This window comes from Niveispirillum sp. (genome assembly GCF_052437035.1).
Classification (GTDB): Bacteria; Pseudomonadota; Alphaproteobacteria; order Azospirillales; family Azospirillaceae; genus Niveispirillum.
This window is the reverse complement of the sequence record NZ_JBQVOH010000003.1, coordinates 1-115,343: the sequence shown is the minus strand read 5'-3', so window position 1 is coordinate 115,343 and position 115,343 is coordinate 1. Positions and strand designations below refer to the sequence as shown.

The following is a 115,343-nucleotide window of genomic DNA, read 5'->3' as shown; positions in this document are numbered from 1 at the left end:
CATTCACCAGGGCAGCGGACGCGGCGGCAATGAACCGCTCCAGGTCCGGGCCATCGACGGCCAGGATCAGGCCGGGGTTGGTGCAGAACTGCCCCGCCCCCATGGTCAGCGACCCGACAAACGCCGTGCCCAGCGCTTCGGCGCGCGCCGACAGGGCGGCGGGCAGCAGGATGACGGGGTTGATGCTGCTCATCTCCGCATAGACGGGGATGGGTTCGGGGCGCGACTGAGCGATGCGGATTAGGGCCTGACCACCGCCACGCGACCCGGTGAAGCCCACGGCCTTGATGCGCCAGTCGGCGACCAGTGCCTGACCAAACTCCCGCTGCGTGCCGGACAGCATGGAGAAGACACCTTCATGGAAGCCCAGTTCGGCCACGGCAGCGGCAATCGCCTCCCCCACCAGCTCCGACGTGCCGGGATGGGCCGAATGCACCTTCACCACCACGGGGCAGCCGGCAGCCAGGGCCGAGGCCGTGTCGCCACCGGCGACAGAGAAGGCCAGCGGGAAGTTGGACGCACCGAACACCGCCACGGGGCCGACCGGCACATTGCGCAGGCGCAGGTCGGCGCGGGCCAGGGGCTTGCGTTCCGGCAGGGCGGGATCGATGCGGGCGCCCAGCCAGTCGCCATTGCGCAGTACCGACGCAAACAGGCGTAGCTGGCCAACCGTGCGACCCCGCTCCCCCTCCAGCCGGGCGCGCGGCAGGCCGGTTTCGGCCCCGGCGCGGTCCAGCAATTCGTCGCCAATGGCGATAATATTCTCAGCAATCTTTTCCAGCAGGCGTGCGCGATCCTCCGGTGCCGCCTCCCGGAACCCGTCAAAGGCGGCCCAGGCCAGCGCGCAGGCCTGATCGACATGGGCGGGCGTGGCCTGTGCGAAGGCCGGTTCGATCTGCGCATCCGCAGCCGGATCGACGGCCTTGAACCCAGCCTCGGTGGCGATGCGGCTGCGGCCGATCAGCAAATTGCCATGCAAAGACATCAAACACTCCCGCTTTGTCGGTGTTTCCTCCGGGGCCCCGGGTCAACCGGGGCCGATCGGCGGTATTGTTACCGCTAACCATGTTGCTCTGGCAAGCAGCATGGTGGGAAGGCAGCATAGCGTGATTTGATGACGGATGCGGGGGGGGGCCAAAACAAAAAAGCCGGACAGCCCGGGACAACCTTCGGCTTGCTGGAAAGCCCAGCAAGTTCTTCACAAGAAGATTTGAAAGTTGTCACCAGCTTCCGGTCTGTCACACCCAATCAAGATTGGGAGGAGATGGTGCCCCGAGTCGGATTTGAACCAACGGCCTACCGCTTACGAAGCGGTTGCTCTACCGCTGAGCTATCGGGGCTCCGTCGCGGTGAAGTGGGCGGGGTTATAGCCAAGGGATTTGAGGTTGGCAACAGTGAAATTCGCCTGATCAGCCGATTATCATCGTCAAGCGCCGCATGGCACCAATGCTTGTATCGTTCCGGGGGCGAACCGGTTGGCGATGCCGGCATTAAGGCCGGTTGCTGGGGGAATGATGACGGAATGGGTGGTGCCGCTGGTCATGTGCGCGGCCCTGATGCATGCGGGATGGAACAGTCTGCTGAAGGGCGGGGGCGACCGGCTGGTGGGGATCACCATGCTGAATGTCTGGTGCGCCGTGGCGGGCATCGCCCTGTTGCCCTTCGTGCCGGCCCTGCCGGTGGCGGCCTGGCCCTATCTGGCGGCGTCGCTGGCGTTTCATACGGGCTATCAGGTGTTCCTGGTTCGCACCTATCGGCTGGGTGACCTGTCACAGGTCTATCCCGTGGCGCGTGGGGCGGCCCCGCCCATGGTGGCCCTTGTCGGGCTGATACTGGGCACCGACCCGTTGAAGCCGATGGAAGGGCTGGCCATCATCCTGATTGCGGGCGGCATCGCTACCCTTGCCCTGCGCGGCGGAGCGGCCTTGCGTGCCGATCCGCGACCGGTGCTGATGGCGCTGGCTACCGCCTGCTTCATCGCGGGCTATACCACCGTGGATGGTCTGGGCGCGCGTGCCGGCGGCCATGCCGTGGCCTATACGGTCTGGCTGTTCATCCTGAACGCCCCGCCCATGGTGGCCCTGGCCTGGGCAAGGCGGGGCGGTGCGGGGCTTTGGCAGGCAGCCAAGGCCGGCTGGCGACGCGATCTGGTAGGCGGGATCATGGCCATGTCCGGCTATGGCATTGCCATCTGGGCCATGACCCATGCCCCCATCGCCCTAGTCGCCGCCTTGCGCGAAACCAGCGTCATTTTCGCCCTGTTGATTGCGCGGTTGTGGTTGAAGGAACCGGTTGGCCGCTGGCGCACCGGTGCGGCCCTTCTGGTTCTGGCAGGGATCGCGACGCTGCGGCTGGCCTGATGCCTTACCGGTAATGCGCGGCCAGTTCGGTGAACAGGCGTGCGTAATAGGCGTCGGTGTCCTTCACCCGCACCATCACCTCCACATTCCCGGCCCCGTCGGGCAGCAGAAGGCCGGCGCCGATCCCCGTCCCTTCCGTCACGATATGCGTCTGGGCGCGGACCGTTTCGAACAGGTCAGGATGGAACAGGCCGGCCACCGCCGTGGGATCATGCAGGAACGCCCCCTCGGTATGGAATTTCGGCTTATCCAGGTGATAGGGCGCGTGCAGCATGCGCGCCACCTCCTCCCCGAATTTGGGTAGCGCGCGGGCGGCGGCCAGCCGGGCGGGCGTGGAGATCAGCTGGTGCGTGACATCCGCCGGGGCCAATAGCACCGGCACCCCGCCATTCAAGACCGACTGCGCCGCCGCCGCATCCATCCAGAAATTGAACTCCGCAAAGGGGGTGACATTGCCCCGGCGCACGAAATTCGGCGGCAGCGGCCCGAATGATCCACCCATGGCGACGATCCGCCCGATACGGGCATAGGCATCGGGTGCCGTTGCGCGCAGCAGCGCCAGATTGGTCAGCGGGCCCGTCGCCAGGATCGTCACGGTCCGCACCGGCATGGACCGCAGGGTCTGCGCCATCCAGCCGACTGCATCATGCGACGCGGCCTGTCGTGCGGACGGGGCCAGCACCAGATCGCCCAGGCCGGATTCGGCAAAGGCCCCGTCGCCTGGCGGCGGTTCATCCTTGCCCAACGGTGCCTTGGCACCGGCATGCACGGGGATATCGGGCGCGCCGACATGGTCCAGAAAGGACAGGGCGTTGGCCGTCGTCCGGTCCAGCGTGACATTGCCGTTCACGGCGCTGATGCCAAGCACCCGCGCCCGCTGCGGCTGTGCCAACACCCACATCCAGGCCAGAAGATCATCGGTGCCGGGATCGCCGTCCAGGATCAGGGAGAAGGGTTGGTTCATGGCAGCGGTCCCGCGCAAAGAAGTATCAGGCGCGGCATTAAAGCGGCTTCGATGAGCGGATGGAAGGGCTTCACGCCACCAGCCGGTTATGCCCCCCGGCCCGTGCGGCCGCCAGGCGGTCATCGGCCAGCCGCGCCATATCGGCGGGACCTGCCATATCCGGCTTAAAACGGGCCAATCCCGCCGAAAGGGTCACGATGCCATGCGGGCTTTTCTGATGCGGAAGGGCCAGGGCCGCCACATCGTCCAGCATCGCCCGTACCCGTGCCTCCAGCGCCACGGGGTCATTCTCGGTCAAGATGATGGCTGCCCGCGCGCCGCCATGGCGATAGACCCGGTCACCCTGCCCCACCTGCCGGGCCAGCACGCGGAAAAGGGTGCGCAGGATCTGGTCGCCCGCCGCCTCGCCATAGGCGCTGTTATAGGCCTGGAAATGGTCGATATCGGCCATAAGCAGCGCGAAACTGGCCTTGCCCTGACGCTGTGCCAGATCAAACACGCTGCGCAGGTCGGCATCGAAGGCGCGGCGGTTATGGGCGCCTGTCAAGGCGTCGTGCAGGCTCCATTCCTCCAACTGCTTGTTGGCGGCGTCCAGCGCCTCGGTCCGCAGCGCGACCTGTTCGGCCAGGCTGTCACTGGCCTCCCGCACGCGCACCGCCATGTCCTGGAACGAGCGGGCCAGAAGGCCTATCTCGTCCTGTGTCGCCGTCGGCAACGGCGTTTCGCCATCGGCGACGGCGGCGTAATTGCCCGCCGCCACCTTTTCCGAGGCGTTCTTCAATTGCAGGATCGGGTCGGCCACCTGCCGGCGCAACAGGACGAAAACCAGCACCAGCATGGCCAGGAAATAGGCGGTGCCCATGGCCATGATGGCGCTGGCCGCTTGATGGGCGGTGGCCGCCACCAGCGCCTTGGGATAACGGGCTACGAACCACCAGTCGGGACCATCCAGGCGCGTGACGGCCAGATAGGCATCGTCGGCCACATCATCGACGATCCAGACATTCTCATCAGGGCTAGGATCGCTTTTACGCCGCTCTACACTATCACGGATCAGGGCATGGGTACGCAGCAGACCCTCATCGCCCAGCTTTTGCAGATTGATGGTGGCCAATTCCTTGCGCAGCCGATCCATCCACAGCGGATGCGCCACCAGATGACCGTCCGCCGCCATGACGAAATTGTACGATCCGGGCAGATGGTCCGTGATCAGCCGGTCCATCAGGTCATTGACCAGCACATCATGACCGGCATTGATCAGATGCTTGCCCTGATAATCGACCGGCAGCTGATAGGTGACCATCCAGGCCTTGGCCGTATGATCATGGTAAAGCGGTGTCCAGACCGCGTGGCGGTCTGGGTTCTCCGCGAACATGGTGGAGCGCACGACGGAAAAGGCCGTCATATCCAGATCAGCCTCTACCTCCCGCCCCCAGGCAAAGGCGGGCCAGAACATGATCATGGCGTTTTCCGGCGTACTGATCGTCGTGTTGATGAAGCGGTTCTGCCACGCCGCCCCATAATCCGCCAAAAGATGATAGGACAGCATAAGACGGCGCTTCAGTTCGTCGGAAATAACCTTCTGATTGCCACCAATGAAACCCGACATGCCGGCCCGGCGGATACCATCGGGGCCCACCATACCGTCGAAATATTGCTGACGCAGACGCGTGGCGCCATCGGCCCCGCGTTCAAAGAAGGTATCAAAGTTCGGGTCGGCCAGAATCGCAGGATCGGCGTAGAGCGCCAGGAAACGCTCGCGGAACAGCTCCATATTGGAGGCGGCAAGCTGAAAAATGGCGCTTTCCGTGCGCCCGCGTTCCAGCAGATGCGCCTTCAGGCTGTCCAGCGCCTCCCGCTCTTCCCGGTCGTAAATGGTTGAATAGCCGATTGCCGTCAGGGCCAGCACGATCAGCATGGACCATCCGGCCAGCCGCACGACAAAACGGCCCAGCAAGGTACCGGACAAGGCTGCCGGCCACCGCCATCCTGCCATCACCCGTCCCATGTGCCACCTGTCCCGCCGCACCCAACCGGACGAAGGTTATCTTTGTATGTTTCCTCCGGTCAACCCAGGAAAGCGAACTATGGACAGACGGGACAATTTACGACGCGCGGACACTCAATGCGTGGCCGGCATCTTGGGCGCGGGTTCATCGCCCTTGATCATGCCCTTGGCCCGATAAAACCGTTCGGCACCGGGATGCAGCGGAATGGGCAATGCCGACAGGGCCGTGGCCAGTTGGATGGACTTCCCGCGCGGGTGCCCATTATCCAGCATCGACCGTGTCTGTTCATTCCACAGCGCCGCCGTGATGTCATGCACCAGTTCCGGCTTCAGATCGCCGCGCACCACCCAGACACCCCCGACGCCCAGCGTGCGCGTCGCGGGTACGCCGTCATAGGTATCGGCATCAATGCGGGTTTCCGTGAAATGCGGCATCCGCTTCATCAACTGCGCCGCGCGGGCATCATCGAAGGGCACGAGGGCGATGGGCAGGCGCCGCGCCAGATCGGCAACCGCCGGCAACGGATAGCCGCCGACGATCAGGAAGGCGTCCAACTCCCCCGCCTCCAGCCGGTCACCACCGGCGGCGGGGCTGAGATAGAAGGGTTTCACCGTCTTTTCCGACAGACCATAGGTGGACAGCAAGGCGCGGGCCGTCACCAGCGTGCCTGACCCTTGTTCCCCCAATGCCACCCGCTTGCCCTTTAGGTCCGCGGGATTCTTGATCCCACTGCCGGCACGCGTCACCAGATGGATGGTTTCGGTGTAAAGATTGGCGATGGCGCGCAGGTCGGGATAGGCTGTTTTCTGGAACGGGTCCTGTCCGGTCATGGCCAGATGCGCAATGTCGGCCTGGACCAGTGCCGATTCCAGACGGCGGGAACGCATCAGACCGATATTATCCACCGCGCCCGATGTCGCCTGTGCCACCACGATCAGGCCCGGCACACCACAGGCCCCACCCCGCTCACAGGGGCGCGAACCGGGCGGGTTTGACACGGCATTGGCCAGCAGGCCGCCGATCAGGAAATAGGTGCCGCCGGTGGTGCCGGTGCCGATCTGGAAAAACCGCACCTGTTCCGATGCGGCGCGGGCCAGACCCGGCAGGCAGGATACCGCCGCCAAGCCCAAGCCACCGGCCAACAGGTTGCGTCGTCGCAGGAAACCAGGATTGGTATCAGCGTCGGGCGGGACGGTTTGCGGGGGTTCGGCTGGATTGGGCATGGCCTAAGCGCCCTTTCCCTTGTGGCTTACGACCCTACCATCGTGCGCCTGCCGAACAACGTTCGCAACCGGAACGGGGACGAAATGGTATAAGCAGCGACAAAAGTCGGGGTGCTGTGACCGATATCCAACGGTTTTTGTCACAAAACATTCAACAGCATCAAAAGGCCCAGCAAGGCGATGCCGCCCCCCGCCACCCGCGACGCCTTGCCCCCACCGATCTGGTACAAGGTGGCCGACAGGCCCACACCCGAAGACAGGACCAGAACGCAGCCCATCAACATGCCGGGCCAGAACAGGACGTTTCCCGTAACGGGTCCGCCCCATTGCGACAGGCTGATCCCATGCAGGGCACCCACCGCCGCCGCCATCACCAGACCGACCACCGCCGGCAGGGTGAAGGTCGCCGCCAGCAACCCGCCCAGCACGATCAACGACGCCTCCAGCGCCAGACCGGCGAAGGGCAGGTGCAAGCCTGCCCGCGTCAACAGACCCACAATGATCCCGGCGGCCAGCGCCAATCCCGCCCCCGCCCCAGGCGTTCCCCGTCCCTGCATATCCAGCCACAGGCCCAAACCCAGCAGGCCGAACAGATGCACATAAGTGAGAACCGGACCCGCGATACCGGCGGAAAGGCCAGGCGGAACCGACGCGGCCTGGCCCAGACCGGGCAACAGAATCATTGTTAAGAGAAGAGCAGCGGCAAAGCGCATTGAGTATATCTCTGCATCATTTCCATCCCTTGATGGCGATAAGCCGTTGCACGGTCAAGTCTGTGGGCGCGCTTGATCCGGCCATGCGCCCCCCATTGCCCCCTACCCCCCCGTGCCGCATCGCGCTATGTAGGGGATGGATGGCTGTACGGGCGACCGACCGGAGATTGAGAAGATGAAGCTTTATGGTGTCGTGCTCAGCCCCTATGTCACCCGGGTCCTGCTGGCGATCCGGTACAAGGGGCTGGACATCCCGGTGGTGCCGCCGCCGGGCGGCGGGCTGAAATCGGCCGAATATCTGGCCATCAATCCCTATGGCAAGATGCCGGCCCTGGATGCGGGCGGGACCACCATCATCGAGTCCGAGGTGATCTGCGAATTCCTGGACGAACGCTTCCCCGACAAGCCCATCCTGCCCGGCAGCGATCTGGAACGCGCCCGCGCCCGTATCATCAGCCGGGCCGCCGATCTTTATATCCTGCCCGCCCTTCTGGGCCTGCTGGGTCAGATGAACCCTGCCACCCGCGATGCGCGTCTGGTGGGGGAAAAGCTGGCCGAATTGAAACGCGGTCGTGACGGGCTGGAAACCTTCATCGACGGTCCGTGGTGCATGGGCGACCATTTCACCCTGGCCGACTGCGCCATGGTGCCGGCCTGCTTCTTCCTGGAAAAGTTTCTGCCGGCCTTTGGCGGGATCGACATGTTTGCCGACCATCCGCGCATGGGGGCAGTCTGGCGCCATGCACAGAATGATCCGATGGTGGCGGCCCTTCTGAGGGAAATGAACGGCGCCCTGGATGATTTCATGCGCCGCCGCGCCGCCAATGCCTGATCCCGGCCCTGGTCAGGCGTCCAGATGAGCGCGGACCAGGGGGGCCACATCCTGGGCATGGAGGCTGAACAGACCACCGGTCCAGGGCAGGTCCATGACCTGGATATTGGGGGCCATGCCACGCGCCCGCGCCGTGACCGGTGACATGCTTTCCTGCGGGTTCAGGATCAAGGTGGGCTGCCGCACCTGTTTCAATCCGCTGGCATAATCATAGGCGAAAGCCGCATCATGACCCCACCCGCGATGCAGCGGGTCGCGGTTCATTTCCCAGAACACCTTCCAGGCCAGATCGTCACCCAACTCATTGCGCATACGGGCGAATTTCGACCAGAGGTCGGGCAGTTGGGCCGCAGCCTGATCCAGGCTTTCGGGATGGCTGCCGGCCAGGCGGACCTTGTAATCGGCAATTTCCTGGGGTGTGAATAGCGGGGCCGAATGAAGGACCAGACGCCGCACAGCACCCGGTCGCTGCCGCGTCAGTTCCACCGCCGTGGCGGAGCCGGTATGGCTGCCGACAAGATCGACTTGTTTGAGGTTAAGCGCATCCATCAGATCGCCCATGGCACCGGCGAAATCGGCGATGGTGGATGGCTGGTGCGGACGGTCCGACAGGCCGTAACCCGGATTGTCAGCGGCAATCACCATTCGGTCGGTGCCCAAAAACGGCAGGAACCGGGTGAAACCCAGGCCCGATCCGGGGGAGGCGTGAAAGCACAGGACCGGCAGCTTGCCCGTCGGCTTTGCCGGTTTGACGAAATGGTAATGGATCACGCCGAAACGGCAGGTGGCCATGTCCTGCTGCACCCCGGCAGGTGCCGAAACCGGGGCCTGTCCCGTCTCCGCCGCCCGCACAGCGTGGCCTGTAACGGATAATCCCGCAGCGGCCATGCCGACCAGCAGATGGCGGCGGTCAACAGCATCGGCAGTCACAGGGCATCTCCATCAGGGCAGGTCCATCCAGACCATGCCTCAGCCACCGGCCACTGGCCCCGGTCAGGCCGGGCCATCACCACTGCGCGGATAAAGCAGGCGGAGCTGCGGTACCATGCCACCGCTGTAAACTGGCCCCATCCGGTCGTTGACCGGCCCCATGGCTTGGGCGCATGGTGCCGCCCCTGACCTGCGCGCGCGGCTGCGCCCGTGGGTTACAGCATCCATGACACCAACGCGCTTAAGCGGAACGAAGGACGGGAACGAACATGGTGAAGACGGTGAAGCTGGCGGTATCGACCGCTGCGGCCATCGCCCTGCTGGTGGGTGCGGCCCACGCCGATGAAGGCATGTGGACCATCGACAATGTGCCGACGGCGGCCATCGCCAAGGCCACCGGCTTCACGCCGGACGCCAAGTGGCTGAAGAAGGCGCAGCTGTCCTATGTGCGTCTGGCCGGCGGCTGCTCCGGCAGCTTCGTGTCGGGTGAAGGTCTGGTGATGACCAATCACCATTGCGTCGCCGACTGCATCGCCGAACTGTCTTCCGCCGACAAGGATTATCAGGCTGACGGCTTCCTGGCCAAGACCCGCCCGGAAGAGAAGAGCTGCGCCGGGATCGAGATCAACCAGCTGGTTGAAATCACCGACGTCACCGCCCAGGTCGAAGCCGCCACCGCCGGCAAGACGGGCCAGGACTTTGCCAATGCCCGCCGTACGGTTCTGGCCGATATCGAAAAGAACTGCGCCGGTGGCGACGCCAAGCTGCGCTGCGACGCCGTGACCCTGTATCAGGGCGGCCGCTATAATCTTTACAAGTACAAGCGCTATCAGGATGTGCGTCTGGCTTTCGCGCCGGAGGCCTCAGCCGCCTCCTTCGGCGGCGATCCCGACAATTTCAACTTCCCGCGCTACGCGCTCGACATGTCGCTGCTGCGCGTTTACGAGGATGGCAAGCCGATCAAGAGTCCCAACCATTTCAAATGGTCGACCGAGGGCAGCAAGGAAGGCGATGCCAGCTTCGTCATCGGCAATCCCGGTTCCACCAGCCGTCTGCGCACCATCGCCGAGTTGGAATTCGTGCGCGACAATGTCGCCCCCTCATTCCTGTTCTTCGCCCAGGAAAAGCGTGGCCGCCTGATCGAGTTTGGCCGCGAGAATGCCGACCGCAACCGCGAAGCCTTTGACGATCTGAACAGCATCGAGAATTCCATCAAGGTCTGGAAGGGCCGCCAGATGGCGCTGGCCGACAAGGAATTCTTTGGTGCCAAGGTGAAGGCCGAGCAGGATCTGCGCGCCAAGATTGCTGCTGACCCGAAGCTGGCCGCCCAGGTCGGTGACGCGTTCGAGCAGATCGAGAAGGCTCAGACCCGTTACGCTCAGCTTTATCAGCGCCTGATCCATCTGGAACGCATGCGCGCCTTCGACAGTGTGCTGGCCATGAATGCCCGTCTGGTGCTGCGCGCCGGGGATGAGCGCCTGCTGCTGTCCGGTCAGCGTCTGCGCGAATATGGCGACAGCCGCCTGCCGGCCCTGAAGCAGCGCCTGTCCAACCCGGCCCCGGTGCATGCCGACCTGGAAGTCGCCCTGCTGACCTTCTCGCTGACCAAGTTCCGCGAGCAGTTCGGCCCCGATGACGCGCTGGTCAAGGCCGTGCTGGGCAAGCAGTCGCCCGATCAGGTGGCGGCCGCCGCCGTGAAGGGCAGCAAGCTGGGTGATCCGGCGGAACGCCTGCGCCTGTTCGAAGGCGGCAAGGCTGCCGTCGATGCCTCTGACGATCCGATGATCAAGTTGATGAAGGTGGTGGACGCCGCCGCCCGCGCGGCCCGCAAGTCCGTGGAAGAGGAAGTGGACGCCGTGGTCGAGCAGGCCCAGGCCCGCATCGCCAAGGCCCGCTTCGCCCTTTATGGCGACAGCGTCTATCCCGACGCCACCCTGTCGCTGCGCCTGTCCTATGGCAAGATGCAGGGCTGGACGGAGCTGGATGGCACCGAGGTCAAGCCCTACACCACCATCGGTGGCCTGTATGAGCGCGACACCGGCGCCTTCCCGTTCGATATGGCCAAGAGCTGGGACGACGCCAAGGGCAAGGTCAATATGGCCACGCCCTATAACGCCGTCTCCACCAACGACATTATCGGCGGTAATTCCGGCTCCGCTGCCATCAATGCCAAGGGCGAGGTGATCGGCCTGGTCTTCGATGGCAATATCCACAGCCTGTCGGGCGATTATGGCTATGAACCCAAGCGTAACCGTACCGTCATGGTCGATGTGCGCGGCATGTCCGAGGCGCTGCGCAATGTTTATGGCGCACAGCATATCGTGAAGGAACTGGGCCTGAAGTAAGGGCCTGGGGGCTTCGTCCTGTGCAAAAAGGCCGCCGGGAGCGATCCCGGCGGCCTTTGAGCATTAGGAGAGCCCGCCAGCCCGCATCAGTGCTTGCGCTTCTTCTGCTTGTCCTTCTGTACCTCGTTCACCACGACACCGGCGCCGGCGCCCGCAAGGCCACCCAGGGCGGCGCTGCCAAGGCTGCCACCCAGGACCGCACCGGTACCGGCACCGATCAGGGCGCCACTGGCGGCGCGTTCCTGCATGTTGCTGCCGCACGCAGCCAGGGTGAAGGTCAAGGTAAGAGCGGCAATTCCGGCCTTGGCATAGGCAATCGACATAATCTTCTCCATCGTAAGTGGCGGATGAAGGATGAACATCGTCGCCCGCCCGCTTGTTCCCACGCATCCACCCCATGTCACCGCGTCATGGCAAAGGCTTCCAGGCACAAGGCACCTTCGGACGGCGGGGATTTTCTCAATGAAATCAATGTGTTTGTAAATAAGGTATTATAATACCGTTTTACAGGCCATTGCATCTGCTGCATTTTTTGCTTGCGGCGGCGGGTGATGGGCGGTACATCACCATCCGCTTCGGTGCCAGCCCGGTGGTTGGCGCCTTCATCCGTATAAGCCCGAGTGCTCCGATGAAGACCTTTAACCTGAAGCCGTCCGAGATCGAGAAGAACTGGATTCTGATCGATGCGGAAGGCGTTGTCCTGGGTCGTCTCGCCAGCCAGATCGCCCTGATCCTGCGCGGCAAGACCAAGCCCACCTATACCCCGTTCCTGGATTGCGGTGACAATGTCATCGTCATCAATGCCGACAAGGTTGCCCTGACCGGCAACAAGCGGAACGATGCCATGTTCTACTGGCACACCGGCTTCCCGGGCGGCATCAAGGGCCGTTCCGCTGGTCAGATCCTGGATGGCCGCTTCCCCGAGCGCGTCGTCATCAAGGCCGTTGAACGCATGATCAAGCGCAGCCCGCTGGGCCGCCGCCAGATGGGCAACCTGCGCGTTTACGCTGGTGCCGAGCATCCGCACGCCGCGCAGTCGCCGGTGGTGCTGGACCTCGCCGCCAAGAACGCCAAGAACAAGCGGAGCGCCTGATAAATGGCCACGATCAACAGCCTCGCTGACCTGAAGGCCGGCGCTGCCGCCTCCGTCGCCGCTGAACCGGCCGGTCCGGTCGAGCCCAAGCTCGACGCTTTCGGTCGCGCTTATGCCACCGGCAAGCGCAAGAACGCCGTTGCCCGCGTCTGGGTGAAGCCCGGCACCGGCAAGATCACCGTGAATGGCCGTGAGCTGGCAGTTTATTTCGCCCGCCCCGTGCTGCGCATGATGATCAACCAGCCGTTCCAGATCACCAGCCGCATCGAGCAGTTCGACATCGTCGCCACCGTTTCCGGTGGTGGTCTGTCGGGCCAGGCCGGTGCACTGCGTCACGGCATCTCCAAGGCCCTGACCTACTTCGAGCCGGGCCTGCGTCCGCCGCTGAAGGCCGCTGGCCTGCTGACCCGCGATAGCCGCGTGGTCGAGCGTAAGAAGTACGGTAAGGCCAAGGCCCGCCGCAGCTTCCAGTTCTCCAAGCGCTAATCACGCTTGGCCCCGGTTCGCCGGGCTCAGTACGGAGAAAGGGCGTTCCCCAGGTGGGAACGCCCTTTTTCTTTTGCCTGGGGTTTGTCGTGTGATTCACGGTTTAGATGATTTCATTTAAACCGATCACACTCCAGTGGATGCAAGGCGGCCTTGCGGGATGACAGCCAGTGGTCAAAGCGCTGTTGGCAACCGAACCAAGGCGTCCCCATGGTCTTCCGCCGCCTGCCACGCAGCCGGCGCCAGATTGGATATCTTCTGGGCCAGCTTTGCGGCTGTTGCCTGTTCCCCGTTGATCAGGCTGGTTTCGATGGCAGCCGCCAGATGCTGCACCTGCCGCAGCCCCAGATTGCCGGCCAGGGAGATCATGGAATGCGCCTCACGCCGCAATTCCTCCCAACCGCCATTTTGCGCCAGGCTGCCCATCCGCGCCGTACGTTCACGCCCTGTTGCCACGAATTTCGTGACCAGATCGGCAAATTCCGGACCGTCGGTAAAGGCCAGCAACCCGTCCATGACCGTCTTGTCGATGACGGGATAAGCAAAGAAATCCATCAAGTTCTCCGAAGGGGGCGGGGCAATGGCGGGGTCAGGGGTTTCCCGCATGCCGCACCAATGCGCCGCCGTACGCAGCAATTCCAGGGGCTCATAGGGTTTGGAAACGTAATCGTCCATGCCGGCTTCCAGATAGCTCTCGCGCATGCCGACCATGGCGTTGGCCGTCATGGCGATGATGGGCGTCCGGGGCTTGCCTGTCTGGCCTTCCTGCGTACGGATCATGCGCGTCGCCTCGATCCCGTCCATGCCAGGCATCTGAACATCCATCAGGATCAGATCGTATCGGCTGGCCTCCGCCGCCACGATGGCTTCCATGCCGTCATCCACCAGATCGACGCCATAGCCATCCCGCTCAAGGATAAGGCGGGCAACGTTGCGGTTGACGGAATTGTCATCCACCACCAGCACACGCCGCCCCTTGCCACGACCGGCATCCAGACTGGTGCCCATGTCCGGCATCGGGCCTGATGCGGGCGCGAACAGGCGGCCCAGAACCTCCTTCAGATTCTGCGGGCGTATCGGCTTGACCATAACGGCATCAAAATTCTCCGCCGCCGGATCGCCGGGATCCGGCTTGCCGGCAGAGGTGACAAGCACAAGTTTGATACCGGCAAAGCTGGGATGACCGCGCAACCAGGCGCCCAGCGTCTCGCCCGTCATGCCCGGCATGGCCTGATCGATCAGGATCAGCTTGGGACAGGTGCCTTCACGCAGGGCGCGTTCCAGGTCGGCCAAGGCCGCCGGCGCGCCATTGGCCACGGCGACCTTCATGCCCAGCCGTTCCAGCTGACGCGACAGGATGCGGCGGTCCGTGTCCGTATCGTCAACGACAAGGGCACGCCGATCACGCAGCCATTCATCCATGCGGGCCGAATCCGGGGGGGGCGCCGCAGCGTCAGGCAGCGGAACCGTGAAGCAGAAGCGGCTGCCCTCCCCGCTTTTGCTCTCAACCGTGATGTCGCCCCCCATCAGCTGCACAAGCTGACGGCAGATAGTAAGGCCAAGGCCGGTCCCACCGAAGCGGCGGGTGATGGAATTATCCGCCTGAGTGAATTTCTGGAACAGCCGTCCGACCTGTTCAGCACTCATGCCGATGCCGGTGTCACTAACGGCGAATTGCAGCGGCGTCACCCCGCCCGGCGCGTCATTGGCGGCCGCGACATGGATGGCGACCTGCCCCTCGCTGGTGAATTTCACGGCGTTGCCCGCCAGATTAAGCAGAATCTGACGCAGACGCGGAGGGTCGCCGCGATAGGCCCTGTTGACGGTAGGATCGATATGGACCGTCAGGGCGATGCCCTTCTCCTGGGCGCGGGGTGTTAGAAGCGCGACAACGCCATCCACGATCTCATCCAGCGCGAAATCAATGCTCTCCAGTTCCAGCTTGCCGGCTTCCAGCTTCGAAACATCCAGGATGTCATTGATGACATAGAGAAGGGCATCCGCGCTTTCCCGGATCGTTTCGGCAAAGCCCCGCTGCTCCGGCGTCAGGGCTGTGTCCAGCAGAAGCGCTGTCATGCCCACGATGCCGTTCATCGGCGTTCGAACCTCATGGCTCATATTCGCCAGGAATTCCGACTTGGCCTGATTGGCGCGTTCCGCTTCGCCGCGCGCGGCTTCGGCCGCTTCCGCTGCGGCTTCGGCGATGCGGCGGGACCGGTCCAGATCGGCGGCGAGCGCCTGGAGACTTTGCGCCTGTTCGCCCATGCGGTCGCGCGCCGCGCGCAATTCCTGTTCCTGGGTGACGCGGTCACCGACATCGCGGGTGGCCGAAACGATACGCTGTCCCGCCAGCGCATCCGCCGCCAGGGCAAAGGCCGTCTCCACCCAGATCCATTGGCCATCGCCATGGCGCAGCCGATAGGTCACGGGCGCGCAGGGCATGCCCGCGATCAGGATGGACAGGGCACGCTCCAGCACCGCCCGTTCGTCCGGGTGAACGCGGTCCTGCGGGGTGGACCCAATCAGTTGTTCGGGCGCATAGCCCAGCATCCAGCTGGCCGTGGGTGAGACATAGATATAAGTGCCATCCAGCGTGTGCAGTGCCACCACGTCACTGCCCTGTTCCGACAGCAGGCGGTATTGGGCATCGCGGGTGGCCAGTTCCGCCGTCTGCCGTTGCAGACCGGCGGCCATATCGTTGATGGCGGCGGCCAGGGTTCCGATCTCTCCCGGTCCCGCAACGGCACGCAGGCTCAATTCTCCACGACCCAACCTCTGCACTGTGCCAATCAGATCGCGCAACGGGTTCAGGACAGCCTGCGTCAGGCCCAGATAAAGAGCCATGACCGACAGGACGGCCAAGGCAAATAGCAGGCCCATATTGCGCTGGAACTGCCCCACGGCCAACGACAGAACCTCGTCTCGGGGATAGGAGACGATGATGCGGATACCGCTGTTCAGCGACACGAAACCCATCAGCCGCGGAACCTCGTCCAGTTCTTCACCGATCCAGGTGCCCTGATCGCTGGTCATGGCCGCCTGCGCGAAGGGTGCATGCGCCATCGAAACACCGTCTATCCCCGACATGGCGGGATAGCGGGCCAGGACCACACCATCGCGATCCAGCGCGGTCAGCGTGGCGCCGGGTGCCGCCGCCAATGTCCGGGCCGCCAGACCATCCAGCCAGTCGAGGAGCATACCGGCAAGCGCCACGCCCGACACCTGCCGATCCTCCACAACAATCGGCTGGGCATAGACCATCACGGGGCGGCCCGAGGCGCGTGACCGGAGATAACCGCTGCTTGCCGGGCGAACCTTTGTCAGCGCCTCTTTGAAATAAGCGCGATCGGACAGGTTGATCTCTTCATCATCGGAGGCGGTCGAACACAGGATCGACCCGTCGGGCCGGGCGACAAAGATGTTGGAAACCCAAGGCTGGGTCCCCTTCAGCGTTTGCAGTGAACGGGCACAGTCCGCCGGTGCCTCGCGCGAGATGCGGGTGGCCGCAACCCCCACCAGACGCTGCAGGCTGGTCAGAAGCTCTGCCTGCTGCGTGGCGGCGAAGCGGGCAATGTCCTGTGCCCGGTTCAATGCTTGCTGCTGCGCCTCGTGCCGGCGCGATTGATATTCCAGAAGCATCAACCCGGACGCGGCCATGATGACCACGACCAGCAAAAGGACCAACCGTCCCCTCAATGACAGCAACCGTAACCGCATCGGGCGTTCGTTCCACGAAATCCGCCGGCACCCTTGGCCGCGCGTTGAGCACAGAATACGCGTGCTGGATCGGAAACAGAACGGACCGCAGCGACCGATGGCAAGTGCATTGGGATAGTGCACGGCTGTGGCCCATCCTTAACCCACTCCATCCATTTCAGAAGGCCGCCACCGAACGGCAAGTTGCGTCCACCGCGAATTGTTCGTTCGTGCTTTTAACCTTTCCGATGTCGCATAAATATGGATACTCCCATGAACGGCTTGTGGGCGGGGGTATTGGTGCGCGTTGAGATTCTGGGTTTATGCTTCACGAACGCCGAGGGTGCTGCTACGGGTCACAACCTTTGGCTGGTTGCGCTATCCTACCTGACCGCCGCTTTTGCTTCCTTCGTCGCCCTGGATATGGCCGAACGGCTGCGTCATTCGGACGGAAGCTGGCGCTGGGCCTGGCATGGCGCAGCGTCAATGGCACTGGGTGGCGGCATCTGGTCCATGCATTTCCTGGGTATGCTGGCCTTCGATACAGAGGCCGCAGTCGGTTTCCATACAGGATTGACCATCCTGTCCTTGGTGGTGCCCATTGCGGTGGTGGCGCTTGGCCTGTGGCTGGTCAGCGGCGGCATCGGGCCGGCGCGGCTGTTGCCGGCAGGCGCGATTGTGGGCATGGGCGTCGTGGTCATGCACTATACCGGCATGGCGGCACTGCTGCTGCCAGGCTCCATCGCCTATGAACCCGGCCTCTTCACGCTGTCCGTCGTGATCGCCCTGGTGGCCGCGACGGTTGCGCTCTGGCTGGCCCTGACGCCGCATCGTTTCAGTTTGCGCGTGGCGGCGGCCCTTGTCATGGGCGTTGCCATCTGCGGCATGCATTATACGGGGATGGGCGCCCTTGTCGTCACCATCGACCCGACCCTGCCGCCTGCATCCGAAGGCATCCCGCGGACCGTCCTGGCCGCCGCCATCGCCGCCGCCACCTATGGCCTGCTGGTTCTGGCCCTGGTGGCCGGGATCGCCGACCGCCGCATTTCCGCCGCCGCCGCGCGTGAAGCCGAACAGCTACGCCGGTCCTTCCAGGCTTTGGGAGAGGAGATGCAGGTCCGCCGCCGCATCGAGGCGGAGTTGGAGCAATCCAAGGTCGCCCTGGAACAGCGTGTGGCCGAACGCACCCTGGATCTGGAGGAAGCCCGCGCCCGCGCGGAGGCCGCCAGTCAGGCCAAGTCCGAATTCCTGGCCAGCATGAGCCACGAATTGCGCACGCCCCTGAACTCCATCATGGGGTTCGCGCAGTTGCTGCTCTATAACCGTGCCCGTGAACCACTGACCGTCAAGCAGGAACGCGCCGCCGTTCAGATTGAGAAGGCCGGCACCCATCTGCTGCGTCTGATCGACGAAGTCCTGGATCTGGCCAAGGTCGAGGCCGGTCGGCTGTCCATGTCGCTGGAGCCTGTCGATGCGGCAGCGGTCGCGCGCGATGTAGCCAGCAACATGCAGCCCGTCGCCGACGGCGCCGGCATCACCCTGTCCCTTGATATCAAGACGGAGAGCGCCACCGTTTATGCCGACCGGACGCGGCTGGTGCAGGTGTTGAGCAACCTCACCTCCAACGCCATAAAATATAACCGTGCCAATGGCCGGGTTATCCTGTCCGTCGTGCCCGGAACCGATGGCCGTATATCTGTTTCCGTGACCGATACCGGCCTGGGCATCCCCGCCGACCGTCTCAATCAGCTGTTCCAGCCCTTCAACCGTCTGGGACGCGAGCATGGCACGGTTGAGGGCACGGGTATCGGCCTCACCATCTGCCAGCGCCTGGTCCAGGCCATGGGGGGTGTGATCCTGGTGGACAGTACGGAAGGACGGGGCAGCAGGTTCCATTTCGACCTGCCCGCCGCCGCCCCGGTCGTCGCCCTGGAAAACACCCGGACCGCCGCCCTGACCGGCAACAGTGCCGATAGGGAGCGCACGATGCTGTATGTGGAGGATAATCCCGCCAACATTCAGCTGATGCGTGACCTGATCGACAGCCTGGGCGGCTTCCACCTGCTGGTGGCCGCCGATCCCGGATCGGGATTGCAGCTGGCGCGGTCCCATCTGCCCGACATCATCATTCTGGATATCAACCTGCCGGGTATGGATGGGTTCGAAGTGCTGGCCCGGCTGCGTGCCGATCCGGCCACTTCAGGCATCCCTGCCCTCGCCCTGTCGGCCAACGCCCTGCCCCGGGAGGTTGAGCGGGGGGTGGCCGCCGGTTTCCACCGCTATCTGACGAAGCCATTGCGCGTGCCGGAGTTCCTGTCGGCCGTTGACGAGGCGCTGGCAAGAAGGGCCGCCTGAGCATGAATGTCGCTGCCGTTGCAGCCCCTTCCACGATGGAAGATGAACAGCGCCTCGCCCATATCCTGGTCGTCGATGACATGCCCGCGAATGTGGAGCTGCTTCTGGGCATGCTGGACATGGCGGGTTTTGAGAATGTCAGTTCCACCATGGACCCGTTCGAGGGGCTGGCCATCGCGGAACGCAATGTGCCGGACCTCGTGCTGCTGGATTACCGCATGCCGGGACTGGACGGTCCCGGCTTCATTGGCCGGCTGAAGGCCATCCTGGGGTCGCAAACGCCGCCCGTGCTGATGGTAACGGCGCAGAATGACGAGGCGTCGCGCCGCCGCGCGCTGGATGCCGGGGCCCGCGACTATGTGACAAAACCCTATGCGTTCTGGGAACTGGAGGCGCGGTCGCGCAATCTTCTGGAACTGCATCTGCTGAACAAGGCGCAGCGGCGGCAGACGGAGGTACTGGAACGACTGGTGCGCGAACGCACGGCAGAACTGGAGCGGACGCGCGCTGAGATCATCACCCGCCTGTGTTCCGCCGGGGAGTTCCGGGACGAGGATACGGGCCAGCATGTCACCCGCATCGGTCGCATGTCCGGCGTCATGGCGGAACTGGCCGGCCTGCCACCCGCCCTGTGCGCCAAGATCGCAGCGGCGGCACCGCTGCACGATATCGGCAAGATCGGCATTCCCGACCGCGTCCTGCTGAAACCGGGCCGGCTGGATGAGAATGAATGGGTCATCATGAAGACCCATGCCCGCATCGGTGAGCAATTGCTGGCCGGCAGCGGGCTGGCATTGCTGGATTTGGCGTCGGAGATTGCCGGCACACACCATGAAAAATGGGACGGAAGCGGCTATCCCCTGGGCCTGGCCGGGGGAGACATTCCCCTCAGCGGGCGGATCGTTGCCATCTGCGACGTGTTCGACGCCCTGCTGTCGGCGCGACCCTATAAGCAACCCTGGAAGGTGGAAGACGTGCTGGCCCATCTGGACCAGATTGCCGGCAGCCACCTGGACCCCGCGCTGACGCGCTTGTTCATCGATAACATCGATCGGATGCTGGCCATCCGTGCCGAACTGATGGATTGAGGGTGGGGGCTTACGCCCCCAGATGCTGCACCAGGATCTTGGTGCCCAGCAGCATCAAGCCGGCCCCGCCGATCCCGACCGCCCAGCGCCCCAGCAGCGGGCCAACGGCCCGGCCCAGCATCACGCCCACCGTCGAGAGGCCGAATGTCACCAGCCCGATGACGAGGGCCGACGCCAGGATCGGTTCATCGAAGAAGGCCAGGGGCACGCCGATGGCCAGGGCATCGACCGAGGTCGCAAACCCGGCCATGAACAGGGCGGAGAGGGTGAGCGTCATGCCACCGGCACCGTTCCCTTCATCATCCCCGCCCTTCCATGCCTCCCACACCATGCGTCCGCCGACCACGGACAGCAGGACAAAGGCAATCCAGTGATCCACGGCGGCGACGATATCGGCAAAGGCCATGCCCAGCGCAAAGCCGATCAACGGCATGACCATCTGAAACGCGCCGAAGACGGCACCGACGGTCAAGGCCTGGCTCATATTGGGACGACGCAGGGCAGCGCCCTTGCCCAAGGCGGCAGCAAACGCATCCATGGCCAGACTAAGGGCCAGGGCGAAGGTCGTGGTGGCGATCAAGGCAATGACTCCGGGGACGACTGAGCAACGATGAACGCAATCCACCCCCGGTCCCGGGAAGGGCGATTGCGCCATCGGTCTCGTCGAACGGGCCTGCTGGCCAGTCGTCCGCGCCATGGAGCGAACCCCAAGTCTGTTGACACGGACACCACCAGGCAATTGCACCGGCGGCGGACTACTCCCCAATTGACGGGGGCGGTATAGGGCGGGCAACCATGTCCCGTCAAGCGGTCAGAACCGCACACCCGGTCTGAAGGCGCGGAGGCGGATGGTCAATCATCGCCACCTGTCGCCAATGCCGCCCGCGCAGGATCGGTCACCGGCTGTTCCTGTCCCTTATCATCACGGGGCAGCAGCATGGCCGACAGCAGGACCAGAGCCGACAGCACCGCCAGGGTAGCAAACACCATCTCCGGACCCGCAGAATGACCATAGGCCCAGGCCACAAGCTGTACGGCCAGCGGCGCCATGCCAAAGCTCAACACGAATTTGGAGCCATAGGCGATGCCGCGGTATTTCGCGGGCGTGAAGCGGGCCAACAGCAGGTTTTCCGCCGGGATCTGCACATTCATCAAGGTGACCAGAAGGGCCGCCAGGAACACCGACGACCAGCCCATGAACTGCATCACCACCAAATAGAAGGGCACCTGCAGGAAGGCACAGCCCATATAGAGCCATTTTACGGGGAAGCGGTCAGCCAGGACCCCGCCCAGAAACTGCGGAATGGCACCGGCCAGAAAGACCAGGGTGACCAGACCGCCGACGCCAACCACGCTGCCCGACATGTCGGCCCCCACTGCCTGCTCAAACCATTTCGGTGCCACGGTCAGCAGTGACTGGAAGATCATGCCGCCGCACATCATGGTGACGGACATGATAAGGAAGGCACGCACGATCTCGCGGCGCGTCGGCGCCTGGCTTTTCACCATGTCCGGCCTTGCGGTCAACGATCTGCCCGCGCGCGATGTGATATGCCAGCGCCGCGCCAAACAGCAAGGAGATCACGCCCGGCACCAGAAAGGCCGAATGCCAGCCCCACAGCGCCGTCAGGCCGCCGGCCACGACCCCGCCGCCGGCCACACCGATGCTGCCGAAAATGCCCAGGATACCCATGGACCGCCCACGATTCTCCGCGTTCTTCATGGTCCAGGAGATGCCGACCGGGTGATAGATCGACCCGCCCAGGCCCAGTATGGCCAGCGCCCACATCATCTGATCCGGTGTATCGGACAAGCCCGCCGCAAGGGCGCCCAGACCCGACAGGGCGAACATCAGCACCATCATCTTTGCATCCGACCAGCGGTCACCCAACCAGCCGGCAATCGGCGCGCCCAGCCCGACCAGCAGCGACCCGAAGGTCCACAGCTTGATCAGGTCCTGATAATCGGTCTGCCATTCCCGCGTCAGCTCCAGCACGACGGTCAGGTACAGCACCGTCATGATATGCATCGTGGAATGGCCGATATTGGAATAGGCCAGCGACAGGTGGGCGGAACGGCGGCTGTCCGTCATCACATTGTTTCCTCATCGACGGGCATGGCCACGCCGGCGCTTTCCCGCACCAGCCAGTTCAGATAATCGGGCGTGCCATCGCTGACCGGCAGGGCGATGATGCAGGGAACATCATAGGGGTGCAGGGCCTTGACCCGTGCCGCCAGCGCCGCAAAGCCCGCCGTGCAGCATTTCAGGATCAGCACCGTTTCCGCCGCCTGCGCCAGTTTTCCCTGCCAGCGATAGAGTGATTCCATTCCCGGCAGGATGTTGGCACAGGCCGCCAGACCGCCGGCGACCACATCACGGGCAATAGCACGCGCGATGTCCGGGTCGGGCGTGGTCACATAAACAAGGCGGATTTCCGCGTCCATCCCTTGGATTTCCTATATGTTTAGGCCTGGATGCTAGCCCAGACGCCGGCCTCCGTCGCGCGCAGCGGCAAGGTCGCAGACCCGCGCTTTGGGCAAGGCAGACCGGAAAACGCATTTTTCCTGATACAACCGTTGCATCCCCCAAATGTGGTGGCTATAGTCCGCGCCCGAACGACGGACGGCCCAAACCGACCGGCGTTCATCGAGAGGTCGGAGCGTGGCGCAGCCTGGTAGCGCACTAGACTGGGGGTCTAGGGGTCGCAGGTTCGAATCCTGTCGCTCCGACCATTCTCTCGAAGCCCGATCAAGGGCTTACGCGAAAAGCCGCCGTCAGACATGACGGCGGCTTTCGTGCTTTCTGGTCCCAGTGCGGGACGGATTGGTATCCCGCCGCTCGGACGGCGACGGCGTTCATGATATCCTTTGCGCATGGCGGCGCAGACGTCCGCCTTTCAGACGCAAGGGGACGGACCATGACGGCGGCCAAGAACACCATCTGCATCTGGTACGACAGGGACGCGGAGGAAGCGGCACATTTCTATGCCTCACTGTTCCCCGACAGTGCCGTAACGGCCATACACCGCGCGCCCAGCGATTATCCGTCCGGCAAGGCCGGGGACGTGCTGACGGTGGAGTTCACGGTGGCAGGCATCCCCTGTCTGGGTCTGAACGGCGGGCCGGCCTTCAAACATTGCGAGGCTTTTTCGTTCCAGATCACCACTGACGATCAAGAGGAAACCGACCGGTACTGGAACGCCATTGTGGGCAATGGCGGCCAGGAAAGTGCCTGTGGCTGGTGTAAGGACAAGTGGGGCATTTCATGGCAGATCACCCCCCACACCCTGACCGCGGCACTGGCCGCCGGCGGTGATGAGGCGAAGCGGGCATTCGAAGCCATGATGGCGATGTCGAAGATCGATATCGCCATCATCGATGCGGCACGGCGCGGCTGACGCCCCCGTCAATCCTATCGCGGTGACCAGCCCCCTACCGGTACCGTCAAGGTGCCCGGCAGGGCGGCCATGACATCGGCCCAGGAGACATATTTGAAATTGGTGGCCTTCGGGTCCCCGCTCATGCCGTTCAGGTCATCATTGTACCCGTCCTGCACCATCAGCAGGCCGTTGGGATAGCCAGGCAAGGGGATGGAGACCAGTTCGGCCCCGTCGCATTCCTGCCCGGCATCAATGGCGCCATTGGCGGTCAGCCTGAAACTGCCCAGATACCGGTTCTGCCCGCCCCGTTCGAAGATCGCGAAACTGTCATCCAGGCCACCATTGTCCGAATGACCGCCATCGCCATGCGCATCACCCTGGCTGGACGCGATCAGGTAGCCGGTACCATCAGCCCCACGATAGAGCGCCAGACCTTCGACATCGCGGGCCACCTTGCTGTCGGGATTGTTGAACGGGCTTTTCACCGATCCGCGCGTTTCATAGAAGGGCTTGTCGTCGGCCTTGCCGGTGGTCAGGTTGACGCGCCACAGGCCCACATCCTCCTGGCCTGCGAACAGGATGCCGGCTTCGGCGTCCACTACCAGCCCCTCGAACTGCGGTGACCAATCCTGTTCGGGATCGGTATCATGCTCCGCCCACAAATCCTGGCCCTTGTGGCTGGTGGCAAAATCCCAGTGGCGGGCGCGTTCATGGCCCACGGTCCCGTCGGGCTTCACGACCAGACGCTGTTCGGCCAGCCGCGCTGCCTTGCGCTGCGCCACCACGGCTCGCACCTCCCCCGTTGCCTTGTCCTGCCACAGGGTCAGGCCATAGGCGCTGACCTGATCTGCCACAGGGTTGTCGATCTCGCTTTTCCCATCCTGTGACAGGCGGGTGGGGAAGACCGGACCCTGGTTCGGATCGCTGACATCGGTCAGCGGGGCATCCGGGTTGGCCGGATCAATGGCCCAGACCACCAGACGGTCGCGGCCCCGGTCGCTGGCGACCGCAATGTCGATGGTGGAACCGTCGGCACGCTTCAGCCCATAGGCCACATCGATATTGTTATAGCGGCCATCCGGCTGCGCATCGATCCGCTGCACCAGCTTGCCAGCCAAATCATAGACCCGCAGCCCCGATCCCTTCACCGCCGCGATGACCAGGCTTTTGGCGGGATCCGTGGGATGCAGCCAGAAGGATGGATCATCGGCATCACCGGTCTGCACGCTGTCCGGCAGACCGGGGGCGGTTTCCGCCACCGGCTTGACCAGGGGAAGACTGGCCGTCGCCATCGGGACAGCCGGCTTCTCCTGCCCGCAGGCGGAGAGCAGCAGCAGGGCTGCAATCGGGATCAGGGCACGCATGGTCTTTGTCTCCCATTCCTTGAGGATTTTTGTAAGGGAAAGCCCCCCTGCCATGGGGGTTGGCCCAGGATGCGGGCTTAGCGCATCGTCGGGATCACAAAGCTCTGGTCCACAACCGCGCCCTGGCGGCGGGGCCAACGCTGGGTCACGGTCTTGGTGCGGGTGAAGAAACGGATGCCGTCGATGCCATACTGGTTCAGGTCACCGAAACCCGACCGTTTCCAGCCGCCGAAGCTGTGATAGGCGACGGGCACCGGGATCGGCACATTGATGCCGACCATGCCGATCTCCACCTGATCGGCGAATTCGCGGGCCGCATCGCCATTGGCGGTAAAGATCGCGACACCGTTTCCGTATGCGTGCCGGGTCGGCAGGCTGATGGCCTCGGCAAAGCTGTCGGCACGCACGATCTGCAGCACGGGGCCAAAGATTTCATCGCGATAGGCCTGCATGTCGGCCTTCACATGATCGAACAGGGTGGGACCCAGGAAATAGCCTTCCTCATGGCCCTGCAGGCTCAATCCCCGCCCGTCGACCACCAGATCGGCCCCTTCCTCCACCCCCATCGCGATATAGCGTTCGATGCGGGCCTTGTGCTGGGCCGTGACAACGGGGCCGTAATGGGCCTGTTCATCGGTGGAAACGCCGACGCGCAGGCCGCCGATGGCCGCCACCAGCTTGTCGCGCAGGGCCAGGGCCGTGCGTTCGCCGACCGGCACCACCACGGGCAGGGCCATGCAGCGTTCCCCGGCGGAGCCATAGGCGGCGCCGATGATATCGGCCACGGCCTGATCCAGATCGGCGTCGGGCAGAACGATGCCATGGTTCTTGGCCCCGCCCATGCACTGCATGCGCTTGCCGGCAGCCGAACCGCGATTGTAGACGGAATGGGCAATATCGCTGGACCCGACAAAGCTGACGGCGCGGATGGTTGGGTGATCCAGAATGCCTTCCACCACCTCCTTGTCGCCCTGCACCACATTGACGATGCCGGGCGGGAGCCCCGCCTCCATCAGCAGTTCGGCCAGCCGGACCGGTACCGACGGGTCGCGTTCCGACGGCTTCAGGATGAAGGCATTGCCCGCCGCCACCGCCGGCCCCAGCATCCAGAGCGGGATCATGGCCGGAAAATTAAACGGCGTGATGCCGGCCACCACGCCCAGCGGCTGGCGCATCGAATAGACATCGATGCCCGGCCCTGCACCCTGGGTATAATCACCCTTCAGCAGATGCGGGATGCCGCAGACGAACTCAATCACCTCCAGCCCGCGCTGAATATCGCCCTTGGCATCGGCGATGACCTTGCCATGTTCGGACGACAGAAGATGCGCCAGCTCATCCATGTGCTTTTCAAGCAGATGCTTGAAATTGAACATGACACGCGCCCGGCGCTGCGGGTTCATGGCGGCCCAGGCCGGCTGCGCGCGGGCAGCAGAGGCAATGGCCGCGTCCAGTTCACCGCCGCTGGCCAATGCCACACGGGCTTGCACCTGCCCGGAATTGGGATCGAACACATCGGCGTAACGGCCCGACCGTCCGGGCAGGCGCTGCCCATCGATGAAATGCGAGATCTCGCGCATCGTTCATGTTCCTGATTTGACGGGAAACGGCGATTCAGCGCGGTCCCGTGATCCATTCATGGGCGGGGTCATTGTGGAAACGCCATTTGCGCTCCGGCCCCGCCATCACATTCAGGTAATAAAGATCATAGCCATGGGGGGCACCGACGGGATGGTACCCGCGCGGTACCATCACCACATCGCCATCCTCCACGCACACCGTCTCATCCAGCGACCGGTCGTCGGTATAGACACGCTGGAACGCGAAGCCCTGGGGCGGGTTCAGGCGGTGGTAATAGGTTTCCTCCAGCAGCGTTTCCTGCTCCCGCGCCGTATCATGCTTGTGCGGGGGATAGCTGGACCAATGGCCGCCGGGCGTGACCACCTCCACCACCAGCAGGCTGTCGGCGGGTTCGCCCTCGGGCAGGATGTTGCGCACATGGCGAGTGTTGGTGCCCTGACCGCGTACCTCCCGCCCCATGCGGGCCGGTTCGATCAGCCGAGCATCACCACCGGGCCGGCCGGGTGCCGAACAGACAGCCAGTTCGACCGGACCCTCCGCTGTAACGGTGTAGGGCGCCCCGGCGGGGATATAGGCGGCACCAGGGGCGGCATCGACAAACGGGCTTTCGCGTCCGCCGGTCAGGCCCAGATCGACCTCTCCCGCCACAATGCGCGCCGTACCGGCCACCAGCACCAGACAGATTTCCCGCTCGGGTTCATGACCCGACACACTCTGTCCCGGTGCCAACCGGTGCAGGGCAAAACCGACATGGCCCCAGCCCGCGCTTTCCGGCGTCACCGACAGGGTGCGGCCATCGGCATCGGGGGCCGTGGGGCGGACACGCAGCCGGCTCATGCCCACCTCCCCACCACATTCAGGCCCGCCGCCGCTGCGGCCTCGGCCAAGGTGCGGATACCGATGCGGCCATACTGGGCCGGCGGGGCGATGGCAGGGTCCTGCTCCGCCTCCACAATCACCCAGCCGCTATAGCCGATATCGGCCAGGGTGCGCATGACAGCGCCGAAATCGATGCTGCCGTCACCCGGCACGGTGAACATGCCGGCCAGAACACCATCCAGGAAGCTCATCCCCGTTTCGCGTACCCGGGCAAAGACATCGTTGCGCACATCCTTGCAATGGACATGGGCCACGCGTTCGGGATGGTCGCGCAGCAGGGCCAGCGGATCGACACCGCCCAGCACGGCATGGCCGGTATCCACGGTCAGGCCGACGCTGGGGCCCGTATGGCGCAGGAAGGCATCCAGATCGGCTGGCCGTTCAACCACCGTGCCCAGATGGTGGTGATAGGCCATGCGCATGCCCTGGCCCTTCAGATAATCCGACACGGCGGTCAGCCGCGCACCGAACTGCGCCCATTCGGCCTCCGTCAGGGACGGTGTGTCGTTCAGGGGGATTTCCTTGCGGCAATGGATGGCGTTGCTGGTCTCGGCAAAGACAAAGACATCGGTGCCCAGCGCCTTCAACAGGGCCAGATGCGGCTGAAGCGCCGCGATCTCCGCCTCTGCATCCTGGGTCAGCAGATTGCCGCTGTACCAGCCACCGACGAGATTAAGATCGTAGCCGCCCAGCAGGTCACGAAGGGCGGCGGGATCGCGCGGAAACCGCCCGCCCAGTTCGATCCCGGTGAACCCGATCTCGGCCGTGTCCGACAGGACCGTGGAGAGCGGGGTATCGCCGCCCAGTTCGGGCATGTCGTCATTGATCCAGGCAATGGGGCTAACGCCGAAACGGATGCTCATGATCACAGACCTTCATTGATCTTGGTTTGATAGGCGGCGCGCGCCTGGCGCACCTGCTCACGCGATGATGTCTCCGGCACGGCCACATCCCACCAGGCCCCGCCGCCGGCATCGGACGGGCGCGGGTCGGTGTCGATCACGATCACCGTGCTGCGGTCGGCCTTGCGCGCGCGGGCCAGGGCCGCTTCCAGTTCGGCGATATCCGACACCTTTTCCGCGATGGCACCCAGGCTGGCGGCGTGGGCGGCGAAATCAATGCGGGGCATGTCCCGGTGGCGGGCATCGGCCAGCAGGTTGTTAAAGGGCGCACCACCCGTTGCCGCCTGCAACCGGTTGATACAGCCGAAACCACGATTATCCAGCAAGGTGATGATCAGCTTGGTTCCCAGCATGACCGACACGGCAAGTTCGGAATTCATCATCAGGTAGGAACCGTCGCCCACCATGACATGCACGGGCCGATCCGGCTGTGCCATGGCCGCGCCGACACCGCCGGCGATTTCGTACCCCATGCAGGAATAGCCATATTCCATATGGTATCCGCCGGGCCGATGCACGCGCCACAGCTTGTGCAAGTCACCCGGCAGGCCACCGGCGGCACAGACCATGATGGCGTCATCGGCGGCGGACCGCTGTACCGCGCCGATCACCTGTGCATCGGTGGGCAGGCCGGCACCGGCGGGCGGGGCGGTAACGCTTTCGACCTGTGCATCCCAGGCCGCGCGGGCATCGCTCAGCGACGCTACCCAGCCGGCGGGTGCGGTCCAACCCGACAGACCCGTCATCAACCGTTCCAGAACCCGGCCCGCATCACCCACCACCGGCAGGGCGCCATGCTTATGGGCGTCGAAGGCGGCGACATTCACCTGCACCAGATCACGACCCTGATTATGGATCAGGCGGCGCGAACCGGTGGTGAAATCGGCCAGACGCGTGCCGATGCCAATGATCAGGTCGGCCGCATCCGCCGCCTTGTTCGCCGCCTCGCTGCCCGTCACACCGATGGCGCCCAGATTGGCCGGATGGTCCCAGGGCAAGGCGCCCTTGCCGGCCTGCGTCTCCGCTACCGGTACGCTGGTCGCACGGGCGAAATCCGCCAATATCCCCGCCGCCCCGGCATAATGCACCCCGCCGCCGGCGATGATCAGGGGCCGTTCGGCCTTGGCCAACCGGTCGCGCAGCAGCGACAGTTCGCGCGGGTCCGGTTCCACCCGCCGGAAATGCCAGACGCGTTCCTCAAAGAAGCGTTCGGGCCAGTCATAGGCTTCGGCCTGCGTATCCTGACAGAAGGCCAGCGTCACCGGCCCGCAATCCGCCGGATCGGTCAGCACCGCCATGGCGCGGGGCAGCGCGTCCAGCAGCTGTTCCGGTCGCACGATGCGGTCGAAATAGCGGCTGACGGGCCGGAAGCAATCGTTGGCCGATACGGTGCCGTCGCCAAAATCCTCCACCTGCTGCAACACCGGGTCGGGCCGCCGGCTGGCGAAGACATCACCGGGCAGGAACAGCACCGGCAGGCGGTTGACATGGGCCAGCGCCGCCGCGGTCACCATGTTGGTGGCGCCGGGGCCAATGGAACTGGTGCAGACCATGGCCCGGCGGCGGTTGCTAGCCTTGGCAAAGGCGATGGCGGCATGGGCCATGCCCTGTTCATTATGCGCGCGGTAGGTGGGCAGGGCGTCGCCGATGCCGTGCAATGCCTCCCCCAGGCCGGCAACATTGCCATGGCCGAAGATGGCCCAGACCCCGGCGAAGAAGGGGACAGGTCCCCCTTCCCCTTCCACCCTCTGCGCCGCCAGCCAGCGTATCGTGGCCTGGGCAGCGGTCAGTCGGATCGTTTTCATGTGGCCATCCCCAATTCACGCGCATTCCGCCAGGCCGTGACCAGCCGCGTCAGCTTTCCGGCCAGCGCCGTGACCGCCTGTTCATCATCAATGCTGCGCGTCAGCCAAAGGCGGGCCACATCGTGGAAAATGGTGCGACCCACGGCGAAACCCTTCACCTGTGGGAAGGAGGCCGCCACCTGGAAGGACGCGACCAGTTCCTCCTCCGGTGCCGACAGGCCCAGCAGGACGATACCCCGGCACAGCGGATCATTCTGTTCCACCACCTGGGAGATCTTGCCCCAGGCCGCAGCATCCTCCACCGGTTCCAGCTTCCACCAGTCGGGCCGCACACCCAGGTCATAGAAGCGCTGCACCGCGCGGGCGATGGTGTCGCTGTCCACGGTACTGCCGGGCGGGGCAATCACCTCCAGCAGCAGTTCGTGCCGTGTCTTGCGGCAGGCATCGAACAGGCGCAGCACCTGCCGTTCCTGGCGTTCGCGCAGGTCGGCGGGATCATCGGGATGGTAGAAGACCAGGCATTTGACGACATGGTTCAGCGGCCATTCGGCAATTTCCGTCGCCACATCCGCACTGCTTTCAAAGGCGAGCGGACGGGATTTCGGCTCCTCAATGGGCCGGCCGATCCAGTAGGGGAAGTCACCCGCCCGCGCCAGCGCATCGAACCCGAACCGCCCGTCCAGCAGCACACCAAAGCGCGGGTCACCCCCCGCCACGCGGTCCAGCGCCGACAGGGCCAAATTCTTGAAGGCCGGAACAAGACCGATATCCACGCCCAGTTCGGCTGCCAGATCTTCAAACTGGCTGCGGTGGTCCACGGCCAGGACGGTCAGTTCCGGATAGGTGCCCTGACGCGTGGTGGCCCAATGCACGTGCTCAAGGTCCTTATCCTCGCGCAGGCGGAACGGGCGGTCTTCATCGGCCAGGAAATGCTGCAACTCCGTCCAGGTTGGCATGGCCGGCGCACAGCCATGGCGCGACACCACGACGGCCCCGCAGGCATTGCCCAACTCACAACATTGCTCCAGGGGCAGATCACGCAACCAGCCGCGCAGGAACCCGGCCATGAAGGCATCGCCCGCGCCCAGCACATTATAGACCTCCACCGGGAAGCCGCGCGCACCGACGCCATCATCCAGGCTGTCGGGGATGGCGCCGGGAAAGGCCACACAGCCCATGGGGCCGCGCTTGGCCACCAGCAGGGCGTCGGTCTTTTCCCGGATGGCGCGCAGGCAAGCGATGGTGTCAGTGCTGCCGCCCAAGATATGCACCTCCTCCTCCGTCCCGATGATCAGATCGCAGAGCGGCAGCACCTCCTGCAAACTGTCGGTGACAGCCTGTGCGGCGACGAACCGATTTTCGCCGGCGTCGCGGCCCGTCAGGCCCCAGAGCACGGGGCGGTAATCGATATCGAACACAACGCGCCCACCAGTCGCCCGCACGGCGCGGGTGGCCTTCAGGCTGGCGGCCCGCACGCCGGGCTGCGACAGATGGGTGCCGTTGATCAGCACCGACCGCGCACGGGCCACCAGTTCCAGATCTACATCCTCGGGCACCAGCGCCATATCGGCGCAGTTCTCCCGATAGAAAATCAGCGGGAAATTCTCCCGGTCGCGGATGCCCAGGATGACTAGGGCGGTCAGGCGGGCCGGATCGGTGATCACGCCCTTGGTGTTCACCCCTTCCCGCGCCAACTGTTCGGCAATGAAACGCCCCATATGGTCGGCGCCGACACGGGTCAGCAGACCTGTGCGCAAACCCAGGCGAGCACCGCCCACGGCAGTGTTGGTCGGGCTGCCACCGACATATTTGGCGAAGGAGGCCATATCCTCCAATCGCCCACCGACCTGCTGGCCGTAAAGGTCGACGCTGGACCGGCCAATGGCCAGAAGGTCCAGGGTCTGTTGATCCTGAGAGGGCATTCAACACTCCCCATGCGTGTCGCGGGGGCCCGTTCACCGGGCCGTCAATTCCGTCTCCATAGCTATGGCGTTTCATCGTAGAATGCAATGGAAATTTCATTCCATTTAAAAATAGAATGAAAACTCCACCATCAAGCCTTGCGCCCCTTGCGCTTAGGCGCCGGTTCCACGGGCTTTTCCTCAGCCGCGAAAGCCAGCCCGATGGCCAGCGCCTGGGCCAGACAGATGCTGGCTGCCAGCGAGCGGAAGCCCCGCACCTCCGCCTCGCGCACCTGCAAAACACAGGTGGCGGGCTTGGCGATGGGGCTGACCAGACTGTCGGAAATGGCCAGGATATCGGCCCCCTGCTCCACCGCGCGTTCCACCAGTTCCAGCGTTTCACCGGCATAGGGCTGATAGGAGATACCGATCAGCAGGTCGCCCTTGCGGATGGCTGACATCTGCTGTCGCGCCAGCCCCGCCACCCCATCGACCAGGATGGTACGCCGCCCCACCTGTTGCAGCAGATAGGCCAGATAAGAGGCCACCGGGAACGACCGGCGGAACCCCGCGACATAGATCGTGTCGGCGGCCTGGATCAGGCGGATGGCCCCGTCCACCTGTTCCACCGTCGCCGGCTGTTCCAATGTTTGCAGCGCCAGAACATTGCCGCCCACAAATTCCGACAGAAGTTCCGCCGGGTTGCGGGCCGGGTTGGTCGCCGCACTCTGCGCAAAGCTGCGTACCCGTTCGCCATAGTTCAGGGCGGCATTGCCCGACACCAGACCATCACGGAACAGCCGCTGCATCTGGCTGGCCCCGGAAAACCCGAAGGTCTTGGCAAAGCGGATGATGGCCGATGGCTGCACATTGGTCCGCTCGGCAATCACGGCCAGGGTTTCCAGCGCCGTCTCATTCGGCTGGTCCAGCACGAAGCGCGCGATCTGCTTCAACCGCTTCGACAATCCGTCATAGCGTTCCAAGATCAGGGCCCGCAATTCCTCCGCCGTGGCGGGCGGTGCCGCCAAATCCGACATTTCCTCTTCCATCTTGCCCCTCGGTTCCAACACGCCTTCAGATAGAATATCCGTTCCGATGCAGAATATCGACCATTGAAGCTGAACGGCAGATGAATTCTATTTTTTAAATGGAAAGAATTTTCGTTCCATGATAGGCCTGTTCCAGACAAGGACGGCATCCGACCGTCCAGGGGAGGTTGCATGTTCAAGATCGCACAATTGGGGGCGGGCCGAATGGGCGGGGTCCATGCCGGCAATGCCGCCGTCCATCCCGCCCTCGACCTTGCCTATATCGTGGACCCGCGCGCCGATGCCGCTGACCGTCTGGCCAGCCGGACCGGTGCCCGCGTGGCCGGGCTGGATGATGTCCTGTCGGATGCAGATGTGAAGGGCGTGATTGTGGCCAGCGCCACGGATTGTCACCTGGATCATGTCGTGGCCTGCCTGTCCGCGGGCAAGGCCGTGTTCTGTGAAAAGCCGCTGGACCTGGATCTGGCCCGCCTGCGGGCATCCGAGGGGCATTTCGGGCCGGATGCGCCGTCGCTGTTCGTGGCCTTCAACCGGCGGTTTGACCGGCATGTCCGCGCCCTGAAGGCCCGCATCGACAGTGGCGCCATCGGCAATCTGGAAACCCTGCATGTAGTGAACCACGACCCGGAAAGCCCGCCGCCCGGCTTCATCCCCGGCAGCGGCGGCCTGTTCAAGGATTTCACCATCCATGATCTGGACCTCGCCCCCTGGATGCTGGGGGAACGGGTGGTGGAGATTTTCGCCTGGGCCTCCTGCCTTGTCGATCCGGAGATCGGGCGGCTGGGCGATGTCGATACGGCCAAGCTGGTCCTGCGCACTGGATCGGGGCGGCTCTGCACCCTGTCGAACAGCCGCCGCACCGGCTATGGCTATGACCAGCGGATCGAGGCCTTCGGGTCCAAGGGCATGGCGCGCATGGAGAATGAGGTGCGCAGCACCGTCAGCGTCTGGGGTGAAGCGGGCGCTCAGGCCGACGCCTTCCCCTATGCCTTCATGGACCGCTATGCCGGTGCCTATGCCGCCGAACTTGACCATTTCGCCCAGGTTCTGGCCGGCACGGCCAAACCGGAAACCGGATACCAGGCCAGCATCGACGCGCTGGCCCTGGCCGAAGCGGCGGCCCTGTCGGTTCAGACCGGCCAGCCTGTCAAATTGTAGAATGGAAAGCTGAAACCATGCATGACATTGCTATTCTGGGCGCGGGCCGCATCGGCCGCATCCACGCCACCAACGCCGCCCGTCATCCGGGCCTGCGCCTGAAATATATCGTGGACCCGATGGCCGCCGCAGCCACCGACCTGGCCGGCGAAACCGGCGCGCAGGTGGCTGACCTGGAGACGGCGTTGGCCGATCCGTCGGTGGCCGGCGTGATCATCGCCAGTTCCACCGACACGCATCTGGATTATTCCTGCCGCGCGGTCGCCGCCGGCAAGGCTGTATTCTGCGAAAAGCCCATTGATCAGGACCTTGAACGCGCCCGCTCCGCCGCCGCCAGCCTGGGCGGCGCCCGGCTGTTCCTGGGCTTCAACCGTCGCTTCGACCCGCATTTCCAAGCGCTGAAGGCCCGGCTGGACAGCGGGGCCGTGGGGGCGCTGGAAACGGTGCAGATCACCAGCCACGATCCGGCCCCGCCGCCCGTGTCCTATATCAAGGTGTCGGGCGGCATCTTCAAGGATATGAGCATCCATGATTTCGACATGGCCCGCTGGCTGCTGGGCGAGAAGGTGACCCAGGTCTATGCCGCCGCCAGCTGCTTGGTCGATCCCGCCATCGGGGAGGCTGGTGACGTCGACACGGCCAAGATCCTGCTGCGTACGGGCAGTGGCAAGCTCTGCGTCATCTCCAACAGCCGGCGCAGCGGCTACGGCTATGACCAGCGGATTGAGGCGTTCGGGTCCAAGGGCATGGTGAAGGCCGACAATGTGCTGGAAAGCACCGTGTCCGTCTGGGGAGCGGAGGGTGCAGCCGCCGACCGGCTGCAGAACTTCTTCCTGGACCGCTACACCGCTGCCTACCGCCTGGAAATGGACCATTTCGCCGACATCCTGTCGGGCAAGACCAGTCCTGCCATCACCTATGCGGATGGGGTCGGCGCGCTTGAACTGGCCGAAGCAGCGGCACAGTCGGTAATAAGCGGACAGGTGGTGACGCTGTAACTGCGTTCTCCTGCCCAGCGACACGAAGGCCCGCTCTGACTGGAGCGGGCCTTTTGCTTTCTGAAACTGTTGTCCCCTCACCCTCCCATAAACGGGCGAGGGGCAAGAACTTCTTCCCTCGCCCACGAAGGTGGGAGAGGGAGGGGCCCGAACGCGCCAGCGTTGGGGAGGGTGAGGGAGCGACATGAAAACAAAAGCCGCCCCGGATCGCTCCGGTGCGGCAAGGCTGACGGTGTTGAAGCAGGAGAGGAAGGAACCGTCAGGGTTGGGAGGCGGCCTTCAGCTTGGCATCAACGGCGGCGAAGAAATCCTCCGCCCGGCAGGTGGTCTTGTCTGCTCCCTTGGCACAGAGCGGCAGGGCCATGTAGGTGACGACCGCCGGGTTGGCCTTCACGTCCAGCGGTTCCAGATTGCGCAACTGGTCCATGGTCTGGGCGCGGTAGAAGGCGCGGATGAAACGCTGGCCCTTCTGATCGCGCAACATCTCGATCCCGATGGCCCCACCCGGCGGGGTATCGTCGGCAGGATAGCTGTCGATGCGCCAATGCAGGTCCAGCATGCCGGCCAGATCGGCGATATTGGTGTCATGGCCCGCCATCAGGGCCAGCTTCACCTGCCCATCCTGCAAATACGACAGCAATCGGCGCATGATGGGCGCCGCCGCGCGGTCGGCAATGTAGGAAGGCCGGTTCTCATATTTGAATTTCAGCGGATGGAAATTCAGCATGCGTTCGATATCGGCGCGGCTGGCCCGGCCCCAGGCCACCTGCTCCATCGGCTTGTCTTCAAGATATTCCAGCAGGAAGGTCTGGCTGATGGTCGACCCCTGGCCGAAGGCGCCGCCCACATCGGGCCGCCCCTCCTCCTCATCCGGTTCCAGGGCGGTGTGCAGATCGGTGATCTTGCACCCCGCCGGCAGCTTCTTCTTGGCGCACCATCCATCGCCCTGCGGGCCCAGCGCCTTCTGCAACAGGGCAAATTCCGTCTCGAACTCCGCCATCTCCTGCTTCAGCCCGCCGGGTGGCAGTTTCACGGAAGAGGCGGCCATGGCCTTCACCGGGTCCAGGCGGTTGCCGGGCACGGTCAGCGGGTGGAAGACACTGTCCTCGTCAGCGGTGGTCGGATAGGTCACCGTGACCGTGCAGGACGGGGCAAAGCCCTCCACCATGCTTTTGGCGGTGCGGATGGCGCGTTCCTTGGCGCTGGCTTCCACTTTGTACTGCCCATCCGCCGGACAGCCATCGGCGGGGAACAGGCCGCGCGCGGCAAAGAACTGCCGGTCAAACCGGCCCAGCAGCACCACACCCTGCGCGCCACGGTCGGTCAGGTTGCCATAGGGCACGGACCAGCTGGGCCAGGCCTGTGCGGCCAGACCGGCAGCCGGCTCCTTGGTGGGCGGGCGGATGCCGTGGCGGGTGAACATCGCCACCTTTTCCAGGCTCAGGCCCGCCGGCTGTGCCGGAAGCTCAACGGCAGCCACCGTCAGCGGCAGGCACAGGGCCGTGGCGGCCAGAAGCAGGCGCAGCATCTTGTGCATCATGGGGTTTCCCCTCTGTCGGACAAGGAAACCCCGGCGGCCAATCACCGCCGGGGTCACAGGGACGGTGCATCAGTATTTGAACTGCGCGCCCAGCTTAACCGACCGGCCATAACGCTCGGCCTCTGCCATCTGATGCTTCACACCGATATAGCGGCGGAACTTGGCATCGGTCAGGTTCGCCCCTTCCAGATAGACCTCAAGCTGCTTGGTGAAATTGTAGCCCAGGCGGGCATCCATGGAACCGTTGCTGTCGGTATAGATATCGGTCGCCTTGTTGGCCCCGACCGTATCCAGGAAGGGCGAACGGTAGGAATAGGCGACACGGGCCGACAGCCCATCCTTTTCATAATAAATCTGCGCCGATGCTACGCGCTTGGACTGGCTGAACATGGGCAGCGTGTCGGTGCGGCCCAGCACGCCCTTGGACTTGCTGTCCGTCAGGGTCAGGTTGCCCTGCACGCCCAGCCCGTCGAAGGGCGACGGCAGGAAGGTGCCCTGGATGCTGGCATTCACCTCCACGCCCTTGACGGTCGCCGACTTGGCATTCAGCGGCGTGGTGACCAGGGCGTTCGGCAGGGTGATGCCGCCAAAGGTGCCGTTGGTAACGGTGATGGCCTGGCTGTAGATCGGATTGTCGATGTCCTTCTGGAACAGGGCCACCGACAGCACGCCCTCACTGGGCAGGTAATATTCGACCGACAGATCGAAATTCACAGCCTTCAGCGGCGTCAGGTCGGGATTACCTTTGCTGACACTGGCGGCACCCGTATCGACGGAGATGAAGGGCGGCAGGTCGGCGTAGTTGGGCCGGCCAATGGCCGTGGTTACGGCACCGCGCAGGATGAACCGCTCATTCACATCGAACCGAGCATTGATACCGGGGAACCAGTCGGTATAGCTGCTCTTGCCGAAGGAATTGAAATCCTGGGCGGGGGTCGAGGCGGCATTGATGATCTTGGCCGCGAAGTCACCCTGCGTATGTTCCATACGCACGCCGGGGATCAGGGTCAGCCGGTCAAAGGTGATCGACGTCATGGCATAGGCCGCCGTCACATCCTCCGTCACCTTGTAATCATTGGCCAGGGTGTTGGAGATGGAGCCGGACCGGCTGTAGGTCAGCGAACCCGCATGGGACGCGGCATAGGCCTCTGCGGCAGCATAATCCACGCGCGGATCGATGGGGAACCGCCCGCCGAATACGGCGCGGCCAGTCGTCTCCGCCGTCACCGCGGCCAGGGTGAAGCCGGTGGCATCATAGCTTTCATAATCGCGGTTGTTGGATTTGTGCCGCGACAGATACTTAGCACCGACCTTCACAAAGGCATCATCACCCAGTTCCACGGGCAGCTTGTAATCGGCCCGATACTGGTAAAGGTTCTCCTCCGCCTTGCGATGGTCGTAGGAAACAGAGCGCGCGCCATACAGGGCGGCGTTATAGGCCTCCGCCGCCGGTGTCACCTGATAGATGTCGCTGGTCGTATCAAAGGTAGCGGTGAAGGCGTTGGAGCCGGTGCGGAACTGCCACTCACTGCGCAGCGGGTCTTCCTTCACGGCACGGGTATAGGTGGCGTCCACCTCCAGCGTGCCCTCGCCGATCTCGAACTTGCCGCCGGCATTGGCGGTGACGGTATTGTCATCCTCCTCGCGTACCCGCACGAACCGGGTGCCGCGCGCCCGGAAACTACCGGTGGTGGCCGTCTGCGCCGTGATGGTGGTGGGGATTTCCACACGGAACTGATCGCGCACCTCGCTGTCGGAATATTCAGCGTAGGAGCTGCGCAGATACAGTTTCGTCGCGTCGTTGACGTTCCAGTCGAAATTGGCGACGCCGCCGATGCGCTTGCGGGTCAGGTTATATTCGCGCGGACGGAAATCGTCCGGCACGGCATAACCGCCCACGGTGCGCCAGTTGGTGGAACCCTGCACATTCTCCGACCGGATAGGCCGTTCATCATAATTGGCGGACAGGACCAGACCGAACTGCCGATCATCACCGAAGATATCGCCCACAGTGACATCGCCGCCGAACGGATGCTTCTTGTTCAGCTGATACTGGCCGATAGACCCGCGCGCAGTGGCGAAGAACTTGTTCCGGTCAAAGGCGCTGACCGTATTGATATTCACCTGACCGGCGATGGCATTGGCATCGCGGTCGGGAGTCAGGCTTTTCACCACCTCCACCGACCCGATCATGGCCGACGGAATATCGTCCAGCTTCACCGACCGGCCCGCCGGTTCGGGTGCCGCCGCCGTCTGGCCGTTCAGGGTGACATTGGCCAGATCGGGGCTGACGCCGCGGATGATGACATAGCGGCCTTCGCCCTGGTCATTGGCGACCGACAGGCCGGGCAGGCGCTTGATGGCTTCGGCCACATTCTGGTCCGGCAGCTTGCCCACATCATCGGCCACCACGGCATCGACGATGCCCACGGCGTTCTGCTTCAGCTCCAGGGCCTTCTTCTCGGCCAGACGCATGCCCGTGACCTGGATTTCCTCCAGCATGTCGCCTGCCGGCGGCGCCGACTGCGCGGCGGCCTGGGACAGGGTGGCGGCGGACAGGGCCAACAGGCTGACGCAACCCACAAGCCGGGTGGTCAGCAGCGCGCCAGTTTTCTTCGACGGCGTCATTGTCATCTCCAGAAAGGCTGATCTTCAAACGGGGATGCAAAAGGTGGCAAGGCATCCTGGCCTTGCTTCTGGCCGCCATCTGCAAAGGCGCCGCGTCATCCCCATGAATTCTTCATTGCAAGCGATTGCGGAACATCCATGCAATGCACAGGTCCGCAGTTCCCCTCATCCGCCGCCAGGGCGGTGGGAACATGCATTCGACCGTGTGGTTGGGTGCTGTCGTCTGCCACGACCAGCCCTTCCGTTCCTGGGCATCATTGTCTCCCTGAATTGTTATTGTGATGGCTGATCCAGATCGGAATCACCACCGGTTTCGATTGTTGATGTGATCTTATGAACGAAAATTCCATTCGTCAACATAAATGGAATTTTTCTTGTATTTTTTTATGGGCCGATGGAATTTGCATTCCACGGACGCCTCGGGCGCCCTCCCCTTCCCCCGACAATGCCGGAGCCGCCCCATGGCCAGGGTACGCAACCCTATGATCCGTATGCAGAAAGTGACGATCCTGCACCCGCCCGGTGATAAGGATGCGGGCCATCATCTGGCTGAAATCCTGCGTCAGGCGGGGCAATCCCCCGGACGGCTGGGCATGGCGCGGGTCATTCCGATGGCCCCGAAACGGACCAAGACGGTACGGAGGTGATGAAATGAACGTTCCATTTATCGCCGGGAACTGGAAAATGAACGGGCTGCGCGCCGATGGGCTGGCCCTGGCGCGCGACCTTGCGGAATGGCTGGAGACAGTGCGGCCAGGGGTGCAGATGCTGATCTGTCCGCCCGCCACCCTGCTGTCCGATATCGCCACGCTGGCGGGGTCCGGACCATTGCTGGTCGGCGCGCAGGATTGCCATTATCGGGCATCCGGCGCCCATACGGGCGATCTTTCCGCCGCCATGCTGGCCGATGCCGGGGCCAGTCATGTCATCCTGGGCCATTCCGAACGGCGATCACAGGGGGAAGACAGCGCCCTGGTCGCGGCCAAGGCAGCGGCGGCCCTGTCGTCCGGGCTTTGCCCACTGATCTGCATTGGGGAAACGCTGACGGAGCGGGAGGCAGGATTGGCCGGCACCATCGTGGCCCGGCAGCTGCGCGACAGTCTGCCGCCCGGTTTGAATGCGGACAGCGTCATCATCGCCTATGAACCCGTCTGGGCCATCGGCACGGGCCGTCATGCGGATGCCGGCACCATCGCCGGCATGCATGCGCTGATCACGGCGGAACTCGCCACGCTGCTGCCGGGTGGCGGGGATGTCCGCGTGCTTTACGGGGGATCGGTGACGGCGGCCAACGCCGCCAGCATCCTGCACCTGCCCGGCGTGGACGGGGTGCTGGTGGGCGGGGCCAGCCTGAAGGCCGCAGATTTCAAGGCGATTGCCCTCGCCGGGCTGGGCGGCGCCTGACGCGCCGCCCCTGTCCTCACTGATAATACGGCTTTTCCGGCCAGCCTTCCGGCATGTCGGTGCCGTAATAGCCCCCGCCCTTGCGGAACCTTTCCAGACGCTTCAATTCGCCGGGATCGGCCTTCACGTCCCAGGTGCGCTTGCCATTGGTCAGGTCGGCCGGGGTCAGGACCAGCGGTTCCCAGACCCGTGCGCCCGACACATCATGCAGGGTCATGGTCAGGCTAGGCTTGTCGCCCATCTGGAAATCCAGCACCCCGACATTGACGCTGCGGTTCCAGGTGTCGCGAATGCGCACCTCCGGCATCTGGCGCAGGTTCTTGGTAGCTGGCATCTGGGCGAGCGGCGAGGAGCAGAGATCATAGATGTCGTACCCGCCATGGGCGGATCGGGGGATACAGTTCAACTCGCCCATATGGCTGTCGCCGGAGATGCAGACGACACCGCCGATGTTCCGGTCGCGCACGAAATCGAAAATCTCGTTCCGCTCCGTCATGAACACGCCCCAGCTGTCTCCACCCTTTTCATTCTCCGCCGTGGACCATCCGGTGCCAGAAACCAGCACCTTGAATATCGCCTTGCTTTCCAGCAGCCCGGCTTTCAGCCACGCCTTCTGTGCGGCACCCAGCATGGTCTTGCTGGCATCGTCGCGATTTTCGGTGGGATCGCGGTAATAGCGACCATCCAGGAAGAAGAAATCCACCCCGCCATAGGATTGCTTGAAATAGACACCCTTACTGTCCGCCTGCCCGAAGGATGGGTTGGGCCAGTAGTGACGGAAAACGTTCAGCGAGCCGTCCTTGTAGGGGCTGGTGCCGTCCGATCCGTTATAGCCGAAATCATGATCGTCCCAGATGGCCAGTTGCGGTGTACCGCGCAGCAGCGGTTCCAGGCGGCGAACCAGCCGCTGCCGCCCATACAGCTCGGCCAGCGCCGCCGGCTCGTCGCTGTCGCCATAGATGTTATCGCCCAGCCAGAAGAACATGTCCGGCTCCAGCGCCTGCACCACCGACCAGATGGGCTGTTCGCCGTCGAACTGGATACGGCAGCAAGACCCGAAGGCGATCCGGAAATCCGCTCTGCCGGCGGGCGCGGTGCGGGTGCGATAGGGGAAGGGCTGTTCACGATCCAGTTGCCCGTCGAACTTCAACCGGTACCAGTAGGTGGTGGCCGGCTTCAACCCGTCGGCACGCAGGGTGACGCAGCAATCATCCTCTGAGCGTGCCCGCACCGTCTGCGTGGCGATGACCTTGGCGAAGGTCCGCTCCGCCGCCACCTCCAGCGTGACATCAAAGGCCCCGCTGGCCCGGACCCAGACGGTGACATGGCCGGGGCCAGGCGCGCCCACCATCGGCCCCTGCAGGGCGCGCGGGTAACCCAGCACCGCCGCCAGCCCAGCCGCCGGCCACAGAGACACACCGGCCAGCGATGTCGTGCCGGCCAGGAACTGCCGCCGGCTGCCATGGAAACGCATACTGCTTATCCTTCGTTCTGGGCTTCGTGTAGGGCCTGGTTAAGCCGGTCCACCAAGGCGGTGTGGATGCGGCCATTGCTGATGCAGACATTCTGGCCATGAAGATCCAGCCTGTCACCCCGCACATTGCTGATGGTGCCACCGGCCTCTGTCGCCAGGATCAAACCGGGCGCCATGTCCCAGGCATTCAGCGCGCGTTCCCAGTACGCATCCCAGCGGCCACACGCGACATAGGCCATATCGACCGCACAGGCACCCGTACGGCGCAGACCCGCGACATCCGCGGATAGCAGCGCCATTTCACGGGCAAAGACCGGATGATCGGGCTTGCCCGCGAACGGCATGCCGCAGGACAGCACCGCGTCACCCAGCGTGGCGCGGGTGGAGACATGGATGCGCCGGCCATTCAGCCAGGCCCCGCGCCCCTTCTCCGCCACAAACATCTCTTCCATCACGGGGATGTAGGTCACACCGGCCACCACCTCTCCATCGCGCGCCAGGGCGACATTGACGCCCCAGAGCGGGCAGGAGAACAGGAAGTTGGTGGTGCCATCCAGCGGGTCGACGATCCAGCTGTGGCTGGCATCGCGGCCCCCGACCTGTCCGCCTTCCTCACCCAGGAAAGCGTAGTCGGGGCGGAAGCGGGACAGGATGGTGCGGGCCGTCTGCTCCGCCTCCTCATCCGCGACGGAGACAAGGTCCGCCGGTCCGCTTTTGGCGCGGATGACCAGTTCGGACAGTTGCGAGAAGCGGCGCAGAAGCCCGTGACCGGCGGCCTGGGCCGCATCGATCATCGCCGACAGTTCGGGGGATGGGGAATTCATGATGGATCAATCCCTCAATCGCGTGCGCCACAGGGTCGCCGCCAAAACCATGGAAACCACCGACGCGGCAATCCAGAACCAGATCACCGGGCCGAAATCGTAATGCCGGACCCCGTCCACCATGGTCATGCCACGGTCGATCAGCATGCCGGAAACATGTTCCTGCAGGGCCGCCCCGACATAGCTGAAAATGCCGATCACCCCCATCGCCGCGCCTGCCACTCGCTTGGGCGCGATATCAACGGCGAATAGCCCGCCCAAGGAGGTAACAAGCCCCGTCATGCCGGCCCCGAACAGCACCATGCCCAGCAGCAGCAGCGGCACGCTGTTCGGCCCGAAGAAGATCAGCAGCATGCCGATCAGTTCCAGCACACCAAACAGCAGGTTGGCCGGCGGGCGGCGCGACTGGAACAGCTTGTCCGATAACAGGCCGAAGCTGATGGCGCCGACAATGCCGGCCACAGTGCTGACCATCAGCAGCGTCCCCGCCATGGCCAGGGAATAGCCCCGCGCCTCCTGCAGGTACAGCACGCCCCAGGAATTGATGGCATAGCGGGTGACATAGGTGGTGGCCGATGCCAGGCACAGAACCCAGATGGCCGGCAGTTTCAGGATATGCAGCTGCTGCGCCAGGACGGAACGCGGGTCGACCTTCGGCTTTTCCCCGTAATGGTCGCCCTTCCAGTCATTGACGGGCGGCAGGCCCAGCGTCTGCGGCCTGTCCTGCAACAGGAACCAGACACCGGCGGCGGTCGCGATGCCGATCAGCCCCGGCCCGAAGAAACCGGCCTGCCAGCCCAGCCAGCCGACCAGCGAGCCCACGACCAGGAAGGTCAAACCCTCACCGATGGAATGGGCCGTGGACCAGACGCCATAGGCGCGGCCCCGCTCCCGATTTGAAAACCAGGACGTCATGGCCACCACGCCACCCGGCGCCCCGAAACTCTGGAACCAGCCATTCAGGCCCCAGACCAGGACAGCCATCCAGACGCTGGTGACAAATCCCATGGTCAGGTTGCACAGCGCCGTCAGCAGGAAGGTTACCGCCAGCGCGCGACGGATATTGGCGTGATCGGCCAGAAACCCGTTGGTGAGCTTGCCGATGGCATAGGTGTAGAACAATGCCGATCCGATATGGCCCAGTTCGGCCGGTGAGAACACGCCCGCATCGATCAGCGGCTTCTTCACCACGCCCAGCGCCAGCCGGCAGGTATAGATCAGGCCATAGCCCAGCGTGATGGCCAGCATCACGCGGATACGGTAACGGCGATAGGCGGCATCGACCGCCGCCGCGTCCGCCGTCACCGGGCGGTCAGGCCCCGTGGCGAAAAAGCCCAGCAACGCGCGCAGCATGGCGCTCTCCTCCCCAGCCGGACGGTTCATCCCGTCGCGTTGGAAGGCAAGATATTCCATATTCTAAAAATTTAGAAGATATTTTCCATCACGCAATCGACTTATCGACGCGATTAACGCAGAAAGCCGGGCGCTGTCAGGCGCCCGGCTTTCCGTTTCAATGACAAGGACGGGTTGTCAGCCCGGCATGTGGCCTTCGCTGTTGGCCAGATACCAGCGGGCCAGTTCCTCCCGCGTCGGCCACCAGACATCATCCAGGCTCTTGGCATATTCCAGGAATTCCCGCAGGCCCCGGATACGATAGGCGCGGCCCGTGACATGCGGGTGCAGGCCCACATTCATCAAGCGCGCCGTCTTCGCCCCTTCCTGACGCAGCACCGACAGTTCCTCGATCAGCGTATCGCGGAAGGCGTCGGTGGTCAGATTGCGGCGGGTCAGCAGGGTGAAATCATTGATTTCGTTGGAATAGGGCACCGACACCAGCGGCCCGTTTTCCGTCTGCAACGGATAGGGCTGATCATCATTCATGATGTCGCAATAGAACAGGAAACCCTGTTCGGCCAGGATGCCCGCCGTATTCAAGGTGCCGCGCAGCGAGGAGGACAGCCAGCCCAACGGGCGGCGGCCCACATGCCGCTCGTACATCTCGATGGAGCGCAGGATGATGTCGCGCTCCTTGGCCGGGTCCTTGGCGAAATTGGTCAGCAGCTCGCCCTGTTCATAATTATGGGCCAGAAGCTCCCAGCCGCGTTCCAGGCAGGCATCGACCATCGCCTTGCGCCGTTCGAATGTGACGGCGTTGGTGGTGCAGCTCGCCTTGACGCCCATCTCATCGAACAGGTCGTAAAGACGCCAGATGCCCACCCGCTGACCATATTCACGCCAGGTGAAATTCGGGAAATCGGGCGTGTCACCGGGCAGAACATCCGGCAGGATGGCCGGGCCACCGGCATAGTACGGCTTGTCCGTGTCCTTGGTCAGGTCCCAGGTTTCCAGGTTGAAGGTCAGGATCAGCGCGACCTTCTTGCCGTCGGGCCAGCGCAGAGGACCGCGCTTGGGCAGCGGCACATAATCATAGGACAACATGGATCAGAATTCCTCCAGCAGGCGACCGAAGCCGTAGACCTTGTCCTGGATACCGTTGGCGCGCAGCGCGTGCCAATAGGTGGCCGTATTGATGGCGATCACGGGCTTGCCCAGCCACATCTCCGCCGCCGCGGCCAGCTTCACCATCGACAGGTTGGTGCCGACCTGCAGGATGGCATCGACATCATCACCGTCCAGCTGTTTCAGAACCTCACGCAGGCGGCTGGTGCCGACGCGCGCGATAGAGGTCCAGGACGGGCATTGCAGCGGCACATCGCGCACCGTCTCATACCCGTAATCGGACAGGAAGTTACGGACCTGTTCATTGGCAACGGGGTAATAGGGCGACACGAAGGCCACCTTCTTCACCCCGCCATAGGCGGCGATGGCGGCGGCCAGCGATTCAGAACCGGTGGAGAGATATAGCCCGCTGACCTCCCGGATCTGGCGGCGGAACCGCGCTGCCCCTTCCGCCCCGCCATAGAAGGTGATCGCCGACATGCCCATGACCAGATAATCCGGATCGGCGGTCATCACCGACTTCACGGCATCGACCGTATTGTCGGCGATGGCCTGCGTGCCGGCCAGGAAGGTCTCATTGCTGATGGCCTGGGCGTTGGAAACGATGATGCGGCTGTAATGGTTGGTCACGCCGGCCGGGCGCATATCGTCGAAATCGGGCTGCACGGTGGTATTCGTGCTGGGCCCCAGCACCCCGAACACCTTGCGCCAGCCACGGCTGTCCTTGGCTTCATCCTGCATGAACATTCCCCTGTCTGCTGGATATGGTCAGTCGATCGCCGCGGCGTCGGCCAGGCTCTGGAACATCGCCTGCCGCATCAGGAACTGACGCCGCCGCTCCGGAGCGTTACGGATGGCCAGCATCTCGTCCCGGCGCTTTTCCTGTGCCGAGGCGTGGCCTTCCTTCATCATTTCCATGGTCTGGATGGTCTGTGCCTGCACGAAGCTGCGGGCGGCACCGCGGCGCTGGCGGCTGAACTGGTCCAGGCTCGCTTCATCCGGGCCATTCTTGATGATGGCGGTCAGACGCTGGCACAGGTTGAAAGCATCATGGATACCGCTGTTCATGCCAAACCCGCCCAGCGGGTTGTTCAGATGCGCGCTGTCGCCGATCAGGAAGGCGCGGCCCTTGCGGAAGCTTTCCGCCACCCGCTGATGCATGCGATAGATGGTGCGGTGATGGGTCTTGACGCCGGTCTTGCCGATCAGACGCTGGAACACGCGGTCACGGTTTTCATCCGACACCAGATCAGCATCCGAACTTTCCGGCGTGGCCGGCAGCAGGATGCGCCAGACCGACGGCACCCGCAGCAGAACCAGCCATTCCTCCGGATCGGCGACATAATTCACATGCGCCAGATTCGGGAAATAGTCTTCCAGCGGTTCCGCCGTGGACAGGCACAGGAACTTCTCCGGATAGGTGAAGCCGTCGAACCCGATGCCCAGCCATTTGCGCACGGCGGAATTGGCGCCGTCGGCACCGATCAGCCAGTCGGCGCGCACCTTCTCGATGGCGAACGGCGTCTCATAGGCCAGATCCACACCCGTCTCGTCCTGGTTCACATAAACCAGACGGCTGCCGAACTTCACGGTGGCCTTGGGATGCGCCTCCAGCTTTTCCGCGAGCGCGCGGGCCAGATGATACTGTTCACATTGCAGGCGGTAGGGGTAGCGGGTGCTGCCCTCCAGCTCACCCAGGTCGAACTCCACCACCTGCCCCGTGCGGCGGTCACGGTAGTGATAGATCGGCGCCTTCAGGCCCTTTTCCAGAAGGAAGGGCGTGATCTCCAGCTCATCCAGCATTTCCAGCGTGGGTGGATGAAAGGTGGAGGCGCGCAGATCCTGCGCACAATCGGCACCGGCCTCCAGCACCAATACGTCAATACCCTGGCGGGCCAGATAATAGGCCGCGACCGTGCCAACCGGGCCGGCGCCGGCGATCACCACCTGCGTTCGGATCATGGGAACTGCCTTTCTATTTATGCGGGTGGGATGTCAGTTGGTAGCTTTTTGCAGATAGGCGATCAGGGCATCACGGTCGGCCTTTTCCGGCAGACCGATGAACGCCATGGTCGTGCCGCCGACCAGCGTGGTCGGATGCGTCAGCCAGACATCCAGCGTCTTCTCGTCCCAAACGACACCGCTGTTGCGCAAAGCGTCGGAATATTTGAACCCCTCGACATGGCCGGCAGGCTTGCCCCAGAAACCATGCAGATTGGGACCGACCTTGTTAGGCTTGCCCGCCGCCACCTCATGGCAGGTACGGCAGCGCAGGAACAGGCGCTCACCCTTGTCGGGGGCCGTCTGCGCCATCGCGGCAGGAGCGCTCGACAGCATGACGGAGACCAGAATGGCGGGAATGATGGCGCGCGCCGAAAGGCTACGATATTTCTTTCCGACAAATGCCATGGCTGTTCATGCCTCCATGCAGAACGATTATTTGGAACCGCTCTAATCGAAATGGGCGATCCGCATGCTGGTATTTGGGCGCATGCCGAATGGGCCGTCGATACACGGGTCCATATCTGGCCACAGGGTGGATAAACCCTCCGCCTGCCCTGTCGGGTCTATGCATACGCGCCTATGGTCAACCTGCGACCAGCGGTTCTCCGCATCGCGAGCACTGAGTTCCCGAAAACTGACCGCGGCGCCGATCCTTCGACACCGCGGTCTTTTTCGTTCAGGATCAACCAATAACGGGAAGGTTTGGCATGCGGTACGCGTCTTTCTGGTTGACCACCCTTTTGGCCCTGACCATATCTGGCACCGCGATGGCGCAGACGGATGCGGATACCGTTTATGCGCAGCGCTTGGCCATACTGACCGCCGGCGGCCCGATGGAAACGCTGTACCAGCCGCGTGAGCCGGTCGCCGGTGCCCCCACCGCCCTTCCCATGGTCCAGCCGGGCCGGAGCAGCATCAAGCCGGATGCCCTGAACGCCGCCCGTTCCTATGCGGAAGCCAGCGGCGCCCAGGCCTTCATCGTCTGGCATGATGGCAAGGTGCAGGACGAAACATATTTCGCGGGCACCAATGCCGATACGCCGCTGGCATCGAAATCGCTGTCCAAGCCGATGACGGCCATGATCGTGGGCCGCGCCATTGAAATGGGCAAGATCAAGTCGCTGGACCAGAGCGTTTCTGACTTCATCACCGAATGGAAGGGCACACCCAAGGAAGCGATGCTGATCCGTCACCTGCTAGATATGCGTACCGGCTTTCTGGAACAGGGGTTCAATGCCGATCCCAACCATCCCTGGAATCTCGCCTATCTATCGGTCGATCATGGCACCTATATCGTCAAGGATTATCCCCTGACCGACGCGCCGGGGACACGCTATGGCTATTCCAACGCCACCTCTGAACTGGTGGCGCTGGTCATCGAAAGGGCGACGGGCCGCCGTTATGCGGAATTCGTGGGCACCGAACTGCTGATCCCGACCGGTGCGCCAGGGGGTGAGGTCTGGGTGAACCGGCCGGGCGGGCTGGCCCATTCCGGTTGCTGCATGATGTTGCCGGCGCGGGCCTGGCTGCATCTGGCAAAGCTGCTGCTGGATGATGGCAAGGTTGGCACCAAGCGTCTGCTGCCCAAGGGCTATGTCCAGGAAATGGCCACCGCGACGGCGCAGAACCGGCATTATGGCCTGGGCCTGTGGGTCGCCGGCCCCTATGTCGAACGCCGTGGTTTCGGCGCGCCGGGGGCACCGGGGCCGAAGGTGCTGCATTCCGAACCCTATCTGGACAAGGACCTGTTCCTGTTCGACGGCAATGGCAACCAGACGGTTTTCGTGTCCCGCAAGACCGGCCTGATCGCCCTGCGCATGGGGCCGAACCCGCCGAAGGGCGTAGATTGGGACAATGCCTATCTGCCCAACATTCTGCTGCGTGGGCTGGTGAAGCCGGTGAAGCTGGTGGCGCAGGGGAAGTGATTTTGGGGGGTGGGGGGTACCCTCACCCCCGGCACCAGATCACCTCTGATTAAGCGCCGCCGCCTGGGTCAGTTCCGCACTGATCATGTCCGCGGTGCCTTTCAGATCATCCAGATACCGATCCAGCGCCGCCTCCGGCTTCATGGCCGACGCAAAGAAGATCACCGTCATCGCCGCCTTGAAATTTTCACCCAGGAAAATCGGCACGGCGATGGAGGCGGTCTTCCCCGGCGTCAGATTGTGATGATTGCGGCCCTGGACGGCATAGCCCTGTGACCGGATACGCTCAACATTCAGTCCGGCACGGGCAGCCTTCAGATATTCCGGGTCCACTTCCTGCGACACCTTCATCCAGCGCAGCAGGGTTTCACGCTCCTCGTCGGGCGTGTAGGCCATGGAAAGCTTGCCCGACGCGCTGTCCAGCACGGGCAGGGTGAAGCCGGGATAATAGCGTTCGAAGGTCAGGGCCGTGTTGGCATGCGTGCTGTCGCGCAGCATCATGTTGCGGCCCACACGCGACGCGATGGAAATGGGCCAGCCGATGCGCCGCGTCAGCGACACGATATGCGGTCGCGCGATCTCCACCAGCCGGTCATCGTCCTGGAACCCATAGGCCAGCGACTGCACCATGGCCGTGGGGCGATAACGCTTGCGGTCCGGCTCCTGCTCCACCAGCCCTTCATAGACCAGGGTCTGCACCAGACGGCAGGCGGTGGGATAAGGCACCTCCGCCGCCCGTGCAATTTCCATCATGGTCAGCGAGCCTTGCCGGTTGATCGCCTTCAACGCCGCAATTGCACGGCTGATGGCCCGGATCGGCACCCCCTTCTCCATTCACCCCTCCCCCCGACAAATATGACAGTTGGATGGTGCCAAGTTTTGGGGGTGCCGGTCGCACAAGGCGTGAGGATCTATCCACCTGTCGGATAGACGATGGTTGCCTCAACAGCCGGGTGCGGACAAGAGAGGGCGTGATTTACGCGGAAATGGGCCCGAAGGCGCTCAACGCGCCCATTTTTTGTCGAAGGCCCAGACATCCTCAAATCCGATCAGCGAACAGAATTCCTTGAAGTTAAACAGCGGCACGTCGGGCGACAGGCTGGTGCCCGTCTGCTTCAGGTTCAAGAGAGCCGACTCCATGGCCGCCGCCGCCGCCAGACTGGTCATGGCCGGGAAGATGGCCATGGAGTAGCCCAGGCTCTCCAGGGTCTTGGCATCACGGATGGGGGTCAGGCCGCCATCGGCCATGTTGGCCATCATCGGCTTGTCCAGGGAGGAGGTGACGATGCGGGCCTCTTCGTCACTGGTCAGCGCTTCGGGGAACAGGATGTCGGCGCCGGCTTCGGCATAGAGCTTCATCCGGTGCAGCACACCTTCCAGCCCCTCACTCTGCCGTGCGTCGGTGCGGGCGATGATCAGGAAATTCTCGTCCCGCCGCGCTTCCACCGCCACGCGGATTTTGTCGGCCATTTCCTCTGCCGGGACAACACGCTTGCCCGGCGTATGGCCGCACTTCTTGGGGAATTCCTGATCTTCGATCTGGATGGCGGTGATACCGGCCTGTTCATAGGCCTGGACCGTGTGATGCACGTTCAGCAGCCCGCCGAAACCCGTATCGGCATCGGCCACCACGGCGGCGTTGCAGGTGCGGACCAGGGTCGACATGCGGTCCACCATCTGCGTCACCGACGCAATGCCGGCATCGGGCAGACCATATGCCGACGCAACGGTCCAGTAACCGCTGCCATAGACGATATCGAAGCCGACCTTGTTGGCGACGACAGCGGCGATCATGTCCTGGATGCCGGGGGCGGTGATGAACTGCCGGGAAGCCAGCTTCTGGCGAAGGATGGGATTGGCCATGATGTTCTCTGTCTGAAGATGGAAATTATCAGCGGGTAAGCCAGGGCAGGCGGGTGCGGCGATCCTGCTCGTACCGGTCGATGGTGCCGGCATAAAGGTTCAGGATACCCATCACCTCGTCCCAGCCGTTCAGCAGGGCATCGCGCTTGCCATCATCGATGGCGATGGCAATGGTGGAACCATCGGGCCGCGTGATGGTCCGGGCAGACAGATCGACATGCAGCCTGGCCCCGGCATTTGCATCGGACAGCAGGGCGGCATGGTCCGCCTCCCCCACGGTCACCGGCAGCATGCCGTTACGATAGCAATTGCCCCGAAATATCTCCCCGAAGCTGGGCGCGATGATGCAGCGTATGCCCAGATCCAGAATTGCCCAGGGCGCCTGTTCACGCGAAGAGCCGCAGCCGAAATTCGGACCGGCGACCAGGATGCCGGCATGGCGCCAGGGATCGCGGTTCAGGATGAAATCCACCAGTTCCCGCCCCTGCCCGTCATAGCGGCGGTCATGGAAGGCATAGCGGCCCAGCCCCTTCTTTTCCGTGATGGTCAGAAAGCGGGCGGGATAGATGATATCCGTATCGACATCCGCCTCGATCAGTGGGGCGGCGATGGCGGTCAGGGTCGTGAAGGGCTGCATAGGTCAAGCCTCCCCAAGATAGTCGCGCGGGTCGGCGATATGGCCGGCGATGGCCGACGCGGCGGCCATCGCCGGGCCCATCAGATGGGTACGCGCGCCCTGGCCCTGCCGCCCCTCGAAATTGCGGTTCGACGTGCTGGCGCAGCGCGCACCGGGTGGCAAGCGGTCATCATTCATGGCGACGCAAAGCGAACAACCCGGCTCGCGCCATTCAAAGCCGGCGGCCCGGAAAATGGCGTCCAGGCCCTCGGCTTCGGCCTGCTGCTTCACGGCCTTCGATCCCGGCACGACCAGCGCCCGGACGCCATCGGCGACGCGGCGATCCTTCAGGATACGCGCCGCGATACGCAGGTCCTCGATCCGGCCATTGGTGCAGGACCCGATGAAGACATGGCCGACGACAATATCGCGCACCGGCATACCCGCTGTCAGACCCATGTAGGACAGGGCCTTGGTCATCTTAGCCGCCGTCTCGGCGTCGCTGGCACCCGCCGGGTCGGGCACGCGGCCCGTGATATCGGCCACCTGATCCGGGCTGGTGCCCCAGCTGACCTGCGGCACCAGCTTTGTGGCGTCGATATCGATCTCCCGATCGAAGACCGCACCCTCGTCGCTGGGCAATGTCCGCCAATGGGCGACAGCAGCGTCCCAATCCGCACCCTTCGGCGCCAGGGGCCGGCCCTCCAGCCAGGCGAAGGTGACCTCATCCGGTGCCACGAGACCAGTGCGGGACCCTGCCTCGATGCTCATGTTGCACAGGGTCATGCGCCCTTCCATGGTCAGGGCGCGGATGGCGGGACCGGCATATTCGATGGCATGCCCGATGGCACCATTGCTGCCCAGCTTTCCCACGACCGCCAGGATAATATCCTTCGCCCCCACGCCGGGCGGCAGGTCGCCATGGACATTCACGCGCAGGGTCCTGGCCTTGGTCAGGCGCAGAACCTGGGTGGCCAGGACGCTTTCGCATTCGCCCGACCCGATACCGAAAGCCAAGGTGCCGAAGGCGCCATGCGTGGCGGTATGGCTGTCGCCACAGACCAACGTCAAGCCCGGTAAAGTAAAGCCTTGTTCCGGACCCGTAACATGTACGATCCCCTGACGCGGATCGTCCAGGCCAATCATATCGATACCGAAATCATTGGAATTAAGGGCCAGCAGCTCCACCTGCGCGCGGGCCTGGGGATCGGCGATGGGCCGGTCGCGGTGGCGGGTGGGCACGGAATGATCGGCCACGGCCAGGAAGGCACCAGGATTACGGACCTTCAGCCCCTTCTCGCGCAGGGCGGCGAAGGCCTGCGGACTGCTGACCTCATGCAGCATGGCGCGGTCGATATAGAGAAGGCTGATCCCGCCTTCCTCTTCCGCGACCACATGGCTGTTCCACAGCTTGTCATAAAGGGTAAACGGCATCGCCCGGTCCCCGGCCCCTGTTCCATTCCATGCGGAACACATCATGTCCCCGCGGGCCGCGCCAAGCCTGCACGACGGTGTGACCGCCTTGCGGACATTCACGCGACCCGATCGCGCCCGGCCCCGCACCGCCAGATAGTCTACGCCCCAGGATTGTCGAGGATTGAGGTTAGGGTCATGCCGGACAGTGCTTCTCACGGTGACAATATGGGCAACGGTTTGAAAGCCGCTTTGCTTTCCATCACGGGTCCCGACGGTGTGACCGACGACGCGGCAACCCGCCGCCTGCACAGCGGCGATATCTGGTCGGAAAGCGCCGAGCCAGTCGCCCTGGTCGTGGCGCCAGACAATCTGGAGCAATTGTCCGCGGTCACGGCCCTGCTTCACCGGTATCAGGTGCCCCTGGCACCGCGCGGCGCGGGCATGAGCTATACCGGCGGGTACATTCCAACCGTGTCAGGCACCGTGTCGCTGGACATGCGGCGGATGAACCGCGTCATCGATCTGCGCCCCGACGACATGGTGGTGACGGTTGAGGCCGGCTGCACCTGGATCGACCTGAACAAGGCGCTGGCCCCGCACGGGTTGCGCACGCCGTTCTTCGGCCCCATGTCGGGCCTGCTCTCCACCATCGGCGGGGGCGTGTCACAGCAGAACGCCATGCTGGGCGCCGGCCATTACGGCACGACCAGCGAAAGCGTCGTGGCCCTGACCATGGTGCTGGCCGACGGGTCGATTCTGCGTACCGGCGCGCGGGGCACGGATGGGGACACCCCCTTCTACCGGCATTTCGGACCTGACCTGACCGGCCTGTTCTGTGGCGATTGCGGGGCCTTCGGGGTGAAGGCCCATGTGAGCCTGCGCCTGATCCAGTCCCCAAAACATGAGGATTACGCCAGCTTTGAATTCCCCACCGGCGGCGACCTGATGCGGGCCATGGCGGCCCTGGCGCGGGCCGGTGTCGCGGCGGAAATGTGCGCCTTTGATCCCGGCCTGACGCGGGTACGCATGCAGCGCGCCTCCATAACCAGCGATGTGAAGGCACTGGGCGCCGTCGTCACGCGTCAGAAATCCTTGCTGCGCGGGTTGTGGGAAGCGGTGCGGGTCGCAGGTGCCGGCCGCAGTTTCGTCAGCGAGGACAGTTTCCCCCTGCATCTGAACGCTGAGGGGCGGTCGGCGGAGGGGGTGGCGCATGATATGGCAACGGCCCGGCGCATCGCGGCGGAACATCATGGCCGGGAGGTGGCGAATACTATCGCCAAGGTCATCCGCGCCATGCCCTTCCCCCCGCTGAACAGCGCGCTGGGGCCGGGGGGTGAGCGTTGGATCCCCATCCATGGTCAGATTTCCCTGTCCAAGGCACCGGAACTTTATGAAGCGCTGGAGCAGGTGTTCGCCGGCATGGCAGACGCATTCGCCCGGCACGACATCAAGACGGGTTACCTGTTCACGTCGATGTCGACCAATGCCCTGATCCTGGAACCGGTGATCTATTGGCCAGAAATGCGGCTGCCGGTCCATTACGAGGCGCTGGAACCAGCACACATGGGGCGCCTGCCCGAACATGCCGACAATCCCGACGCCACAGCCGTGGTAACCGAAGCCCGCAAGCGCCTAATCGCCACCTTCCGGCGCTTTGGCTGCGGGCACCTGCAGGTGGGGCGCACCTACCCCTACCGTGAAAGCCGGGACGCAGCCAGCCAGGCACTTCTGGATGCACTGAAAGATGCGGTGGACCCCGCCCGCCTGATGAACCCCGGCGTGCTGGGCTTTGCCAAGGGGCCAAAATGAGCCAGACCTACAAGGCCTTGCAACAGGTCCGCTTCGCACAGAGCTTCCGCGAGGCGGCGGAGATCGTGGATCAGCCACTGCGCGATCCGGGTCCCGGTGAAGTCCGGGTGCGCAACCATTGGTGCGGCGTCAACGGCATCTTCGATACGCAGATCGCACGCAACGCCGTAGATTATATCCGCATCCCCATGCCCACCTGGACGGGGGTGGAGGCCATCGGCGTGGTGGAAGCGGTGGGCGAAGGGGTGACGGGCTTCAAGCCCGGTGACGCCGCCGCCACCAATCGCTTCACGAGCGGCTATCGTCAGGCGAACATTGCGCCCGCAGCGCAGTTCATCCCGGCCCCATCAGCACATCGCGACTATCTGGCCCTGGCCTCCACCGGCGTGTCGGCATTGCTGGCGCTGGAACATGTCGGCGGGGTGCGTGCGGGGGAAACGGTTGCCATTTCGGCGGCGGCGGGCGGTCTGGGCCATCTGCTGGTGCAACTGGCCAAGCTGGCCGGGGCGCGGGTGGTCGCCGTCTGTGGCGGGGAGCGGAAATCGGCCTTCGTCCGGTCGCTGGGTGCAGACCGGGTCATCGATTACAAGCGGGAGGATGTGGCCCAGGTCCTGTCCACGGAGTTCCGGGATGCCCTGGATCTGGCCGTCGATACCGTCAGCGGCGCGATCTTCGATGCCTTCCTGGACAATGTCGCCCCGCTGGGGCGCGTTGTGGTGGCGGGTGCCGCCCAGGACCTGGACGGCAAGCCTGAAATCGTCACGGCACCGCGCGTCGGCAACAAGCTCTACTACAAAGGCGCATCTGTACGCGGCTTCATGAATGGCCGTTTGACCGACCTGTGGCCAGCAGCGCGCGAAAGACTGTTCAGCCTGCACGCCGCTGGCGAAATTACCATCACCTTCGATGACACGCCGTTCACAGGTCTGGCCCAGGTGCCGGCCGCTGTGGAGCACCTGCTTTCCGGGCGGTCCATGGGCAAGGTCACCGTCGATCTGCGTTGATCCGACACTCTCAAGCATAAGGATTTCTGGAAATGAGCAATAATGTCGCCGAACTGCGCCGTGACATGCCTCTGCTGGCCCGCAATGAGGGCGTCTGGGAAGGCTGGTACCGCTACTACAGCGCTGAAACGGGCAAGCTTGTCGATGAACACCGCTCGCGCCTGATCTGCCGCCTGAAGGAAGATGGCGAGTTCCCGTACCATCAGACCAACCATTATTTCTGGGAAGATGGCCGCACCGACGTGCGCGACTTCCCCGCCTCTTATGCCGATGGCCGCATCTGGTGGGACAATGACCTGATCAAGGGTTGGGCTGCCGCCATGAAGCCGGACGATTTCAACCGCTCCACCTGCCTGCACTGGACCCGCAAGGGCGATGATGACCTGTATCTCTATGAGATGATCCAGATTTCCGACTGCGGCAAGTTCCGGTCGCGCACCTGGCATTGGTACAAGGGCGGCAAGTGCTTCCAGCGTACCCTGATCGACGAGGTGTTCGTCACCAGCGACTGGAAGAATTTCACCAACACCAGCGCGCCGAACACCTGATCCGGACGGCCATGCAGTTCGACTATTCCATACCGGTGATCGTCGCTGGCGGTGGGGCGGCAGGTGCCGTCGCCGCCCTTGCCGCCCGCGATGCCGGGGCGGATGTGCTGCTGATTGAGCAGGATGCTGTGCCGTTTGGCACGACCTCCATGTCCCAGGGTCTGCTCTGCGCCGCCGGTACAGCGGCGCAGAAGCGCCTGGGCATTCATGATGATGGCGACATTCTGTATGCCGACATCATGGCCAAGACGAGAGCGCGAACCGACCGGGTACTGGCCCGCGCCATTGCCGATGGGGCAGGCCCGACCCTGGACTGGCTGGTCGAACAGCATGGCCTTCCTTATGAGCTGGATGTCCGCTTCAAGGCGGCGTTCGGCCATTCACGGCTGCGCGTCCATGGCTGGCCGGGGCGCAGCGGCAACGATACCCTGATGTATCTGCACCTCCGCCTGGAAGAGACCGGGGTGGATGTGATCCATCAGGCGCGCCTGGTCGAAATTGCCGATGATGGTGCGGGCGGGGTTGCCGGCATCTTGGTCGAACGGCCCGACGGCAGCCGGGAAGCCATCGGCTGCGACAGCCTGATCCTGGCAACCGGCGGGTTTGCCGGCAACCGCGATATGGTGCGCACCCATATCCCCGATGCCGGTGACGCCCATTATCACGGACATGAAGGCAGCGATGGCCTGGGCATCCGCTTAGGCGCGGCCCTGGGTGCCGATCTGGCCGATATGGGCGCCTATCAGGGTTACGGCATGCTGACCGACCCGCAGGGGGTGACGCTGCCGCCGGGTTTCATCCTGGAGGGCGGTTTCCTAGTCAATCAACATGGTGACCGTTTCATCGACGAAACCGACGATATTTCAGCGGTCGTGCATCCGGTACTGGCACAGCCTGATGGCCGGGCCTGGGTCGTGTTCGACCAGCGGATCGAGCAGGCCTGTGCCCACATCCCCGAAAGCGTACAGTTGCGGGAACTGAACGCCGCGCGCGCCGCCGACAGTGTGAGCGATCTGGCGCTGCGCATCGGCGCCGATCCGGCCCGTCTGGCCGCCTGCCTGGACGATATCCATCGCGCGAAGGCCGCAGGCCGCCCTGACAGCCAGGGGCGGCGCTGGACCGATCCAGCGCCGGAAGCGGCGTTCCGTGCGCTGCGCCTGCGCGGTGCCATCTATCATACTCAGGGGGGCTTGCGCACCGATGGGCGCGGGCGCGTTCTGGCAGTCAGCGGACAGCCCCTGCGCAATCTTTTCGCCTGTGGCGGGGCCGCGCGGTCGGTTTCCGGGCCTTCCTGCTGGGGTTATCTGCCGGCAATGGGCATCTGTGCGGCGGTCACGCTGGGCCGTCTGGCCGGGGCCGAGGCCGCCCGGCTGGTCATTGCCAACCAACCGACATGACTTACCATCAGGCCACGATCCGGGGCATGATCGGCACTGTCCGCCATGCCCCGGTGTGAAGGCCACCGTCCAAGCAACAAGGATTCGCCAAATGCGTATCACCGCCGCCATCCTGGACCAAATCGGCCTGCCCGGCCCTTATGCCGACAGCCGACCGCTGCGTCTGGCAGAGGTGGAACTGGCCCCGCCGCGCGCCGGTGAATTGCTGGTACGTATCGATGCCGCCGGCCTGTGCCATTCCGATCTGTCGGTGATCAATGGCGACCGTCCCCGCCCCATGCCCATGGCCCTGGGGCACGAGGCGGCGGCAACGGTGGTGGAAACGGGCGATCCTGACAGCCCGTTCAAGCCGGGGGACCGTGTCGTCCTGGCCTTCCTGCCGGCCTGCGGGCAATGCGCCTGCTGCGGGGCTGGCGAAGGTTATCTCTGCCAGCCGGGGGCGACGGCCAATGGCGAGGGACGGCTGCTGCGCGGCGGGCGGCGGATCATGGAACTGCCGGGCCGCGAAGTGAACCACCATCTGGGCGTATCGGCCTTTGCCACCCATGCCGTGGTGGATCAGCGCTCCGCCGTGAAGATCCCGTCCGACATCGCGCCGGAAATCGCCGCCCTGTTCGGCTGTGCCGTGCTGACCGGTGTCGGCGCCGTAATGAATACCGCCGCCGTGAAGCCGGGTGAAAGCGTTGTGGTCTATGGGCTGGGCGGGGTTGGCCTGTCGTCACTGCTGGGCGCCGTGGCCGCCGGGGCCAACCCGGTCATCGCCGTCGATCCGATTGAGGATAAGCGCAAACTGGCCCTGGAACTGGGCGCCGCCGCCGCCGTGGCACCCGCCGACGCGGCCCAGGCCATCGCCGACCTGACGGGCGGTGGAGCCGATGTCGCCATCGAGACGGCGGGCAAGGCCGCCGTGCTGGCCGCCGCTTACAAATCCACCCGCCGTGGCGGGCGCACCGTCACCGTCGGCCTGCCCAACCCGGCGGAAATGCTGAGCTTCCCGGCGGTCTCGTTGGTGGCCGAAGGCAAGACGTTGATGGGCAGCTATATGGGCTCCTCTATCCCGTCGCGCGACGTGCCGCGCTATATCGGCCTGTGGCGGGCCGGACGGCTGCCGGTTCATCGGCTGCTGAGCGGGACGGCGCCGCTGTCAGAGATCAACCGTCTGATGGACGAGCTGGCGGCGGGCCGGGTGATCCGGCAGGTGGTTCTGCCGTAAGGCACGATGGGGAGGGGGCGCCCCCCTCCCCCACCCGGCTGGTTACAGACCCAGGGCACCCGGATTCATTAATCCGGCAGCGTCCACATTCGCCTTCACGGCGCCCAGAACCGCACGCGTCACCGGGTTCATGGCGCCGGTCACGGGGTAGAGCCGTCCCACCTGCAGGTGTGCGGCGCCATGCTTGGCATAAAGGGCCACGCATTCCTTCTTGAGCTGCCGCATCAGTTCCGCCCCTTCCGGATTGGCGGGGTAGCGTGGCAGGTTCCGGGCGGCGTCCGGTTCCAGGATGCGGTCATGGAAGGCGGCGCGCTCATCCTCCCAATAAAAGGCCAGTTCGTACAGGAAGCCGTTGGTGGCGATGGTGGAGAACATGGCGGCGGCCAGAATCTTGTGCCGCGTGATCTCCGCCGCGTGGCGGGCGTACAGCGCCTCCAGGTCGGCGCGGAAGGCGGCAACTCGGCTGAAGGGCAGGATACCATGTACCGGCACCCAGCGTTCCCCCTTCGGCCCCAGGATATGGTTCAGTGGCGGGAACGGGTAGGCACGGACCAGGGTCGGCATGGAGTTCTCGATCTCCTTGCCAAACGGTTCCGCCGCCGCCCGGATCCGGCGCAGCATGGACCGTTCCTCATCCCGGTCGAAGGCATCGACCGTGTAATGGGCGGAATAGTTGATGCCGTCCAGGAAGCCGCGCCCGGCAATGACGATCTTCGCCATCTGAAGCAGCGACTCAATCGGCCCGCGCCCCGCGCGGCCCACCGCCAGCAGCATCTTCAAATCGGATTTCAGATCGCCCATACCCAGGCGCTGCTTTTGCAGAAACGGGTCCAGCCCGAATGCCTCCGACGCCACCCCTTCGCGCGCCACGGCGGCCATGGCGCCCAGCATCTGGTCAAAGGTCTGGAAGCCGAAGGAAATGCCGGTATTGATAGGCCGGCGGCGGACCAGGCGCAGGGCGACCGCAATCTTGATGCCCAGTGCACCGGCATCGCCGCTGAACAGGCCGGTCAGATCGGGGCCGTAATGGCGGAAGAACGGAGCGCTGTTGGGCTGCGCCCAGGAGCCGGTGCGCAGAACTGACCCGTCGGCCAGCGCCACCTCCAGCCCCAGCAGACTATCCACCGCCGTGCCGAAAGTGCCGGTGCCATAGGTGACGGCATTCTGCGACATGGTCCCGCCAAGGGTGGCGCGGATGCCGGAGAACGGTCCCCAGAAGGGTGTGCGCAGGCCCAGCGGTGCCAGAGCAGCGTCCAATGCGGCCCAGGTCACACCCGCTTCGGCCACCACATACATATCGTCGGCATTGATCTCGACAATGCGGTCCAGGCCGCCGGTATCGACCAACACAGCACCAGCCGTACCGGCCAGATAGCCGTTGGAATAGGACATGCCGCCGCCACGCGGCACCACCGCGACACCCACTGCATGCAGCAGCTTCAGCGCGCCGGTCAGCGCCTCGCGCGTCACCGGTCGGATGACGGCCAGCAAGGGCGCGCCGATGGAATGCACATCCTGGCCGAAGAAGGACAGGTCATCGGCATCGGTCAGGACGGCACCGTCCCCCAGAACCGCGCGCAGACGCGGCAGGAGGTCCGAGGTAACGGCGGCGATATCCGGCATGATATTGGTTTCCCTGGAAAATGCGTCTGTTGAAGACACAGTGCCAGGATCATGCCGGATCGGCTGGACCCGCGATGCACCTTGTCCGGACAGCGGTCATGATTAATCCTCGAACCGCTCCGGATAGCGGCCCAACAAGCCGATAAGCGTGGCGCCAACGCCAAACCCGACGGCGCAGGCGATCAGGCCGACCGTGTAGGAACCGGTCGCATCATAAAGACGCCCCACACCCATCGGCCCCAACCCGGCACCCAGCGCAAAGAAGCCGAGCTGCCAGCCATAAATCTCCCCATAGGCGCGCAGGCCGAAATAGCGGCTGGCCAGATAGGCGACCAGATCAACCTCCGCCCCCGCCGCCAGACCGATCAGCACGACGGCGGCGAGTGCCAGCGACAGGTGGGCCCCCGCCAGCATAAGCAGGAAACAGGCGGCCCCGGCGATGGCCAGGATGCCGAAGGCCACGGCAGGCGCGTAGAAGCGGTCGACCAGCACGCCGATACCAAGCCGGCCCGCAATGATGGCAAAGCCCAGCAGGCTGGCGGCCCAAACGGCGCTGGCCCGCTCCATCCCGCCACCCGACAGGATGGAAACCAGATGCACGATCAGGGCGGATACGGCGAAGGACGCGAACAGAAAACCGACACCCAGCATCCAGAACTGCCGCGACCTGCGGGCGGCAGTGGCGGTCAGGCCGGGGCGGGTCGGCGTTGTGGCCGCTGCGGCATGCTTGGCACCACCAACTTCATGAAACAGCAGCCAGACAACCGGCAGGCCGATGGCCAATACCAGCGCCGCCTGCCCCAGATAGGCGGTGCGCCAGCCATGGTCGGCGATCAGCCATTGTGTGTAAGGCGGGGCCAAGATGGCAACCACGCCGGTTCCCGTCAGGGTCAGGCCCAGAGCCATGCCGCGCGCCTTGTCGAATCCAGCATTGACGGCGCGGGTCCAAACGATGGGCAAGGTACCTGCACCCAGTACCATGGCGATACCGAAGGCCAGATAGAAACTCCACAGTTCGGCACCGATCAGGCTCAACCCGCCCAGACCGGCGGCAAGCCCCACCAAGGACACCAGACCCACGGTCCGCCCACCGAACCGGTCGGCCAGACGACCCACAACGGGACCCAGCAAAAGGGTTGTCAAGGTGGTCAGGATGGTGGCAGAGGCCAGCGAGGTGCGGGACCAGCCGAATTCCTGGGTCAACGGCCCGATGAAGATGCCCAGCGTGTAGAAGGTCAGACCCGTAATGCCCAGGCCCACCCCCGTCGCCGCCGCCAGGATCAATGACCAGCCGCGTCGGAATTCCTCAATCTTGCCCATGGATATCCGCTTTCCCGCGTTGCTGTCAGTGGCGACCGTAGCGGCCATAAAGGGCCGCCGCGATGAGATTGAATAGACCGGGCAAGACCCCGAAAGCCAGCATCACGCCGGTCAGGGCGCGCGGTTCCTGCGGCAGCCCCGCCATGGACCGCGCCACGTCAAAGCCGAAGCCGGACAGGACAAGTCCCACCAGCAATGTGCCGCCCAGGGCAAAGCCGATCTTGTCCACCGCCACCCAGGCGGCGGAGTAAAGCCCGGCATTGGCCCGGTCCTCACCCGCGATGTCCGACATCATGGAGAAGCTGAGCAGTGCCCAACCGGAATTGAACAGGGCGGCCACCACGCAGAACAGATAGGCGACCGGGATGCCCGACTGGGCATTCTGCGACCAGGCGATATAGGTGACGCCATAGCCGATGGCCGACAGCACATAGACCGGCTTCTTGCCCACCCGCTTGGCCACCGCAACCCAGATGGGCTGAGCCACGATGATGCCGGCGCAGACCGCCACGATCAGCCCGCCGATGAGCTGCAGCGCCGCCGCCCCCTGCCCCATATTGTAGGTCAGGAAATACAGCATGGAGGCATAGGCCATGCCCGACCCGATCAGTTGCAGCAGGTTGGAGGCCAGCAGAACCGAGAAGCGCGGGGCGGCCAGCTTGGCGATCGCCGCCGAGAAGGTCATGCGCGAACCGGTCGCCACCGCCGGTGCCCGGCCCGCTTGGCGCGCCGCACGGCCCGCGCCAAAGAAGGCGATCAGCAGGGAAAGAGGGCAGATCACGGCCAGGACGCGGGCCATGCCCTCATATCCCGGCTGACCACCGCCCAGATATTGCACCACGCCGGGCGCCACCGCCCCGCCGATTAATACACCGGCAGCCGTGAACACCAACCGCCAGGCCATCAGCACGGTGCGCTGGTGCGGATCGTCCGACAATTCGCCGGCGATGGCCAGATAGGGGACGGAGAAGCTGGCAAAGACCGCCATATACAGGCTGAAAGCGCCCGCCACATAGGCCACGCGCCCCGTCTGCGACAGGTCCGCCGGCACATGGAACAGCAGCAGGAAGGCCATGGGAGAGCCGATGACACCCGCCAGCAGCCACCAGCGACGATGGAACCGGTGCTTCCAGCGGTCGGACAGCACACCAACCAGCAGATCGCAGCCGACACCCCAGACCAGCTTGGGCACGAAGATCGCGACACCGGCCAGCGCCGGCTCGATCCCCAGAACCGTGGTCATGAAGAACAGCAGCAGCAGCGACGGCACGTCGCGGAACACCTGTCCCGCCACTTGGCCCACGCCATAGCCAACCTGGGACAGAAGACCCAGGCGGCCGGCGGCGGGCGGAGGTGCATCGGTAATGGCGGCGGTCATCGGTGATCCTTGAAAAGGTCGCTCTACTGGTGAAACGAAAAGGGCGGGCGGGCACTATCGCCCGCCCGCCCCGGCATCCGCTTACTTAGGCGGCATCGGCGGCAGCGTACGCGGTGGCGGCGGCTGCGGCGGAGTCCATCCGGCCGGCACGGGGGCCGGCGTCTGGAACCGGGCATAATTCTCGATGCTGGACAGGGACGGACCATAATCCTCCGTCGGGGCCGCCAGCCATTTCGGGTCCATGGCGCGGGCCGCCTCCCTGATATCCGCAGGGATGTCGTTCACGCTGTCATAGGCGCCGAAGGAGCAGAAGTAGGAGATATGGCCCGGTGCCTGACCCATCAGCATCCAGGGCAGCCAGGGCGTGATGCGCGACCAGGAACCGACGGCCTTCACATGCGACAGCTTCGGGTTCTCCAGGTCCTTGCGCTTGATCACATAGGTGAACAGTTCCGAGACACGGTTGAAGGCACCGGAGGATTCGCGCACCCACTTATCGGGCTGCAGGGCGTTGGGGTAGAACAGGTGGATGTCAGTGGTCAGGATCACCGTGTCATCCGGGCCATAACGCCAATCCAGCAGGAACGGCTCCGGTGGCGGCTTGTCCTTGTTCAGCCCGCCATAGGAAGGCGGCTGCGGCCGGAACTCGCCAATCGTGAAATTGTAGGGATCGTTGGCGATGGGAACGACGCGCACATCCTCGTTCGTATACGGATTGTGCCAAGTCTTCAGGATTTCCCCAGTCTTGGCGTCACGATAGAAGCCGATCTCGCGCAGCATGCGGCGATAGGAACCGTCTTCCAGACGCTTGGTGCGCACGAAGCTGAACCCGTCCAGGATGAACAGGGTGCGCACCGGCTCGTTATCACGCACGCCATAGACATTGCCCCGGAACCAGCCGATCTTTTCCTTGGTCGGGTCGATATCGGCGTCAAGGCGGATATAGCTGTCCCGGTTCCATTTCGGGTCCTTGAAATCGATCTTGGTCAGGAAGGACGGCGTGGCCGACGACGCCGCAGAGGCCGCCGACACACCCGCGCCAACCGCACCCGCGGCGGCGGCCATGGCCGCCAGGCCCAGGCTTTGACGGCGCGTCAATTCAGGTCCGCTCATGATCCCGGAACTCCCATTGTTCTGAATAGAAGGCGTGGCACCGCCCCCCTTGTCGTGATCAAATCTGGCGCGGAAGAATTCAGGCTGGAAACGATCATCCCGGCCATATCCACCAGATGGACATTTGCGGGCAGCGCCCTTTGCCCGCATCCCGGTCCGGCCCTTCAATTGGTCCCAGGATTTTCCAAGCAACCATCACCGATCCGGGAGCGGTCATGCTTAATACATTCCAGCAACAGGCGCATCCAGCGCTGCCCACCGCCACACATGACGAGGCGTCGCGCCAGGAATTTACCAAGAGCTTCAAGAACTTCATTCAACAGAAGCTTCTTCCCGGCCTGACACCGATCTATCGCAACCGGGTGGCCCCGGCATTCGAGGCGCAACATGGCCGCGCCCCCGCCGACCGCCGCGATATCCGTGCCGGCATGGTCCGCGATCTGTATTTCCAGCATTACGCGTCCGCCAACCGCATCGCACAGGAACTGCTGTGGGAGGCCACCAATGTCAGCATCGACCGGCAATTGCCGGAGCTGATTGAGAAGGCCGCCGAACTGTCGGCAAAGTCGGGCGCGGTGCTGGATATTCCCGACGGTTTCGTGGTTCCGCGCTATATCACGGCGCTGGATATCCATTGCATGCCCGGCGGCTATGCCACGGAAGTCGCCGAGAACGACATCTCCGTTGGTGCCCTGTATGACCGTGGCGTTTATCTCTACGCCATGGGTTATATGGGGCCGCTGAACGACGATATGGGCCGATCGGTCTGCAACTACCTGAAGCGCCGCATGCCGGACTTTAGCCCCAAGCGTATCCTGGACATGGGCTGCACAGTGGGTCACGCCACCCTGCCCTACAAGGAGCTGTTCCCCGATGCCGAGGTCTGGGGCATTGATGTCGGTGGGCCTTGCGTACGCTATGCCCATGCGCGCGCTGCCGGCCTGGGGCTGGAGGTGAATTTTGCGCAGATGAACGCGGAGGAAACGCGTTTCCCCGACGGGCATTTCGATCTGGTGGTCAGCCATATCCTACTGCACGAAACCTCGGCCAAGGCCATGCCGCGCATCTTCAAGGAATGCCACCGGCTGCTGTCGCCGGGTGGTCTGATGATCCATGCCGACCTGCCGCCGTTTGACCTGATGGACCCGTTCACCCAGTTCATCCTGGATAACGAGACCTGGTACAATAACGAGCCCTTCTGGGGCGCGATGCGCGAGATGGACCAGTTCGACCTCGCCCAAAAGGCCGGTTTCGACCGAGCCGACGCCAAATTCGACACCGCCCCCATGGCCGTCATGGAATTCGCCGCCAGCGAGGCCTCCGGTTACAGCCAGGATGCCGCCAGCGCCGTGGCGGAACGTGAATTCACCGCCGGTGAATATGCGCCGGGCGGCGGTTGGGAAGTGTTCATCGCCCAGAAACAGACGACCATTGCCGCCAAGGATGCCGCCTGATGACCAGCACCGCCAACCGCCCGCACGTCGTCAAGGATGCCAAGGGCAAGCGCCCGCAATTCTATGACGCCCCCGGCATGGATCAGGCCATGTCGATGGTCCTGGTCCTGGCGAACGAGATTTCCGTTCTGCATGACCGGCTGGACAGTGTCGAACGCTATGCCAAGACCAAGGGCCTGGATCTGGCCGCCGGGATCGAAACCCTGGTGCTGGACCAAGACGCGCTGGAAGCGCGCGAGGCTTGGCGTCAGGATTTTCTGGATCGGATTTTCTACCTGATGCGCAAGGAAGCGCGTGAGGCGGCGGAAGCCGACACCAAGGAACGTTTCAACCGCACAATTGAGGAAATCGCGGAGGCGTAAGCCTCCCTCGTCCTCATCCGATTACTGTTTTCTCCCTAAACTGCCGCCACCCACGCCCCCCGTGGGTGGCGGGTTTGTCTTTGGAACCCGTCTGAACCGTTGATGCAGCTTTCACTCGACAACCAGACCCTTCGCCGCAGCCTGGATGCCGCCGCCGGCATTCCCGAGGTGGTGATGATGATCCCGGCCTACTACCGGCTTTACATGCTGCTGCGCGCGGAATTGCTGGGCAATCGGGCCGTGGATGTGCCAACCACGCAAATGGGTTTGGCCGCCCATTACGGCGTTTGCCGTGGGACGGCCACAGCGGCACTGTCTCTGCTTAACCGAGACGGGCTGGTCAAGCCTGCGCGGCGGGGGCGGCCCCGGTTACTTGACCGTTAAACGGGCCGGGCCCTTATCCGACAGCCGGTCCTTCAGGCTGGCCAATGCCGGCTTGTCGCCGCCCGCATAGGCGCGCATGAACAGCACCGACAGTTCGGCAGCGATGGCTAGTTGTTCGGCCTGCACCGGTCCCGGCAGTTCGGGCCGGCAGATGCCGCCGCCGAAATAATGGTCCACCCCATCCAGCACCAGGGCATAACGGCTCCCGCCGGGGGCTGCTTCGTCATAAGGCAGCAGATGGCTTTTCCAGTCGCCACCGGGACCCGGCGGCACATCCTTGTCGCCGGTCTGGATGAAGGCGGGTACCGCCAGCGGCGCATAGTCGCCGGCATTGATAAAGCCCATGCCGGCACCGGGCGGAGAGAAAGCCAGAGAGACAAGGGCGCGCGGGTCACGCAGCGGCGTCTTCACCTCCGGCGGCACGGCGATGGCCGACCCACCCAGGCACAGCGACACCAGCGCGCCATAGGAATGGCCGGCGGCGATATAGGGACCGCCCAGATGGTCGGCCAAGGCCCGCACATCCTCGATCCGCGCCGGCCAGCTGGCCATACCCTGGAAATTCGCACGGTCGGGATGGTCGGTGCTGTCCACATGCAAGGGGGCATAGACGCTGTAGCCGGCCTTCGTCCAGGCATCGACCAGCGGCTGATATTTCCAGGGCGTCGAAGCGGCCCCATGGGAGAACATGATACGTCCCGTCTCCTTGCCCACGGCCTTCCAGACACTGACAGCAACCGCGCGGCCCGACGGGGTTTTGACGGTCAGGTCGGGGGACTTGGCCAGAACGGGCAACACCGCCAGACCGGCAAGTGCCGTGGCGGTCAGCAGAAGCGAACGACGGGACAGGTCGGCCATGGGGCGCTCCGTAAGGTTGGCGTTACGTAGCCCCCCTCTCGCGTCATACAGGCCTTCGCCGGGATGACGGGAGAGGGGGGGGGAAGCCGATGTTTAAGCCGCGAAATGCGCCAGCTTCACCGGCGGCTTCGGCGCCGGCAGGCCGGTTTCGGCCAGACTGTTGGCGCGCAGCGTATCGATATCGGGACCGTAGTTGAAGACCGACGTCACCGGCCCCCGCTCCGCCCGCATCTTGGCCCGCAGCACCTCGGTGGCAGCAGCATCGACCTTGCCATCAACCAGCACGACACCGTAACGCTTGGCGCCTTCAACCGTGACCAGTCCGCGCTCTAGCTCCAGTTCAAGCAGCGACGGATCGCGCAGCAGCGGGTCGCCCCAGCCACCGCCACCCCAAGTGATGAAATGCAGCTGGTCGCCGGCCTCGATGGTCAGGTTCTCCAGCTTGTTGCCCACCACGATCTGGGTGCCGTCGGGCTTTTCCAGGATCTTGCGGGCACGCGCACCGGGTTCACCGCCATTCACGCCCCAAGGCATGGTGAACCAGCGGTCATCATGGATGGCGATGGTACCCGATGCCAGGAAGCGGTAGGACATGATGATGCCGTTACCGCCACGATGCAGGCCCGCACCGCCGCTGTCGGCCACCGTTTCATACCGTTCGATGACCAGCGGGAAGTACCGCTCCAGGAACTCGTTCGGGACATTGGTGAAGCCGGGGAACAGCGAGTGCCCGTCCGGCCCATCGCCCAGCGGACGGCCCGGAATGCCACCGAAACCAATCTGGAACAGCTGGAACCAGCGGCCCTTGGCGTCATAGCCGGAATAGAACAGGTGCGGGGAGGAGGAGAAGCCGGCGGCGTTCAGGAATTCCGGCGTCTTCTGGCCCAGCAGCCCGCCCATGATGTCGAACAGCCGGCCCAGCGCGTGGGTACGGCCCGACAAGGCGGCAGGGAATTTCGGCTTCAGCAGCGAGCCTTCGGGGATCTTCACCCGGATCAGGTCGTAATAGCCGTCATTGAACAGTACCTGCGGGTCGAAGACCATGATCAGATAGATGCCGAAGAACATCTTCAGCATGTTTTCATTCAGGAAGAAGTTGATCGAGGCCGGGCTTTGCGGATCGGTACCGTCGAAATCCAGCACCACGATGTCGCCTTCGCGATGCATGGTGCAGCGGATCTTGTAGGGGCCGAAGCCCATACCGTCGTCGCAGATATAATCCTCGAAGCTGACCTTCTCCTCGCTGATGGAGCTGGCGATCAGCTGCTTCATGGCGCGGTAGTTGCGGGCCAGCAGTTCGTCCGTCGCGGCGGCGAAGACATCGTCGCCAAAGCGCTCGCACATTTCCACCACGCGGCGGGCAGCCACGCGGCAGGAGGCGATCAGGGCGTTCAGATCGGCGGTGCACCAGTCGGGCTTGCGCGTCTGCGCCATGATCAGCTTGATCACGTCCGCGTTATAGACGCCCTTGGAATAGATCTTGATCGGCGGGATACGCACCCCTTCCTCAAAGATCGAGGTGGCGTCGATGGGCATCGAGCCTACGACCTTGCCGCCAATGTCCGACTGGTGGCCAAACATGGAGGTATAGGCGACCAGACGGCCATCCTTGAACACGGGCAGTAGGACCAGCCAGTCATTGAGATGGCTGATGGCGCCGCCAACCGAATAGGGGTCGGACAGCATGATCATGTCGCCTTCCTCGACGGTGCCATCGAACCCTTCCAGGAACGGGCCGATATAGGAACCGAACTGCCCCACGATCATCTGACCGGTGCGGTCGGCGATCAGGGGGAAGGCATCGCCCTGTTCGCGGATGCCGGGCGACATGGCGGTGCGCACCAGCGTCGCATCCATTTCGATACGGGCATTGCGCAGGGCGTTTTCGATAACCTCAAGAGTCACCGGGTCGATGCTGACCTTGTTGAAGGGGGCGTTGTTGGTCTGGATGATAGTCGCGGCCATGGATCAAACTCCCCTTCAGCGCGGGTTGATCAGGATATTGCCGACGCGGTCGACCAGGCCGTCACAACCGGCCTCGATCAGCGTCGTGCTGTCCATTTCGATGACGATGGCGGGACCTGGGATCAGGTCGCCAGCCTTCAGCTTGGCGCGGTCATAGATGACGGCAGGCACCATCTTGCCGTCCATCCACAGCTCATGATCGCGGATCTTGGCCGCCGACGGATCACCATTGCCCTTGGGCAGTTCAGCCGCCGGCAGGTCCAGCACCGGACCCAGGGCGACCGCGCGCAGGTTCACCAGCTCATGCGGCGAGGGCATATTGAAGGTGAACAGGCGGTCATGCTCCTCATCAAAGCGCTTGGTCACCCCGGCCAGACCGTCGCGGCGCAGGGTTTCCGGATCGATGGAAAGCGGCACCTCGAAGGCCTGGCCTTCGTAACGCACGTCGATCTCGAACAGGCTGGTGATGTCGGCGTCCTTGATGCCCTCGGCCTTCAACTCATCCCGCGTCTGGGCGGCCATGGATTCCAAGAGCGCGATCACCTCCGCCTCCTCCGTCTCATCAAACCGGCGGGAGAAGGAGCGGGCGGTTTCGGTGCGCATGCGCGTCGTCGCATCGCCCAACGCGCACAGCACGCCGGGGGAGACGGGCGAGACTGCCGGCCAGGACCCCATCAGACGGGCGACCGCATTGACATGCAGCGGGCCGGCACCACCAAAGCCCATCAGCGCGAAATCGCGCGGATCATAGCCCTGCTGGACCGAGATCATGCGCAACGCGCCGAACATGTTCTCGTTCACGATATCGATGATGCCGCGCGCAGCAGCGTAGAGATCGATGCCCAGCGTATCGGCGATGGTCTGCACCGCCTTCTTCGCCCCTTCGCGGTCCAGCTTGAAGGTGCCGCCAAGCAGCGCCTCCGGCAGATAGCCCAGGACGACATTGGCGTCGGTCACGGTCGGAAGCTGGCCGCCCTTGCCATAGGCCACAGGACCCGGCACGGCGCCTGCCGATTGCGGGCCGACGCGCAGGGCCTTGGTCAGTTCCGGCACATAGGCGATGGAACCGCCCCCGGCCCCCACCGTCTTCACATCCAGCGAGGAGGCGCGGACGGCCAGATGGCCCACCTCCGTCGTGCGCACCCGGCGCGGGTCCAGGTTCTCGATCAGGGCCACGTCGGTGGAGGTACCGCCCACATCCAGAGTCAGGATGTTGCGGATGCCGGAATTGGCCCCCACCCACAGCGCACCCGTGACACCGCCAGCGGGACCGGACATCAGCAGGGAGACGGGATGCTCCTCCGACTTCTCCGAGGACATCAGACCGCCATCAGAGCGCAGCAACGACAGCGAGCCGGCCATGCCCGCCGACCGCAGCTTTTCACGCAGGTTGCGGACATAGCGGCCCACGATGGGGCGGACGGAAGCATTAGCCACCGTGGTCAGCGTGCGTTCATATTCCTGCATCTCGGGCAGGACTTCATGAGACAGCGACACGGGCACGCCCGGCAGGATCTCCGCCACCAGTTCGCCCACACGCTTCTCATGCGCGCCGTTCAGATAGGCGTTGATCAGGGAGACGGTGACCGCCTCCACACCCTTCGCCTTCAGCTTCAGCAGGGCCTCACGGATATTGGCCTCGTCGATGGGGCGCAGTTCGTTACCCTGGGCATCCATGCGGCCCTTGATCTCGAACGTGTCCTCCAGCCGGGCCAGCGGCTCCGGCTTCGGCCAGACGATCCAGCCGGCCAGACCGCCCGGCACGAAGGAGCGCGCGATCTGCATGATCTGGCGGTAACCTTCGGTGACGATCAGGCCGACCTTTGCGCCCTTGCCTTCCAGCACGGCATTGGTGGCAACCGTGGTTCCGTGCAGGAAGAATTCCACGTCAGCCGGGGTGATCCCCGCCTTTTCACAGATGGCGGTAACGCCATTCAAAATGCCGACGGAACTGTCGGCCGGGGTCGACGGGGTCTTGTGCCGCCAGAAGGCGCCCGTCGCATCATTGAACAGCAGCAGGTCGGTGAAGGTGCCCCCCACATCGACGCCCAAGCGGTAACCCATCGCATCCCCCTGTTTTGGAAGCGGTCAAATGTCTATGTCAGCAGTACCGGAACCGTGGCCCGCGACCATCGGCGGAGACCCGTTTGACCGCTGTGCGGATGGGCGTCGCGCGATTCCCTCTCTCACCAATGCAAAACGGCCCGCCGGTTGGGGCGGGCCGTCGCTTGGCGGATATCAGCAAGGGTCAGGGTGCGGCAGACCCCGTTTCGCGCTTCAAAATGGTGATCAGCGCCTTCTGCGTTTCCGGGTCCGTGATGTTGCCCGACGACACGACCATGGAGGTGCCGGGGGCGAAGGCATCGGGATTGGCCAGGAACTTCGCCAAATTCTCATCCGTCCAGACCTCTCCCGCCGCGCCGTGGGCGGCCAAACTGTCGCCGTAGGGGAAGTTGGGGACGGTGGCGATCTTCTGACCCATGATGCCATAGAGGTTGGGGCCGACCATATGCGCCCCGCCCTTGTTCATCGTGTGGCAGAAGGTGCACCATTTGAACGTCTCGGCCCGGACCTTGCGTTCAAAGTCGGTTTCGGGTGGCAATTGCTCGACGACCAGGGGCGCTTCGTGCGAGGTGACATGGGCCGCCGCCTCCACCCGCTGCCCCTGCGCGAAGGGAGAGACGCGGAACAGCATGTGCGGACCATACATGCCGACCACCACGATGGCGATGGTCGCCACCGCCGCCGGCACCACGCCACGCACCGCTTCCGGATTGGACACCGCCGTCACCCGGCCCCGCCGGACAAGCCGCGACAGGCCCCAGATGGCCGCACAGATGCCAAGGAAAATAGCAACGGCGCCCGGCCCCCGCTCATACGACTTGAAGGTCGACAGCGCGAAAACCGACGAGGAGAAGCTGAGCAGCACGAACAGCCCGAAGCCCGGCGGGAAGGCGCCGAATAGGCCACGCCCATGCCGGAACAGGAACCAGACCGCTGTCAGCAGGGCCGTGAGCTTCAGCACCAGCAGGCTGGTGCTGACACCGGAATGGAAATAGCCCGTAAACAACCAGACTTCCCGGCTTTCACCCAGCAGGGCCGGGATCGGGATGGGCCCCAGATGCAGGTCCATCCCGTGGCTCCACACCACCAGCACACCCAGCAGCGGGGCTGCGAAGAACATAAGGTAGGTGGCATTGACGAGGGCCATGACCCAGGCCTTGGCACGCGGCGGCAAAGGCACCTGGGGACCCGGCGCCCGACCCTTCAGCCACTGCCAAAGGCGCATGGCGGCATAAAGGAACAGGGCCGTGCCCAGGAAATAGTGCCATCCCCGCAGCTGTTCGCGGATGGGTGCGGCCTTGTCCGACCGCAGCAGGATCATGGTCAGCAGATCATGCACCAGGACCAGCAGCGGCAAGCCATATGCCAGGACCTTGTCCAGCGGCCTGTTCGTGTCACGTTGTTCCATACCCGATATCCCCCAGCGACCTTATCCGGTCGTTAAATCTTTTCCAGGATTTCCAGAGCTGCTGCCTCACCCGTTTCCATGGCGCTTTCCATGCCATGTTCCAGGCGGCGCAGATGCTCGCCCGCGAAATGGACACGACCGGCGGGCTTGCCCATTTCCATGGCGAAGCGCTTCACCTGACCCGGTGCATAGAAATGCTTGTTGCCACCCACAAACGGATTGCGGCCCCAGCTGTAGCCGACCTTGTATTCCAGGGCACCGGCCATGCTTGGCCGGATACGGGCCAGTTCGGCCAGAACCAGTTCCACCTGTTTGGCAGTGTCGCGGTCGTCCCAGCGGGTGGCGCCATCGCCATTGACCCAGACAATCATGCTGTCGATCTCACCCGTTTCCGGGTGCTTCAGCGCGAAGGCGCGTTCAAAGGACGTGTTGCTCCAGATTGAGGGCGGCAGGCCGTCCTTTTCCCAATAGGGCTTCTTGATCTTGAAATGGAACTGCGTCGTTGCCGAATAACGCGCACCGGCGACGGCATCGGCCTGCGCATCGGGCAGGCCCGGCGTGAAGCGGATACGGCTGACGGCGCTGAACGGTGCGGCCATGACCATGAAACGGCTGGTCAGCACATCGCCGTTGCCCAACAGGGTCTTGACCTGATCACCGGCCTGATCGACGGCAATGACCGGGCTGTTCAGGCGCACCGGCAGTTTAAGGGCGGCGGCCATGGCCCGCGGCAGCATGTCGGACCCGCCGACAATGTAGCTGCGATCGGACACCAGCGATGCGCCGCCATATTGCGGCTTGTTGGGATCCTTGAAGCCTTCCACCTGGGCGCGCGCCATATCGCGGAAAATCGACAGGGCCGACACGCCCTCCAGGCTGGCGCCGTTCAGGTCAATATCGGCCAGACGGATCGCAGCCTCCGACACACCTTTGGACCGCATCAGTTCAGCGGCGGAAATGTCGAACTGCAAATTCTCGGGCTGCAGCCAGGCATTGGTCTGCTTGAAGGGCAGCCAGTCATGCATCAGACGGTTCTGCAGGATAAAGGGCAGAAACTCACGTTCCTTTCCGCGCGTCTGATTGACCGGCGACTTGGCCCAGTCGGTCGTCAGCACGCTGGTACCATCGACATGGATCAGGAAGTCGGTGCCCTTGGCACCCTTGGTGGTCAGCCCGACATTGTGGCGGGCGCAGGCATCGCGGACGCGACCATAAAGCGCGCCAACCTCGCTGCCCCCCAGTTCGGCCTGATAGCCTTCGGCCCGGCCCGTGCGCAGACGGCCCCCGACCCGGTCAGAGGCTTCCACCACCTGCACCACCAGTCCCTGTTCCTCCAGCATGGCGGCGGCGTTCAGGCCGGCAAGGCCGGCACCGACCACCACAACATCAACGGTCTGGGGCCCCGCGGCCCAGCCGCGCGACGCGGCAAGCAGCGGGGCGGCGGCCAGCATGCCGCCCACAACGGAACGGCGGGACAGGATCGGCTGACGGAGGGTCATAAGCGCGTTCTCCAACCATGGTAAAACAACAATCCCCCGGCCTTGCGAGCCGGGGGAAACGTTATTGCATCATCAGAACTTGGCAGAGGCCGTGACGCCGAAACGGCGGCCCTCGCCATGATAGACTTCCATGATGCGCTGGGTGCCGACATTGTAATTGCGCGGCTGCTGGATGATGTTGACGTTGTATTTCTCGTCGGTCAGGTTGGTCGCCCAGGCCGCGATCGAATAGGTGTCACTTTCCAGCGCCAGACGCAGATTGGTCAGCGTGCGCTCACCAAAGGTGGTCAAGTTCAGGCTGTTGACGTAGCTGGGGCCGGTGTAATTAACATCGACACGGCCAGCCAGGGTCCAATCGGCGGACACCGGCACATCGGCAGTGGCATGCATGTTGTACTGCAACTTCACCGACCTGGCCGGACGGTTGCCGGCGATGGAGGCGAAGGTGCCACGGCCCGCGATGGTGACCAGATCGCAGACGGTGGACGGATTGCCGCACTGCGACGAATAGGCCGGGTCATAGGTGCCTTTGGCGAATTTCGGATCGGAATAGGTCACCGAACCGCCGACCGACAAGATATCCGTGGCCTTCACCTCGGTCTGCACCTCGAACCCGTTCGTTTCCATCTTGCCGGCATTCATGATGATGGCCTGCGCGACGGACGCGGTGGGAGAGAAGGTTGAGAGCTGCAGGTTCGTCCAGTTCACGCGGAAAGCCGAAGCGTTCAGCATGACGCGGCGATCAAACAGCCAGGACTTCACACCGGCTTCATAAGTCCAGTTGCTTTCCTCGTCGAAGGTCTTCTCATTGTCCGACAGGCCGGCCAGCGAGTTGAAACCGCCCGAGCGCACGCCCTTGGCCGCCGAGGCGAACAGGAAGACGTCTTCGGTCGCCTTGTAATCAACGGTAAAGCGCGGCGTGAAGCTCTTGAACTCGCCCCGGAAGGGCTGCCCGGCAACGCAGGGGCCAAAGGCATTGAAGAAGGTCAGCAGGCAGCGGTCGGTCTTGCGATCGATATTGTAGCGGCCTTCCGCCGACACGCGCAGATCATCGACCACTTCATAACCGACAGAGCCGAACACCGAACGGGTGATATTCTGCTTGTAGTTATGGCTGGCCAGACGGGCCACGATGGTCGGGTCCAGGATCAGGCCCGGATTGGACAAGGATGCCAGCGGGCCAGTGCCAGCGGGAGAACCGGGGAGAACCTGTACCAGACGCTCATTGGCGGCCAGACCGGGGGCCGTGGTGCCTGCCCAGGACTTGCTGTCGACGTTGGACTGGAAGAAGAAGGCGCCGGCCAGCCACTGGAACCGGTCGCTGTCGGGCGACTGGATACGGATTTCCTGGCTCTTGGTCACGACCTCGTCATTGCTGATCAGCAGGGAGTTGCCGCGAACCGTGCGGGTATAGGTACCGGTCGCCGCACCGCATGTGGTACCAACGGTGCAGACGCCATACAGCGCGCCATTGCCGTAAATGTCGGCGTCGTTGGCGGCATAGACCTCCGAAGCGCTGATGCCGGTCACGCTGACGATCGAGAAATTCTCGAACTCATATTCCAGCTCCAGGGCACCCTGACGGGACTTGGAGACGCTTTCCGGAATAGTGGAGGTGACGTCGATGGGCAGGTTGGTCGGGATCTTGCCGCAATAGAGCAGATAGGCCTGCGACTGCGCGTTGAAGCCGCCGCAATTATGCGTGGTCACCGGGTTCAGCGACAGGCCCGGCATTTCAGACGTGGACTTGGTCGCAAAGCCGGTGAAGGTCGCCGTGAAATTCTCCGTCGGGGTGAAGACCAGGGCGCCCGAAACGCCGCGCTTCTCAAACCCGCCCAGCTTGTCTTCCTTATTGAAGTCGTTCGTGAACTCGCCGGCATAGGTGGACCAGGACGCCGTGATGGAGCCGGCCAGCTTGTCCTCGATGATCGGACGGGACAGGGAGACCTTGCCCCGGTAATCGCCGTTATTGCCGATGGTGACGCTGGCCTTGCCCTCGGGATTACCGGTCGGGCGGGCGGTGGTGATGCCGACTGCGCCGGCGAAGGTGGAACGGCCATAAAGCGCGCTCTGCGGACCCTTCACAACATCCAGTTGGGCGATGTCGACGGTACCCAGAACGTCCGCCGTGTTACGGCTGGTCTGATAGATGCCGTCGATGAAAATACCGACATTGGCCTCGATATTGAGGTCGGTGGAGGAGTTAGCGGGCGCCAGACCACGCACATAGACGTTGGTGAAGGCGCCGCCGGTGATGTTGGTGACCGAGATGCCGGGCGTGTTGTTCGCCAGTTCGGTCAGGGTGGTGATGTTGCGCTCTGACAAATCGTCGGCGGTCAGCGCCTGGATCGCGATGGGGACGGTCTGGATGTCCTCCTTGCGCTTGCGGGCGGTGACGATGATCTCTTCCAGCACCAGCTCGCCCTCGGCAGCCAGAGCAGCGGGAACGATGGCCGAGGCGGCGAAAGCACTGACCAACGCGGACGTGGTCAGCGCGACGAATTTGGAACGGTACATGAAGCCCCCTTGATTTTTGCGGTCATTTCGAGCGGCATTCTTTCCGGCGCCAAGTTCCCGTTTTCTGGCGGCTGTGCTTTATTTGGGGGCCGCGCTGGCTTATTTTATTTGCCTACGCTGGTATTACCCGATCAGCCTGCTAGCCGGATATCTGCCTGCCAGGTCAGCTAATTCCTTTGCCGAACTTTCCACAACATCGCCGCCCGCTCTGTCCACCAGACGGATAGTGTCAAGGGGTCGCGGCTCCTGTCCGCCCAGCGGACAGGAGGCTCCCGGCACCCTCAATGTTGGCGGCCACACTGCTAGGCTTCGGAACCATAAAGGATAAACGGGGATCGAGATGAAGCGCGTCCTGTCCTGTCTTCTGTCGCTGGGGCTTCTGGCAAGTACCGCCATGGCAGCCGACCCGCCGCCCCCCTTTGAAAGCCAGACGCCCGCCCCGCCCCCCGATTATGGCCGCGCCGCCTCCTGGGCTGCCACCGCCTGGGCGCCCGGTGCCAGCACGGCCCTGCCCGGCAATGCAGGCAAACTGGCCGCGGCGCCCGATGTGGATGTGTTCTACATCCACCCGACCACCGACCGGTCGGTGACGCGATGGAACCAGGACCCGGCGGACAAGGCTGTCAATGACTGGACCGATGCCAGCGTCATCGCGCGGCAGGCCGCTGTCTTCAACACCTGCTGCCGCATCTTCGCTCCCCGCTACCGCCAGGCCACACGTCTGGCCTTCACCAACATGGCGGGCGACGGACAGAAGGCGTTCGACCTGGCCTATGGCGACGTGCTGCGCGCCTTCGACCTGTATCTGAAGCGCGACAATGCGGGCCGGCCCTTCATCCTGGCCGGACACAGCCAGGGTGCTTCCCATCTGATGCGGCTGTTGAAAGACCGCATCGACGGGTCGCCGCTGAAGGACCGGATGGTTGCCGCCTATGTAGTCGGCGTGAACCTTTCGGAAGGCGATTTCCCCCGCACCTACAAGACCCTGTCGATCTGCGCCAAGCCCGCGGACACGGGCTGTGTCATCGCCTGGAATGCAGTCACACCCGACACCGATCTGGCCCTAATGGGCAAGGCCAATGCCCAGCGCTTCGTGTCGCTCTATGGTGACGTACCGGGCAAGGAACCGGTCTGCGTCAATCCCATGACCTTCGACCGGGACCAGCCCGTGGCCGCGAAGGACCTGAACAAGGGCGCCGCCCCCGGTGATCCGGGCGAGGGACCGGTGAAGGCGCTGGTCGCGAAGTCAGTGGCCGCACGCTGTGACAAGGGCTTTCTGGTGGTCGACGCCGATCCGGCATTGGGCCTGAAGCCGCTGCCGGGCGGGATCATGCATTACCATGATTACGGCCTGTTCTATGCCGATATCCAGGCGAATGTGCGGGTACGGATCGACACATCCCTGAACCGATAATGGACCATGGCGCGGCGTTACAGCCGCGCCGTCACCGCCTTCGTCTCTAGATAGGCATCCAGGCCTTCACGCCCGAATTCCCGGCCCCAGCCCGACTGTTTATAACCGCCGAAGGGAATGTTGGTGGCGATGGCGCCATGGCAGTTGATCGATACCTGACCCGACCGGATACGCGAGACCAGCTTATGCGCGGTCGACAGGCTCCGGGTCCAAACGCTGCCGGACAGGCCGTAGACGCTGTCATTGGCCATGGCCGCGATCTGTTCCACATCCTCGGTCTCAAACCGATGGACCGCCATGACAGGCCCGAACACTTCGTCGCGGAAGATATCCATGTCGGGGCGGACATCGGTCAGGATGGTGGGCGGTACGAAATGGCCGGGCCGGTCCAGCTTGGCCCCACCCGTCACCAGGGTCGCTCCCTGCCCCAGCGCCCGGTCCACATGGGCAAGGACGCGCGACGCATGCGCCCCGCTGATCAGGGGGCCGAAATTATTGCCGGCGTCCAGCCCGTGACCCAGCGTGAAGAAGCCCGTGAAGGCCTTCATCCGCGCCACCAGTTCATCATGGATCGACGCATGGGCGAAGATGCGGGTGCCGGCCATACAGTTCTGGCCCTGGAGGAAGAAGGTCGCCATGGACACACCAGGGCCGGCCAGTTCCAGATCGGCATCCGGCATCACCACCACGGGCGACTTGCCGCCCAGTTCCAGACAGACCTTTTTCAGGTTGCCGGATGCTGCCTGCACGATCTTGCGTCCCACCTCGGTGGAGCCGGTGAAGCTGATCTTGTCGACCTGGGCATGGGTGGAGAGGGCCGCCCCCGCGCTTTCCCCCAGACCATTGACGATATTGACCACACCGTCGGGGAAGCCGGCCTCCTGGATCAACCGGCCTAAAGCCAGGGCCGACAGGGGCGTCTCCTCCGCCGGCTTCACCACGACCGTGCAGCCTGCCGCCAGGGCGGGGGCCAGTTTCAAGGTCAGGGTGGAGACAGGCACGTTCCACGGCACAATCAGCCCGACCACACCCACCGGTTCGCGCAAGGTGTAGGTCAGCGCTTCCGCATCCGCCGTCACATGCGGCGGGGCCGTGGTGGTTACGCCTTCGATGCGCAGGATGGCGCTGGCGTAATAGTCGAACATCTCCACGCAATTGGACACGGTCAGGCCGGCGATGAAACGCGGCATACCATTGTCCAGGATCTCCAACTCCGTGAACAATGCCGCATCGCGGTCCAGCAGCCGAGCCAGCCGGACCAACGGGGCGGCACGTTCGCGCGCCTTCAACCGCGACCAGGGGCCGTGAAAGGCCCTGGTCGCGGCCTGTACCGCCGCATCGATATCCCCTGCCCCGCCGGACGCCACCGTCGCCAGATGCAGTTCGGTTGCCGGGTCATAGGTGTCCAGTGTGGCGCCGGACAGGGCGGGACGCCATTGCCCGTCGATCAACAGCCCATGCCGCTCGGCCAGAAAGGCCCGCGTGGCGGAAGAAACGGGAAGGCCGTCGAACGGCAGGGCTTTACGGGACATCGGATCAGCTACCAACGATTAAACGGGAACGGTACGGCAATCGTAATTCAGCAGGCCCAACGTATCCTCATTGCGCAGCCCCTCCATCCCGAACAGTTCGGTATTGGCGGCCTGCATCCTATCGGCGTTGGCGTTGGATTCCAGTTGGATGAAGGTGGCGCGCTCATGCCGGGCGGCGACATAGCGGCGCAGCGCTTCACCAGTGCTGGCGCTGTCACCCAGGGCGCGCGACAGGACGATCGCATCCTCAATGGCACAGGCGGCCCCCTGGCCCATGAAGGGGGTCATGGCGTGGGCGGCATCGCCCAGCAGCACCACCTTGTCATTGATGATCCAGCTATCCAGCGGACGGCGGGCATTGATGGCCCATTTATAGATCCTGCCCTCCGGCACCGCCGCGATCATGGCCTGCACCTCCGGCGCCCAGCCCGCGAAGGTTGTCTCCAGATCCGACCGTTCGGCGGGAATGGTCCAGCCATCCTGGGTCCAGCCATCCTGACGGGCAAAGAACACCATATTGACGATCTTGGCCCCGCGAACCGGGTATCGGACAACCATACGGTTCGGCCCGATATGCATGCCGGGCCATTCCACCAGATCCTTCAACGCCCCTTCCACCGGGGCCAGGGCGCGCCAGGCGACATGGCCCGTGAAATGGGCGGCGGCGGGTTCGAACAGGCGGCGGACCACCGATTTCAACCCATCGGCACCGATGATCAGGTCGCCCTCGATCCGGCGGCCATCATGCAGGATGGCCGTGGTGCCCTCCACCGCTATCACCCCGGCATTGGTCAGCAGCCGGCCACCCGCAGCCTCCGCCGCATCCACCAGGATGGCGTGCAGGTCAGCACGGTGGATATAGACATAGGGCGCGCCATAGCGGGCGCGCATGTCGGAACGGTCGATGGACCGCAGCAGGCGGCCATCCTGCCAATGCTGGATACGCTGACGGGCGGGTTCGACACCGGCAGCGGCAATCCGCTCCGCCAGCCCCAGATGCACATATCCCTTCATGGCGTTGGGCGACAGGGTCACGCCGGCGCCAACCTCGGCAAAGGCGGGGGCGGCTTCCAGCAGCGTGACGGCGAAGCCCTGGCGCAACAGCGCGATGGCCGCCGTGAACCCGCCGATGCCGCCACCGACGATCGTTATTCTCGCTTTGCTCATGGGCGTTTTAAGCCTTCGATTCGTTGACGGCCGACCCATCATCGGCGTCACGAACGATTAGGCGGCGTGAATGTGCCGCAGGGATAGGCAACTGCGGTCCCTTGTCCACACGGCGGACGTGCCGGTATCCTTGAAAAATGTAAGCCTAGCGGGCATTTGCAGTCGTTTTATCCGGTAGGCGATTATGGCGCCCTATGCCCACCCCCCGAAAATCCGCAGAAACCCGCCAAAACGGCATCATTCGCCGCCCGCCTTATCCGACAGGTGGACATACGAGCATATTCTTCGGTTACAGTTTTAATTCGCCGTCATGATCCATGTGGTCAGTTGATTGTTGGCGCGTCAGGAGGTTCTGGAATGGACAAGATCAAACCTGTTCGGGCGATGCTGCGTGTGCTGGACGTTCTGCAGGTCTTGAACAGCCGCAATGGCGTGACGGTAACGGACGTGGCCAATGCCATCGATCTGCCCCGCACGACTGCCTATCGTGTGCTGGAAACGCTCTGTTCCGCCGGCTACGCGGTGCGCGACGGCTCGGATGACCGCTATCGCCTGACCGTGCTGGTGCGCGGCCTTTCCGATGGCTATGACGACGAGGCCTGGATCGGCGAGGTGGCGCAGCCGCTGCTGGGCGAGTTGGGCCGCAAGCTGGTCTGGCCCGTGTCGATCAGCACGAACCAGGGCAACGGCATGCTGGTCCGGCACACCACCGACAAGCACAGCCCCCTGGCCCTTGAACGCTACAATGCCGGTGTGCGCCTGCCGCTGCTGAACAGCGCATCGGGCCGCACCTATCTGGCCTTCAGCCCGGCGCCGCAGCGCGCGGCCCTGCTGGATATCGCGCTGGGGTCGGGCGGCGAGATGGAAGGCGCGGGCCGGCAGCGCGACATGATCGAAAAGATGTTGGGCAGCATCCGCAAGGCCGGATACGCCATCAGCATCCGGCAATATCGGGGCGAGTCCACCGCTGCCGTCCCACTTTATGCGGGTTCCGCCCTGCTGGGCTGTGTGGGTATGCGCTTCATGGACAAGGCCGTGACCGAGGCCGTGTTTGCCAGCCGCTACCTGCCCGACCTGAAGGAAGCCGCGCGTGAAATCGGCGAGGCCTATCTGGACTGGAAGGCAGGCAGCCAGCAGGAACCGATGGAACAGATCCCCACCCGCCGCTGGGACTGGACCCTGGAACGGCGCGTCGAGCATTGATTGGGCAAGGTGCGCCAACGCCCCCCGCATTCAGAGTGCGGGGCAGCTCCCCTCCGAATGCGCCAAGCTGTGCAACAACATGAAACAGAAAAGCAGGGGCTGTTTCATGGTTCACAGCCTTCCCGCTTCGAAAGCCGATGGCTGCAAATGGAGGCGGGCGTAAATCTGGCGCTGATGGCATTTAGAATAGCAGAGATGAGGTTGGAAGTCAGCAATAGTGCCGCCGACTTCCAACCCCCGAAGCATCAGCCCTTGGATACAACCGTTGCCGGCGCGCCCTTCAACTGATCCGCGCCGGCCCAGATGCGGCCACCGATGGCGGTGCCGATGGCAACCACCGCCGGCACCACTTCCACCCGGTCATAAAGCCCGCTGCGGAAATAGGGGTCGCCGATCATCAGCGCGTCCACGTCGGCACGGTTGGCGGCCTTCAGCAGGAACATGGAGCCGAGATAGCCCTTGCCATCCTCGGTGCGCATCGGCCCGGCGCTGACATAGCGGGTCCAGTTGGCCTCCATATGGCCCAGATGGCCTTCCATATATTCATCGCGCAGGGCCAGGGCCTTGGCGCTGTCGGCAATATCATAAGCCAGAACCAGGAAGGTCGGGCTGTCGATACGCGGGACGGTGGGGGGAGTGCTGTTCATTCTCAAAGCCTCACAAGTCCAGAACCATCTTGCCGAAATTGCCGCCATCCATCAGGCGGATCAGGGCGTCGGGGGCGGCTTCCAGGCCGGCCACGCGTTCCTCGCGCACGATCACCTGACCGTCGCGGACCAGCGGGGCCACGCGGCGGCGGAAATTCGGCATATCCGGCCAATGGTCATAGACGACCAGCCCTTCGACGGTGGCGCGAAACTTGATGATGGGCACCAGATTGGGGCCGGGCAGCGGGGCCGGGGCCTTGTACTGTTCCATCATGCCGACCAGAACGACACGGGCACCCAGGGCCAGATGGCCCAGCACGCCTTCCAGGATGCGGCCCCCCACGCCGTCATAATAGCAATCGATGCTGTCAGGGCAGGCCGCCGCCAGCTTTGCCACCCAATCGGGATCGCGGTGATCGACGCAGGCGTCAAAGCCCAGCGTTTCCACCGCGAAGGCGCATTTCTGCGGTCCACCGGCAATACCGACAACGCGGGCGCCCATGCGCTTGGCCAACTGACCGGCGGTGGCGCCGACCGGACCGGTGGCGGCGGACACCACGAACGTGTCACCCGGAATGGGCTTCAGCATCTTGACCGTACCGGCCCAGGCGGTCAGGCCAGGCATGCCCAGCACACCCAGCAGCGAGGTGTAGGAGACGCCGTCCGGCAGCGTGATCTTCTGCGCGGCGAGGCTGAGCGGACCCTGTGCCACACCGGCGGGGGCGATATCGGCGACGGTGAATTGCTGCCAGCCGGCGCGGCAGATCACCCGGTCGCCAACGGCCAGACCGTCACCACGGCTTTCAACAACGGTGCCCACCGCCTCCCCCGGAATGACACCGCCCACAGGCACGCCGCCGGACATGTGGCGACCACGCAGGGTACTGGCGATATAGGGGTCCAGCGAAACGTGATCGACCCGGATCAGCACCTGACCGGGGCCGGGCGACGGCATCGCCACCTCTTCAAGGCGGAAATCCTCGGGCACGGGTGACGAACCGGTGAGCCGGGCCAGGACGATGCGTTTGTTCATCGAAGGATCCTTGAGTGGGAGGACGCAACAAGGCGCTTGTAATTGATATAATGATATACCAATAATTCCTGCAAGTCCCATCCCAACCCTTTCCAGGCAGAGGAACCCTCATGGCCACGCGCATCATCGCCCTGTTCAACCTGAAACCCGGCATCGACCGCGCAGCCTATGAGGAATGGGCCCGCGCTGTGGACCTTCCCACCGTCAATGCATTGCCGTCGATCACGGAGTTCGCGGTATTCCGCTCTGTGGTCACGCTAGGGAGCGAGGCACCCCCGCCCTACCAGTATATTGAGATCATCGACGTCGCCGACATGGACCAGTTCGGCCGGGACATCGCCGCCGAGGCCATGCAGAAGATCGCGGCGCAGTTCCAGGACATGGCCGACGTCACCTTCATCCTGACCGACAAGCTGGGCTGACGGGGGCGGACATGGCGGACACAAAACGTTTCGCGGGCAAGGTCGCGGTCGTCACCGGTTCGGGCCGGCGCAAGGGGCTGGGCGAGGCCATCGCCCGCCGGCTGGCCGCCGAGGGTGCGTCCGTCGTGCTGTCCGATATCGGCAAATCCGCCGATGCCGCCACGCCCGACAGCATGATTGGTGGTGTGTCGGAGATGCAGGCCCTGGCGGCGGACATCACAGCGGACACGGGATCGCGGGTGGAGACCTTCACCTGCGATGTGCGCAATCTGACGCAGATGCGGGCCATGGCGGCCTTTGCCGTGGAAAAGCTGGGTGGTCTGGATTTCTGGATCAACAATGCCGGTATCGGCTACATCATGAAGCCGCTTCTGGATCTGGAAGCGACCGAATGGCAGGCCGTGATCGATGTCAACCTGACCGGATGCTTCAACGGCATCAAGGCAGCGGCGGAGGTGATGGTGCCGGCGGCCAGGGGCGGGCGCATCATCAATATCGCCAGCCAGGCGGCCAAGTCCGGCTTTCCCTTCGCTGCCGGCTACTGCGCATCAAAGCATGGTCTGGTCGGGCTGATCCGGTCCACGGCGATTGAGCTGGGGCCGCACGGCATTACCGTCAACAATGTCTGCCCCAATCATGTCACCACGGGCCTGGGTGCCTGGCAGAATGAGTATTTCAGCCAGAAGCTGGGCCTGTCGCTGGAGGATTACCTGCAGGCCATGAAGAACCGCATCCCGCTGGGCCGTCCCGGCCTGCCGGACGATACGGCGGGTGCGGTTGCTTTCCTGTGTTCGCAGGATGCCGGCTACATCACCGCCGAAAGCATGAACGTGTCCGGCGGCGAGGAGCCGCACTGAGGCGCCCGCAGCTGCCGTCCCCTTCCAAATCCCAGAGGTTTCCATGCCCGCACCCGCCGATTTCATCTGGCCCAATGGGTCGAAGCTGGCCTTGTCCATCGTCGTGAATGTCGAGGAAGGGGCGGAACATAATATCCGGGACGGGGACAAGGGCCCCGAACCGGTGGATGAGCTGTCGGTGCATGTGGCCAAGCCCATCCGCATCCATGGCAATGAAAGCAATTACCAGTATGGCATCAAGGCCGGCGCCCCGCGCGTGATACGCCTGCTGAAGGAATATGGGGTGGAGGCGACCTTCACCGCCGCCTCCGTCGCCCTGGAACGCGCGCCGGATCTGGCGGCGGAGATTGTGGCCCAGGGGCATGAAATCTGCTGCCACGGCCATCGCTGGACGCATCAATACTGGATGAAGGAAGAAAGGGAGCGGCAGTTCATCCGCGACGGCTGGCAATCCATTGAAAAGACGACGGGCACGCGCCCCGTCGGCTGGCTGTCACGCTATCTGCACACCGATGCCACCCGCCGCATTCTGGCGGAAGAGGGCTATTCCTATCACATGGATGATTATTCGGACGATTTCCCCTTTTGGGATCATGTCACCCTGTCCGATGGTACGACCAAGCCCATGGTCATCATGCCCTATGCCATCGACAGCAACGATATGAAGTTCTGGCTGGCACCCGCCCTGACGCCGCGCGACTGGCAGCAATATGCCATCGACAGTTTCGATTGGCTGTACCGGGAGGCACAGACCGAAGGGGCCAGGATGATGAGCCTGGGCCTGCATCTGCGCATCATTGGCCGTCCGGGGCGCATCGGCGCCTTCCAGGGCTTCCTGGACCATGTGAAGCGCCATTCCGACGTCTGGGTGACCAGCCGCGCCAACATTGCGGCGGCCTTTGCGGCGGCAGTACCGCCCAAGGCTGGCTGACTCTTCCCCTTCTCCGCTGAAAGGTTCGCGCCATGCGTATGCTTCTTCTGTGCGCCGTCCTGGGCGCGTCGCTGTCCCTGCCCGCCTATGCGGGGGAACCCGTGAAGGCGGAGGTGAGTACCGGCTGGAGCCAGGAGGACACGCTGCCCAAGCTGCCGGTGCCCTTCCCCGGCGGGGTGGTTGCCCTGCCGGACCTGACCTATGCGACGATCCCCGGTTATCGCCCGCTGAAGCTGGACATCTATCGCGGGCAAGGGGCGAAGGACCGTCCGCTGCTGGTCTATATCCATGGCGGTGGCTGGGCCATGGGCAATTCGCGCGGGTTGGCGGCCTTTGCCGATTTCCCCACCGTGCTAGCCGATCTGGCGGCGCGCGGCTATGCCGTGGCTGCCGTGAATTACCGGCTGAAATCGGAAGCCACCTTCCCGGCGCAAAGCCAGGATGTGGATGCCGCCATCCGCTGGCTGCGTGCCAATGCCGCCACCTATGGCATCGACCCGGCCCGTGTGGGCGTATTCGGCGACAGTGCCGGCGGCCATTTGGCGGCCATGGCGGCGGTGGATTGCGACCGGTCGGCGCCCGTGGAAAAGGGTGATTGCGTGCAGGCCGCCGTGCCCTGGTACGGCATCTATGACTTTACCGTCACCGACAAGCCGCGACCCCCGGAGGATTTCAAGCCGATCTATGATTTCCTGGGCTGCAAGGATGCCGCCGACTGTGCGGACGAAATCAAGGCCGCCGGCCCCATCAACTATGTCGATGCCAAGACCCCGCCGATCCTGCTGCTGCATGGCGAACTGGACGCGGCGGTGCCGGTGATCCAGGCGCAGGTGATGCACGACAAGCTTAAATCCGTGGGCGCATCGGCACGCATGGTGGTCTATCCCGGCGTCAATCATGGCTGGATGGCGAAGGACCGGGAACTGATGCGCAGCACGCATGTGAAGGCACTGCAGGACACGGTCGACTTCTTCGACGCCGTGCTGAAGCCCTGATTTCATCCTCCTGGTGGTCAAACCGCAGGATGGTCGGTTGACAGGGGACATGTCGGCCCGAATATGTCCGGACATATTAACCGAGGAACTGACCATGGCAGAGCGGTCATTGTTGTTCGTGCCGGGCGCGCGGGCCGACCGGTTCGCAAAGGCGCTGGGCGCCGGGGCGGACATTACCTGCATTGATCTGGAAGATTCCGTTCCGCCAGAGGGCAAGGACGCGGCACGGGCCGCCGCCATCGCCTTCATCGCAGAACAGGGATGCCCGGATCATCTGTGGCTGCGCATCAACCCGGTACGCAGTGCAGCGGGGCTGGCCGACCTTCTGGCCGTGCTGTCGATGGAAAAGGCACCAGCGGCCCTGATGCTGCCCAAGCTGACGGACCCCGCCGACCTGTCGCTGGTGGATGAGGTTCTGGGCAGCCGGGCAGCGGGGCTGGTACCCCTCATCGAAACGGCGGCCGGCCTGCGCAATGCCGCCGCCATCGCGACCGCAAAGCGGGTGCGCGCCCTGCTGTTCGGGGCGGTGGATCTGTCCGCGGAACTGGGCTGCGCGCTGGCGTGGGAACCCTTGCTCCATGCCCGCTCCACACTGGTTGCGGCGGCGGCGGAGGGTGGGGTCGGCCTGTTCGACGTTCCCTCCATCGATGTCGCGGACATTGACGGTCTACGTTCCTCCACGGCGCGGGCCAGAGCGCTGGGCTTCACGGGCCGGGCCTGCATCCACCCCACCCAGGTGGCCGTGGTGAACGAGGTTTTCACGCCCACAGCGGCGGAGATCGCCCGCGCCCACCGCGTGGTGGACGCCTTTGAACAAGCCGGCGGTGGCGTGGCCCTGCTGGATGGCAAGCTGATCGAGATACCCGTGGTGCGGGCAGCGCGGCGCGTGCTGGCCGCTGCCGCCGGATGAGATAAGGACCCAAGAAGATGGTGCAGAACTGGAAGGAAGTCGGCCCCAATCGCTATCGCGAGACGTTTGGCCGTTACTTCGAGGATTTCAATGTCGGCGATATCTATGAGCATCGTCCCGGCAAGACCGTCACCGAATATGACAACCACCTGTTCACGCTGCTGACGCTGAACACGCATCCGATGCATTTCGATACGGAATTCGCGAAGGCCAGCGAGTTCAAGCAGAACCTGGTGGTCAGCCCCTACACCCTGGCCCTGCTGATCGGGATGAGCGTGACGGATGTGAGCCAGAAGGCCATCGCCAATCTGGGCATGGACGAGGTGAAGTTCAGCGCGCCTGTGTTCCACGGCGACACGCTGTATGGCGAGAGCGAAGTGCTGGCCAAGCGCGCGTCAGAGAAGCGCCCCAACCAGGGCATCGTCACCATCCGAACCATCGGCAAGAACCAGAACGGCGTCACCGTCTGTTCGTTCAAACGCAACATGCTGATCCCCTTCCGCGGCCATGCCGTGGAAGACCGGGTTGAAAATTACTGATCGAACGCGGGAGCCGACTGATATGAGCACACCCCACCCCGGCATCCACGCCGATGATGAAGCCGCCATTCTGGACAGCATCGAACGCTGGCTGGCCCGCGAAGTCCGCCCCGTGGCGGAAAGGCTGGAACATGACGATATCTACCCGACCCAGCTTGTCGAGCAGATGAAGGAACTGGGCCTGTTCGGCGCCACCATCAGCCCGGAATATGGCGGGCTGGGACTGCCGGCCTCCACCTACACCCGCATTGTCAGCCTGATCGCCGAAACCTGGATGTCGCTGACCGGCATCTTCAACAGCCATATCATGATGGCGACGGTGGTGGAGAAGTTCGGGACGCAGGCCCAGAAAGAATATTGGCTGCCCAAATTCTGCGCCGGTGACATCCGCGGCGGCCTGGGCCTGACGGAGGCCGATGCCGGCACCGACCTGCAGGCCATCCGCACGCGCGCCACCCGCACCGATCGCGGCACCTATATCATCAATGGCACCAAGACCTGGATCTCCAACGGGATCGAGGGTGGGGCCGTGGCCCTGCTGGTCAAGACCGACCCCGACGCGCAGCCGCGCCACAAGGGCATGACCATGTTGATCGCGCCCAAGGTCGATCCCGACAATGGCCAGCGGTACGAAGGCTTCCGCACCGGCAAGAAGCTGGAAAAGATGGGCTATAAGGGCATCGACAGTGCCGAGCTGATCTTTGAGGATTACGAGCTGGATGCCGAGCGGCACCTGGTCGGCGGGGTTGAGGGCAAGGGCTTCCTGATGGCGGTCGGTGGTCTGGAACTGGGCCGCATCAATGTCGCCGCCCGTGCCGTCGGCATTGCCCGCCGCGCGCTGAAGGAAAGCGTGGCCTATGCCCAGACACGGCGGACGTTTGGCAAGCCTATCGGGGAACATCAGGCCATCCAGCTAAAGTTGGGTGAGATGGCGACCAAGGTCCGCGCTGCCGAATTGCTGGTTCAGGACGCTGCCGCCGCTTACGACCGGGGCGACCGCTGCGACATGGAAGCCGGTATGGCCAAGTATTTCGCGTCAGAGACGGGTGTCGAGGTCACGCTGGAGGCCATGCGCATCTTCGGCGGCTATGGCTATTCCAAGGAGTATCCGATCGAGCGGCTGTATCGCGACGCTCCCTTGATGTGTATCGGCGAGGGTACCAACGAGATGCAGCGCATCATCATCGCCAAGCAGATGATCGCCCGCAATCCGGTGTGAGGGAGCCTCCCATGACCCGCCCCCTTTCCGGCATCCGCGTCATCGCGGTGGAGCAATATGGCGCTGGGCCTTATGGCAGCATGCTGCTGGCCGATCTGGGCGCCACGGTGATCAAGGTGGAAAATGCTGCAACGGGCGGGGATGTCTCCCGCGCGACGGGGCCGCATTTTCTGGGCGAACAGGACAGCCAGTTCTTCCAGACCTTTTCCAAGGGCAAGCAGTCGGCCAGCATCGACCTGAAGACGCCGGAGGGCCGCGCCGCGTTCAATGATCTGCTGAAGGGGGCGGACGCCCTGATCAACAATCTGCGCGGGGATCAGCCGAAAAAGCTGGGCCTGACCTATGAGGCCGTGAAGGATATCAACCCGGGTCTGGTGTGCGCGCACCTGTCGGCCTATGGGCGGGGCAACAGCCGGGAGACATGGCCCGGATATGATTATCTGATGCAGGCCGAGGCCGGGTTCATGGGCCTGTCGGGCGAGCCGGATGCCCCGCCGACGCGGCTGGGCGTGTCGATGGTCGATTTCATGACGGGCACCATGATGGCGTTCGGGACCGTGTCGGCCATCCTCGGCGCGAAAGCCACGGGTGTAGGCTGCGACGTGGATGTGGCGCTGTTCGACACAGCACTGCACCAGCTCTCCTACCCCGCCACATGGTATTTGAATGCCGGCGATCAGGTGACACGCCTGCCGCGCGGGGCGCATCCATCCATCGCCCCCAGCCAGTCCTTCAAGACCAGGGATGGCTGGGCCATGCTGATGTGCCAGACCCCGAAATTCTGGGAGGAATTCTGCCGTCGCACGGGCCGGGCAGATCTGCTTGACCGTCCGGAGTTCAAGGACATCCCCGCCCGTCGCGCCAACCGGCAGCTTCTGTCGGACACGCTGGATGAGCTGCTGTCCACGAAGACGACGGCGGAATGGCTGTCGATCCTGGGTGGGCATGTGCCCTTCGCGCCCATCACGAACCTGGATCAGGCGCTGGACAACCCGTTCGTGGCGGAGATCGGGATGGTGGAGGATGTGGAGCATCCCGACGCCAGGGATGGGACCTTGCGCCTGCTCTCATCCCCCATCCGTATCAATGGTGAGCGGCCAAAGGGCCGCCGCGCGCCCAAGCTGGGGGAGAGGGGCTAATGAAGCTGAACGGGATCAAGGTTCTGGACCTGTCGGCCTTCCTGCCGGGTCCGCACATGACCATGATGATGGCCGACCATGGCGCCGACGTGATCATGGTGGAACCCGCCAATGGTACCGGCGAGCCGACGCGGGAAATCGGGCAGAAGACCGGGGACGGGGTCACCGTCTGGTTCCGCAACATCGCGCGGGGCAAGCGGTCAGTCGCCCTGAACCTGAAGGACCCGGCGGATCATGCCATCTTCATGGAACTGGCCGCAGAGGCCGATGTGGTGGTGGAGGCATTCCGCCCCGGCGTAGTGAAGCGCCTGGGCGTTGATTATGACGCGGTGCGCGCGGTCAATCCGGGGGTCGTCTATTGCTCCATCTCCGCCTTCGGGCAGACGGGGAAATACGCGCACAAGCCGGCCCATGACATGACGGTGCAGGCGCTGGCCGGTCTGGTGGACCTGAACCGGGGCCTGACAGACGATAAGCCAGCCAGCCCCAACATGCCCGTGGCCGACATGGCGGCAAGCCTGATGGCCCTGTCCGGCGTGCTGATGGCCCTGCTGCGCCGGGCGACTACGGGCAAGGGCGACTATGTCGACCTGTCCATGTTCGATGCCGCCTTCGCCTGGACCCCCAACGTCACCGGCCCGGTCTTTGCCGAGGATCGCCACCCGCCGGTCAAGGAGATGCGCAGCTTCGGCGGATCGGCCATGTACCATATCTATGAAACGGCGGACGCGCGTTTCTTGGTGCTGGGCGGGTCGGAGATTAAGTTTGCCGAAAACCTGCTGAAGGCACTGGGCCGCCCAGACCTGCTGTCCTTTGCCAAATTGCCGCCGGGCCAGGCGCAGGAACCGTTGCGCGCCTTCTTCAAGGAAACTTTCGCCACGCGCAGCCTGACCGACTGGCAGAAGTTTTTGCGCGGGGTTGATTGCTGCTGGGCGCCCGTGCGCAGCCTGAAGGATGCGTTCGACGATCCGTTTGTGGCCGAACGCGGCATGGTGCTGACGGATGGCGATGGCTATCGCCATATCGGTGTGCCGATCCGGTTCACGGATGAACCGGCCCAACCACACTTCGGCCTGCCCGCCTTCGGGGACAAGTCAGCACGGTGGGGCCAGGGTTAAACTCCCTCCCCCAGCGCCTTCCAGGCCCGGTCCAGGATCGGTGCCGCTTTCAGCCAGTACCAAGTCTCCGCCTGCAACTGCTCCGGCCCCGGCAGCACACCATTCCCGGAGGTGAAAAGGTGGCTGTCGCGCGCCTGTTGCCACGCCGCCAGCAGGTGCCCGCCCCCTTCCACGGGCCGCAGATCCAGGGGCGGTTCGGCGATGCCGGAATGCAGGGTCAGGCCCGTGACCAGCCCCGGATGCCGCCTCACCAGCAGGGCCGCGACAGCCGCGCCATAACCCCAGCCTTCCACCTCTCCCCCTATCCAGCCGCGTTTGGTCAGCAGGCCGGCGATGGCATCGGCCATGGCGGCAAGATCGCCGGGATCGGCCACCGCCTCACTGTCGCCCATGCCGGGCAGGTCAGGAGCCAACCAGGCACCGGCGGATGGCTGGGGCAGAAGACTGCCAGCCCCACCCAGATCATGCAGACGCAGACAGGGCGCCCCCTGCCCACCCGCCACCCAGGCGATGCCATCCGTCACGCCCCGCGCCGCAAAGGTGGGCGGGGGTGGTGCCGGCTCGGCGGGCAGGTGCCGACGCAGGAAGCCGGTAATGACATCCCAGGCGGCGGTGCGGTTGGGTGCCGTCCCCGCCGTGACACCGTCCGGCAGCGCCGGCAGCTTCGCCATGTAGCGGCACAGCGGATCATCCTGTGCCGCGAACAGCAATGTGGGAACCGTCAGGGCCACCATGTCCGCCGCCGGGCGATAGGACAGAGCCGCCTCATACCCAGTGCGATAGCTGTCGCCAGCCCGCAGGAATTCCATGATCTGATCATGGATGCGGGTCAGGTCAGGCTTTGGCCGGGCCAGCCGGGCTGCAGGGTCACGGCGATACCAGGGGAAGAAGATGCCCTGATCGCGGATGCGATGCCAGGCCCAGGCCAGATGCCCGCCATCCCATTGCGGATGAAAGGCCGGCAGATAATGGGCCAGCATATCCGCCCTTTCCGTCTCCTCCATGAACATGAAGCCATCAACGACAAGGCCGGAGACACGCTGCGGATAGAGGGCGGCGAAGCGGCTGGCGATGCAGGCACCGGTATGAAGGCCATAGAACGCGGCCCGGATCAGGCCCAGCGCGTCCATCAGACGATCGACAGCGTCGGCAAACCGGTCCATCGTGGCGGAACCCGGCGGCAGCGGATCGGACAGGCCGAAACCGGGATTGTCCGGCGCGATCACGGTCGCAAAGGGTGCCATCGCGCGCATCAGGGGCAGCAGTTCGGCACTGTCGCGGGGGGACTGATGCAGGGCCAGCAGGACCGGCCCCTGCCCGGCGCGCCGGTAATGAACCAGCCGCCCGTCAACCTTGATGAAGTGCCGCGTTACCCTGGTCATCCACGCCTCCCGATCCTGGCAGGCCTGGATGATGGGGTGGGGCGAAACGGTTGGTCCAGGTGGCCCCACCCCCATTGTCCGCAGGGCGGGCAGACGCCCCATCATCCACGTGGTGGAGATTTGGGATCGGACATGCGGCGGGCGGGCGGCATGAACCGTACAGTTCGCCCCAACCGGATACGGTCATGCGACGCAGGGCAGGAGGGTGCAAGGATATGGACGGTTCAGGCAAACCGGAACGGGATCGCGATGCGGCCCTGCTGGCCGCCTATGACGGCCCGCCCGATTACCGCGCGGTCGGTCGCCACGGCATCTTCCCGGAGATGACGCATGACGAGGTCGAGCGTTTCAACTTCCTGGCCCATATGAACCGGCATCTGGCCAGCCGCGTGCTGCCCGGCGTGAAGACGGCGTTCGACACGCGTGTGGCGCCGGGCAAGGAATTCACAGACCGGCAGCAGGTGCGCCGCGCCCTGGCCCGTGATCCCTACTGGCAGGTCTGGTCGGCGCTGCGCCGGAACACCATGGAGATGCGCCAGCAGGCCGGACGCTGGGTCACCCTGCGCCAGCGGGAGGAACTGGCGGCCCGCGCCGCGGCCCTGACTGACGGTGATCCGCGCCTGACGCTGGACCCGTCGCTGCCCCTGCCCCGCTATGTCGCGGCCATCGACCATCATTGCATGCCCGGCAGTTATCACACCGAATATGGCCCCGGCGATGTCGCCAATGCCGCCAATTATGATTGCGGCCTGTTCGCGACGACGGGCGGCATGCTGGGCCAATGGTCGGATGGCGGCGGTCAGGCGGTGGTCACCTGGGTCGCCAGGAACCTGCCGAACTTCAAGCCGAAGCGTATTCTTGATCTGGGTTGCGGGCTGGGTCATAGCGTTTTGCCGCTGGCCCAGGGCTTTCCTGATGCAGAGGTGGTGGCCGTCGATGTCGGCGCGCCGATGCTGCGTTACGGTCTGGCCCGCGCCAAAAGCCTGAATGTGGACAATATCCGCTTCGTGCAGGCCAATGTCGAAAGCCTGCCGCAATTCGCGGATGGCAGTTTCGACTGGGTGCAGACCACCATGTTCCTGCATGAAACCAGCTACAGCTCCATGCAGCGTATCTTCAAGGAAACGCACCGTCTGCTGGCGCCCGGCGGGATCGTCCTGCATGTTGAACAGCCGCAATATTCGCCCCAGATGCCGCTGTTCGAACAGGCGATGCGCGACTGGGACGCCTTCTACAACGCAGAGCCGTTCTGGACGAAGATGCATGAAGCGGACCTGGATACCTGGATGGTGCAGGCCGGCTTTGCGCGTGAAAGCCTGATCCATGGCGGCGTGACCGCCGTGGTGGACAAGACCATCTTCCCCGACGCCGCCGACAGCGAGGGCGAGGATTATGGCCGCAAGGCGGCCTGGCACGTCGTGGGTGCCCGCAAGGAGGTTGCGTGATGTCGATCCAGCAGGCCCTGGCCGGGGCATCGGCCAAACCCACGGGCAAGCGCCCGCGCTTCCTGGAAAGCTGGGAGGCGGAACGCGCGCTGGCGGTCGCCATGTCGCTGGCCGGCGAGTTGGTGGTGACCCGCCAGCGCCTGGACACGCTGGAACGACTGCTGGCGGCCAAGGGCATCGTCAGCCGGGCGGAGATCGACAGCTTCGCCCCCAGCAAGGCCGAAGCCGCCGAACGCGGCTTGTGGAACCAGGAGTTCCTGGCCCGCGTTCTGCGTGTGGTGCAGCAGGAGGCGGAAGCCATTTCCGCCCTGGATGACACCAGCGAGAATATCGCCGAGGAACTGGCCCGATGAAGCTGCTCCGCGCCGCCACCCTGACGGTGACCGACCCGGAGGCCAGCGCCGCGCGGTATGTGCAATGGCTGGATTACGCCATTGTCGAACGCGGCAACCTGTCGGTCGCGCTTGCCGCCGCCTGGGGCTGTCCCGCCAGTGCCGGCCGCGCCTATCTGGTTCTGCAACCTGCCAGTGGGGCAGAAGTGTTCGTGCGTTTCGTGGCGGGCGATCCCGTCGACAGCTACCGCCCGCTGCGCACCCATGGCTGGGCCGCCCTGGAAATCTGTGTGCAGGATGTCATGGCGGTGAATGAACGGATGCTGCAAAGCCCGTTCGAGATTATCGGCCCGCCGCGCCTCAATACCGGACTGCCGACCATCCACCCGATGCAGGTGAAGGGACCGGATGGGGAAATCGTCTATCTGACCCAGATCAACGGCAACCTGCCGGCCTTCGACCTGCCGCGTGCCGAAAGCCTGATCGACAGGCTGTTCATTTTGGTCCTGGCCTGTTCCGATATGGAAGCCAGCATCAGATGGTTTGAGGAAACCACCGGCCTGCGCCTGGGGGAACGGCTGGATATCCCTTACACAATGCTGGCCAACGCGTTTGGCCTTCCCCTGGATCAGCGGCACCGGATCGCCACCCTGGTGGATGACCGCGACATCTTTTTGGAGCTGGACCAGTATCCGCCGGCGGCGACCCCGCGTGCCCGGCATGACGGGCAGTTGCCGCCCGGTATCGCCATCTGCACCCTGTCGCATCCGGACCTGTCGGCGGTGCCGGGCGAATGGATCACCCCGCCCGCCCGCCGCGACGGCGCAGTTTATGGCGGCCGCCTGTCCGGCACCCTGCGCGCGCCGGATGGAAGCCTGCTGGAACTGGTGCAGCTTCCGGCATAAACGGATTTTAATGTCCGCAGCCCCCGTTCCCCATCGAACCCTTACGCGCATTTGAACTTCAATGCAGCCGATGCCGTGCGCCCGCACGGCCCATCGATGTGGGGTTTCATGACTGACATCATCATGATCGCGCTGGCGCTGGGGCTGTTCGCCCTGGGCGTCGGCTATGCCTATGCCTGCGAGGGGTTGTAGGACGATGCTGGACTTGATCCTGGGCGTCGCCACCGCCATCGGGCTGGCCCTTTACCTGATCCATGTGCTGTGCCGGCCTGAGCGCTATTGAGCGCCGCCGGCTTTCGGAGTTTCCGATTTGACCCTGATCGGCTGGATGCAGATCGCGCTGTTCTGCGCGGTCATCATCGCCGTCACACGGCCGCTTGGCGGCTTCATGACGCGCATCTTTGCGGGTGAACGCACCCTGCTTTCGCCTCTTCTCGCCCCCGTTGAAGCGGGACTTTACAAACTGGCCGGCGTGGACGCGCGGACCGAACAGCATTGGCTGACCTATGCCCTGTCCATGCTGCTGTTCAATCTGGCCGGCATGCTGTTCCTCTACGGCATTCTGCGCATGCAGGACCTGCTGCCGCTGAACCCGCAGGGGCTGCCGGCGGTGACGCCGGAACTGGCCTTCAACACCGCCATCAGCTTCGTCACCAACACCAACTGGCAATCCTATGGTGGGGAAACCACCATGAGCTATCTGAGCCAGATGGCCGGCCTGACGGTGCAGAATTTCCTGTCGGCAGCCACCGGCATCGCCCTGGCGTTGGCCCTGGTGCGGGGCTTTGCACGGCGGTCGGCCATGACCATCGGCAATTTCTGGGTCGATATGACCCGCGCCACGCTGTACCTGCTGCTGCCCTTCAGCATCCTGGCCGCCCTGTTCTTCGTCTGGCAGGGGGTGCCGCAGAATTTCGACGCCTACACCGTGTCCGCAACGGTGGAAGGCGCGCAGCAGACCATCGCCCAGGGGCCGGTAGCCAGCCAGCTGGCCATCAAGATGCTGGGCACCAATGGCGGCGGTTTCTTCAACGCCAACTCCGCCCATCCGTTCGAAAACCCGACGGCCCTGTCGAACTTCGTGCAGATGCTGCTGATCTTCGCCATCGGCGCCGGGTTGACCAACCTGTTCGGGCGCGCGGTCGGCAATGAGAAGCAGGGCTGGGCCATTCTGGCCGCCATGGGCGTGCTGTTCATCGGCGGTGTAGCGCTGGCCTATTGGGCCGAGGCAGGGGGCAACCCGCTGCTGGCCGGGTTCCATGTCGATCAGACACTGGGCAACATGGAAGGCAAGGAAGTGCGGTTCGGGACGGCCATGTCCGCCCTGTTCGCGGTCATCACGACCGCCGCCTCCTGCGGGGCCGTCAATGCCATGCATGACAGCTTCATGCCGCTGGGTGGCATGGTGCCGATGATCAACATGGCGCTGGGGGAGATCATTGTCGGCGGCGTCGGGGCCGGGCTTTACGGCATGCTGCTGATGGCCATCATCGCCCTGTTCGTGGCCGGCCTGATGGTGGGCCGCACGCCGGAATATGTTGGCAAGAAGCTGGAAGCGCGGGAAATCAAGATGACCGTGCTGACCATCCTGGCCATGCCGGCCATGATCCTGCTGTTCACGGCGGTGGCCGTGACCATCGCACCGGGCCTTGCCGGCATTCAGGATGCGGGACCGCATGGGTTCTCGGAGGTGCTGTACGCCTACACCTCTGCCGCCGCCAATAATGGCAGCGCCTTTGCGGGGCTGACGGCCAGCAATAGCTGGTACACGGTCACGCTGGGCATCGCCATGTTCGTGGGCCGGTTCTTCATCATCGTGCCCATGCTGGCCGCCGCTGGCTCGCTGGCCTCCAAGAAACTCGTGCCACCGTCGGCAGGCACATTTCCCACCACCGGCCCGCTGTTCGTCGGGTTGCTGGTGGCGATGATCCTGATTGTCGGCGGCCTGACCTATTTCCCTGCCCTGTCGCTGGGCCCGGTAGTGGAGCATCTGATGCTGACCGCCGCCGTGACCCCGTGAGCGACCGGAGAATGAACATGCGAAACGCAGATATCGTCACGGGCCATGGCAATAAGCGGCTGGCCCGCAGCTCCGTCCTGGACGGGGCCATCCTGTGGCCCGCCATCCGGGCCAGCTACGCCAAGCTGCATCCGGCTGTGCTGGTGCGCAATCCCGTCATGTTCCTGGTGGCCGTGGTCGCCACGCTCAGCACCTTTCTGCTGCTGCGCGATCTGGCGACGGGCAATGACAGCACGGGCTTTTCATTGCAGATCGTGCTGTGGCTGTGGTTCACGGTGCTGTTCGCCAACTTCGCGGAGGCTGTGGCGGAGGGCCGGGGCAAGGCCCAGGCCGCCAGCCTGCGCCGCACCCGCACGGAGGCCGTGGCCCGCCGCCTGTTGGCAACGGACCTGTCCGGCGGCACCGAAACCGTGCCCGCCGCCATCCTGGCTGTCGGTGACCATGTCGTCGTGACGGCGGGTGAACTGATCCCCAGCGATGGGGAGATCGTGGAGGGCATCGCCACCGTCGATGAAAGCGCCATCACCGGCGAAAGCGCTCCCGTGATACGCGAAAGCGGCGGCGACCGGTCAGCGGTGACGGGTGGCACCCGTGTCCTGTCGGACCAGATCATTGTGCGCATCACGGCGGCCCAGGGCTCTACCTTTTTGGACCGGATGATCGCCCTGGTCGAAGGGGCTGAACGGCAGAAGACGCCGAATGAGATCGCGCTCAACCTGCTGCTGGTCGGCCTGTCGCTGATCTTCCTGCTGGCCGTGGTCTCCATCCCCGGCTTTGCGCTTTATGCTGGCGGGTCGGTGTCGGTGATCGTGCTGGTGGCGCTGTTCGTCACCCTGATCCCCACCACCATCGGGGCGCTGCTGTCGGCCATCGGCATAGCCGGCATGGACCGTCTGGTGCGGTTCAACGTGCTGGCAACCTCGGGCCGCGCGGTGGAGGCGGCGGGCGATGTCGATACGCTGCTGCTGGACAAGACGGGCACCATCACCCTGGGCAACCGCCATGCTACCGAATTCCTGCCGGTACAGGGCGTGACGGAGCGGGAGCTGGCGGAAGCAGCGCAATTGTCCAGCCTGTCGGATGAAACCCCGGAAGGCCGGTCCATCGTCGTCCTGGCCAAGGAGAAATACGGCCTGCGCCAGCCGGAAATCGCGCATCAGGAGGTGCGCTTCGTGCCCTTTGCCGCCCAGACGCGGATGAGCGGGGTGGACATTGCCGGTATCGCCATCCGCAAGGGGGCCGTGGACGCCATCCTGCGCCATGTCGCGGCCCAGCGCGGCACGGGACAGGTGAAGATGCCCGAACTGGAGGCGCTGGCCGAGCGCATCGCCAAGGCCGGTGGCACGCCCCTGGCCGTGGTGCGCGGCGACCGGGTGCTGGGCATCGTGCATCTGAAGGATATCATCAAGGGCGGCATCCGCGACCGTTTCGCCGAACTGCGCCGCATGGGCATCCGTACCGTCATGATCACGGGCGACAATCCCCTGACGGCGGCGGCCATCGCGGCAGAGGCCGGGGTGGATGATTTCCTGGCCCAGGCCACGCCGGAGGACAAGCTGAACCTGATCCGCAAGGAACAGGCCGATGGTCGTCTGGTCGCAATGTGCGGCGACGGCACCAACGATGCCCCGGCCCTGGCCCAAGCGGATGTCGGCGTGGCCATGAATACCGGTACCCAGGCCGCACGCGAGGCCGGGAATATGGTGGATCTGGACAGCGATCCGACCAAGCTGATCGAGATCGTGTCAATCGGCAAACAGCTGCTCATGACGCGCGGCAGCCTGACCACCTTCTCCATCGCCAATGATGTCGCGAAATATTTCGCCATCATCCCGGCTATGTTTGCGGGCATCTATCCGGTGCTGGGCAACCTGAACATCATGGGCCTGTCCACCCCGCAGTCGGCCATCCTGTCGGCCATCATCTTCAACGCACTGATCATCATTGCGCTGATCCCGCTGGCCCTGAAGGGCGTGACCTACCGCGCGCGGTCGGCGGCAAGCCAACTGTCCCGCAACCTGCTGATCTATGGCATCGGCGGTTTGGTGGTGCCGTTTGCCGGCATCAAACTGATCGACATGGCCGTCACGGCCCTGGGCCTTGCTTAAGGAATTCCAATCATGTTGAAGGAAATGCGTCCCGCCCTGGTCCTTCTGGTGCTGTTCACGCTGATATGCGGCCTGGGTTACCCGTTGCTGATCAGTGGGATCGGCCAAACCCTGTTTCCGTATCAGGCAGGCGGCAGCCTGATACGCGATGCCGATAACCGGGTAATCGGATCAGAGCTGATCGGACAGTCCTTTACCGGCGAGCGTTATTTCTGGCCGCGCCCGTCGGCGGCGGGCAGCAATGGCTATGATGCCGGTGCGTCCAGCGGGTCGAACCTGGGTCCCACCAGTGCAGCCCTGACGGAGCGGGTGAAGAACGATGCCGAACGGCTGGGGGCGGCCCCTGAGAATGAGGTGCCGGTTGATCTGGTGACCGCATCGGGCAGCGGGCTGGACCCCCACATCACCCCCGCCGCCGCCTATTTCCAGGTGGCCCGTGTTGCCGGCGCGCGTGGCCTGGAACCGGCCATGGTCCGGCAACTGGTGGACGCCCATGTCGAACGGCCCCTGCTGGGCCTCTTGGGGGAGCCGCGGGTCAATGTCCTGAAATTGAACCTGGCATTGGACAGCAGGCCCGGCAGTAAACTTGCCGGGCCTGCCAGGAAATGACCAAACAGGAATGACCGCGCCGTCGGCGGCGGTCGTGATGGGTCAGCGCCGGGCGACCTTGGTTTCCACCTGGGCCAGCACGGCGTTGATCTCCTCCCGGCGACCAGCGTCGGCAATTTCCCGGCCCGGACGGGGGGCGGCGGCCAGCGCATGGTTCAGGACGTCACGTGCCTTGGCATATTCCCCCTGCCGGAACAGGAAATCGCCGTAGAAATAGTTGGGATCGATACCGTCCGGGTTCAGGGCCAGCGCCTTTTCCAGATAGACCTTGGCCTTCTTGTCGCTGCCAAAGCCGATGGGGAAGCCCGGCACCTGATAGTAAAGGCTGCCCAGCGAGGTATGCACCGATCCGTCCAGGGCCGTGGGATCGATCTGTTCGGCGGTTTCAAGCTTGGCCTTCGCCTCCTTGACCAGCGACAGCGCGCCCATGCCGCCCTTGATGCCGGCTTCGGACGACAAGATGATCGCTTCCCAGATCAGGGGCTCGGCCTTGCCGGGATAGGCGGCGGTGACGGTCTTGGCCTGACCGGCAAGGGCCTCCATGCCGGAAAGCTGCGCATCCTCTCCCTTCACCTCATATTTCACATGGGCCCAGCCTGCCTGAAGTTCCGCGACCTTGGCATCCATGGCGGGATCGGTGGAGGCCAGGGCCGAACCGGCCAGCAGCAGGGACAGGGTGGCCAGGATCAGTTTCTTGTCAGCGCGCATGGTTTTTCTCTCCAAGGGGCGTGATGGTGGCGCCGCCCGTCGGGGCGACCGGATGCGAGAAAAGGCTGGCGGCCTTGGCGTCGTTGCCGGCCAGCGCCCGGTCGACCAGACCGGGGAAAAGGGCATTCAGGCGGGTAAAGAAGGCTTCGGGCCAGCCGATCACCGTTTCGGCCTTGCCCGCCTGGGCGGCGGCCAGGATACGGCGGGCGACCTGGATGGGTTCATCCTGCGCCATGCCGGTCAGTTCAGCGAAACGCTGTACCAGCGGCCCGTTGAAGCCGGTGCGCACCGCACGCGGGGCCACATGACAGACGGTGATGCCCGTCCCCCGCACTTCCCGCCGCAGGGCCTGGCTGAAGCCCTTCAGACCCGCCTTGGCGCTGGAATAGCCTGCGAAATGCGCGAAATTGATGGAGCCGAAGACGGAACCGACATTGACGATGTGGCCGCGCCCCCGCTGCTTCATCATGGGCAGCACCGCCTGGGTCAGGGTTACCGGTGCCACGAGGTTCACCAGATAATCACCCAGCAGGTCCGCCGGACGCTGCCCCTCCACGGGGCCGAAATATTGCTTTCCCGCGATGTTGAACAGCATCTGCGGGGCCAGCAGGCGGGCCTGTTCGGCGGCATGCGCGATGCCGGCCTGGGTCGACAGGTCGGCGCGGATATGGCGCCCCGGCATATCGCCACGCCCCAGGGTCGTGACCTGCGCCCCGCGATTGCGCAGCAGGCTGACCAGGGGTGACCCGATACCGCCGGCACCACCGGTGACCAGAATGGTGCGGCCTTCCAGGCTTTCCTCATGCAACATGGCGCACCTCTTCGGTGTGGCGGCTGTGGGGAATGGCGCGGAACAGGCCGGCGAACAGGCCGAAGATGCGGTTCGCCATGGTGATGATTGCCTGCTGATCCGCCGGATCGCTTATCTGGTTCATCAGGGTGCGGAAGAATTCCATATGCTGGATATCCAGCGACCCGTGGCTGGTCAGATAGCTGAAGCAGCTTTTCGGCAGGTTCAGGGACTTGCGCACCGCTTCGGCCCCATGGGTGGCGATGGCAGTACTGGTCCCTTCCAGCACATAGACCATGCCGAAGAAGCCGGCGGCGTTTTCCTCGCGGATGAAGCGGTAGGCCTCATCCACCATGGCCTGGGTGGCGGCACGCGGGGTGCCATGGCGCACCATCTCGGCATTGCCACCGGCATGGCGGATGTCGTTCAGGATCCATTCCTCGTGCCCCTCCTCCTCCTCGATATATTCATCCAGGGCGGGGATCAGCCATTCCTGACCGGGACGCAGGGCGGCGCGGGCGGTACGCATCAGGGGCACCGTGTGCTTCACATGGTGATACGCCTCCGTCAGATAGGCGATGTAGGTTTCCAGGCTGATACGGCCCGTCAGGCCATCCTGGATCTGCGGCACCGACAGCAGGGAAAGGCGCGCCGGCTCCGTCTCCGTCACCAGACGGTCGAAGAAGGGTTGGGGCATGGGTGTCTCATCCTCATTCCGGGACAGAAAGGGGGCATGGGCAGTAGCAATGGCATCACGGCGGGGACGGCCATTGGGGGTCAGCATGCCGTTCAGGGGGGTGAAGGCGGGGACGGCGTGCCAGCGGGCGACGCGGGCATAGGGCGGCAGGGCACCATTGGCCCGCGCCACCGCCAGCGACAGGGCGGACGGGTCCTGTCCAAGCCGAGTGGGCACGATCAGGGCCGTCAGGTCGGCCTGGGCATCGCCGAACAGCACCGCCTGCAGGATTTCCGGCTGCGCCATCAGTTCCGCTTCGACCCATTCCGGTGCGATGTTGCGGCCAAAGGCATTGATGATGACATTGCGCGACCGGCCCTGGATGGACAGGAAGCCATCGTCATCAAGGCTGCCCAGATCGGCGGTCGCGATGCGGGATAGGGCGGGGTCGCCGCCGACATAGCCCAGGAACGCATGGTTATTGAGGCTGACCTCCCGTGTGTCCGGGTCGATCGCCAGGTTCAGATGCGGCAGCACACGCCCCACCGTCCCCACCCGGTTTGCATCGGGGGTGTTCAGCGCCACCACCGATCCGCATTCCGACAGGCCGTACCCCTGATAGACCGGCAGGCCCAGCATCCCGGCCTGCGCCAGCAGGGAAGGTGCCACCCGCGCCCCACCGACGGCCACCAGCCGCAGATCAGGAAGCGTACGGCCACTTTGTGCCATCGCGGCCATCAGACCGCGCAGCAGTTCCGGCACCAGAATGACGCTGTTCGCACGAACGGTGGAGAGGGCGGCCAGAAGCCGGCCAAAATCCGGCTGGAAGGGCTGTGCCAGACCCAGTTCCGCCGGCGAGGCTGCCAGATAATGGCCGCCGGCCAGCAGCGTGCTGTAGAGGCCCGCGACATTTTCCAGCAGGACCGGCAGGGGCAGGATGGCGACGTGCCGGCCCGCATAATCGGTGCCGATCACCTGCACCAGGGAGGTTGCCACCTTTTCCAGACCGGCAGCCGACAAGCAGACGCCCTTGGGCGTCCCGGTCGTGCCGGATGTGTAGGTGATCTTGGCCGTACCCGCCGGCAACAACACGGGCGCGTGGTCCAGGCGATGAATATAGAGCGTTTCCGCGCCCACACGGAGCGCCTGACCACCTTGCTGCGGGCTGTCGGTGATCAGCCAGCCGGCACCGGCATCGGCCAGGGCATGGCTACGCTGATCCGGTGTGAAGAAATCCGGCAAGGGCAGGCTGACCAGACCCAGTTCCAGCAGGGCAAGGTCCAGAACGGCCCAGGCGGCGGAATTGGCCGCCTCCACCGCGACGGGCCGGCGGTCCAGGCCGATATTTTCACACAGGTCGGCGGCCAGCCGGTCAATGGCGCCCAACAGGCTGCCATAGGACCAGTCATTGATGGCGGGCTTTGCCGGGTCCTGCATGCGGATGCCAGAAAGAATGCGGCTCATGCAATCACCTCGGGCGCCGAAATGGCGGGATGCAGACGGGGAAAGGTGGGAAAGGAAGGCAGCGCCTGCCGCGCATCACCAGCCAGGAAACGGTCCAGGCTTTCAGCGCCAAACGCGACATTGCCGCAGACCACGCGCGGGTCGTTGGCGTAATAGCTGCCCCAGGCGGCAGCGGCAGAGCCGACGCGGTCGGGCGTTGCACGGCCCAGTTCGACAGGATCGAAGCCGATCTGGCGGAACAGGCGGCGCAACGGGCGGGTGGCGGTGACCACGGCCTTTTCATATCCCTGGCCATGCAGATAGGCGGCCAGCGCCATGAACAGCAGGTACGAGGCCCCGGCCTCTGCGGCGGCCAGATTGCCGATTTCCACTACTTGGCCGCGCCGCGGCTGATCGGGGATCAGGGTTTCGACCGGCTGGTCCAGATAGGTTTCCAGGAAAAGGGGGCCGGTGCCCGCCGGACGGAAACCGACGCCCGCCAGGATACGGTCGTCGGCGTCGCGCAGGCTCATCAGCATCGGATGGGTGATGGTGATGTCACCGCCATAGGTCTGCGCATAGGTGTTGCGGATCATCGCCTCCACCCGCCGCCGTTCCGGGGCGAAATGGCGGGTGATAGCCACAACAGCCGGGCGGCAGCGTGTCAGGGTGCCCAGCCGTTCGGCATCGAACCGCAGGCTGCCCCGTACCCCCTCATCATCGCGCATCAGCATTTCAATCACAGGCGTCACTCCGCCGGTTGGATCGGCCGGTTTCAGCGGCCTTCAACTGCATGACGGCACCGCCCGCAGCGGACCGCAGGTGCGAACTGAAAAAATTTTGAGGCTGTGGCGAAAACCAGCTGCTGCCCACCTGTTGCATTGATCGGGTGTGGGTCCGGGGCTATATCGGATGACAGTCCCCGCCGATCCCAGGTCCCGTCATCGCCCCGACCACGCCCCTGATCACCGCCTATCTGGAACACCGCGCCTTTCTGCTGCGGCTTCTGACGGCGCGCACAGGCAGTGCGGCAGAGGCAGAGGATGTTGTGCAGGAGATGTATGAGCGGCTGGCCACCCTGCCCGATGGGGGCGACGGGGTGGAGAATGTGCCCGCCTTCCTGAACCGCATGGCCATGAACCTGGCCTTCGACCGGCAGCGCAGCGGATCGCGCGCCGCCGCACGCGATGGCGAATGGCTGTCGGCCAATGCCCTGGTCGACGGACCCGAACCCATCGCAGAGACCCCGAGCGCGGAAGAAGTGGTGGGCGGGCGGCAGGAGTTGCGCCTGTTGCGCGATGCCATCGACGCCCTGCCACCGCAGGGCAAACGCGTCTTTGAAATGCACAAGCTGCAAGGGCGCCCGCATGCGGAGATCGCTGCCAGCCTGGGCATTTCGCGCAGTGCCGTGGAAAAACACATGGCCGCCGCCATGAAGAACCTGTTGAAAAGGCTAGGGCGCCGTCTTGAATGAAAAATAATTCATGAGAGAGGGTGGGGTACCGCCCCTTGCCCGACGTCAACAGGACAAAGCCCGAACCAGAAGCAGCCAACATGGTGAACCGCCCGCCCGAAGCACCCCTTGATCCCCGCCTGGAACAGGCGGCGGACTGGCACGCCCGTTTGCAGGGTGATGCAGATCAGGCGGTGTGGCTGGAATTCACCGAATGGCTGGAAGCCGATGCTGCCCACCGCATCGCCTATGATAAGGTGGAGGGGCTGTGGCGGCAGCTGGACACGATGCCGCCGGCGGAACAGCCGGCGGCCATCATCGATCTGGCCAGCCGGCGCAAGGCGGCCCCGATGCCGGCCCCGGCCAATCTGTCCCGCCGCTGGTTCCTGGGGGGTGCCGCCGCTGCGGCTGCCGCCCTGGCGGTCACGCTGACCAGCCAGTATGCCGTCAGCCCCACGCCGCAGATCTTCGAGACGGCCCCCGGTCAGCGCCAGACGGCCAAACTGGCCGATGGGTCCACCATCATCCTGAACAGCGGGACCCGCCTGTCGGTCGCCATGCTGGAAGACCGCCGCTCCATCGTGCTGGAGAAGGGCGAGGCGTTGTTCGATGTTGCCAAGGACCCGTCGCGTCCCTTCACCGTGGCGGCGGGTGAAAGGCTGGTGACCGTGGTCGGCACCGCCTTCAATGTGCGCAACCTGGATACTGGCGTGACCGTCACGGTGACGCGCGGTCTGGTCGATGTCGGCAATGCCGATGGAACCGCCAAACAGCGCCTGACACCGGGACAGCAGATCAGCGCCCTTCACGGCCACGCGCCCAGTCCGGTCACGGCGGTGGATGCACCGGCCGTCACCGCCTGGGCACAGGGCCGCCTGTCCTTTGACAATGCCCCCCTGCCCCAGGTCCTGATGGAACTGTCACGCCATTACCCGCTGCCCATGCGGGCGGAAGGGGCGGCGACGGGCCTGCATTTCTCGGGCGTACTGCGGCTGGACGCCGATCAGACGACGTTGCTGAACAATATGCAGGGCTTGCTGCCCATTGCCGTAGTGCGCCAGGGTGATAGCTTCGTGCTGTCGAAACGCCCCTGACGGTTCCCGCTTTGCGTCTATTCCCTCTCTCCGCCCTGGTCCTGTCGCTGACGGCCCTGCCGGTACTGGCCGCTGAACAGGGGATCGCCGTGCCTGCCGGCCCCCTGGGTGCCGCTCTATCCGACCTGTCGCGACAGACGGGCATCTCCATCGGCGGGGACCAGATATTGACAGGCCGGCACAGCCCCGGTGCCAGCGGCCCGCTGACGCCCGAACAGGCGCTGACCCGGCTGCTGGCCGAGACGGGGCTTGGTTTCCGCAAGGTCGGGCCGGACACGTACCGGCTGGAGCCGCTGCCCGCACCGCATCTGCGGCCAGCGGCGGATCAGGGTCAGGCGGCACCCGTGGAACCCATCATCGTGACGGCGACGAAGCGCGGGGCGTCTCCCGTCGATCTGCCCGTTGCCGTGGGATGGCTGACCGCTGCCGATCTGGCCCGCCTGGGCAGCACAAACCCCGATGCCGCACTACCCCTGCTGGGCGCGGTGGGCAGCACGCATCTGGGGCCGGGGCGAAACAAGCTGGCCATCCGGGGCCTTTCGGACAGTGCCTTTACCGGCCAGACCCAGGCCACGGTCGGCCTGTATCTGGACAATGCCAAGGTCAATTACAACGCACCCGATCCCCACCTGCACCTGATCGATCTGGACCGGGTGGAGGTGCTGCGCGGACCGCAAGGCACGCTCTATGGCGGCGGGTCCATCGGCGGCATCCTGCGCATCGTGCCGGCCCCGCCGGATCTGTCGGAACGGTCGGCACAGGCCCGGCTTTCCGGCAGCCTGACCCGCGACGGTGCGCCGGGCGGCGGGGTGGAGGCGGTATTGAATCAGCCGCTGCTGACCGACCGGCTGGCAGTCAGGCTGGCGCTTTATGCCGACCGGGAGGGCGGGGTGATCGATGCGGCTGGTGGGCGGCGCAACATCGACCGCACGGATACGCAGGGTGGGCGCCTGCTGGTCGCCTTCGTGCCCATCGAAGACTGGCGTCTGGAACTGGGCGGCACCTATCAACTGATCGATACGGACGATAGCCATTATATCCAGGGGCGGCGGGGTTGCTGTACCCGTGCGGCGCAACTGGCCGAACCACATGACAATGATTTCGACGAGGCGCATGTCACCTTGACGGGCAGCCTGCCCTTTGCCGACCTGCACAGCACCACCGCCTTTGTTCGGCATGAGATCGACAGTTTCTATGATGCCAGCACCGCCGTACTGGCACTTTCCGGGCTGCCGGCACGACCCGCGCTGTTCCATGAGGCACAATTATCCCGTCTGTGGACCCATGAAACGCGGCTGACCAGCAAGGATGACGGCGACAATGGCCTCAACTGGCTTTCCGGCCTGTACCTGTCGCGCCAGACTGCCAACTCCAGCCGTCGCCTGACCCCGGCGGCAGAGAGCGGTACCGATCTGTGGCGGCGTGACAGAGTGGACGAGGTGAAGGAGGCGGCCCTGTTTGGGGAGCTGTCCTGGCGGTTCCAGCCCGACTGGACCCTGACCGCCGGTGGCCGCCTGTTTCATGTGGCGCAGGAGGTGGAGGCCACAGCCCGCGCACCATCGGCGGCAAGGGCCGAGGGATACACGCGGGAGACGGATTATACGCCCAAGCTGGCCCTTTCATGGCAGGCCTGGGAAGATACCTCTTTCTATGCCCAGATGACCGAGGGTTATCGCCCAGGCGGTATTAATATCGAAGAGGCCGGACCGGTCACGGGTGACGACTATCGCACTGCCCGTTTCCAGACCGATGAGCTGTGGAACTATGAGCTGGGAACGAAGCTGTCGCTGTGGCAGGGGCGGCTGATGCTGGATGCAGCCATCTTCCATGCGCTCTGGCGCAATATCCAGACCGACCAGTTGCGGGCCGATGGTCTGACCGTCACCACCAATGCCGGGGATGGCAGCAATACGGGGATCGAGGTGACGCCCCGCCTGCATCTGGGTCCCTGGCGGCTGGATGCGACGGTTATCCTGAACGATCCGGAACTGACCCGTGTCGCCCGTGACTTTACCGGCGGCGCGGATGGCGGGTTGCCCGGCGCCTCACGCCTCAGCGGCAGTGCCAGCCTGTCCTGGCGCGGGCAGGTCACGGAGGGCGTGAACCTGCTGGCGGCCCTGGACTATAGCCACACGGGCCGCACCCACCTGACCTTTACCAATGGGATAAGTCAGGGTCCGGTCGATCTGCTGGGCGGGCGGATCACGCTGCACGGGACCGGGGGCTGGTCGCTTGGCGTCGCCTTGGACAATATCCTCGACAGCGACGCCAACCAATTCGCCTATGGCAACCCGTTCACACTTGGCGCGGGCCCGCAGGCAACACCCGTCCGCCCGCGCACCGTGCGGGTCAGCATCGGCTGGGAAGGATAGACGGGCGGGTCACTTCGCCGCGGAAAGGCGCCAGATCGTGCCGCCCTTGTCATCAACCACTAGCAAGGCACCATCCCCGGCCACCGCCAATGACCGGGGGCGGCCATGGACATGGCCCGGCTGATCGGTGAAACCTGTCAGAACCTTCTCCAGCGACCCCACGGCCTTGCCACTGGCAAAGGGCACGAACACCACGTCATAGCCCAGAAGTTCGGACCGGTTCCAGGAACCGTGCCGTGCCACGAAGGCGCCGGAGCGGTACCGAGCCGGCAGGGAGGTTGACGCGCCGAAGGCAATGCCAAGCGCCGAGGCATGTGCGCCTACGGCAAAATCGGGCGTGATCGATTTCGCAACCAGATCAGGCCGCTGCCCCTTCAGACGCGGGTCCGGGTGCTTGCCCCAATAGCTGTAGGGCCAGCCGTAAAAGCCCCCATCGGTTACCGAGGTGATATAATCGGGAACAAGATCATCACCCAGTTCATCGCGCTCATTGACCGATGTCCAGAGCTGGCCTGTCACCGGTTCGATATCCATCCCGACCGGATTGCGGAGGCCACCGGCAAAGAGACGCTCGTTGCCGGTGGCAAGATCAATGGCCAGGATCGCGGCCCGCCGCTCCTCCTTGGCCATGCCATATTCACCGGCATTGCTGGCCGACCCAACCGCGATATAGAGGGTACGGCCATCCCGGCTGGCCAGCAGGTTGCGGGTCCAGTGATTGTTGTATCCTGTCGGGTCGAACCGTGTGATCCAGGTGCGCGGTGCATCATCCGGGATCGTGGACCGGCCCTGCTCGTAAGGCGTCCAGAAGACGCCATTGGCGTTCGCGATGTAAAGCCGGTCACCGATCAACGCCATGCCATAAGGCTGCTGCAACGCGCCAATCAGCACATGGCGTTCGTCCGCGCGGCCATCACCATCATTGTCGCGCAGCAACAGGATACGGTTGGCCCCCTTGTCCACGAAGCTCGGGTCTTCGTTCTTGCGCTCCGTCTTAGCCTCCGCGACCAGCACATCGCCATTGGGCAGGACAATGGCATTGCGCGGTGAATCCAGCCCTTCCGCAAAACGGTTCACCGCCAGACCCGGTGCCGTCCAGAGTTCCGCCCCTTCATGGAACGGCGTTGTGTCGGGCGTGTTTTTCACCGATGGCGTGGCAAACGGCGCCGGCAATTGCGGATCGGCACCGATGGAACGGCTTTCCTGTGCCAGTGCGACGGTTGGCAGGCAGGCAAGACACAGGATTGCGATGCCGAAGCGGGCGGATTTCATCGGAACTCTCCTGTAAACAGGTCAGTATTTGATCCGCAGGCGACCGCCATAAGACCCGTTGGCGATGGAGGGCATGCCCGCCGGGCCGGTCAGGTCAGCGGCCTGGTTCTTGGCGCCCATGCCGGGAATGGCCTGCAGGAAGCCGATATCGCTGGGTGGGAAATCCACACTGGTGGTCGGGAAATCGGCCAATCTGGCGCCAAGCTGAAGATAGGGCGCTCCATCGCTGGCAATGGTCAGCGTGCCCTGCCCGCCCGACAGCCGGACCCAGCGTGGATCGGCGAAATATCCGGCAATTGCGGGTTTCGACAGGCCGGCCCCATCGCCAGCAATCTCATGCACGCCCAGCACAGGGCCGCGCAGCCGGTTCTGCCATACCGGACCCGGCCCGCGTACCAACGCCCGTACACCGGTGACATCATCCAGTGGCCGGTCAAAGCCGATACCGTGATAGAGAACGGCGCCGGTCAGATCATAGCGGTAATCCAGGGTCAGGATACCGTCCTCGCCCAGCGACCAGCGGACATGCGACAGCCCGCCCGTCCCCGGCGCCTCCAGCCAGACCATGGGCTTTCCGGTCACTGGGTCGCGACCGTCACCAACCATTACCGTGACCGGTCGCGTATCTGGATTTATAAACCGGTCCGCCTCATGCGCCAACCGTACCGACACCAGTTTCGGCACCGACCGCACGCCGGCCAGATTGGAAATGCGGATCGCCTTCACGATCTGCGGCGGGAAGATGTAGGTCTGGCCATCGCGTGCCACGCGGGCACCGTCGAAGACCCGCCGCCAGTTATGGCCATCGGATGACAGTTCAAGGTTGAAACCCGCCCAGCCATCCGCCTCTGCGATGCCCAGATCAATGGAGGCAATGTTGGCCATCGTGGGCTTCGGGAATTCATAGAGCCCCTCACCCGTGGCCACCTGTTCCGCCCAGGCCGGTTCCCCCGCCCCCTTGGGACGGGCCAGCAGCAGGCGGGGACCATTGGACAAGGGCTGTTGTTTGCCATCATGGATCAAACCTGTCAGCAACCCGGTCATCGCATTGAAACGTGCCGACAGTTTGCCAGCCACCAGATCGATCACATCCCCGTTGCGCACCACCTGCGGGCGGCCAATCCTGCTGCCGGTGACATCATCGGCGGGATGGGTCCGGGCAGACCAGACCCAGGTCAGAAGCGGCTGATCCCCCTTCATCGCCGTCAGGCGCAGCGCGTCCGCCTGCTTCCATACAGACGGCAGCGGCAGGCGCAGTTCACCCGCCGCATGCGGCGCGATGGCCGGTCCCGCCACCTCACCCTTCGCCAGCACCTTGGCATCGGTTTTCCTGTCGGCAGGGCCGGCAAAGCGCAGCCATTCCCACTGGAACCGCACCGCCGTCAGCGGTGTGAAGTCATATTCATTGCGAACCGTCACGGTACCCGTGAAGCCGTCATCCAGGATGGGGGCATCGATCTGTACCGGTGACCAGATGTCCCTGACCGTGAAGAAGCTGGGCTCCTTTTCCTGATGCGGACCCACAATCCCGTCCGCCGCGTACGTAGCGTAGAGATCAATCCGCCCACCCTGGTCGGTGCGGACCAGCCCCTCATCCGCCAGGTTCCACAGGAAGCCACCGGCGCCTCGCTGTGATGCCGTCATGGCACGCCAGTAATCTTCCAGGCCCGATCCGATGCCGCCATCGAACAGGCCATGCAGGAACTCGGTCGGCATCACCAGCATCTCACCCGACAACCGGCGCAGCAGGTCCGGGTACCGGGGATAATGCTTGGTGTCGATGCCGCCAAACGCCTCCCAAGGATGGATCAGGGGACGGGCTTGCGGATCATAAAGCGCGAAATCACCATCCAGTTCCCGGTTCCACCCACCCTCATTGCCATTCGACCAGAACAGAATGCTGGGATGGTTGACGTCCCGCTCGACCAATGACCGGACCAGCTTGCGGCCCACCTCGGTATCATGGGCATTCTGCCAGCCGCTCAACTCGTTAATGACATAAAGGCCCAGTTCATCGGCAGCTTCCAGGAACGCCTTTTCCGGCGCGTAATGGGCCACCCGCATGGCGTTCATGTTCAGGGATTTGATGGTGCGTACATCATCATATGCCTGGGAGCGGCTGACGGCGCGGCCCGTTTCCGGGCGGAAGCTGTGGCGGTTCACGCCTTTCAGCATGATGCGCTGACCGTTCAGATAAAGACCTTCGCCGCCCCGCACTTCGAAGGTCCGGAACCCGAACCGTTCTCGCACCTGATGCACCGGCCTGTCACCCGCAAACAGGGTCACCTGCAGATCGTAAAGGTTCGGCGCCTCCGCCGACCACAGGGCCGGCTGCGCGATCTGGCTGGCCAGACGGACACGGCCTGTCCCACCATCCGGAATGGTGGCGGTGAAGGGCTGCCCCACCGCCGCACCATCGCGGGTCATGACCTGCCCCACCAGTTTGGTCACATTACGCGGCGCGCGTAGCGTGATGTCGGCGGTCAGATCGCCGGACGCACGGGCATTGATGGCCACCTGCGCGATGGATTCCGGCGGCGATGCCTCCAGCCAGACCGGACGATAGATGCCGCCAAAGACCCAGTAATCACCATGGCGCTCGGCTATATCGGTGGCCGTGGCCGCAGACGCCTCGCTGACCTGCACCTCGATCTCATTCTCCTCACCGGGTTTGACCAGCTTGGTGATGTCATGGCTGAACCGGTTGAAGCCGCCCTGATGAAGGGGGCCGGCGACAGTGCCATTCACCTTCACCAGGGTGTCGGTCATCACCGCTTCAAAAATGACGCGGATGGTGCGGCCTTTCCAATCGGCAGGGACCGTGAAGCGGCGGCGATAGGTGGCCTTGTCCGCCACACGCGGCCCCTTGTCATAGCCATACTGGTAATGGCCGAACCCATGCATCTGCCAGTTGGAAGGGACCGGGATACGGGCCTGTTCGCCCGCACGCATGCCGCCGTCGATCACGAAATCCCAAGGGACCGCATCATCCGGCCCGGTACCCGACAGCATCAGGGTCGCTGTACTCGGCACTTCCTCGGCCATGACCGGAAATGCCGCCGCGCACCACACAAGAAGGGCGAGAAGATAGGTCCAAACCAATCGCATGGCACCCGGACCCCTATTCTGTCCCGTCATCTGTCTGCCCTTTGTAACTGCCTTTTTCCCCGCAATCGCCGATGGCCCGGGGGAATTATTGACAAAGAAATGCATCGCCGGATGCACAATGCCCATCCGGCGATGCGAGGCGGGAGTTAAGGAATAGTCAGATAAAACCGTCAGAACCTGACATTTACGCCGGCGGTGACGGTACGCCCGATTTTGGTTTCGAAGAGAGTGTCCTGTCGTTTGCTGTCGATATAGAGGCGGTTTTGTTCGTCAGTGAGGTTCTGGGCTTCGAGGATGAGCTTGATCTCGGGCGTGACATTGTAGGATGCGGCGGCATCGACATAGAGGGTTGGTGCGTTGCCCTGGAGGTCGGAGCCGGGGGATGCGGGGATGCCGCGGATGAAGCGGTCGCGGTAGTTGGCGGTGGTGCGGATGGAGAAATCCTCATCCTCGTAATAGAGGGTGCCGGACATGGTGTTCTTGGACAGGCCGATCAGGTCGGCGGTGGTGGTGACGGTGGGGACGCCGCCGGCGGATGCCAGGATGTAATTGATCTTGGACGTCACGCGCGTGTAGTTGGCCAGGACGCCGAAATTGGCCCAGACACCATCGAGGAAGGTGAAGGGGATCTGGGCGTTGATCTCAAAGCCCTTCAGCGGGCCACCCGGCGTGTTAAAGGGACGCGAGACGGTGAAGATCTCCGTCGGTGCCGTGTTGGACCCGGCCAGCAGCGCGTCGGGCAGACCCAGGTCGGTGAAGGGCACCTGGGAGCTGACCGACTGGATGAAGCTCTTGATGTCCTTGTAGAAATAGGCGACCGACAGCAGGGAGCCGGGGCGGAAATACCATTCGGCGGCGACGTCGAACGTATTGGCGCGGATCGGGTCCAGGAACGGGTTGTTGACATTGCCGATGCGGGTGACGGGGTTCACGCCACTAGTGGGGGTGAGCACGCCCAGCTCGGGACGGGCCAGCACCTTGGCGCCCGACAGGCGCAGCAGCACATCATCCGTCGCCTCGTACACGACATTGGCCGAGGGCAGCCAGTCATCATAGCTGTTCTTGGCTTCGGAGAAGCGGCCGACCAGATTGGTGGGCGAGGTGGTGCCCGCCGGCGGGGCGACGGCGATATAGCCGGATGCCAGCATGTCGGTCTTCACATAGCGCACACCGGCATCGCCACGGATCGGCAGGTCGGCTGCGTTATAGAGATCAAAGGTGCCCATCAGATAGGCGCTCTTGACCCGTTCACGCACCCGGCTGTTGACGCCGCCGCAGGTGTAATCGCAGGTGCGGATGCTGTCCGTGTCGAACAGGTC

The 115,343-nt window shown here is 64.2% G+C and carries 96 protein-coding genes and 2 tRNA genes (1 of these 98 running past the window's edge); 43 read left to right on the top strand and 55 right to left on the bottom strand.

From position 1 onward, the window contains the following. Window positions 1–985 carry the 5' portion of an aldehyde dehydrogenase (NADP(+)) gene (locus ACT6Q8_RS09810; RefSeq protein ID WP_444732358.1) on the bottom strand. It extends 590 nt beyond the left edge of the window, so only the first 985 of its 1,575 coding nucleotides appear in the window; the start codon lies at window positions 983–985; the stop codon falls past the left edge of the window. Between the two features lie 280 nt (window positions 986–1,265). Beyond that, window positions 1,266–1,340: transfer RNA gene (locus ACT6Q8_RS09805), tRNA-Thr, on the bottom strand. Between the two features lie 171 nt (window positions 1,341–1,511). Here ACT6Q8_RS09805 and ACT6Q8_RS09800 point away from each other — a divergent pair. Then, entirely contained in the window at window positions 1,512–2,360 is an 849-nt protein-coding gene (locus ACT6Q8_RS09800) for an EamA family transporter (protein WP_444732359.1), read from the top strand. A gap of 4 nt (window positions 2,361–2,364) precedes the next feature. On the opposite strand, the gene ACT6Q8_RS09795 is transcribed toward ACT6Q8_RS09800, so the two are convergent. The 4 genes from ACT6Q8_RS09795 to ACT6Q8_RS09780 form a co-directional block, all read right to left on the bottom strand. Then, window positions 2,365–3,324, bottom strand: coding sequence for a nucleoside hydrolase (locus tag ACT6Q8_RS09795; RefSeq protein ID WP_054166299.1), 960 nt, complete (start codon window positions 3,322–3,324; stop codon window positions 2,365–2,367). Between the two features lie 70 nt (window positions 3,325–3,394). Further along, window positions 3,395–5,320, bottom strand: coding sequence for a GGDEF domain-containing protein (locus tag ACT6Q8_RS09790; RefSeq protein WP_444732360.1), 1,926 nt, complete (start codon window positions 5,318–5,320; stop codon window positions 3,395–3,397). A 126-nt stretch (window positions 5,321–5,446) separates the two neighbouring features. Continuing rightward, window positions 5,447–6,556 (bottom strand): TAXI family TRAP transporter solute-binding subunit, encoded by a 1,110-nt coding sequence (locus ACT6Q8_RS09785; RefSeq protein ID WP_444732361.1) that lies wholly within the window; start codon window positions 6,554–6,556, stop codon window positions 5,447–5,449. 140 nt (window positions 6,557–6,696) lie between these two features. Beyond that, the gene (locus ACT6Q8_RS09780; protein ID WP_444732362.1) at window positions 6,697–7,239 is read right to left on the bottom strand and encodes a HupE/UreJ family protein; all 543 of its coding nucleotides are present in this window, start codon (window positions 7,237–7,239) and stop codon (window positions 6,697–6,699) included. A gap of 205 nt (window positions 7,240–7,444) precedes the next feature. Between ACT6Q8_RS09780 and ACT6Q8_RS09775 the strand changes: the two genes are divergently transcribed. Then, window positions 7,445–8,101, top strand: a complete 657-nt coding sequence (locus tag ACT6Q8_RS09775) for a glutathione S-transferase family protein (protein WP_444732363.1) — start codon at window positions 7,445–7,447, stop codon at window positions 8,099–8,101. A gap of 12 nt (window positions 8,102–8,113) precedes the next feature. On the opposite strand, the gene ACT6Q8_RS09770 is transcribed toward ACT6Q8_RS09775, so the two are convergent. Beyond that, window positions 8,114–9,031, bottom strand: a complete 918-nt coding sequence (locus ACT6Q8_RS09770) for an alpha/beta fold hydrolase (protein WP_054166295.1) — start codon at window positions 9,029–9,031, stop codon at window positions 8,114–8,116. Between the two features lie 269 nt (window positions 9,032–9,300). On the opposite strand from ACT6Q8_RS09770, the gene ACT6Q8_RS09765 reads away from it, so the two are divergent. Next, window positions 9,301–11,376, top strand: coding sequence for a S46 family peptidase (locus ACT6Q8_RS09765; RefSeq protein WP_444732364.1), 2,076 nt, complete (start codon window positions 9,301–9,303; stop codon window positions 11,374–11,376). An 86-nt stretch (window positions 11,377–11,462) separates the two neighbouring features. Here the strand turns inward: ACT6Q8_RS09765 and ACT6Q8_RS09760 are convergent, their stop codons facing one another. Continuing rightward, complete coding sequence (locus ACT6Q8_RS09760; protein ID WP_444732365.1) at window positions 11,463–11,699, bottom strand: hypothetical protein; 237 nt, start codon at window positions 11,697–11,699, stop codon at window positions 11,463–11,465. Between the two features lie 305 nt (window positions 11,700–12,004). Here ACT6Q8_RS09760 and rplM point away from each other — a divergent pair, with 305 nt between their 5' ends. Beyond that, entirely contained in the window at window positions 12,005–12,469 is a 465-nt protein-coding gene (rplM, locus tag ACT6Q8_RS09755) for a 50S ribosomal protein L13 (RefSeq protein ID WP_054166572.1), read from the top strand. Window positions 12,470–12,472: 3 nt separating this feature from the next. Further along, the gene (gene rpsI, locus ACT6Q8_RS09750; RefSeq protein WP_054166293.1) at window positions 12,473–12,955 is read left to right on the top strand and encodes a 30S ribosomal protein S9; all 483 of its coding nucleotides are present in this window, start codon (window positions 12,473–12,475) and stop codon (window positions 12,953–12,955) included. 174 nt (window positions 12,956–13,129) lie between these two features. Here rpsI and ACT6Q8_RS09745 read toward each other — a convergent pair whose 3' ends face one another. Further along, window positions 13,130–16,672, bottom strand: coding sequence for a response regulator (locus tag ACT6Q8_RS09745; protein WP_444739375.1), 3,543 nt, complete (start codon window positions 16,670–16,672; stop codon window positions 13,130–13,132). Window positions 16,673–16,924: 252 nt separating this feature from the next. Between ACT6Q8_RS09745 and ACT6Q8_RS09740 the strand changes: the two genes are divergently transcribed. Then, complete coding sequence (locus ACT6Q8_RS09740) at window positions 16,925–19,006, top strand: MHYT domain-containing protein (RefSeq protein ID WP_444732367.1); 2,082 nt, start codon at window positions 16,925–16,927, stop codon at window positions 19,004–19,006. Window positions 19,007–19,008: 2 nt separating this feature from the next. Next, window positions 19,009–20,094 (top strand): HD domain-containing phosphohydrolase, encoded by a 1,086-nt coding sequence (locus tag ACT6Q8_RS09735; RefSeq protein WP_444732368.1) that lies wholly within the window; start codon window positions 19,009–19,011, stop codon window positions 20,092–20,094. Window positions 20,095–20,104: 10 nt separating this feature from the next. On the opposite strand, the gene ACT6Q8_RS09730 is transcribed toward ACT6Q8_RS09735, so the two are convergent. The 4 genes from ACT6Q8_RS09730 to cutA all read right to left on the bottom strand — a co-directional run bounded on the left by ACT6Q8_RS09730 (window position 20,105) and on the right by cutA (window position 22,539). Beyond that, window positions 20,105–20,674, bottom strand: coding sequence for a manganese efflux pump MntP (locus ACT6Q8_RS09730; protein WP_444732369.1), 570 nt, complete (start codon window positions 20,672–20,674; stop codon window positions 20,105–20,107). 272 nt (window positions 20,675–20,946) lie between these two features. Next, window positions 20,947–21,522 (bottom strand): MFS transporter, encoded by a 576-nt coding sequence (locus ACT6Q8_RS09725; protein WP_444732370.1) that lies wholly within the window; start codon window positions 21,520–21,522, stop codon window positions 20,947–20,949. Beyond that, window positions 21,479–22,186: an MFS transporter gene (locus ACT6Q8_RS09720; RefSeq protein ID WP_444732371.1), complete on the bottom strand. Its 708-nt coding sequence runs from the start codon at window positions 22,184–22,186 to the stop codon at window positions 21,479–21,481. Before ACT6Q8_RS09720 ends, ACT6Q8_RS09725 begins: the two co-directional genes overlap by 44 nt. Continuing rightward, window positions 22,186–22,539, bottom strand: coding sequence for a divalent-cation tolerance protein CutA (gene cutA, locus ACT6Q8_RS09715; protein ID WP_444732372.1), 354 nt, complete (start codon window positions 22,537–22,539; stop codon window positions 22,186–22,188). Before cutA ends, ACT6Q8_RS09720 begins: the two co-directional genes overlap by 1 nt. Window positions 22,540–22,750: 211 nt before the next feature. Here cutA and ACT6Q8_RS09710 point away from each other — a divergent pair. Then, window positions 22,751–22,827 (top strand) — tRNA-Pro (locus ACT6Q8_RS09710). A 185-nt stretch (window positions 22,828–23,012) separates the two neighbouring features. Continuing rightward, window positions 23,013–23,492, top strand: a complete 480-nt coding sequence (locus ACT6Q8_RS09705) for a VOC family protein (protein WP_444732373.1) — start codon at window positions 23,013–23,015, stop codon at window positions 23,490–23,492. Between the two features lie 14 nt (window positions 23,493–23,506). Here the strand turns inward: ACT6Q8_RS09705 and ACT6Q8_RS09700 are convergent, their stop codons facing one another. The 7 genes from ACT6Q8_RS09700 to ACT6Q8_RS09670 form a co-directional block, all read right to left on the bottom strand. Next, on the bottom strand, window positions 23,507–24,838 hold the full coding sequence (locus ACT6Q8_RS09700; protein ID WP_444732374.1) for a phytase: 1,332 nt from the start codon (window positions 24,836–24,838) through the stop codon (window positions 23,507–23,509). 77 nt (window positions 24,839–24,915) lie between these two features. Next, window positions 24,916–26,418 carry a CoA-acylating methylmalonate-semialdehyde dehydrogenase gene (locus tag ACT6Q8_RS09695; RefSeq protein ID WP_444732375.1) on the bottom strand — a complete coding sequence of 501 codons (1,503 nt, stop codon included), beginning with the start codon at window positions 26,416–26,418 and terminating at the stop codon, window positions 24,916–24,918. A gap of 34 nt (window positions 26,419–26,452) precedes the next feature. Then, entirely contained in the window at window positions 26,453–27,256 is an 804-nt protein-coding gene (gene iolB, locus ACT6Q8_RS09690; protein WP_444732376.1) for a 5-deoxy-glucuronate isomerase, read from the bottom strand. Continuing rightward, the gene (gene iolE, locus ACT6Q8_RS09685; protein ID WP_444732377.1) at window positions 27,253–28,161 is read right to left on the bottom strand and encodes a myo-inosose-2 dehydratase; all 909 of its coding nucleotides are present in this window, start codon (window positions 28,159–28,161) and stop codon (window positions 27,253–27,255) included. Before iolE ends, iolB begins: the two co-directional genes overlap by 4 nt. 2 nt (window positions 28,162–28,163) lie before the next feature. Beyond that, window positions 28,164–30,005, bottom strand: coding sequence for a 3D-(3,5/4)-trihydroxycyclohexane-1,2-dione acylhydrolase (decyclizing) (gene iolD / locus ACT6Q8_RS09680; RefSeq protein WP_444732378.1), 1,842 nt, complete (start codon window positions 30,003–30,005; stop codon window positions 28,164–28,166). After that, on the bottom strand, window positions 30,002–31,927 hold the full coding sequence (locus ACT6Q8_RS09675; RefSeq protein WP_444732379.1) for a bifunctional 5-dehydro-2-deoxygluconokinase/5-dehydro-2-deoxyphosphogluconate aldolase: 1,926 nt from the start codon (window positions 31,925–31,927) through the stop codon (window positions 30,002–30,004). Before ACT6Q8_RS09675 ends, iolD begins: the two co-directional genes overlap by 4 nt. Window positions 31,928–32,058: 131 nt before the next feature. Next, window positions 32,059–32,943, bottom strand: coding sequence for a MurR/RpiR family transcriptional regulator (locus ACT6Q8_RS09670; protein WP_444732380.1), 885 nt, complete (start codon window positions 32,941–32,943; stop codon window positions 32,059–32,061). 183 nt (window positions 32,944–33,126) lie between these two features. On the opposite strand from ACT6Q8_RS09670, the gene ACT6Q8_RS09665 reads away from it, so the two are divergent. Next, a complete protein-coding gene (locus ACT6Q8_RS09665; RefSeq protein ID WP_444732381.1) occupies window positions 33,127–34,113 on the top strand; it encodes a Gfo/Idh/MocA family protein in 987 nt (328 codons plus the stop codon). A 17-nt stretch (window positions 34,114–34,130) separates the two neighbouring features. Beyond that, entirely contained in the window at window positions 34,131–35,111 is a 981-nt protein-coding gene (gene iolG / locus ACT6Q8_RS09660) for an inositol 2-dehydrogenase (RefSeq protein WP_444732382.1), read from the top strand. A gap of 259 nt (window positions 35,112–35,370) precedes the next feature. Here iolG and ACT6Q8_RS09655 read toward each other — a convergent pair whose 3' ends face one another. Both ACT6Q8_RS09655 and ACT6Q8_RS09650 read right to left on the bottom strand, forming a co-directional pair. Continuing rightward, entirely contained in the window at window positions 35,371–36,651 is a 1,281-nt protein-coding gene (locus ACT6Q8_RS09655) for a histidine-type phosphatase (RefSeq protein ID WP_444732383.1), read from the bottom strand. Between the two features lie 69 nt (window positions 36,652–36,720). Beyond that, window positions 36,721–39,279, bottom strand: a complete 2,559-nt coding sequence (locus ACT6Q8_RS09650) for a TonB-dependent receptor (RefSeq protein WP_444732384.1) — start codon at window positions 39,277–39,279, stop codon at window positions 36,721–36,723. 461 nt (window positions 39,280–39,740) lie between these two features. Between ACT6Q8_RS09650 and ACT6Q8_RS09645 the strand changes: the two genes are divergently transcribed. Together ACT6Q8_RS09645 and tpiA are read left to right on the top strand one after the other, a co-directional pair. After that, window positions 39,741–39,926: a hypothetical protein gene (locus tag ACT6Q8_RS09645; RefSeq protein WP_444732385.1), complete on the top strand. Its 186-nt coding sequence runs from the start codon at window positions 39,741–39,743 to the stop codon at window positions 39,924–39,926. Window positions 39,927–39,930: 4 nt separating this feature from the next. Beyond that, on the top strand, window positions 39,931–40,683 hold the full coding sequence (gene tpiA, locus ACT6Q8_RS09640; RefSeq protein ID WP_444732386.1) for a triose-phosphate isomerase: 753 nt from the start codon (window positions 39,931–39,933) through the stop codon (window positions 40,681–40,683). A 16-nt stretch (window positions 40,684–40,699) separates the two neighbouring features. Here tpiA and ACT6Q8_RS09635 read toward each other — a convergent pair whose 3' ends face one another. The 7 genes from ACT6Q8_RS09635 to ACT6Q8_RS09605 form a co-directional block, all read right to left on the bottom strand. Further along, entirely contained in the window at window positions 40,700–42,157 is a 1,458-nt protein-coding gene (locus ACT6Q8_RS09635) for an alkaline phosphatase D family protein (RefSeq protein ID WP_444732387.1), read from the bottom strand. A gap of 5 nt (window positions 42,158–42,162) precedes the next feature. Beyond that, window positions 42,163–42,981 carry an inositol monophosphatase family protein gene (locus tag ACT6Q8_RS09630; RefSeq protein ID WP_054166273.1) on the bottom strand — a complete coding sequence of 273 codons (819 nt, stop codon included), beginning with the start codon at window positions 42,979–42,981 and terminating at the stop codon, window positions 42,163–42,165. A gap of 6 nt (window positions 42,982–42,987) precedes the next feature. Next, on the bottom strand, window positions 42,988–44,334 hold the full coding sequence (locus ACT6Q8_RS09625; protein WP_444732388.1) for an MFS transporter: 1,347 nt from the start codon (window positions 44,332–44,334) through the stop codon (window positions 42,988–42,990). 177 nt (window positions 44,335–44,511) lie between these two features. After that, window positions 44,512–45,420, bottom strand: coding sequence for a polysaccharide deacetylase family protein (locus tag ACT6Q8_RS09620; RefSeq protein WP_102113742.1), 909 nt, complete (start codon window positions 45,418–45,420; stop codon window positions 44,512–44,514). 3 nt (window positions 45,421–45,423) lie between these two features. Further along, entirely contained in the window at window positions 45,424–46,182 is a 759-nt protein-coding gene (locus ACT6Q8_RS09615; protein ID WP_054166569.1) for a maleate cis-trans isomerase family protein, read from the bottom strand. Window positions 46,183–46,209: 27 nt separating this feature from the next. Continuing rightward, window positions 46,210–47,403, bottom strand: coding sequence for an FAD-dependent oxidoreductase (locus ACT6Q8_RS09610; protein ID WP_444732389.1), 1,194 nt, complete (start codon window positions 47,401–47,403; stop codon window positions 46,210–46,212). Window positions 47,404–47,436: 33 nt separating this feature from the next. After that, window positions 47,437–47,850, bottom strand: a complete 414-nt coding sequence (locus ACT6Q8_RS09605; protein ID WP_444732390.1) for a c-type cytochrome — start codon at window positions 47,848–47,850, stop codon at window positions 47,437–47,439. A 302-nt stretch (window positions 47,851–48,152) separates the two neighbouring features. Between ACT6Q8_RS09605 and ACT6Q8_RS09600 the strand changes: the two genes are divergently transcribed. Then, the gene (locus tag ACT6Q8_RS09600) at window positions 48,153–49,370 is read left to right on the top strand and encodes a serine hydrolase domain-containing protein (protein ID WP_444732391.1); all 1,218 of its coding nucleotides are present in this window, start codon (window positions 48,153–48,155) and stop codon (window positions 49,368–49,370) included. Between the two features lie 39 nt (window positions 49,371–49,409). Here the strand turns inward: ACT6Q8_RS09600 and ACT6Q8_RS09595 are convergent, their stop codons facing one another. The 4 genes from ACT6Q8_RS09595 to leuC all read right to left on the bottom strand — a co-directional run bounded on the left by ACT6Q8_RS09595 (window position 49,410) and on the right by leuC (window position 53,283). Continuing rightward, window positions 49,410–50,204 carry an IclR family transcriptional regulator domain-containing protein gene (locus tag ACT6Q8_RS09595; RefSeq protein WP_444732392.1) on the bottom strand — a complete coding sequence of 265 codons (795 nt, stop codon included), beginning with the start codon at window positions 50,202–50,204 and terminating at the stop codon, window positions 49,410–49,412. A 168-nt stretch (window positions 50,205–50,372) separates the two neighbouring features. Next, window positions 50,373–51,233, bottom strand: a complete 861-nt coding sequence (locus ACT6Q8_RS09590; RefSeq protein WP_444732393.1) for an isocitrate lyase/PEP mutase family protein — start codon at window positions 51,231–51,233, stop codon at window positions 50,373–50,375. A 28-nt stretch (window positions 51,234–51,261) separates the two neighbouring features. Continuing rightward, the gene (gene leuD, locus ACT6Q8_RS09585) at window positions 51,262–51,870 is read right to left on the bottom strand and encodes a 3-isopropylmalate dehydratase small subunit (protein WP_444732394.1); all 609 of its coding nucleotides are present in this window, start codon (window positions 51,868–51,870) and stop codon (window positions 51,262–51,264) included. Window positions 51,871–51,873: 3 nt separating this feature from the next. Continuing rightward, complete coding sequence (leuC, locus tag ACT6Q8_RS09580; RefSeq protein ID WP_444739374.1) at window positions 51,874–53,283, bottom strand: 3-isopropylmalate dehydratase large subunit; 1,410 nt, start codon at window positions 53,281–53,283, stop codon at window positions 51,874–51,876. 177 nt (window positions 53,284–53,460) lie between these two features. Here leuC and ACT6Q8_RS09575 point away from each other — a divergent pair, with 177 nt between their 5' ends. The 5 genes from ACT6Q8_RS09575 to ACT6Q8_RS09555 all read left to right on the top strand — a co-directional run bounded on the left by ACT6Q8_RS09575 (window position 53,461) and on the right by ACT6Q8_RS09555 (window position 59,236). Next, complete coding sequence (locus ACT6Q8_RS09575) at window positions 53,461–55,074, top strand: FAD-binding oxidoreductase (RefSeq protein ID WP_444739373.1); 1,614 nt, start codon at window positions 53,461–53,463, stop codon at window positions 55,072–55,074. Next, a complete protein-coding gene (locus ACT6Q8_RS09570) occupies window positions 55,071–56,078 on the top strand; it encodes a zinc-binding dehydrogenase (protein WP_444732397.1) in 1,008 nt (335 codons plus the stop codon). Before ACT6Q8_RS09575 ends, ACT6Q8_RS09570 begins: the two co-directional genes overlap by 4 nt. A 32-nt stretch (window positions 56,079–56,110) precedes the next feature. Beyond that, window positions 56,111–56,626 (top strand): hypothetical protein, encoded by a 516-nt coding sequence (locus ACT6Q8_RS09565; protein WP_054166263.1) that lies wholly within the window; start codon window positions 56,111–56,113, stop codon window positions 56,624–56,626. A gap of 11 nt (window positions 56,627–56,637) precedes the next feature. Then, entirely contained in the window at window positions 56,638–58,023 is a 1,386-nt protein-coding gene (locus tag ACT6Q8_RS09560) for an FAD-dependent oxidoreductase (protein ID WP_444732398.1), read from the top strand. 91 nt (window positions 58,024–58,114) lie between these two features. After that, window positions 58,115–59,236 carry a zinc-binding dehydrogenase gene (locus ACT6Q8_RS09555; protein ID WP_054166261.1) on the top strand — a complete coding sequence of 374 codons (1,122 nt, stop codon included), beginning with the start codon at window positions 58,115–58,117 and terminating at the stop codon, window positions 59,234–59,236. Window positions 59,237–59,278: 42 nt separating this feature from the next. Here ACT6Q8_RS09555 and ACT6Q8_RS09550 read toward each other — a convergent pair whose 3' ends face one another. From ACT6Q8_RS09550 to ACT6Q8_RS09535, 4 genes are all read right to left on the bottom strand, one after another. Further along, window positions 59,279–60,859, bottom strand: coding sequence for an FAD-binding oxidoreductase (locus ACT6Q8_RS09550; protein ID WP_444732399.1), 1,581 nt, complete (start codon window positions 60,857–60,859; stop codon window positions 59,279–59,281). 102 nt (window positions 60,860–60,961) lie between these two features. After that, on the bottom strand, window positions 60,962–62,179 hold the full coding sequence (locus tag ACT6Q8_RS09545; RefSeq protein WP_444732400.1) for an MFS transporter: 1,218 nt from the start codon (window positions 62,177–62,179) through the stop codon (window positions 60,962–60,964). 25 nt (window positions 62,180–62,204) lie between these two features. Then, window positions 62,205–63,557 carry an MFS transporter gene (locus ACT6Q8_RS09540; RefSeq protein ID WP_444732401.1) on the bottom strand — a complete coding sequence of 451 codons (1,353 nt, stop codon included), beginning with the start codon at window positions 63,555–63,557 and terminating at the stop codon, window positions 62,205–62,207. An 81-nt stretch (window positions 63,558–63,638) separates the two neighbouring features. Then, complete coding sequence (locus ACT6Q8_RS09535) at window positions 63,639–64,670, bottom strand: DUF1838 family protein (protein ID WP_444732402.1); 1,032 nt, start codon at window positions 64,668–64,670, stop codon at window positions 63,639–63,641. A gap of 215 nt (window positions 64,671–64,885) precedes the next feature. Between ACT6Q8_RS09535 and ACT6Q8_RS09530 the strand changes: the two genes are divergently transcribed. From ACT6Q8_RS09530 to ACT6Q8_RS09520, 3 genes are all read left to right on the top strand, one after another. Next, window positions 64,886–66,124, top strand: a complete 1,239-nt coding sequence (locus ACT6Q8_RS09530; RefSeq protein WP_054166256.1) for a class I SAM-dependent methyltransferase — start codon at window positions 64,886–64,888, stop codon at window positions 66,122–66,124. Further along, window positions 66,124–66,486, top strand: coding sequence for a hypothetical protein (locus ACT6Q8_RS09525; RefSeq protein ID WP_054166255.1), 363 nt, complete (start codon window positions 66,124–66,126; stop codon window positions 66,484–66,486). The genes ACT6Q8_RS09530 and ACT6Q8_RS09525 overlap by 1 nt, the downstream gene beginning before the upstream one ends. Window positions 66,487–66,588: 102 nt before the next feature. Further along, a complete protein-coding gene (locus ACT6Q8_RS09520) occupies window positions 66,589–66,870 on the top strand; it encodes a hypothetical protein (RefSeq protein ID WP_054166254.1) in 282 nt (93 codons plus the stop codon). On the opposite strand, the gene ACT6Q8_RS09515 is transcribed toward ACT6Q8_RS09520, so the two are convergent. From ACT6Q8_RS09515 to ACT6Q8_RS09490, 6 genes are all read right to left on the bottom strand, one after another. Then, window positions 66,856–67,728 (bottom strand): alpha/beta hydrolase family protein, encoded by an 873-nt coding sequence (locus ACT6Q8_RS09515; protein WP_444732403.1) that lies wholly within the window; start codon window positions 67,726–67,728, stop codon window positions 66,856–66,858. The two genes, ACT6Q8_RS09520 and ACT6Q8_RS09515, sit on opposite strands and share 15 nt — an antisense overlap. Before the next feature lie 93 nt (window positions 67,729–67,821). Continuing rightward, window positions 67,822–69,693, bottom strand: a complete 1,872-nt coding sequence (locus ACT6Q8_RS09510; RefSeq protein ID WP_444732404.1) for a hydantoinase B/oxoprolinase family protein — start codon at window positions 69,691–69,693, stop codon at window positions 67,822–67,824. Between the two features lie 15 nt (window positions 69,694–69,708). Next, entirely contained in the window at window positions 69,709–71,757 is a 2,049-nt protein-coding gene (locus ACT6Q8_RS09505) for a hydantoinase/oxoprolinase family protein (protein WP_444732405.1), read from the bottom strand. Window positions 71,758–71,941: 184 nt separating this feature from the next. Further along, window positions 71,942–73,165 carry a c-type cytochrome gene (locus ACT6Q8_RS09500; RefSeq protein ID WP_444732406.1) on the bottom strand — a complete coding sequence of 408 codons (1,224 nt, stop codon included), beginning with the start codon at window positions 73,163–73,165 and terminating at the stop codon, window positions 71,942–71,944. A gap of 32 nt (window positions 73,166–73,197) precedes the next feature. Then, window positions 73,198–74,664 (bottom strand): flavin monoamine oxidase family protein, encoded by a 1,467-nt coding sequence (locus tag ACT6Q8_RS09495; protein ID WP_444732407.1) that lies wholly within the window; start codon window positions 74,662–74,664, stop codon window positions 73,198–73,200. A 72-nt stretch (window positions 74,665–74,736) separates the two neighbouring features. After that, window positions 74,737–77,181 carry a TonB-dependent receptor gene (locus ACT6Q8_RS09490; protein WP_054166248.1) on the bottom strand — a complete coding sequence of 815 codons (2,445 nt, stop codon included), beginning with the start codon at window positions 77,179–77,181 and terminating at the stop codon, window positions 74,737–74,739. 340 nt (window positions 77,182–77,521) lie between these two features. Here ACT6Q8_RS09490 and ACT6Q8_RS09485 point away from each other — a divergent pair, with 340 nt between their 5' ends. After that, window positions 77,522–78,595, top strand: coding sequence for a DUF3089 domain-containing protein (locus ACT6Q8_RS09485; protein WP_444732408.1), 1,074 nt, complete (start codon window positions 77,522–77,524; stop codon window positions 78,593–78,595). 17 nt (window positions 78,596–78,612) lie between these two features. Here ACT6Q8_RS09485 and ACT6Q8_RS09480 read toward each other — a convergent pair whose 3' ends face one another. Beyond that, window positions 78,613–80,127 carry an aldehyde dehydrogenase family protein gene (locus ACT6Q8_RS09480; RefSeq protein WP_444732409.1) on the bottom strand — a complete coding sequence of 505 codons (1,515 nt, stop codon included), beginning with the start codon at window positions 80,125–80,127 and terminating at the stop codon, window positions 78,613–78,615. Window positions 80,128–80,145: 18 nt separating this feature from the next. Continuing rightward, a complete protein-coding gene (locus tag ACT6Q8_RS09475; RefSeq protein ID WP_444732410.1) occupies window positions 80,146–81,294 on the bottom strand; it encodes an FAD-dependent monooxygenase in 1,149 nt (382 codons plus the stop codon). A 357-nt stretch (window positions 81,295–81,651) separates the two neighbouring features. On the opposite strand from ACT6Q8_RS09475, the gene ACT6Q8_RS09470 reads away from it, so the two are divergent. Further along, window positions 81,652–82,497 (top strand): helix-turn-helix domain-containing protein, encoded by an 846-nt coding sequence (locus tag ACT6Q8_RS09470; protein ID WP_054166244.1) that lies wholly within the window; start codon window positions 81,652–81,654, stop codon window positions 82,495–82,497. A gap of 245 nt (window positions 82,498–82,742) precedes the next feature. On the opposite strand, the gene ACT6Q8_RS09465 is transcribed toward ACT6Q8_RS09470, so the two are convergent. Both ACT6Q8_RS09465 and ACT6Q8_RS09460 read right to left on the bottom strand, forming a co-directional pair. Further along, complete coding sequence (locus tag ACT6Q8_RS09465) at window positions 82,743–83,144, bottom strand: YciI family protein (protein WP_444732411.1); 402 nt, start codon at window positions 83,142–83,144, stop codon at window positions 82,743–82,745. A gap of 10 nt (window positions 83,145–83,154) precedes the next feature. Then, window positions 83,155–84,177 (bottom strand): NADP-dependent oxidoreductase, encoded by a 1,023-nt coding sequence (locus ACT6Q8_RS09460; protein ID WP_444732412.1) that lies wholly within the window; start codon window positions 84,175–84,177, stop codon window positions 83,155–83,157. A 110-nt stretch (window positions 84,178–84,287) separates the two neighbouring features. Between ACT6Q8_RS09460 and ACT6Q8_RS09455 the strand changes: the two genes are divergently transcribed. The 9 genes from ACT6Q8_RS09455 to ACT6Q8_RS09415 all read left to right on the top strand — a co-directional run bounded on the left by ACT6Q8_RS09455 (window position 84,288) and on the right by ACT6Q8_RS09415 (window position 92,307). Beyond that, window positions 84,288–84,599, top strand: a complete 312-nt coding sequence (locus ACT6Q8_RS09455) for a hypothetical protein (RefSeq protein ID WP_444732413.1) — start codon at window positions 84,288–84,290, stop codon at window positions 84,597–84,599. 11 nt (window positions 84,600–84,610) lie between these two features. Further along, window positions 84,611–85,456, top strand: a complete 846-nt coding sequence (locus ACT6Q8_RS09450) for an SDR family NAD(P)-dependent oxidoreductase (RefSeq protein WP_444732414.1) — start codon at window positions 84,611–84,613, stop codon at window positions 85,454–85,456. Between the two features lie 43 nt (window positions 85,457–85,499). Beyond that, entirely contained in the window at window positions 85,500–86,387 is an 888-nt protein-coding gene (locus ACT6Q8_RS09445) for a polysaccharide deacetylase family protein (protein ID WP_444732415.1), read from the top strand. A 32-nt stretch (window positions 86,388–86,419) separates the two neighbouring features. Beyond that, window positions 86,420–87,382, top strand: a complete 963-nt coding sequence (locus ACT6Q8_RS09440; protein WP_444732416.1) for an alpha/beta hydrolase fold domain-containing protein — start codon at window positions 86,420–86,422, stop codon at window positions 87,380–87,382. Window positions 87,383–87,476: 94 nt separating this feature from the next. Next, window positions 87,477–88,292 carry an HpcH/HpaI aldolase/citrate lyase family protein gene (locus ACT6Q8_RS09435; RefSeq protein WP_054166237.1) on the top strand — a complete coding sequence of 272 codons (816 nt, stop codon included), beginning with the start codon at window positions 87,477–87,479 and terminating at the stop codon, window positions 88,290–88,292. 17 nt (window positions 88,293–88,309) lie between these two features. Next, on the top strand, window positions 88,310–88,831 hold the full coding sequence (locus ACT6Q8_RS09430) for a MaoC family dehydratase (protein ID WP_054166236.1): 522 nt from the start codon (window positions 88,310–88,312) through the stop codon (window positions 88,829–88,831). Window positions 88,832–88,853: 22 nt separating this feature from the next. Beyond that, window positions 88,854–90,050 carry an acyl-CoA dehydrogenase family protein gene (locus ACT6Q8_RS09425; protein WP_444732417.1) on the top strand — a complete coding sequence of 399 codons (1,197 nt, stop codon included), beginning with the start codon at window positions 88,854–88,856 and terminating at the stop codon, window positions 90,048–90,050. A gap of 11 nt (window positions 90,051–90,061) precedes the next feature. Then, complete coding sequence (locus tag ACT6Q8_RS09420; RefSeq protein WP_444732418.1) at window positions 90,062–91,189, top strand: CaiB/BaiF CoA transferase family protein; 1,128 nt, start codon at window positions 90,062–90,064, stop codon at window positions 91,187–91,189. Then, the gene (locus tag ACT6Q8_RS09415) at window positions 91,189–92,307 is read left to right on the top strand and encodes a CaiB/BaiF CoA transferase family protein (protein ID WP_054166233.1); all 1,119 of its coding nucleotides are present in this window, start codon (window positions 91,189–91,191) and stop codon (window positions 92,305–92,307) included. The genes ACT6Q8_RS09420 and ACT6Q8_RS09415 overlap by 1 nt, the downstream gene beginning before the upstream one ends. On the opposite strand, the gene ACT6Q8_RS09410 is transcribed toward ACT6Q8_RS09415, so the two are convergent. After that, window positions 92,304–93,689: an alpha/beta fold hydrolase gene (locus ACT6Q8_RS09410; protein ID WP_444732419.1), complete on the bottom strand. Its 1,386-nt coding sequence runs from the start codon at window positions 93,687–93,689 to the stop codon at window positions 92,304–92,306. The genes ACT6Q8_RS09415 and ACT6Q8_RS09410 overlap by 4 nt on opposite strands. Before the next feature lie 215 nt (window positions 93,690–93,904). Between ACT6Q8_RS09410 and ACT6Q8_RS09405 the strand changes: the two genes are divergently transcribed. The 7 genes from ACT6Q8_RS09405 to kdpC all read left to right on the top strand — a co-directional run bounded on the left by ACT6Q8_RS09405 (window position 93,905) and on the right by kdpC (window position 101,108). After that, window positions 93,905–95,134, top strand: coding sequence for a class I SAM-dependent methyltransferase (locus ACT6Q8_RS09405; protein WP_054166231.1), 1,230 nt, complete (start codon window positions 93,905–93,907; stop codon window positions 95,132–95,134). Further along, the gene (locus ACT6Q8_RS09400) at window positions 95,134–95,487 is read left to right on the top strand and encodes a hypothetical protein (protein ID WP_054166230.1); all 354 of its coding nucleotides are present in this window, start codon (window positions 95,134–95,136) and stop codon (window positions 95,485–95,487) included. The genes ACT6Q8_RS09405 and ACT6Q8_RS09400 overlap by 1 nt, the downstream gene beginning before the upstream one ends. Further along, window positions 95,484–96,371: a VOC family protein gene (locus ACT6Q8_RS09395; protein WP_444732420.1), complete on the top strand. Its 888-nt coding sequence runs from the start codon at window positions 95,484–95,486 to the stop codon at window positions 96,369–96,371. The genes ACT6Q8_RS09400 and ACT6Q8_RS09395 overlap by 4 nt, the downstream gene beginning before the upstream one ends. 166 nt (window positions 96,372–96,537) lie before the next feature. Continuing rightward, on the top strand, window positions 96,538–96,654 hold the full coding sequence (locus tag ACT6Q8_RS09390) for a potassium-transporting ATPase subunit F (RefSeq protein WP_082371977.1): 117 nt from the start codon (window positions 96,538–96,540) through the stop codon (window positions 96,652–96,654). A 45-nt stretch (window positions 96,655–96,699) separates the two neighbouring features. Next, entirely contained in the window at window positions 96,700–98,391 is a 1,692-nt protein-coding gene (gene kdpA, locus ACT6Q8_RS09385) for a potassium-transporting ATPase subunit KdpA (protein ID WP_444732432.1), read from the top strand. 17 nt (window positions 98,392–98,408) lie between these two features. Next, window positions 98,409–100,499, top strand: a complete 2,091-nt coding sequence (gene kdpB, locus ACT6Q8_RS09380) for a potassium-transporting ATPase subunit KdpB (protein WP_444739372.1) — start codon at window positions 98,409–98,411, stop codon at window positions 100,497–100,499. A gap of 12 nt (window positions 100,500–100,511) precedes the next feature. Beyond that, window positions 100,512–101,108, top strand: a complete 597-nt coding sequence (gene kdpC / locus ACT6Q8_RS09375; protein ID WP_444732422.1) for a potassium-transporting ATPase subunit KdpC — start codon at window positions 100,512–100,514, stop codon at window positions 101,106–101,108. A 42-nt stretch (window positions 101,109–101,150) separates the two neighbouring features. On the opposite strand, the gene ACT6Q8_RS09370 is transcribed toward kdpC, so the two are convergent. Genes ACT6Q8_RS09370 through ACT6Q8_RS09355 form a run of 4 tightly spaced genes read right to left on the bottom strand, consistent with a single transcriptional unit; the run spans window position 101,151 to window position 105,453 of the window. After that, window positions 101,151–101,816, bottom strand: a complete 666-nt coding sequence (locus ACT6Q8_RS09370) for a tetratricopeptide repeat protein (RefSeq protein ID WP_054166225.1) — start codon at window positions 101,814–101,816, stop codon at window positions 101,151–101,153. Then, complete coding sequence (locus tag ACT6Q8_RS09365; RefSeq protein WP_082371976.1) at window positions 101,806–102,627, bottom strand: SDR family NAD(P)-dependent oxidoreductase; 822 nt, start codon at window positions 102,625–102,627, stop codon at window positions 101,806–101,808. Before ACT6Q8_RS09365 ends, ACT6Q8_RS09370 begins: the two co-directional genes overlap by 11 nt. Continuing rightward, a complete protein-coding gene (locus ACT6Q8_RS09360; RefSeq protein ID WP_444732423.1) occupies window positions 102,617–104,746 on the bottom strand; it encodes an AMP-binding protein in 2,130 nt (709 codons plus the stop codon). Before ACT6Q8_RS09360 ends, ACT6Q8_RS09365 begins: the two co-directional genes overlap by 11 nt. Next, window positions 104,743–105,453, bottom strand: a complete 711-nt coding sequence (locus ACT6Q8_RS09355; protein ID WP_444732424.1) for a thermostable hemolysin — start codon at window positions 105,451–105,453, stop codon at window positions 104,743–104,745. Before ACT6Q8_RS09355 ends, ACT6Q8_RS09360 begins: the two co-directional genes overlap by 4 nt. A gap of 200 nt (window positions 105,454–105,653) precedes the next feature. Here ACT6Q8_RS09355 and ACT6Q8_RS09350 point away from each other — a divergent pair, with 200 nt between their 5' ends. From ACT6Q8_RS09350 to ACT6Q8_RS09340, 3 genes are all read left to right on the top strand, one after another. Continuing rightward, entirely contained in the window at window positions 105,654–106,199 is a 546-nt protein-coding gene (locus ACT6Q8_RS09350) for an RNA polymerase sigma factor (RefSeq protein WP_444739381.1), read from the top strand. Between the two features lie 80 nt (window positions 106,200–106,279). Beyond that, the gene (locus tag ACT6Q8_RS09345; protein ID WP_444732425.1) at window positions 106,280–107,272 is read left to right on the top strand and encodes a FecR family protein; all 993 of its coding nucleotides are present in this window, start codon (window positions 106,280–106,282) and stop codon (window positions 107,270–107,272) included. Between the two features lie 11 nt (window positions 107,273–107,283). Further along, a complete protein-coding gene (locus tag ACT6Q8_RS09340; protein WP_444732426.1) occupies window positions 107,284–109,644 on the top strand; it encodes a TonB-dependent receptor domain-containing protein in 2,361 nt (786 codons plus the stop codon). Window positions 109,645–109,653: 9 nt separating this feature from the next. On the opposite strand, the gene ACT6Q8_RS09335 is transcribed toward ACT6Q8_RS09340, so the two are convergent. The 3 genes from ACT6Q8_RS09335 to ACT6Q8_RS09325 form a co-directional block, all read right to left on the bottom strand. Further along, entirely contained in the window at window positions 109,654–110,916 is a 1,263-nt protein-coding gene (locus ACT6Q8_RS09335; protein WP_054166219.1) for a PQQ-dependent sugar dehydrogenase, read from the bottom strand. 21 nt (window positions 110,917–110,937) lie between these two features. Then, a complete protein-coding gene (locus ACT6Q8_RS09330; RefSeq protein ID WP_444732427.1) occupies window positions 110,938–114,024 on the bottom strand; it encodes a glycoside hydrolase family 2 protein in 3,087 nt (1,028 codons plus the stop codon). A gap of 170 nt (window positions 114,025–114,194) precedes the next feature. Then, the coding region (locus tag ACT6Q8_RS09325) for a TonB-dependent receptor domain-containing protein (protein ID WP_444739371.1) at window positions 114,195–115,343 on the bottom strand (1,149 nt) is incomplete at its 5' end.

What these genes read in the sequence shown, in the direction of transcription:
- ACT6Q8_RS09525 (WP_054166255.1), top strand. Translation starts at nt 66,124, where the DNA reads ATGACCAGCACCGCCAACCGCCCGCACGTCGTCAAGGATGCCAAGGGC.
- rpsI (WP_054166293.1), top strand. Translation starts at nt 12,473, where the DNA reads ATGGCCACGATCAACAGCCTCGCTGACCTGAAGGCCGGCGCTGCCGCC.
- cutA (WP_444732372.1), bottom strand. Translation starts at nt 22,539, where the DNA reads ATGGACGCGGAAATCCGCCTTGTTTATGTGACCACGCCCGACCCGGAC.
- ACT6Q8_RS09610 (WP_444732389.1), bottom strand. Translation starts at nt 47,403, where the DNA reads ATGATCCGAACGCAGGTGGTGATCGCCGGCGCCGGCCCGGTTGGCACG.
- ACT6Q8_RS09495 (WP_444732407.1), bottom strand. Translation starts at nt 74,664, where the DNA reads ATGACCCTCCGTCAGCCGATCCTGTCCCGCCGTTCCGTTGTGGGCGGC.
- ACT6Q8_RS09620 (WP_102113742.1), bottom strand. Translation starts at nt 45,420, where the DNA reads ATGTTGTCCTATGATTATGTGCCGCTGCCCAAGCGCGGTCCTCTGCGC.
- ACT6Q8_RS09775 (WP_444732363.1), top strand. Translation starts at nt 7,445, where the DNA reads ATGAAGCTTTATGGTGTCGTGCTCAGCCCCTATGTCACCCGGGTCCTG.
- ACT6Q8_RS09650 (WP_444732384.1), bottom strand. Translation starts at nt 39,279, where the DNA reads ATGACGCCGTCGAAGAAAACTGGCGCGCTGCTGACCACCCGGCTTGTG.
- iolE (WP_444732377.1), bottom strand. Translation starts at nt 28,161, where the DNA reads ATGAGCATCCGTTTCGGCGTTAGCCCCATTGCCTGGATCAATGACGAC.
- ACT6Q8_RS09555 (WP_054166261.1), top strand. Translation starts at nt 58,115, where the DNA reads ATGCGTATCACCGCCGCCATCCTGGACCAAATCGGCCTGCCCGGCCCT.
- ACT6Q8_RS09795 (WP_054166299.1), bottom strand. Translation starts at nt 3,324, where the DNA reads ATGAACCAACCCTTCTCCCTGATCCTGGACGGCGATCCCGGCACCGAT.
- ACT6Q8_RS09615 (WP_054166569.1), bottom strand. Translation starts at nt 46,182, where the DNA reads ATGCAGGATGAAGCCAAGGACAGCCGTGGCTGGCGCAAGGTGTTCGGG.
- ACT6Q8_RS09330 (WP_444732427.1), bottom strand. Translation starts at nt 114,024, where the DNA reads ATGCGATTGGTTTGGACCTATCTTCTCGCCCTTCTTGTGTGGTGCGCG.
- ACT6Q8_RS09425 (WP_444732417.1), top strand. Translation starts at nt 88,854, where the DNA reads ATGAGCACACCCCACCCCGGCATCCACGCCGATGATGAAGCCGCCATT.
- ACT6Q8_RS09655 (WP_444732383.1), bottom strand. Translation starts at nt 36,651, where the DNA reads ATGATGCACAAGATGCTGCGCCTGCTTCTGGCCGCCACGGCCCTGTGC.
- iolB (WP_444732376.1), bottom strand. Translation starts at nt 27,256, where the DNA reads ATGAGCCGGCTGCGTGTCCGCCCCACGGCCCCCGATGCCGATGGCCGC.
- ACT6Q8_RS09395 (WP_444732420.1), top strand. Translation starts at nt 95,484, where the DNA reads ATGAAGCTGCTCCGCGCCGCCACCCTGACGGTGACCGACCCGGAGGCC.
- ACT6Q8_RS09455 (WP_444732413.1), top strand. Translation starts at nt 84,288, where the DNA reads ATGGCCACGCGCATCATCGCCCTGTTCAACCTGAAACCCGGCATCGAC.
- ACT6Q8_RS09745 (WP_444739375.1), bottom strand. Translation starts at nt 16,672, where the DNA reads ATGCGGTTACGGTTGCTGTCATTGAGGGGACGGTTGGTCCTTTTGCTG.
- ACT6Q8_RS09405 (WP_054166231.1), top strand. Translation starts at nt 93,905, where the DNA reads ATGGACGGTTCAGGCAAACCGGAACGGGATCGCGATGCGGCCCTGCTG.
- ACT6Q8_RS09635 (WP_444732387.1), bottom strand. Translation starts at nt 42,157, where the DNA reads ATGCGTTTCCATGGCAGCCGGCGGCAGTTCCTGGCCGGCACGACATCG.
- ACT6Q8_RS09645 (WP_444732385.1), top strand. Translation starts at nt 39,741, where the DNA reads ATGGCCAGGGTACGCAACCCTATGATCCGTATGCAGAAAGTGACGATC.
- ACT6Q8_RS09470 (WP_054166244.1), top strand. Translation starts at nt 81,652, where the DNA reads ATGGACAAGATCAAACCTGTTCGGGCGATGCTGCGTGTGCTGGACGTT.
- ACT6Q8_RS09465 (WP_444732411.1), bottom strand. Translation starts at nt 83,144, where the DNA reads ATGAACAGCACTCCCCCCACCGTCCCGCGTATCGACAGCCCGACCTTC.
- ACT6Q8_RS09700 (WP_444732374.1), bottom strand. Translation starts at nt 24,838, where the DNA reads ATGCGTGCCCTGATCCCGATTGCAGCCCTGCTGCTGCTCTCCGCCTGC.
- ACT6Q8_RS09625 (WP_444732388.1), bottom strand. Translation starts at nt 44,334, where the DNA reads ATGCTGCGCGCGTTGCTGGGCTTTTTCGCCACGGGGCCTGACCGCCCG.
- ACT6Q8_RS09485 (WP_444732408.1), top strand. Translation starts at nt 77,522, where the DNA reads ATGAAGCGCGTCCTGTCCTGTCTTCTGTCGCTGGGGCTTCTGGCAAGT.
- ACT6Q8_RS09570 (WP_444732397.1), top strand. Translation starts at nt 55,071, where the DNA reads ATGAGCCAGACCTACAAGGCCTTGCAACAGGTCCGCTTCGCACAGAGC.
- kdpA (WP_444732432.1), top strand. Translation starts at nt 96,700, where the DNA reads ATGCAGATCGCGCTGTTCTGCGCGGTCATCATCGCCGTCACACGGCCG.
- ACT6Q8_RS09430 (WP_054166236.1), top strand. Translation starts at nt 88,310, where the DNA reads ATGGTGCAGAACTGGAAGGAAGTCGGCCCCAATCGCTATCGCGAGACG.
- ACT6Q8_RS09505 (WP_444732405.1), bottom strand. Translation starts at nt 71,757, where the DNA reads ATGGGTTACCGCTTGGGCGTCGATGTGGGGGGCACCTTCACCGACCTG.
- rplM (WP_054166572.1), top strand. Translation starts at nt 12,005, where the DNA reads ATGAAGACCTTTAACCTGAAGCCGTCCGAGATCGAGAAGAACTGGATT.
- ACT6Q8_RS09435 (WP_054166237.1), top strand. Translation starts at nt 87,477, where the DNA reads ATGGCAGAGCGGTCATTGTTGTTCGTGCCGGGCGCGCGGGCCGACCGG.
- ACT6Q8_RS09765 (WP_444732364.1), top strand. Translation starts at nt 9,301, where the DNA reads ATGGTGAAGACGGTGAAGCTGGCGGTATCGACCGCTGCGGCCATCGCC.
- ACT6Q8_RS09740 (WP_444732367.1), top strand. Translation starts at nt 16,925, where the DNA reads ATGAACGGCTTGTGGGCGGGGGTATTGGTGCGCGTTGAGATTCTGGGT.
- ACT6Q8_RS09725 (WP_444732370.1), bottom strand. Translation starts at nt 21,522, where the DNA reads ATGATCTTCCAGTCACTGCTGACCGTGGCACCGAAATGGTTTGAGCAG.
- tpiA (WP_444732386.1), top strand. Translation starts at nt 39,931, where the DNA reads ATGAACGTTCCATTTATCGCCGGGAACTGGAAAATGAACGGGCTGCGC.
- ACT6Q8_RS09390 (WP_082371977.1), top strand. Translation starts at nt 96,538, where the DNA reads ATGCCTATGCCTGCGAGGGGTTGTAGGACGATGCTGGACTTGATCCTG.
- leuD (WP_444732394.1), bottom strand. Translation starts at nt 51,870, where the DNA reads ATGCAGCCCTTCACGACCCTGACCGCCATCGCCGCCCCACTGATCGAG.
- ACT6Q8_RS09515 (WP_444732403.1), bottom strand. Translation starts at nt 67,728, where the DNA reads ATGGCCGACCTGTCCCGTCGTTCGCTTCTGCTGACCGCCACGGCACTT.
- ACT6Q8_RS09530 (WP_054166256.1), top strand. Translation starts at nt 64,886, where the DNA reads ATGCTTAATACATTCCAGCAACAGGCGCATCCAGCGCTGCCCACCGCC.
- ACT6Q8_RS09335 (WP_054166219.1), bottom strand. Translation starts at nt 110,916, where the DNA reads ATGAAATCCGCCCGCTTCGGCATCGCAATCCTGTGTCTTGCCTGCCTG.
- ACT6Q8_RS09520 (WP_054166254.1), top strand. Translation starts at nt 66,589, where the DNA reads ATGCAGCTTTCACTCGACAACCAGACCCTTCGCCGCAGCCTGGATGCC.
- ACT6Q8_RS09695 (WP_444732375.1), bottom strand. Translation starts at nt 26,418, where the DNA reads ATGCGCGAGATCTCGCATTTCATCGATGGGCAGCGCCTGCCCGGACGG.
- ACT6Q8_RS09675 (WP_444732379.1), bottom strand. Translation starts at nt 31,927, where the DNA reads ATGCCCTCTCAGGATCAACAGACCCTGGACCTTCTGGCCATTGGCCGG.
- leuC (WP_444739374.1), bottom strand. Translation starts at nt 53,283, where the DNA reads ATGCCGTTTACCCTTTATGACAAGCTGTGGAACAGCCATGTGGTCGCG.
- kdpC (WP_444732422.1), top strand. Translation starts at nt 100,512, where the DNA reads ATGTTGAAGGAAATGCGTCCCGCCCTGGTCCTTCTGGTGCTGTTCACG.
- ACT6Q8_RS09365 (WP_082371976.1), bottom strand. Translation starts at nt 102,627, where the DNA reads ATGTTGCATGAGGAAAGCCTGGAAGGCCGCACCATTCTGGTCACCGGT.
- ACT6Q8_RS09460 (WP_444732412.1), bottom strand. Translation starts at nt 84,177, where the DNA reads ATGAACAAACGCATCGTCCTGGCCCGGCTCACCGGTTCGTCACCCGTG.
- ACT6Q8_RS09545 (WP_444732400.1), bottom strand. Translation starts at nt 62,179, where the DNA reads ATGGGCAAGATTGAGGAATTCCGACGCGGCTGGTCATTGATCCTGGCG.
- ACT6Q8_RS09420 (WP_444732418.1), top strand. Translation starts at nt 90,062, where the DNA reads ATGACCCGCCCCCTTTCCGGCATCCGCGTCATCGCGGTGGAGCAATAT.
- ACT6Q8_RS09705 (WP_444732373.1), top strand. Translation starts at nt 23,013, where the DNA reads ATGACGGCGGCCAAGAACACCATCTGCATCTGGTACGACAGGGACGCG.
- ACT6Q8_RS09575 (WP_444739373.1), top strand. Translation starts at nt 53,461, where the DNA reads ATGCCGGACAGTGCTTCTCACGGTGACAATATGGGCAACGGTTTGAAA.
- ACT6Q8_RS09480 (WP_444732409.1), bottom strand. Translation starts at nt 80,127, where the DNA reads ATGTCCCGTAAAGCCCTGCCGTTCGACGGCCTTCCCGTTTCTTCCGCC.
- ACT6Q8_RS09595 (WP_444732392.1), bottom strand. Translation starts at nt 50,204, where the DNA reads ATGGAGAAGGGGGTGCCGATCCGGGCCATCAGCCGTGCAATTGCGGCG.
- ACT6Q8_RS09560 (WP_444732398.1), top strand. Translation starts at nt 56,638, where the DNA reads ATGCAGTTCGACTATTCCATACCGGTGATCGTCGCTGGCGGTGGGGCG.
- ACT6Q8_RS09410 (WP_444732419.1), bottom strand. Translation starts at nt 93,689, where the DNA reads ATGACCAGGGTAACGCGGCACTTCATCAAGGTTGACGGGCGGCTGGTT.
- ACT6Q8_RS09445 (WP_444732415.1), top strand. Translation starts at nt 85,500, where the DNA reads ATGCCCGCACCCGCCGATTTCATCTGGCCCAATGGGTCGAAGCTGGCC.
- ACT6Q8_RS09590 (WP_444732393.1), bottom strand. Translation starts at nt 51,233, where the DNA reads ATGGCCAATCCCATCCTTCGCCAGAAGCTGGCTTCCCGGCAGTTCATC.
- ACT6Q8_RS09720 (WP_444732371.1), bottom strand. Translation starts at nt 22,186, where the DNA reads ATGACGGACAGCCGCCGTTCCGCCCACCTGTCGCTGGCCTATTCCAAT.
- ACT6Q8_RS09630 (WP_054166273.1), bottom strand. Translation starts at nt 42,981, where the DNA reads ATGAATTCCCCATCCCCCGAACTGTCGGCGATGATCGATGCGGCCCAG.
- ACT6Q8_RS09400 (WP_054166230.1), top strand. Translation starts at nt 95,134, where the DNA reads ATGTCGATCCAGCAGGCCCTGGCCGGGGCATCGGCCAAACCCACGGGC.
- ACT6Q8_RS09345 (WP_444732425.1), top strand. Translation starts at nt 106,280, where the DNA reads ATGGTGAACCGCCCGCCCGAAGCACCCCTTGATCCCCGCCTGGAACAG.
- ACT6Q8_RS09370 (WP_054166225.1), bottom strand. Translation starts at nt 101,816, where the DNA reads ATGCGCGCTGACAAGAAACTGATCCTGGCCACCCTGTCCCTGCTGCTG.
- ACT6Q8_RS09510 (WP_444732404.1), bottom strand. Translation starts at nt 69,693, where the DNA reads ATGGCCGCGACTATCATCCAGACCAACAACGCCCCCTTCAACAAGGTC.
- ACT6Q8_RS09450 (WP_444732414.1), top strand. Translation starts at nt 84,611, where the DNA reads ATGGCGGACACAAAACGTTTCGCGGGCAAGGTCGCGGTCGTCACCGGT.
- iolD (WP_444732378.1), bottom strand. Translation starts at nt 30,005, where the DNA reads ATGAAAACGATCCGACTGACCGCTGCCCAGGCCACGATACGCTGGCTG.
- ACT6Q8_RS09565 (WP_054166263.1), top strand. Translation starts at nt 56,111, where the DNA reads ATGAGCAATAATGTCGCCGAACTGCGCCGTGACATGCCTCTGCTGGCC.
- ACT6Q8_RS09540 (WP_444732401.1), bottom strand. Translation starts at nt 63,557, where the DNA reads ATGACCGCCGCCATTACCGATGCACCTCCGCCCGCCGCCGGCCGCCTG.
- kdpB (WP_444739372.1), top strand. Translation starts at nt 98,409, where the DNA reads ATGCGAAACGCAGATATCGTCACGGGCCATGGCAATAAGCGGCTGGCC.
- ACT6Q8_RS09475 (WP_444732410.1), bottom strand. Translation starts at nt 81,294, where the DNA reads ATGAGCAAAGCGAGAATAACGATCGTCGGTGGCGGCATCGGCGGGTTC.
- ACT6Q8_RS09605 (WP_444732390.1), bottom strand. Translation starts at nt 47,850, where the DNA reads ATGGCATTTGTCGGAAAGAAATATCGTAGCCTTTCGGCGCGCGCCATC.
- iolG (WP_444732382.1), top strand. Translation starts at nt 34,131, where the DNA reads ATGCATGACATTGCTATTCTGGGCGCGGGCCGCATCGGCCGCATCCAC.
- ACT6Q8_RS09665 (WP_444732381.1), top strand. Translation starts at nt 33,127, where the DNA reads ATGTTCAAGATCGCACAATTGGGGGCGGGCCGAATGGGCGGGGTCCAT.
- ACT6Q8_RS09355 (WP_444732424.1), bottom strand. Translation starts at nt 105,453, where the DNA reads ATGCGCGATGATGAGGGGGTACGGGGCAGCCTGCGGTTCGATGCCGAA.
- ACT6Q8_RS09600 (WP_444732391.1), top strand. Translation starts at nt 48,153, where the DNA reads ATGCGGTACGCGTCTTTCTGGTTGACCACCCTTTTGGCCCTGACCATA.
- ACT6Q8_RS09735 (WP_444732368.1), top strand. Translation starts at nt 19,009, where the DNA reads ATGAATGTCGCTGCCGTTGCAGCCCCTTCCACGATGGAAGATGAACAG.
- ACT6Q8_RS09440 (WP_444732416.1), top strand. Translation starts at nt 86,420, where the DNA reads ATGCGTATGCTTCTTCTGTGCGCCGTCCTGGGCGCGTCGCTGTCCCTG.
- ACT6Q8_RS09790 (WP_444732360.1), bottom strand. Translation starts at nt 5,320, where the DNA reads ATGGCAGGATGGCGGTGGCCGGCAGCCTTGTCCGGTACCTTGCTGGGC.
- ACT6Q8_RS09785 (WP_444732361.1), bottom strand. Translation starts at nt 6,556, where the DNA reads ATGCCCAATCCAGCCGAACCCCCGCAAACCGTCCCGCCCGACGCTGAT.
- ACT6Q8_RS09550 (WP_444732399.1), bottom strand. Translation starts at nt 60,859, where the DNA reads ATGCCGGATATCGCCGCCGTTACCTCGGACCTCCTGCCGCGTCTGCGC.
- ACT6Q8_RS09360 (WP_444732423.1), bottom strand. Translation starts at nt 104,746, where the DNA reads ATGAGCCGCATTCTTTCTGGCATCCGCATGCAGGACCCGGCAAAGCCC.
- ACT6Q8_RS09490 (WP_054166248.1), bottom strand. Translation starts at nt 77,181, where the DNA reads ATGTACCGTTCCAAATTCGTCGCGCTGACCACGTCCGCGTTGGTCAGT.
- ACT6Q8_RS09500 (WP_444732406.1), bottom strand. Translation starts at nt 73,165, where the DNA reads ATGGAACAACGTGACACGAACAGGCCGCTGGACAAGGTCCTGGCATAT.
- ACT6Q8_RS09670 (WP_444732380.1), bottom strand. Translation starts at nt 32,943, where the DNA reads ATGTCGGATTTGGCGGCACCGCCCGCCACGGCGGAGGAATTGCGGGCC.
- ACT6Q8_RS09800 (WP_444732359.1), top strand. Translation starts at nt 1,512, where the DNA reads ATGATGACGGAATGGGTGGTGCCGCTGGTCATGTGCGCGGCCCTGATG.
- ACT6Q8_RS09535 (WP_444732402.1), bottom strand. Translation starts at nt 64,670, where the DNA reads ATGAGCGGACCTGAATTGACGCGCCGTCAAAGCCTGGGCCTGGCGGCC.
- ACT6Q8_RS09760 (WP_444732365.1), bottom strand. Translation starts at nt 11,699, where the DNA reads ATGTCGATTGCCTATGCCAAGGCCGGAATTGCCGCTCTTACCTTGACC.
- ACT6Q8_RS09780 (WP_444732362.1), bottom strand. Translation starts at nt 7,239, where the DNA reads ATGATTCTGTTGCCCGGTCTGGGCCAGGCCGCGTCGGTTCCGCCTGGC.
- ACT6Q8_RS09415 (WP_054166233.1), top strand. Translation starts at nt 91,189, where the DNA reads ATGAAGCTGAACGGGATCAAGGTTCTGGACCTGTCGGCCTTCCTGCCG.